Origin of the sequence: Streptomyces sp. NPDC046261 (assembly GCF_040646235.1) — a bacterium.
Classification (GTDB): Bacteria; Actinomycetota; Actinomycetes; order Streptomycetales; family Streptomycetaceae; genus Streptomyces.
On the sequence record NZ_JBEYZU010000018.1, the window covers coordinates 1 to 112,166 of the forward strand.

63 protein-coding genes and 1 pseudogene are annotated in these 112,166 nt (G+C 71.5%); 20 read left to right on the forward strand and 44 right to left on the reverse strand.

What is annotated here, in order from left to right:
• The 5 genes from ABZ956_RS24965 to ABZ956_RS24985 all read right to left on the reverse strand — a co-directional run.
• Positions 1-7,871, reverse strand: a 7,871-nt coding sequence (locus ABZ956_RS24965; RefSeq protein WP_361897919.1) for a type I polyketide synthase, incomplete at its 3' end; no start/stop codon positions are given.
• A 47-nt stretch (positions 7,872-7,918) separates the two neighbouring features.
• Positions 7,919-29,140 (reverse strand): type I polyketide synthase, encoded by a 21,222-nt coding sequence (locus tag ABZ956_RS24970; RefSeq protein ID WP_361897756.1) that lies wholly within the window; start codon positions 29,138-29,140, stop codon positions 7,919-7,921.
• Positions 29,141-29,244: 104 nt separating this feature from the next.
• Positions 29,245-46,509, reverse strand: coding sequence for a type I polyketide synthase (locus ABZ956_RS24975; protein WP_361897759.1), 17,265 nt, complete (start codon positions 46,507-46,509; stop codon positions 29,245-29,247).
• 82 nt (positions 46,510-46,591) lie between these two features.
• The gene (locus tag ABZ956_RS24980; RefSeq protein ID WP_361897762.1) at positions 46,592-51,229 is read right to left on the reverse strand and encodes an amino acid adenylation domain-containing protein; all 4,638 of its coding nucleotides are present in this window, start codon (positions 51,227-51,229) and stop codon (positions 46,592-46,594) included.
• Positions 51,230-51,320: 91 nt separating this feature from the next.
• Complete coding sequence (locus tag ABZ956_RS24985) at positions 51,321-52,481, reverse strand: ornithine cyclodeaminase family protein (RefSeq protein ID WP_361897765.1); 1,161 nt, start codon at positions 52,479-52,481, stop codon at positions 51,321-51,323.
• Positions 52,482-52,854: 373 nt separating this feature from the next.
• Here ABZ956_RS24985 and ABZ956_RS24990 point away from each other — a divergent pair, with 373 nt between their 5' ends.
• Entirely contained in the window at positions 52,855-53,388 is a 534-nt protein-coding gene (locus ABZ956_RS24990; RefSeq protein WP_361897767.1) for a GNAT family protein, read from the forward strand.
• 63 nt (positions 53,389-53,451) lie between these two features.
• Here the strand turns inward: ABZ956_RS24990 and ABZ956_RS24995 are convergent, their stop codons facing one another.
• Positions 53,452-54,276: a dienelactone hydrolase family protein gene (locus tag ABZ956_RS24995; RefSeq protein ID WP_361897769.1), complete on the reverse strand. Its 825-nt coding sequence runs from the start codon at positions 54,274-54,276 to the stop codon at positions 53,452-53,454.
• A gap of 95 nt (positions 54,277-54,371) precedes the next feature.
• On the opposite strand from ABZ956_RS24995, the gene ABZ956_RS25000 reads away from it, so the two are divergent.
• Positions 54,372-55,343 (forward strand): helix-turn-helix domain-containing protein, encoded by a 972-nt coding sequence (locus ABZ956_RS25000; RefSeq protein ID WP_361897772.1) that lies wholly within the window; start codon positions 54,372-54,374, stop codon positions 55,341-55,343.
• A 6-nt stretch (positions 55,344-55,349) separates the two neighbouring features.
• On the opposite strand, the gene ABZ956_RS25005 is transcribed toward ABZ956_RS25000, so the two are convergent.
• From ABZ956_RS25005 to ABZ956_RS25020, 4 genes are all read right to left on the reverse strand, one after another.
• Positions 55,350-56,321 (reverse strand): acyl-ACP desaturase, encoded by a 972-nt coding sequence (locus ABZ956_RS25005; protein ID WP_361897922.1) that lies wholly within the window; start codon positions 56,319-56,321, stop codon positions 55,350-55,352.
• Positions 56,322-56,506: 185 nt separating this feature from the next.
• Positions 56,507-56,986 carry a hypothetical protein gene (locus ABZ956_RS25010; RefSeq protein ID WP_361897774.1) on the reverse strand — a complete coding sequence of 160 codons (480 nt, stop codon included), beginning with the start codon at positions 56,984-56,986 and terminating at the stop codon, positions 56,507-56,509.
• Between the two features lie 190 nt (positions 56,987-57,176).
• The gene (locus ABZ956_RS25015; RefSeq protein WP_361897777.1) at positions 57,177-57,344 is read right to left on the reverse strand and encodes a hypothetical protein; all 168 of its coding nucleotides are present in this window, start codon (positions 57,342-57,344) and stop codon (positions 57,177-57,179) included.
• A 236-nt stretch (positions 57,345-57,580) separates the two neighbouring features.
• Positions 57,581-58,339, reverse strand: a complete 759-nt coding sequence (locus ABZ956_RS25020) for a class I SAM-dependent methyltransferase (protein WP_361897780.1) — start codon at positions 58,337-58,339, stop codon at positions 57,581-57,583.
• A 441-nt stretch (positions 58,340-58,780) separates the two neighbouring features.
• Here ABZ956_RS25020 and ABZ956_RS25025 point away from each other — a divergent pair, with 441 nt between their 5' ends.
• Together ABZ956_RS25025 and ABZ956_RS25030 are read left to right on the forward strand one after the other, a co-directional pair.
• Complete coding sequence (locus tag ABZ956_RS25025) at positions 58,781-59,707, forward strand: methyltransferase domain-containing protein (RefSeq protein WP_361897783.1); 927 nt, start codon at positions 58,781-58,783, stop codon at positions 59,705-59,707.
• A 30-nt stretch (positions 59,708-59,737) separates the two neighbouring features.
• Positions 59,738-60,673, forward strand: coding sequence for an XRE family transcriptional regulator (locus ABZ956_RS25030; protein WP_361897786.1), 936 nt, complete (start codon positions 59,738-59,740; stop codon positions 60,671-60,673).
• A gap of 57 nt (positions 60,674-60,730) precedes the next feature.
• On the opposite strand, the gene ABZ956_RS25035 is transcribed toward ABZ956_RS25030, so the two are convergent.
• Entirely contained in the window at positions 60,731-61,975 is a 1,245-nt protein-coding gene (locus tag ABZ956_RS25035) for a cation:proton antiporter (RefSeq protein WP_361897789.1), read from the reverse strand.
• 720 nt (positions 61,976-62,695) lie between these two features.
• Between ABZ956_RS25035 and ABZ956_RS25040 the strand changes: the two genes are divergently transcribed.
• On the forward strand, positions 62,696-64,087 hold the full coding sequence (locus ABZ956_RS25040) for an SGNH/GDSL hydrolase family protein (RefSeq protein WP_361897792.1): 1,392 nt from the start codon (positions 62,696-62,698) through the stop codon (positions 64,085-64,087).
• An 18-nt stretch (positions 64,088-64,105) separates the two neighbouring features.
• On the opposite strand, the gene ABZ956_RS25045 is transcribed toward ABZ956_RS25040, so the two are convergent.
• The 5 genes from ABZ956_RS25045 to ABZ956_RS25065 all read right to left on the reverse strand — a co-directional run bounded on the left by ABZ956_RS25045 (position 64,106) and on the right by ABZ956_RS25065 (position 68,990).
• A complete protein-coding gene (locus ABZ956_RS25045) occupies positions 64,106-64,975 on the reverse strand; it encodes a hypothetical protein (RefSeq protein ID WP_361897794.1) in 870 nt (289 codons plus the stop codon).
• 119 nt (positions 64,976-65,094) lie between these two features.
• Positions 65,095-66,240 (reverse strand): DUF6596 domain-containing protein, encoded by a 1,146-nt coding sequence (locus tag ABZ956_RS25050; RefSeq protein WP_361897925.1) that lies wholly within the window; start codon positions 66,238-66,240, stop codon positions 65,095-65,097.
• The gene (locus tag ABZ956_RS25055) at positions 66,237-66,656 is read right to left on the reverse strand and encodes a YciI family protein (RefSeq protein WP_361897928.1); all 420 of its coding nucleotides are present in this window, start codon (positions 66,654-66,656) and stop codon (positions 66,237-66,239) included. Before ABZ956_RS25055 ends, ABZ956_RS25050 begins: the two co-directional genes overlap by 4 nt.
• A gap of 164 nt (positions 66,657-66,820) precedes the next feature.
• Positions 66,821-67,453 (reverse strand): SRPBCC family protein, encoded by a 633-nt coding sequence (locus ABZ956_RS25060; RefSeq protein ID WP_361897797.1) that lies wholly within the window; start codon positions 67,451-67,453, stop codon positions 66,821-66,823.
• Positions 67,454-67,676: 223 nt separating this feature from the next.
• Positions 67,677-68,990: a YhgE/Pip family protein gene (locus ABZ956_RS25065; protein WP_361897800.1), complete on the reverse strand. Its 1,314-nt coding sequence runs from the start codon at positions 68,988-68,990 to the stop codon at positions 67,677-67,679.
• Between the two features lie 131 nt (positions 68,991-69,121).
• On the opposite strand from ABZ956_RS25065, the gene ABZ956_RS25070 reads away from it, so the two are divergent.
• Both ABZ956_RS25070 and ABZ956_RS25075 read left to right on the forward strand, forming a co-directional pair.
• Positions 69,122-69,784, forward strand: a complete 663-nt coding sequence (locus ABZ956_RS25070) for a MerR family transcriptional regulator (RefSeq protein WP_361897803.1) — start codon at positions 69,122-69,124, stop codon at positions 69,782-69,784.
• Positions 69,785-69,930: 146 nt separating this feature from the next.
• Positions 69,931-72,312 (forward strand): protein kinase, encoded by a 2,382-nt coding sequence (locus ABZ956_RS25075; RefSeq protein WP_361897806.1) that lies wholly within the window; start codon positions 69,931-69,933, stop codon positions 72,310-72,312.
• 75 nt (positions 72,313-72,387) lie between these two features.
• Here ABZ956_RS25075 and ABZ956_RS25080 read toward each other — a convergent pair whose 3' ends face one another.
• The 3 genes from ABZ956_RS25080 to ABZ956_RS25090 form a co-directional block, all read right to left on the reverse strand.
• Positions 72,388-72,753, reverse strand: a complete 366-nt coding sequence (locus ABZ956_RS25080) for a DUF488 family protein (protein ID WP_361897809.1) — start codon at positions 72,751-72,753, stop codon at positions 72,388-72,390.
• Between the two features lie 81 nt (positions 72,754-72,834).
• On the reverse strand, positions 72,835-74,436 hold the full coding sequence (locus tag ABZ956_RS25085; protein ID WP_361897811.1) for an amidase: 1,602 nt from the start codon (positions 74,434-74,436) through the stop codon (positions 72,835-72,837).
• A 389-nt stretch (positions 74,437-74,825) separates the two neighbouring features.
• Positions 74,826-75,296, reverse strand: a complete 471-nt coding sequence (locus ABZ956_RS25090) for a DIP1984 family protein (protein ID WP_361897813.1) — start codon at positions 75,294-75,296, stop codon at positions 74,826-74,828.
• A gap of 234 nt (positions 75,297-75,530) precedes the next feature.
• Between ABZ956_RS25090 and ABZ956_RS25095 the strand changes: the two genes are divergently transcribed.
• Positions 75,531-75,839 (forward strand): hypothetical protein, encoded by a 309-nt coding sequence (locus tag ABZ956_RS25095; RefSeq protein ID WP_361897816.1) that lies wholly within the window; start codon positions 75,531-75,533, stop codon positions 75,837-75,839.
• Between the two features lie 44 nt (positions 75,840-75,883).
• Here the strand turns inward: ABZ956_RS25095 and ABZ956_RS25100 are convergent, their stop codons facing one another.
• Positions 75,884-77,299, reverse strand: coding sequence for a hypothetical protein (locus ABZ956_RS25100; RefSeq protein WP_361897819.1), 1,416 nt, complete (start codon positions 77,297-77,299; stop codon positions 75,884-75,886).
• Positions 77,300-77,601: 302 nt separating this feature from the next.
• Positions 77,602-77,889, reverse strand: a complete 288-nt coding sequence (locus ABZ956_RS25105; RefSeq protein ID WP_361897822.1) for a hypothetical protein — start codon at positions 77,887-77,889, stop codon at positions 77,602-77,604.
• Positions 77,890-78,120: 231 nt separating this feature from the next.
• On the opposite strand from ABZ956_RS25105, the gene ABZ956_RS25110 reads away from it, so the two are divergent.
• The 3 genes from ABZ956_RS25110 (at position 78,121) to ABZ956_RS25120 (ending at position 81,459) form a co-directional block, all read left to right on the forward strand.
• Positions 78,121-78,432, forward strand: a complete 312-nt coding sequence (locus ABZ956_RS25110; RefSeq protein ID WP_361897825.1) for a hypothetical protein — start codon at positions 78,121-78,123, stop codon at positions 78,430-78,432.
• Positions 78,433-79,144: 712 nt separating this feature from the next.
• A complete protein-coding gene (locus ABZ956_RS25115) occupies positions 79,145-80,539 on the forward strand; it encodes an MFS transporter (protein ID WP_361897828.1) in 1,395 nt (464 codons plus the stop codon).
• A 209-nt stretch (positions 80,540-80,748) separates the two neighbouring features.
• Positions 80,749-81,459, forward strand: coding sequence for a hypothetical protein (locus ABZ956_RS25120; protein ID WP_361897830.1), 711 nt, complete (start codon positions 80,749-80,751; stop codon positions 81,457-81,459).
• 5 nt (positions 81,460-81,464) lie between these two features.
• On the opposite strand, the gene ABZ956_RS25125 is transcribed toward ABZ956_RS25120, so the two are convergent.
• Both ABZ956_RS25125 and ABZ956_RS25130 read right to left on the reverse strand, forming a co-directional pair.
• Positions 81,465-81,650 (reverse strand): hypothetical protein, encoded by a 186-nt coding sequence (locus tag ABZ956_RS25125; RefSeq protein WP_361897833.1) that lies wholly within the window; start codon positions 81,648-81,650, stop codon positions 81,465-81,467.
• Between the two features lie 117 nt (positions 81,651-81,767).
• Positions 81,768-82,223, reverse strand: a complete 456-nt coding sequence (locus ABZ956_RS25130) for a nitroreductase family deazaflavin-dependent oxidoreductase (RefSeq protein WP_361897836.1) — start codon at positions 82,221-82,223, stop codon at positions 81,768-81,770.
• A 462-nt stretch (positions 82,224-82,685) separates the two neighbouring features.
• On the opposite strand from ABZ956_RS25130, the gene ABZ956_RS25135 reads away from it, so the two are divergent.
• Entirely contained in the window at positions 82,686-82,820 is a 135-nt protein-coding gene (locus ABZ956_RS25135) for a hypothetical protein (protein WP_361897839.1), read from the forward strand.
• Positions 82,821-82,830: 10 nt separating this feature from the next.
• On the opposite strand, the gene ABZ956_RS25140 is transcribed toward ABZ956_RS25135, so the two are convergent.
• Positions 82,831-83,571 (reverse strand): alpha/beta hydrolase, encoded by a 741-nt coding sequence (locus ABZ956_RS25140; RefSeq protein WP_361897841.1) that lies wholly within the window; start codon positions 83,569-83,571, stop codon positions 82,831-82,833.
• Positions 83,572-84,159: 588 nt separating this feature from the next.
• Between ABZ956_RS25140 and ABZ956_RS25145 the strand changes: the two are divergent.
• A pseudogene (locus ABZ956_RS25145) lies at positions 84,160-84,420 on the forward strand (lasso peptide biosynthesis B2 protein); the annotation flags it as partial.
• 24 nt (positions 84,421-84,444) lie between these two features.
• Here ABZ956_RS25145 and ABZ956_RS25150 read toward each other — a convergent pair.
• On the reverse strand, positions 84,445-85,293 hold the full coding sequence (locus ABZ956_RS25150; protein ID WP_361897844.1) for a helix-turn-helix transcriptional regulator: 849 nt from the start codon (positions 85,291-85,293) through the stop codon (positions 84,445-84,447).
• 153 nt (positions 85,294-85,446) lie between these two features.
• On the opposite strand from ABZ956_RS25150, the gene ABZ956_RS25155 reads away from it, so the two are divergent.
• On the forward strand, positions 85,447-86,226 hold the full coding sequence (locus ABZ956_RS25155) for an NAD(P)H-dependent oxidoreductase (protein WP_361897846.1): 780 nt from the start codon (positions 85,447-85,449) through the stop codon (positions 86,224-86,226).
• A 135-nt stretch (positions 86,227-86,361) separates the two neighbouring features.
• Here ABZ956_RS25155 and ABZ956_RS25160 read toward each other — a convergent pair whose 3' ends face one another.
• Entirely contained in the window at positions 86,362-87,297 is a 936-nt protein-coding gene (locus tag ABZ956_RS25160) for a LysR family transcriptional regulator (RefSeq protein ID WP_361897849.1), read from the reverse strand.
• A 146-nt stretch (positions 87,298-87,443) separates the two neighbouring features.
• Between ABZ956_RS25160 and ABZ956_RS25165 the strand changes: the two genes are divergently transcribed.
• A complete protein-coding gene (locus ABZ956_RS25165) occupies positions 87,444-88,694 on the forward strand; it encodes an MFS transporter (RefSeq protein ID WP_361897851.1) in 1,251 nt (416 codons plus the stop codon).
• 149 nt (positions 88,695-88,843) lie between these two features.
• Here the strand turns inward: ABZ956_RS25165 and ABZ956_RS25170 are convergent, their stop codons facing one another.
• Complete coding sequence (locus tag ABZ956_RS25170) at positions 88,844-90,247, reverse strand: hypothetical protein (protein WP_361897854.1); 1,404 nt, start codon at positions 90,245-90,247, stop codon at positions 88,844-88,846.
• A 26-nt stretch (positions 90,248-90,273) separates the two neighbouring features.
• Complete coding sequence (locus ABZ956_RS25175; protein WP_361897857.1) at positions 90,274-91,488, reverse strand: phosphatidylserine decarboxylase; 1,215 nt, start codon at positions 91,486-91,488, stop codon at positions 90,274-90,276.
• Positions 91,489-92,261: 773 nt separating this feature from the next.
• On the opposite strand from ABZ956_RS25175, the gene ABZ956_RS25180 reads away from it, so the two are divergent.
• On the forward strand, positions 92,262-92,753 hold the full coding sequence (locus ABZ956_RS25180; RefSeq protein ID WP_361897859.1) for a cupin domain-containing protein: 492 nt from the start codon (positions 92,262-92,264) through the stop codon (positions 92,751-92,753).
• A gap of 115 nt (positions 92,754-92,868) precedes the next feature.
• Here ABZ956_RS25180 and ABZ956_RS25185 read toward each other — a convergent pair whose 3' ends face one another.
• The 9 genes from ABZ956_RS25185 to ABZ956_RS25225 all read right to left on the reverse strand — a co-directional run bounded on the left by ABZ956_RS25185 (position 92,869) and on the right by ABZ956_RS25225 (position 102,275).
• Positions 92,869-93,807, reverse strand: a complete 939-nt coding sequence (locus ABZ956_RS25185) for a GDSL-type esterase/lipase family protein (RefSeq protein ID WP_361897862.1) — start codon at positions 93,805-93,807, stop codon at positions 92,869-92,871.
• 41 nt (positions 93,808-93,848) lie between these two features.
• Complete coding sequence (locus tag ABZ956_RS25190; RefSeq protein WP_361897865.1) at positions 93,849-95,084, reverse strand: XdhC/CoxI family protein; 1,236 nt, start codon at positions 95,082-95,084, stop codon at positions 93,849-93,851.
• Positions 95,085-95,086: 2 nt separating this feature from the next.
• Complete coding sequence (locus ABZ956_RS25195; protein WP_361897867.1) at positions 95,087-97,339, reverse strand: xanthine dehydrogenase family protein molybdopterin-binding subunit; 2,253 nt, start codon at positions 97,337-97,339, stop codon at positions 95,087-95,089.
• A 3-nt stretch (positions 97,340-97,342) separates the two neighbouring features.
• The gene (locus ABZ956_RS25200) at positions 97,343-98,326 is read right to left on the reverse strand and encodes a xanthine dehydrogenase family protein subunit M (RefSeq protein ID WP_361897870.1); all 984 of its coding nucleotides are present in this window, start codon (positions 98,324-98,326) and stop codon (positions 97,343-97,345) included.
• A complete protein-coding gene (locus ABZ956_RS25205; RefSeq protein ID WP_361897873.1) occupies positions 98,319-98,852 on the reverse strand; it encodes a (2Fe-2S)-binding protein in 534 nt (177 codons plus the stop codon). Before ABZ956_RS25205 ends, ABZ956_RS25200 begins: the two co-directional genes overlap by 8 nt.
• A gap of 492 nt (positions 98,853-99,344) precedes the next feature.
• Entirely contained in the window at positions 99,345-99,893 is a 549-nt protein-coding gene (locus ABZ956_RS25210; protein ID WP_361897876.1) for a hypothetical protein, read from the reverse strand.
• 152 nt (positions 99,894-100,045) lie between these two features.
• Complete coding sequence (locus tag ABZ956_RS25215; protein ID WP_361897879.1) at positions 100,046-100,282, reverse strand: hypothetical protein; 237 nt, start codon at positions 100,280-100,282, stop codon at positions 100,046-100,048.
• Positions 100,283-100,443: 161 nt separating this feature from the next.
• A complete protein-coding gene (locus ABZ956_RS25220; protein WP_361897882.1) occupies positions 100,444-101,352 on the reverse strand; it encodes a sugar kinase in 909 nt (302 codons plus the stop codon).
• Positions 101,349-102,275: a pseudouridine-5'-phosphate glycosidase gene (locus ABZ956_RS25225; RefSeq protein WP_361897885.1), complete on the reverse strand. Its 927-nt coding sequence runs from the start codon at positions 102,273-102,275 to the stop codon at positions 101,349-101,351. Before ABZ956_RS25225 ends, ABZ956_RS25220 begins: the two co-directional genes overlap by 4 nt.
• A 239-nt stretch (positions 102,276-102,514) precedes the next feature.
• On the opposite strand from ABZ956_RS25225, the gene ABZ956_RS25230 reads away from it, so the two are divergent.
• Positions 102,515-102,817 carry a hypothetical protein gene (locus ABZ956_RS25230; RefSeq protein ID WP_361897888.1) on the forward strand — a complete coding sequence of 101 codons (303 nt, stop codon included), beginning with the start codon at positions 102,515-102,517 and terminating at the stop codon, positions 102,815-102,817.
• Between the two features lie 113 nt (positions 102,818-102,930).
• Here ABZ956_RS25230 and ABZ956_RS25235 read toward each other — a convergent pair whose 3' ends face one another.
• Positions 102,931-103,218: an antibiotic biosynthesis monooxygenase gene (locus tag ABZ956_RS25235; RefSeq protein WP_361897891.1), complete on the reverse strand. Its 288-nt coding sequence runs from the start codon at positions 103,216-103,218 to the stop codon at positions 102,931-102,933.
• A gap of 99 nt (positions 103,219-103,317) precedes the next feature.
• Here ABZ956_RS25235 and ABZ956_RS25240 point away from each other — a divergent pair, with 99 nt between their 5' ends.
• Entirely contained in the window at positions 103,318-103,887 is a 570-nt protein-coding gene (locus ABZ956_RS25240) for a helix-turn-helix domain-containing protein (protein ID WP_361897894.1), read from the forward strand.
• 229 nt (positions 103,888-104,116) lie between these two features.
• Positions 104,117-104,782, forward strand: a complete 666-nt coding sequence (locus ABZ956_RS25245; RefSeq protein ID WP_361897897.1) for an NAD(P)H-binding protein — start codon at positions 104,117-104,119, stop codon at positions 104,780-104,782.
• Between the two features lie 94 nt (positions 104,783-104,876).
• Here ABZ956_RS25245 and ABZ956_RS25250 read toward each other — a convergent pair whose 3' ends face one another.
• The gene (locus ABZ956_RS25250; RefSeq protein ID WP_361897900.1) at positions 104,877-106,304 is read right to left on the reverse strand and encodes an MFS transporter; all 1,428 of its coding nucleotides are present in this window, start codon (positions 106,302-106,304) and stop codon (positions 104,877-104,879) included.
• Positions 106,305-106,548: 244 nt separating this feature from the next.
• On the opposite strand from ABZ956_RS25250, the gene ABZ956_RS25255 reads away from it, so the two are divergent.
• Positions 106,549-106,902 (forward strand): hypothetical protein, encoded by a 354-nt coding sequence (locus ABZ956_RS25255; RefSeq protein ID WP_361897903.1) that lies wholly within the window; start codon positions 106,549-106,551, stop codon positions 106,900-106,902.
• Between the two features lie 189 nt (positions 106,903-107,091).
• Here the strand turns inward: ABZ956_RS25255 and ABZ956_RS25260 are convergent, their stop codons facing one another.
• From ABZ956_RS25260 to ABZ956_RS25280, 5 genes are all read right to left on the reverse strand, one after another.
• Complete coding sequence (locus ABZ956_RS25260; RefSeq protein WP_361897905.1) at positions 107,092-107,799, reverse strand: hypothetical protein; 708 nt, start codon at positions 107,797-107,799, stop codon at positions 107,092-107,094.
• 476 nt (positions 107,800-108,275) lie between these two features.
• Positions 108,276-108,620, reverse strand: coding sequence for a peptidase inhibitor family I36 protein (locus ABZ956_RS25265; protein ID WP_361897908.1), 345 nt, complete (start codon positions 108,618-108,620; stop codon positions 108,276-108,278).
• Between the two features lie 283 nt (positions 108,621-108,903).
• Positions 108,904-111,324, reverse strand: a complete 2,421-nt coding sequence (locus tag ABZ956_RS25270; RefSeq protein WP_361897910.1) for an SDR family NAD(P)-dependent oxidoreductase — start codon at positions 111,322-111,324, stop codon at positions 108,904-108,906.
• Complete coding sequence (locus ABZ956_RS25275; protein ID WP_361897913.1) at positions 111,210-111,758, reverse strand: hypothetical protein; 549 nt, start codon at positions 111,756-111,758, stop codon at positions 111,210-111,212. Before ABZ956_RS25275 ends, ABZ956_RS25270 begins: the two co-directional genes overlap by 115 nt.
• A 33-nt stretch (positions 111,759-111,791) precedes the next feature.
• The coding region (locus tag ABZ956_RS25280; RefSeq protein ID WP_361897916.1) for a methyltransferase domain-containing protein at positions 111,792-112,166 on the reverse strand (375 nt) is incomplete at its 5' end.

Genomic DNA, 112,166 nt, shown 5'->3' on the forward strand with positions numbered 1-112,166 from the left:
TCGGTGCCCCGGCGGCCGGTGAGCACGATGTGCTCCACGCCGGTGCCCGCCAGCCAGCGGGCGACATGGCCGCCCAGGGCGCCCGTACCACCGGTCACCAGCGCGGCACCCCGGCCACGCCACGCAGCGGGCTCGTGCGCTGCCGGAGCCACACGGCTCAAGCGGCAACCCCACACGCCCGCAGGGCGGATCGCGACCTGGTCCTCACCGGTCACGCCGCTGAGCACCGCGCACAACGACGCGGCGACGCGTTCGTCCACCTGCGCGGGGAGGTCGATCAAGCCACCCCAGCGGTCGGGGTGCTCCAGCGCGATCACCCGGCCGAGACCCCAGACCCCGGACTGGTCCGGGTGCACGATGTCGTCGTCGGCTACGGACACCGCACCCCGGGTGACGCACCACAGGGGAGCGTCGACGCCGGCCGCGCCGAGGGCCTGGACGAGAACGACCGTCTCGGCGACCGGCAGAAGCGAGACCACACCCGCCACCGGGGCCTCGCCGCCCAGGTCTTCGGGGGTCGCGACGATCCGGACGTCGGCTCCGACGGCCGACAACGCGGCAGCCACGTCGTCTCCCGCCTCACCGACCACCCACCAGGTGCCGGGCAGCGACGACTGTGCGGGAACGCCTGTGACAGGGGTCCAGTCCGTCCGGTACCGCCAGGAATCCACCAGCGACTGTTCCTGCCGGCGACGTCGCCAGGACGACAGTGCGGGGAGTACGTCGCCGAACGGCTGGTCGGCGTCGATACCGAGGGACGCCAGGTCGCCGCGTTCGACGGCGTCCCAGAACGCGGCATCCACAGCGCTTGTGGCGGACTCGGCGCCGGCGGCCGGCTCCAGCCAGAAGTGCTCCTCCTGGAAGGCGTAGGTGGGGAGTTCGACGTGGCGTGCTCCGGGGAGGATCGCGGACCAGTCGATGGTGATGCCGCGGGTGTGGAGGGTGCCGAGCGCGGTGAGGAGGGTGGTGGGTTCGGGGCGGTTGGGGCGGAGGGTGGGTGTGCCGTCGCCGTCGGCCAGGGACGTCAAAGTGCCGTCGGGGCCGAGTTCGAGGAAGGTGGTGGTGTTGAGGTTGCGGAGGGTGGTGAGGCCGTCGGCGAAGCGGACGGTGGCGCGGACGTGGCGTACCCAGTAGTCGGCGGTGAGCAGTTCGTCGCCTGCGAGGGCACCGGTGATGTTGGAGATGACGGGCAGGGTCGGGGTGTGGAAGGTGACGGTGTCGAGTACGGCGGCGAAGTCGTCCAGCATGGCGTCCATGCGGGGCGAGTGGAAGGCATGGCTCACCCGCAGGCGCCGGGTCTTGACGCCACGGGCGGACATGATGTCGGCGACGCTCTCGACGGCGTCGGTGTCCCCCGAAACGACCGTCGACTCGGGTCCGTTGACGGCGGCGATGGCGACGCCGTCGGTCAGGAGGGGCAGGATGTCACCCTCGGAGGCGGCGATGGAGACCATGGCTCCGCCGCTGGGCAGCGCCTGCATGAGGCGGCCCCGCGCGGCGACGACCCGTGCCGCGTCTTCGAGTGACCACACGCCTGCGATGTGGGCGGCGGCCAGTTCGCCGATGGAGTGCCCGAGGAGATAGTCCGGCGTGACACCCCAGGAGGACACGAGGCGGTAGAGCGAGACCTCAAGGGCGAAGAGGCCGGCCTGGGTGTGCACGGTTTCGCCGAGCAGTTCGGCGTCGTCGCCCCACACCACATCGGTGAGCGGTCGGTCGAGGTGGCGGTCGAGCTCGGCGCACGCCTCGTCCCAGGCCTGGGCGAAGGCCGGGTAGGCGCTGTGGAGTTCGCGGCCCATGCCGAGTCGCTGCGAGCCCTGGCCCGTGAACAGCACGCCCAGCCCACCGGCCACCGGTACACCGGCGGTCAGCGACTCGAGCCCGGCGAGCAGTTCGTCCCGATTCGTGCCGACGACCACCGCGCGGTGCGACAATGCGGCCCGAGTCGATGCCAGCGACCAGCCTACGTCTGCCGGATCCAGCTCCGGGTTGTCGTTCACGAAGGACTTCAGGCGCTCGGCCTGCGCCTGAAGCGCGGTCTCGCCCTCACCCGACACCACCCAGGGAATCGCCGGCAGGTCGGCCCGCTCCGTCCCGGGTTCAGCCGATGCTGACGGCTGCTGCTCCAGGATCACGTGGGCGTTGGTGCCGCTCACGCCGAAGGAGGACACGCCCGCGCGTCGCAGAGCACCCGTCTCGGGCCAGTCCGTGCGCTCGGTGAGCAGTTCCACGGACCCCGTGGTCCAGTCGATGTGCGGCGACGGCTCGTCGACGTGGAGGGTCCGGGGCAGCACGCCCTGCCGCATGGCCATGACCATCTTGATGACACCGGCCACACCCGCAGCGGCCTGTGTGTGCCCGATGTTCGACTTGATCGAGCCGAGCAGCAGGGGCTGTTCCCGGTCCTGCCCGTACGTGGCGAGGAGCGCTTGGGCCTCGATGGGGTCGCCCAGCGTCGTACCCGTACCGTGCGCCTCCACCACATCGACGTCAGCTGCCGACAACCCGGCGTTCGCCAACGCGGCACGGATCACCCGCTGCTGCGAGGGCCCGTTCGGAGCCGTCAAACCGTTGGACGCGCCGTCCTGGTTGACGGCGGAGCCCCGCACCACAGCAAGGATCGGGTGACCGTTGCGCTCGGCGTCGGACAGCCGCTCGACGAGGAGCATGCCGACACCCTCGGCCCAGCCCGTACCGTCCGCGCCGGCGGCGAAGGACTTGCAGCGGCCGTCGGCGGCGAGACCGCCCTGGCGCGAGAACTCCTCGAACGCGGTCGGAGTGGCCATGATCGTGACGCCGCCGGCCAGTGCCAGCGTGCACTCGCCGGACCGCAGCGACTGCACCGCCAGGTGCAGGGCGACGAGCGACGACGAACACGCCGTGTCCACCGTCACCGCCGGCCCCTCGAGGCCGAAGGTGTAGGACACCCGCCCGGAGATGACACTGCTCGAACTGCCGGTGAGGAAGTAGCCCTCGGACGCCGCCGCGGCGCCGTAGCCCTGCGAGGACGCGCCCACGAACACGCCGGTACGGCTGCCCCGGACCGAGGAGGCCGGGATGCCCGCCCGTTCGAACGCCTCCCACGTGGTGTGCAGCAGCAGTCGCTGCTGCGGGTCCATCGCCGTCGCCTCGCGCGGGGAGATCCCGAAGAAGCCGGGGTCGAAGTCGCCCGCGCCGTACACGAAGCCACCCACGCGGGTGTACGAGGCCCCCGGCCCGCCGGGGGACGGGGCGTGGAGGCCGTTCAGGTCCCAGCCGCGGTTCGTCGGGAAGGGCGATATGGCGTCACCGTCGGAGTCGACCAGCCGCCACAGGTCCTCGGGTGACGCGACGCCGCCCGGGTAGCGGCAGCTCATGCCGACGATCACGATCGGGTCGTCGTCCGCCGGAGCCGCCGCCGACGTCTCCGGCACGATCTCCTGCGAGGCGCCCAGCACCTCGCTGACCAGGTACGCGGCCAGCGCCGAAGGCGTCGGGTAGTCGAAGATCACCGTGGCCGGCGGGCGGATGCCGGTGGCGGTGGTCAGCCGGTCGCGGAGCTCGACCGCGGTCAAGGAGTCGAAGCCGATCTCCTGGAAGGTGCGCGCGGCATCGACCGCTTCCGGGCCCGGGTGCCCCAGCACCGCCGCCGCGGCGGTACGCACCAGCTCCACGGCCGCGCGGCCGCGCTCGGCCTCGGACAGGCCACGGAGGCGGAGCGCGAATGCTCCGGCCGGTGCGGCCGGCTCGGCGGTGTCCGTCAGGAGTTCGCTCAGCAGGGGGCTCGGACGCAGGGCCGTGAACCGCGGTCCGAAGCGTGCCCAGTCCACGTCCGCGACCACGACGGCCGTCTCGTCGCCGTGCAGCGCCTGCCGCAGCGCGCTGATCGCCAGTTCGGGCGCCATGCCCAGGAGCCCGTGCCCGGCGAGGAGGTCCGCGCCCTCGGCGGCCATTCCGTCGCCGGCCCACATGCCCCACGCCACCGACGTCGCCACGCGGCCGTCGGCCCGCCGACGATGCGCCAGTCCGTCCAGGAACGCATTGGCCGCGGCGTAGGCGGACTGATTGCCGCTGCCCCACACACCCGCGATCGACGAGAACAGGACGAACGCGTCCAGATCCACCTCTCGCGTCAGCTCGTCGAGATGGATCGCACCCGCGACCTTGGCCCGTATGCCGGCCTCGAACTCGCCGGCGGTCACGCCGTCCACCGCGCCCCAGCTGGGCACCCCGGCGGCATGTACGACCACGCGCAGATCCGGGATCGTGCCGAGCAGCTCGGCCAGCGCGTCCCGGTCCGCCACGTCACACGCGACCACCCGCGCCCGGGCGCCGAGCGCCTCGAGTTCCGCGACCAGTTCGGCCGCGCCCGGGGCATCGGTGCCCCGGCGGCCGGCGAGCACGATCTGCTCCACGCCGGTGCCCGCCAGCCAGCGGGCGACATGACCGCCCAGCGCGCCCGTCCCGCCTGTGACGAGCGCGGTTCCGGCAGTACGCCAGGCCACGGGCGCGCTGCCGGCCGAAGCCGCACGCCGCAGGCGGCCCGCCCATACCTGGGCGCCACGGATGGCGACCTGGTCCTCACCGGTGACGCCGCCCAGGATCCGGCCCAGCAGCTCTCCGGCGCGCTCGTCCGGCTCGCCGGGCAGGTCGATCAGACCGCCCCAGCGGTCCGGCTGCTCCAGGCCGATGACCCGGCCCAGGCCCCAGAGCGCGGACTGATGCGGATCCACCACATCGCCGTCGGCCACGGACACGGCGCCACGGGTCACGCACCACAGGGGAGCGTCGATGCCGGCCGCGGCGAGGGCCTGGACGAGAGAGACGGTTTCGATGACGGGCAGAAGGGAGACCACACCCGCCGACGGGGCGTCGTCGTCGCCGTCCAGCTCCGTGACCGTCGCTACGCGCACGTCAGCGCCGGCGGTCCGCAGCGCGGCGACGACCATGTCCGCGTCGCCCGGTCCGCCGTCCGGTTCCACCACGACCAGCCAGGAACCGGCCGGCTTCGACGCGGAAGACACCCCGGTGACAGGGGTCCAGGCGAACCGGTACCGCCAGGAGTCGACGACCGACTGGTCCTGCCAGGCCCGCCGCCATGACGACAGCGCCGGCAGCACCTCGCTCAAAGGCCGGTCGGCGTCGATGCCCAGCGCCTCCACGTCGCCGCGCTCGACCGCGTCCCAGAACGCGGCGTCGACCGCGCTCGTGGCGGACTCGGCGGAGGCAGCGGACTCCAGCCAGAAACGTTCCCGCTGGAAGGCGTAGGTGGGGAGTTCGACGCGGCGTGCTCCGGGGAGGATCGCGGACCAGTCGATGGTGGTGCCGCGGGTGTGGAGGGTGCCGAGTGCGGTGAGGAGGGTGGTGGGTTCGGGGCGGTTGGGGCGGAGGGTGGGTGTGCCGTCGCCGTCGGTGAGTGAGGTGAGGGTGCCGTCGGGGCCGAGTTCGAGGAAGGTGGTGGTGTTGAGGTCGCGGAGGGTGGTGAGGCCGTCGGCGAAGCGGACGGTGGCGCGGACGTGGCGGACCCAGTAGTCGGCGGTGAGCAGTTCGTCGCCTGCGAGGGTGCCTGTGATGTTGGAGATGACGGGCAGGGTGGGGGAGTGGAAGGTGACGGTGTCGAGTACGGCGGCGAAGTCGTCCAGCATGGCGTCCATGCGGGGCGAGTGGAAGGCATGGCTCACCCGTAGACGCCGGGTCTTGACCCCACGAGCAGCGAGTACATCGGCGATGCCCTGCACGGCGTCCTCGTCACCGGACAGCACCAGCGACTCGGGTCCGTTGACGGCGGCGATGGCGACGTCGTCGGTCAGGAGGGGGAGTACGTCGCTTTCGGGTGCGGCGATGGAGACCATGGCGCCGCCGGTGGGCAGGGCCTGCATGAGGCGGCCGCGAGCAGTGACCACGCGTGCCGCGTCTTCGAGTGACCACACGCCTGCGATGTGGGCGGCGGCCAGTTCGCCGATGGAGTGCCCGAGGAGATAGTCCGGTGTGACACCCCAGGAGGACACGAGGCGGTAGAGCGAGACCTCAAGGGCGAAGAGGCCGGCCTGGGTGTAGAGGGTCTCGGCGAGCAGTTCGGCGTCGTCGCCCCACACCACATCGGTCAGCGGTCGGTCGAGGTGGCGGTCGAGCTCGGCGCACACCTCGTCCCACGCCTGGGCGAAGACAGGGTAGGCACTGTGCAGTTCACGGCCCATGCCGAGTCGCTGCGAGCCCTGGCCCGTGAACAGCACGCCCAGCCCACCGGCCACCGGGACACCGGCGGTCAGCGACTCGAGACCGGCGAGCAGTTCATCCCGGCTGGTGCCGACGACCACCGCGCGGTGCGACAGTGCCGCACGAGTCGAGGCCAGCGACCAGCCCACGTCTGCCGGATCCAGCTCCGGGTTGTCGTTCACGAAGGACTTCAGGCGCTCGGCCTGCGCCTGAAGCGCGGTCTCGCCCTCACCCGACACCACCCAGGGAATCGCAGGCAGGTCGGCCCGCTCCGTACCCGGATCCGTCTCAGCCGACGCCTGTTCCAGTACGACGTGCGCGTTGGTGCCGCTCACGCCGAACGCGGATACGCCGGCCCGCCGCGGCTTCTCGGCCGCGGGCCACTCCGTCCGCTCGGTCAGCAGCTCCACCGAGCCTGCCGACCAGTCGACGTGCGGAGTCGGCTCGTCGACGTGGAGGGTCCGGGGCAGCACGCCGTGCCGCATGGCCATGACCATCTTGATGACACCGGCCACACCCGCAGCGGCCTGCGTGTGCCCGATGTTCGACTTGACCGACCCCAGCAGCAGTGGACGGTCCGCGTCGCGGTCCTGGCCGTACGTGGCCAGCAGTGCCTGCGCCTCGATCGGGTCGCCCAGCGTCGTGCCCGTACCGTGCGCTTCGACCGCGTCGACGTCAGCCGTCGCCAACCCGGCGTTCGCCAACGCGGCACGGATCACCCGCTGCTGCGAAGGTCCGTTGGGCGCGGTCAGGCCATTGGACGCGCCGTCCTGGTTGACGGCGGAGCCCCGTACCACGGCCAGGATCGGGTGGCCGTTGCGCTGGGCGTCGGACAGCCGCTCCACGAGGAGCATGCCGACGCCCTCGCCCCAGCCCGTACCGTCCGCGCCGGCGGCGAAGGACTTGCAGCGGCCGTCGGCCGCGAGACCGCGCTGACGCGAGAACTGGACGAACGTGCCCGGCGTCGCCATGACCGTGACGCCGCCGGCGAGGGCGAGCGAGCACTCGCCGTTCCGCAGCGCCTGCACCGCCAGATGCAGGGCGACCAGCGACGACGAACACGCCGTGTCCACCGTCACCGCCGGCCCCTCGAGACCGTAGGTGTAGGACACCCGGCCCGAGGCGACGCTCGCCGCGCTGCCGATCCCGACGTATCCCTCCAGCTCGTCCGGCACGGCGGGCAAGCGCGAGACGTAGTCGGAGTACATGAGTCCGGCGAACACGCCGGTCCGGCTGCCCCGCACCGAGGTGACGGGGATGCCCGCCCGTTCGAAGACCTCCCACGACGCCTCCAGCAGCAGTCGCTGCTGCGGATCCATCGCCAGTGCCTCACGCGGCGAGATGCCGAACAGGCCGGGGTCGAAGTCGGCGACGTCATGGACGAACGCGCCCTCGCGGGCGTACGAGCGGCCGGCGCGGTCGGGGTCCGGGTCGTACACGCCGTCCAGGTCCCAGCCGCGGTCGGCCGGGAACCCGCCCACCGCGTCCACCGCCGAGTCGGTCAGTCGCCACAGGTCTTCGGGAGAGGCCACACCGCCCGGAAAGCGGCAGCTCATCCCGATGATCGCGATCGGTTCCCGGCTCTTCGCCTCGACGTCGCTGAGGCGTTGCCGAGTCTGTCGCAGATCGGCGGTGAGCTTCTTGAGATACGCGAGAACCTTCTCGTCGTTCGACATCTGTGCGCCATTCCCCTCGATGACTGCTGGTCGGAAGTCAGTGCCGGTCATGAGCCATCGAGTTCCTGGTCGATGATGCCGAACATGTCTTCCAGTGAGGCGGATTCCAGATCCTGCGCAGCCCCGTCCGTTGGCGCAGGTCGTTGCATGTCGGTCCACATCGCGACGATGGAATCCAGCCGTGGCGACAGCTTCTCACGCAGAGTGGTGTCCTCGGCCATGGCGGATATCACAGAAACGATCTTGTCCAGTTCCCTCAGCTTGACCTCGACCGGGTCGGCGGCCTGCGGCGCGACCTGCGCCAACAGGTGCGCGCCCAGCGCGGCCGGAGTCGGATAGTCGAAGATGGCGGTCGCGGGCAGCCGGACGCCGGTGGCGGCCGTCAGCCTGTTGCGCAGGTCGACCGCGGTCAGCGAGTCGAAGCCGATCTCCTGGAACGTCCGCGTGGCGTCGACCGCCCCCGCGTCCGCGTGCCGGAGCACCGCCGCGACCTGGCCCCGGACCAGTTCCCCCACCACCTGGCTCTGCTCGGCCGCCGACAGCCCGGCCAGCCGGCGCCGCAAGGCGCCCCCTCCGTCGCCGGTTTCGGCCGCCCGCCGCACCGGTGCCGGCGCCAGGCCGCGCAGTACGGGCGGCACCGCACCGGCCGCCGCCAGCGCCCGGACGTCCAACGGGCTGGCCACGAGCGCCGCATCGGCGCTCCGGCACGCGGCGTCGAACAGCTCCAGGCCCTGCTCGACCGACAGCGGCAACGCGCCCTTACCCCTCATCCGGGCCAGGTCGTCGTCCGACAGGTGCGTGGTCAGTCCGCTGCGCTGCTCCCAGAAGCCCCAGGCGACGGACACGCCCGCCTGCCCCTGGGCCCGCCGGTGCGTGGCCAGGGCGTCGAGGAAGGCGTTGGCCGCGGCGTAGTTGGCCTGGCCGGCGCTGCCCAGGACCCCGGCGGCGGACGAGAACAGGACGAAGGCGTCCAGTTCCAGATGGCGGGTCAGCTCGTGAAGGTGCCACGCCGCGTCCGCCTTCGGACGCAGGACCGCACCCATCTGCTCGTCGGTCAGCGAGCCGACGACCCCGTCGGCGACCGCACCGGCCGTGTGGACGACGGCCCTCAGTTCCGGGATGCCGTCCAGGAGCCCGGCCAGCTCCGCACGGTCGCCGGTGTCGCACGCGGCGACCCGGACCCGGGCGCCCAGCGCCTCCAGCGCGGCGACCAGTTCCCCGGCCCCCGGCGCCCCGGCACCGCTGCGACTGGCCAGCACCAGGTCCCGGGCGCCGTGCTCGGACACCAGATGCCGGGCCACTAGACCGCCGAGGGTCCCCGTCCCGCCCGTGATCAGCACCGTGCCGCGGTCCCAGACGGGCGCGGCACCGACGGGCGCGGCCGCCTCGGCCAGCCTGGGCACCAGCACCTTGCCCGCCCGGATCGCCACCTCCGGCTCTCCCGCCGCGAGCACCGCGGGCAGGAGACCGAGACCCGAGTCGTCGTGGTCGACCACCACGATCCGGCCGGGGTTCTCCAGCTGCGCCGTCCGCAGGAGGCCCCGTACGGCGGCCCCGGCCAGGTCCTCGACGTCATCGCCCGCCGACGTGGCCGCCGCGCGGCGCGTCAGCACCACCAGACGGGTATCGGCGAACCTGTCGTCCGCCAGCCACTCCTGGACCACCCGCAGCACCCGGTGCAGGCCGGCCGCGGTCGCCTCCGCGGCCGAACCGTCGCGGGCATCGTGCAGGCACGGCACCAGCAGCACGTCCGGCACCCGCTCGATCACGGCCGGACCGCCGGCGAGCTCCAGCGACACCCCGGCCGCCTCCAGCGCGGCAGTCAGCTTCAACTCGTCGTCATGGCTGCCCAGCAGGGTCCAGGAAGCCCGCGATGCGGGATCGGACACGACGGGATCGGACACGACGGGAACGGACACGACGGGAACGGACACCTCCGTCCAGTCCAGTCGGAACAGCGCGTCCGCCCGACGGCCGCCGCCCGCCGCGAGCAGCAGCCGCTGCCCGGCCAACGGCCGCATCACCAGCGAGTCGACGGCCAGCACCGGCGCGCCCACCGCGTCGGCGACCCGCACCGTCACGGCATCCGTACCGGCGGGCCGCAACGCGACACGTACCGTCGAGGCGCCCACGGCGTACAGGGTCACCCCGTTCCAGGCGAAGGGCAGATAGCCCTGGTCCGGTTCGGTGACGAACGACCCCAGCGCGAGACCGTGCAGCGCCGCGTCCAGCAGCGCCGGATGAATCCCGCACCGCGCGGCATCGCTCCACGCGCCTTCGGGCAGCGCCACTTCCAGGAACACCTCGTCCCCACGGACCCAGGCCGCGCGCAGACCCTGGAAGGACGGGCCGTACCGGTAACCCCGGTCGGCCATCCCCTCGTACACCTCACCGACGCCGACCTGCTCCGCACCGGCCGGGGGCCAGACCCGGAGATCCTCCGACACTTCCCATACCTCCGACGCCCCAGCCGGGACGTCCGTGCCCAGCACGCCGGTGGCATGACGGACCCAGTCGCCGTCGCGCCGGGAGAACACGGTGAGCGCCCGGCGACCGAGCTCGTCCGCACCGCCGACCGACACCTGGAGCTGAACGGTCTCGTGCTCCGGCAGCACCAGCGGCTCGTGCAGAGTCAGCTCGTCCAGCACATCGCAGCCGAACCGGGCTCCCGCTTGCAGTGCGAGCTCCACGAAAGCGGTTCCCGGAAGCAGCACCACACCCAGCACCGCATGGTCGGCCAGCCACGGCTGCGCCGTCGGCGACAGTGCACCGGTCAGCACACAGCCGTCCGAGTCCGGCAGTGGCACCGCCGCGCCCAGCAGCGGGTGGTCGACACCGCCCAGGCCCAGCCCGGACGCGTCACCCGTACCCCGCCCCGGGGTCAGCCAGTAGCGCTCGTGCTGGAAGGCGTAGGTCGGCAGCTCCACCTGCCGGGCGCTCGTGCCCTCGAACGCGGCCCGCCAGTTCACCTCGGCCCCCGCGACCGAGACCTCCGCCAGCGACCTCAGGAACCGGCGGACATCGCCTTCGTCACGCCGCAGCGAGCCGGCCACGACGGCCTGGACGCCGTTGGCGTCGGCGGTGTCGTGAATGCCGATGGTGAGGACGGGGTGCGGGCTCGCTTCGACGAAGACGGTGTGGCCGAGGCTGAGCAGGTTGTCGATCGTGCCCTGGAACTCGACGGTGTGGCGAAGGTTGCGGTACCAGTAAGCCGCGTCCAGCTCCACTGTGTCCGTCAGTTCGCCGGTGACGGTCGAGTAGAAGGGGACGTGGCCCGTACGCGGCGCGACCGGTGCCAGCGCCTGTGCCAGTTCGTCTTCGATGCGCTCCACGTGGTCGGAGTGAGAGGCGTAGTCGACGGGGATGCGCTTGGCCTGCGGGGACTCCGCCAGCAGTGCGTCCAGCACGTCATTGTCGCCCGACACGACGGTCGAGGCGGGGCCGTTGACGGCTGCGATGGACAGGTCGTCCCGGCCGCGCAGCTGATCGGCCGGGAGGGGTACGGACACCATGCCGCCCTGACCCGACAACGCCAGCAGCGCCTTACTCCGCAGAGCCACGATGCGGGCGCCGTCCTCCAGCGAGAGACCGCCCGCGACGCAGGCTGCGGCGATCTCGCCCTGGGAGTGGCCCACGACCGCTGCCGGCGTGACACCGTACGAGCGCCACAGCTCCGCGAGCGAGACCATGACGGCCCACAGCACCGGCTGCACCACATCCACGCGGCGCAGCGCGTCCTCGTCGTCGAGGACGTCGAACAGTGACCAGTCGACGAAGGCGCTCAGCGCCTGCGCGCACTCCCGCATCCGGTCGGCGAACACCGGCGAGGAGCCGATGAGTTCCACGGCCATGCCGGTCCACTGCGAGCCCTGACCGGGGAAGACGAACACGGTCTTACGGCCGGATTCGGCGGCGGCGCCGCTCTCGACCATGTCCAGGCCGCGCAGCAGTTCGTCCCGGTCCGTGCCGACGACCACCGCGCGGTGCGACAGCGTCGCCCGCGTCGAGGCCAGCGACCAGCCGACGTCCACAGGGTCCAGCTCCGGATTGTCTGCCACGAAGGACTTGAGACGTTCGATCTGCGCCCGCAGGCCGTCCTGGCCCACACCCGACAGCACCCACGGCACGGCGGGCGGGGCGAGACGGTCGGCCTCCGGCTCGGTCGCCACCGCCACCGCCGGTGCCTCTTCGAGGATCACGTGGGCGTTCGTGCCGCTCACGCCGAAGGCGGACACACCGGCCCGGCGCGGTCGCCCGGCGGCAGGCCACGACGTCTGCTCGGTGAGCAGTTCCACGGCACCGGCCGCCCAGTCGACGTGCGGGGTGGGCTCGTCGACGTGCAGGGTGCGCGGCAGGACGCCGTGTCGCAGGGCCAGGACCATCTTGATCAGGCCGGCCGCACCGGCGGCGGCCTGCGTGTGCCCGATGTTCGACTTGACCGAGCCCAGGAGCAGCGGCCGGTCGGCCTCGCGCCCCTGGCCGTAGGTCGCGACCAGGGCCTGGGCCTCGATCGGGTCGCCCAGGGTCGTACCGGTGCCGTGCGCCTCCACCGCGTCGACGTCCGCGGTCGACAGACCCGCGTTCGCCAGCGCCTGCTGGATGACGCGCTGCTGCGACGGACCGTTGGGCGCCGTCAGACCGTTGGACGCGCCGTCCTGGTTGACCGCGGAGCCCCGGACCACGGCCAGAACGCGGTGGCCGTTGCGCTCGGCATCGGACAGCCGCTCCAGGACCAGCACGCCGACGCCTTCGGCGAATCCGGTGCCGTCGGCTGCCGCGGCGAACGCCTTGCAGCGGCCGTCGGCCGCCAGGCCGCGCTGGCGGGAGAACTCGACGAGCAGGTCCGGTGTCGGCATGACCGCCACACCACCGGCCAGCGCCAGCGTGCTCTCCCCCCGGCGCAGCGATTCGCAGGCCCAGTGCACGCTGACCAGCGACGAGGAGCAGGCGGTGTCCACGGTGACCGCGGGGCCCTCGAGCCCCAGCGCGTAGGCGACGCGGCCGGAGATCACCGACGTCGAGTTCCCGGTGAGCAGGTACCCCTCGGAGCCCTCCGGGGTCGAGGGCTGGTCCGCTCCGTACGTGGTCGAAGCGGCGCCCGCGAAGACACCGGTACGGGTGCCCTTCAGGGTGTGCGGATCGATGCCGGCCCGTTCGAACGCCTCCCAGGACGCCTCCAGCCACAGGCGTTGCTGCGGGTCGGCGGCCAGCGCCTCACGGGGTGAGATCTTGAAGAACCCGGCGTCGAAGTCCGCGGCGCCTTGCAGGAATCCGCCGGCCCGGGCGTAGGTGGTACCGGAGCGACCCGGGTCCTGGTCGTAGAGCGCCGCGAGGTCCCAGCCGCGGTCGGTGGGAAGGCCGGACATGGCGTCCCCGTCGGTGACCAGCAGCTGCCACAGGGCCTCGGGCGAGTCCACGCCGCCCGGCAGGCGGCAGCTCATGCCCACGACGACGATCGGGTCGTCGGCCGGGAGGGCTTCCACGGCCGACGGCACGTCCTCCGTCACCGCCACCGTGCCGAACAGCTCGCGCTCGAGGTGCGCGGCGAGCGCCTCCGGCGTCGGGTGGTCGAAGATCGCTGTGGCCTGGAGCCGCCGGCCGGTCGCGGTGCGCAGCCTGTTGCGCAGTTCCACCGCGGACAGCGAGTCGAAGCCCAGCTCCTTGAACGGCCTGTCCGCCGTGACCGACCCCGCCCCGCTGTGTCCCAGCACGGCCGCGGCCTGGGCGCGGACCAGATCGACGAGAGCGGCATGCCGCTCGCCGGCCGCCAGGCCCGTGAGGCCCGCGGCCGCGAGGCCGCCGTCGTGGGCGGCGGCGCCGGACGCGGCACGGGAGACCGGGACGGTCCCGGCCGCCGGGGCGCCGACGACGCCGCGCAGCAGCGGGGGCACGGTGCCCGCGCCCGGCGAGGCCGCGTCGAGGCACACCGGCACCAGCAGCGCGTCACCTGTGGTCAGCGCGGCGTCGAAGAGCCCGAGCGCGTCCTCGGTGGACAGCGGCCGGACCCCGGCCCGTGCGAGCCGGTCCGCCTCGACGCGTTCGGTCAGCTCACTGCGCTGGTCCCAGAAGCCCCAGGCGAGGGAGACCGCGGGCAGGCCCTGCGCCCTGCGGCGCGCGGCCAGCGCGTCGAGGAACGTGTTGGCCGCCGCGTAATTGCCCTGCCCCGGACCGCCCAGCACGCCGGCCGCCGAGGAGAACAGCACGAATCCCGCGAGATCCAGGTCCCGGGTCAGCTCGTGCAGATGCCATGCCGCGTCCACCTTCGGGCGCAGCACCGTCCGGACCCGCTCCGGGGAAAGAGAGCCGATCACGGCGTCGTCGAGCACGCCCGCGGTGTGCACCACCATCCGCAGGTCCGGTATCGACGACACCAGCCCGGCGGCCGCGTCCCGGTCCGCGAGGTCGCACGCGACCACGCGGACCCGCGCACCGTCCGCCTCCAGCTCGGCGATCAGCTCGGCCGCCGCCGGAGCGGCACCGCCGGAACGGCTCGCGAGCACCAGGTCACGCACCCCGCGCTGGCGCACGAGGTGCCGGGCGACCAGACCGCCCAGCGTCCCCGTACCACCGGTGATCAGTACGGCTCCGTCGCCCACCGGTTGCGGAACGGTGAGGGCCAGCTTGCCGACGTGGCGCGCCTGCGACAGGAAGCGGAACGCCTCGCCGGCCCGGGCGACGTCCCAGACACTCAGCGGCAGCGGGGTGAACACCCCCTGCTCGAACAGCGCGACCATCTCCGCGAAGAGCCGGCCGAGCCGGTCCGGGCCCGCCTCGAGCAGTTCGAACGCCCGGTAGGCCACGGCGTGGCCGGCCAGCACCTCGTCCGCGTCACGGACGTCGGTCTTACCCATCTCGATCATTCGCCCGCCCGGGCGGAGCAGCCCGAGCGACGCGTCGAGGAGCTCGCCGGTCAGGGAGTTCAGCACCACGTCCACACCGTCGGGCGTCACCGCACGGAACCGGTCCGCGAAACCGGCGGACCGGGAGGAGGCGATCCGTTCCTCCGCGACCCCGAGCCCGCGCACCGCGTCCCACTTCGCCGGGCTCGCCGTGGCGAACACCTCCGCACCGAGCCAGTGCGCCACCTGGACCGCGGCCATGCCGACGCCGCCGGCCGCCGCGTGGACGAGCACCGACTCGCCGCGTCGTACCCCGGCCAGGTCGATCAGCCCGTACATCGCCGTGAGGAACGCGACCGGAGTCGAGGCGGCCTGCGCGAACGACCACCCGGCCGGCACCGGTGCCACCAGCCGGTGGTCGGTGACCGCCACCGGCCCGAAGGAGCCGGAGAACAGGCCCATCACGCGGTCGCCCGGAGCGACGTCGTCCACCCCGGGGCCGACCTCCAGGACGACGCCGGCGCCCTCGCTGCCCAGCAGGCCGGCCTTGTCCGGGTACATCCCCAAGGCCAGGAGCACGTCACGGAAGTTCACCCCGGCGGCGTGCACCGCCACCCGGACCTGGCCGCTGCCCAGCGGCCCGGACGCCTCGGGGCAGGCCACGCGGGCCAGGTCCTCGAAGGTGTCCCCGCCGGTGGCAGCCAGCCGCCAGTTGGAGGCCGCCTCGTCCTTGCCGACACGCGTCAGCCTGGGGACGAGCGCGGCGCCGCCGCGCAACGCCACCTGGGGCTCGTCGGTGCGCAGAACGGCCGGGAGCGGGGACAGGTCCCCGTCCGACAGATCGGCCAGCACGAAACGCCCGGGGTTCTCCGTCTGCGCGGTGCGGATGAGACCCCACACGGCCGCGTCCGCCAGGTTCTCCGGGCTCTCGCCGGCCGCCGTCGCCACCGCCCCGCGCGTCACGACCACGAGCCGCGAATCGGCGAACCGGTCGTCCGCCAGCCACGCCTGAGCCACCTCAAGCACCCGGCTGACCTGCGCGTGAACCCCCTCGGGGCTCTCGTCCACGTCGGCGGCGGGCTCAAGCACCACCACTGCGGGCGGCTCGGTCAGCTCCGCCAACCCGGCGGCGGAAGAGACGGTGACGAGCGCCGCCCCGTCCGACGAGGGCAGGGCGAGTTCGCTCCACTCCACCCGGAACAGCGCCTCGGCGCGCGTACGGTAGAGCCGGTCCGCGGCCATCGGCCGCAGGACCAGGGACTCCGCCGACAGCACCGGCGCGCCCGTGGCATCCGCCACCCGGACGGCCAGCGCGTCCCGGCCCGCGGGCGCCAAGGCCACCCGCAGGGCCCGCGCACCCACAGCGTGGAGGGTGAGCCCGGACCAGGCGAAGGGAAGGTGGGGCCGTGTCGGCTCGGATACGAACATCCCCAGGCCGGCAGCCTGCAATGCCGCGTCCAGCAGCGCCGGATGCACACCGCACCGATCCGCGTCGCTCTCCGCCGCACCGTCCAGCGCGACCTCGGCGAACACCTCGTCCCCACGGCGCCAGGCGGCACGAAGCCCCTGGAAGACGGGCCCGTAGGCGTAACCGCGCGCGTCCATGGACGCGTAGACGTCACTGAGGTCCACCGGCGTGGCCCCCGCCGGAGGCCACTCGTCCAGCCGGTCGGCGGCCGCCCCGGTGTCGTCACTCAGGCTGCCGCTGGCATGCCGCACCCACTCCGCGTCCCGGCCCCGCCGGGAGTGGACCGTGACCGGTCGCCGCCCCGCCTCGTCCGGGCCGCCGACCGCGACCTGTATCTGTGTGTCGCCCTGCTCGGGCAGCACCAGCGGCGCCTGCAGGGTCAGCTCGTCCAAGTGCCGCAGCCCGAGCTGGAGACCGGCCTGCAGAGCCAGCTCCACGAACCCGGTGCCCGGCAGGAGGACCTCGCCGAGCACGGCGTGATCACGCAGCCAGGGTTGGGTCGCGGCCGACAACGAACCGGTCAGCACACAGCCGTCGGCGTCGGGCAGCGACAGCACCCCGCTCAGCAGCGGATGCGCGAGCCCGGTCAGCCCGGCGCCCGCCACGTCACCGCCGCCCCGGACCGGGTCCAGCCAGAACCACTCGTGCTGGAAGGCATACGTCGGAAGGTCGACCCTCCGGGCACCGGAGCCCGCGAACACGGACTCCCACTCCACCGGGACGCCCTCGACGTGCAGCAACCCGAGCGCGATGAGGAACTGGGCCGGTCCGCCGTGGTCACGTCGGAGGGAGCCGGTGACGACAGCGGTGATGTCCTTGGCATCGGCGGTGTCTTGCACGCCGATGGTGAGGACGGGGTGGGGGCTGGTCTCTACGAAGAGGGTGTGGCCGAGGGTGAGGAGATTCTCGATGGTGTTCTGGAATTCGACGGTGTGGCGGAGGTTGCGGTACCAGTAGGCGGCGTCCAGCTCCGCTGTGTCGGTGAGTTCGCCGGTGACGGTGGAGTAGAAGGGGACGTTGCCTGTTTGCGGTGCGACCGGCGCCAGCGCTTGTGCCAGTTCGTCTTCGATGCGCTCGACGTGGTCGGAGTGGGAGGCGTAGTCGACGGGGATGCGCTTGGCCTGCGGGAACTCCGCCAGGAGTGCGTCCAGCACGTCGTTGTCGCCCGATACGACGGTCGATGCAGGGCCGTTGACGGCCGCGATCGAAAGCCCGTCCCGGCCGCGCAGCTGATCCGCCGGGAGGGGTACGGAGACCATTCCGCCCTGACCCGACAACGCCAGCAGAGCCTTACTCCGCAGGGCGACAATCCGAGCGCCGTCCTCCAGCGAGAGACCGCCCGCGACGCACGCGGCGGCGATCTCGCCCTGGGAGTGGCCCACGACCGCTGCCGGGGTGACACCGTACGAGCGCCACAGCTCCGCGAGCGAGACCATGACGGCCCACAGCACGGGCTGCACCACATCCACGCGGCGCAGTGCCTCTTCGTCGTCGAGGACGTCGAACAGCGACCAGTCCACGAACGGGCTCAGCGCCTGCCCGCACTCCCGCATCCGCTCGGCGAACACCGGCGAGGACTCGATGAGCTCCAGGGCCATGCCGGTCCACTGCGAACCCTGACCGGGGAAGACGAACACGACGCCGGACGGGGACCCGGCCACACCGGTCACGACGCCCGGGGCCGGCGTACCGCCCGCCACCGCGTCCAGTCCACGCAGCAGTTCCTCGCGGTCCGCGCCCACGATCACCGCGCGATGCGAGAGCATCGCCCGCGTCGACGTCAACGACCACGCCACATCCGCCGGAAGCAGCTCCGCATCCGAGGCGACGAACGACCGCAGTCGCTCGGCCTGCGCACGCAGCGCGTTCTCGCCGGCGCCGGACAGCACCCACGGAACCGCCGGCAGTTCGCTGCGGTCCGGCTCGGTCCCGGCCGCCTCCGGTGCCTGCTCGAGGACGACGTGGGCGTTCGTGCCGCTGACACCGAACGCGGAGACGCCCGCACGGCGCGGCCTGTCGATCCGCGGCCAGTCCGTCCGCTCGGTGAGCAACTCGACGGAACCGGTCGTCCAGTCGACATGCGGGGTGGGCTCGTCGACATGCAGGGTCCGGGGCAGTACTCCGTGCCGCATCGCCATGACCATCTTGATGACACCGGCCACACCGGCCGCGGCCTGCGTGTGCCCGATGTTCGACTTCACCGAGCCCAGCAGCAGCGGCCGGTCCGCGTCCCGCTCCTGGCCGTACGTGGCCAGCAGTGCCTGGGCCTCGATCGGGTCGCCCAGCTTCGTACCCGTACCGTGCGCCTCCACCGCGTCGACGTCAGCCGTCGACAGACCGGCGTTGGCCAGGGCCTGGCGGATGACGCGCTGCTGCGCGGGACCGTTCGGGGCCGTCAGACCGTTCGAGGCGCCGTCCTGGTTGACCGCGGTCCCACGGACCACCGCCAGCACTTGGTGGCCGTTGCGCTCGGCGTCCGACAGCCGCTCCACGAGCAGCATGCCGACGCCCTCGCCCCAGCCCGTACCGTCCGCGGCCGCGGCGAACGCCTTGCAGCGCCCGTCGGCGGCCAGAGCACGCTGGCGGGAGAACTCCACGAAGATCTCCGGGGTCGTCATCACGCTCACGCCGCCGGCCAGGGCCAGTGTGCACTCGCCGGAGCGCAGGGCCTGCACCGCCAGGTGCAGGGCGACCAGCGACGACGAGCACGCCGTGTCCACCGTCAGCGCCGGGCCTTCCAGCCCCAGCGCGTAGGCGATGCGGCCGGACATCACCGCGGCCGAGTTGCCGGTGGCCGCGCGGCCCTCGAAGTCGCCGGTCTCGTCGGCCTTCAGCAGGGACGCGTAGTCCTGACCGTTCGTGCCGGTGAAGACACCGGTCGCACTGCCCTTCAGCGACTCGGGGGAGATGCCGGCCCGCTCGAACGCCTCCCAGGATGCTTCCAGCAGCAGCCGCTGCTGCGGGTCCATCGCGACGGCGTCGCGCGGCGAGATCCCGAAGAACCCGGCGTCGAACTCGCCGGCGCCGTACATGAAGGCGGCCGTCCGGGTGTACGAGGTACCGCGGTGATCGGGGTCCGGGTGGTACAGGTTCGCGGTGTCCCAGCCGCGGTCGGCGGGGAGGTCGCCGAGCGCGTCGGATCCGCTGTCGAGGAGCCTCCACAGGTCCTCGGGAGAGGCGACGTCCCCCGGGAACCGGCAGCTCATGCCGACAATGGCGATCGGTTCGTCCACCTGCGCGGTGGTCGCCCGTACCGGCTCCGCCCGGTCCGGCAGATCGTCGAACAGTTCGCCGCGCAGGTAGGCGACCAGGGCGAGCGGCGAGGGGTGGTCGAAGGTCACCGTGGCGGGCAGGCGGAGCCCGGTGGCGCCGTTGAGCCGGTTGCGCAGCTCGACGGCGGTGACGGAGTCGAATCCGGTCTCGTGGAACGCCCGGCCGATCTCGACCGCGTCCGGGCCGGTGTGGCCCAGGACGACCGCTACGTGGCGGCGGACCAGGTCCAGCAGCGCACGGTCGCGTTCGGCGTCGCTCATCCCGGCGAGCCGCTCGACAAGGCCCGAACGCTCCGGAGCGGCCTCGTCGTTCTCCGCGCCGACCCCGTTGTCGATCAGCGCGCGGACCTCGGGGATGTCGCGCATCAGCGGGCTCGGCCGGGTCGCGGTGAACGCGACGTAATGGCGGTCCCAGTCGATCTCGGCGACCGTGACGACGGTGTCGCCCTGCTCGACCGCGCGCCCCATGGCGGCGGCGGCCATCTCCGGGTCCATCTCCGGGACTCCGTGCCGCCGGGCGACGTCGCCGACGCCGCCTTCGCCCATGCCGGCGCCCGCCCACAGGCCCCAGGCCACGGACGTCGCCGGCAGGCCCTCGGCCCGGCGCTGCTCGGCCAGGGTGTCCACGAAGACGTGACCGGGTGCGTAGTTGCCCTGCCCCGGGGCGCCCAGCGTGCCGGACAGCGAGGAGAACAGCACGAAGGCGGAGAGGTCCATGTCGCGGGTCAGCTCGTGCAGGTTCACCGCACCGTCGATCTTGACGCTCAGGACCCGTTGCAGCTGGTCCGTGGTCAGCGAGCCGATCGTGCCGTCGTCGAGCACCGCCGCGGTGTGCACCACCGCGGTCAGCGGCCCCACGTCGGCCAGCAGCGCCGCCAGCGCGTCCCGGTCGCCGACGTCGCACGCGGCGACCGTCACCCGCGCACCGAGCGCCTCCAGCTCCGCCACCAGCCGGCCGGCGCCGGGCGCGGCCATGCCGCGGCGGCTGGTCAGCACCACGTGCTCCGCGCCCTGGCCCGCCAGCCACCGGGCGACGTGCCCGCCCAACGCGCCGGTGCCGCCGGTGACCAGCACCGTCCCGTCGGGGCGCCAGGTCGTCACGCCCGGCTCACGTGCCGGTGCGTGCGCGATCCGGCGCCCGAACAGGCCGGTCGCGCGCACGGCGACCTGGTCCTCGTCCGAGGTACCGGCCAGCACGCTCGCCAGAAGGTCCTGCGCCCGCTCGGTCACGCTCTCCGGCAGGTCGATCAGTCCGCCCCAGCGCAGGGGCTGTTCGAGGGCGACCACCCGGCCGAGACCCCAGGCCAGCGCCTGCTTGCGGCTGGTGGCCACGTCGCCGTGGCCCAGCGATACGGCGCCCCGGGTCAGGCACCACATCGGCGCCTCCACCCCGGCGTCGCCGAGCGCCTGCGCCAGCAGCAGCGTCATCGCGTAGCCGCAGGGCACGGCCGGGTACGCGGGGTGGGCGCGCTCGTCCATCGCCACCAGCGACACGACGCCGCCGATGTGCGGGTGTTCCGTCAGGAGACCCCGCAGCCGCCCGGCCAGGGCGGCGCGGTCCAGGTCGGACCCGTCGAGCACGACCGTGTGCGGCTCGGCGCCCTGACGGATCAGGGTGCCGGTGACCCCGGCGGCCCACTCCTCGTCGGGCTGACCGTCGGTCACCAGGACCAGCCAGGTGCCGGTCACGGCGGTGGCGCCGGCCGGGAGCGGCTTCCAGTGGATCTTGTACCGCCATGAATCCATGGTGGAGACGTCACGGCGCTCACGCCGCCACCGGGACAGCGCGGGCAGCACCTCACCCAGGGGTTCCCCGGCGACGCGCAGGGTCGACGCGAGCGACTCCAGGTCCTCGCGCTCGACCGCGGCCCAGAACTCGGCGTCCACCGCACTGGCTGCGGGCCGGGCGTCGACGGAATCCAGCCAGTAGCGCTCCCGCTGGAACGCGTACGTCGGCAGGTCCACCCGGCGCGCACCGTCGAGCAGCGGCCGCCAGTCGACGTCGACGCCGTGCACGTACGCCTCGGCCAGCGACGTCAGCATGCGCGTCAGGCCACCGTCGTCCCGGCGCAGCGAACCGAGCACCACGCCCTCACGGCCCGCCGCGTCGACGGTCTCCCGCAGGCCCGGGGTCAGCACCGGGTGCGAGCTCGTCTCGATGAAGAGGGTGTGGCCGAGGGTGAGGAGGTTGTCGATGGTGTTCTGGAATTCGACGGTGTGGCGGAGGTTGCGGTACCAGTAGGCGGCGTCGAGTTCGGCGGTGTCGGTCAGCTGGCCGGTGACAGTCGAGTAGAACGGGACGTTTCCCGTGCGCGGTGCGATGGGGGCGAGTGCTTCGGCGAGCTCGTCCTCAAGTTGTTCGACGTGGGGGGAGTGGGAGGCGTAGTCGACGGGGATGCGCTTGGCCTGCGGGATCTCCGCCAGCAGCGCGTCCAGCACGTCGTTGTCGCCCGACACGACCGTGGACGCCGGTCCGTTGATGGCCGCGATGGACAGTCCGTCCCGGCCGCGCAGGTGGTCCGCGGGAAGGGGTACGGACACCATGCCGCCCTGACCCGACAACGCCAGCAGGGCCTTGCTGCGCAGAGCCACGACGCGGGCGCCGTCCTCCAGCGACAGACCGCCCGCGACGCACGCGGCGGCGATCTCGCCCTGGGAGTGGCCCACGACCGCTGCCGGCGTGACGCCGTACGAGCGCCACAGCTCGGCCAGCGAGACCATCACGGCCCACAGCACGGGCTGCACCACATCCACGCGGCGCATAGCCTCTTCGTCCGACAGCACGTCGAACAGCGACCAGTCCACGAACGGGCTCAGCGCCTGCTCGCACTCCCGCATCCGCTCGGCGAACACCGGCGAGGACTCGATGAGTTCCGCGGCCATCCCGGTCCACTGCGAACCCTGACCCGGGAACACGAACGTCACCTTGCGGCCGGGCACCGCGGCTGCGGCGACGACACCCGGCGCCGGCTCGTCCTGCGCCAGCGCCGTCAGCCCCGCCAGCAGCTCGGCACGCTCCCCGCCGAGCACGACCGCGCGGTGTTCGAGCGCCGTCCTGCCGGTCAGCAGGGAGAAGGCCAGATCCCTGACGTGCTCCTGCCCGGTCCCGCCGGCGACCCAGGCGCGCAGCCGCTCCGCCTGCGCGCGCAGGGCCCGCTCGTCCCGGGCCGAGACGATCCACGGCACCACGGGGCCCGACTCCGCGGCTTCGGCTTCGGCTTCGGTCTCCTCCGCCGGTGCCTGCTCGAGGATCACGTGGGCGTTCGTCCCGCTCACACCGAACGACGACACGCCGGCCCTGCGGGGACGGTCCGTACCGGGCCATTCGGTCTGCTCGGTGAGCAGCTCCACGGAGCCCGCGGTCCAGTCGACGTGCGGGGTCGGTTCGTCCACGTGCAGGGTCTGCGGCAGCACTCCGTGCCGCATCGCCATGACCATCTTGATGACGCCGGCGACGCCGGACGCCGCCTGCGCGTGCCCGATGTTCGACTTCACCGAACCGAGCAGCAGAGGCCGTTCCCGGTCCTGGCCGTACGTGGCCAGCAGTGCCTGCGCCTCGATCGGGTCGCCCAGCGTCGTACCCGTACCGTGCGCCTCCACCGCGTCCACGTCCTGCGGCGCCAGGCCCGCGGTCGCCAGCGCGGCGCGGATGACGCGCTGCTGGGAGGGACCGTTCGGGGCCGTCAGACCGTTCGACGCGCCGTCCTGGTTCACCGCCGAACCCCGTACCACCGCGAGGACGCGGTGCCCGTTGCGCCGCGCGTCGGACAGCCGCTCGACCAGCAGCATGCCGATGCCCTCGGCGAAGCCGGTGCCGTCGGCCGCCCCGGCGAACGCCTTGCACCGGCCGTCCCGGGACAGGCCGCGCTGGCGCGAGAACTCCACGAAGACGGTGGGGGTGGACATCACGGTCACGCCGCCGGCCAGCGCCAGCGAGCACTCGCCCAGTCGCAGCGCCTGTACCGCCAGGTGCAGGGCGACGAGCGACGACGAGCACGCGGTGTCGACGGTGACCGCCGGGCCCTCGAGGCCGAACGTGTACGCCACGCGGCCCGAGGCCACGCTCGCCGCGGCGCCCGTGCCCAGGTAGCCCTCGACGCCCTCCGGCGGGGTCGACAGGCGGGTGAGGTAGTCGTGGTGCATCACTCCGGTGAACACGCCGATCCGCTCACCCTTGACCGAGTCGACGGGGATGCCCGCGCGCTCGAACGCCTCCCAGGACGCCTCCAGCAGCAGCCGCTGCTGCGGATCCATGGCGGTCGCCTCACGCGGTGAGATCCCGAAGAGCCCGGCGTCGAACTCGGTCGCGTCGTGCAGGAATCCGCCGTCGCGCGCGTACGACGTGCCGGGGGTGTCGGGGTCGGGGTCGTAGAGGCCGCTCAGGTCCCAGCCGCGGTCGCCCGGCAGGCCGGTGATCGCGTCGCCACCGGACCGCACCAGGTCCCACAGCTGCTCCGGCGAGGCGATCCCACCCGGGTAGCGGCAGCTCATGCCGACGATCACGATGGGATCGTCGGCGACGAGCACGCCCGGCACGGGGGTGGCCGTGTCCGCCGCGTCCCCGTCCGCTCCGAGCACCTCGGCGAGCAGGTGCCCGGCCAGGACGCGCGGCGTGGGGTAGTCGAAGACGGCGGTGGCCGGCAGCCGCACGCCGGTGGCCGCGCTGATGCGGTTGCGCAGTTCCACGGCGGTCAGCGAGTCGAAGCCGACCTCCTGGAACGTCCGCGACGCGTCCACCGTGTCCGGCGACGCGTGACGGAGCACCGCCGCGACATGATGGCGGACCAGTTCCAGTACCACCTCGTCCCGTTCGGCGGGGTCCACCTCGGCCAGTCGCCGGCCGAGTGCGGTGGTGGCGGAGCCGTCGGCGGCGCCGGTGGAGCCGGCGGCGCGCCGGATCGGGGTACGGACCAGGTCGCGCAGCACCGGAGGCACATGGGCGGTGCCCGCCCAGGCGGTCGGGTTCAGCGGGGCGGCCAGCACCATCGCCTCGTCGGCGGCCAGCGCCGCGTCGAACAGCTCCAGTGCCTGCGCGGTGGACATCGGCAGCGCGTGGGCGCGCGCCAGGTCCTCGTCGGAGAGCCGCTCGGTCAGTTCGCTGCGCTGTTCCCAGAAGCCCCAGGCGATGGACACCGCCGGGAGGCCAATGGCGCGTCGGTGGGCCGCGAGGGCGTCGAGGTAGACGTTGGCGGCGGCGTAGCCGGCCTGGCCTCCGTTGCCGAGGACGCCGGCGGCGGAGGAGAAGAGGACGAAGGCGGAGAGGCCGAGGTCTTGCGTGAGTTCGTGCAGGTGCCGGGCGGCGTCGGCCTTGGGCGCCATGACGCCGTGCAGCCGGCCGGCATCGAGCGAGGTGACGACGCCGTCGTCGAGGGTGCCGGCGGTGTGGACGACGATGCGCAGGTCGGGGAGGGAGGCGACCAGTTCCGCCACGGCGCCGCGGTCCGCCACGTCGCAGGCCACCACGCGGACGCGGGCGCCCAGGGTTTCGAGTTCGGCGGTGAGTTCGGCCGCGCCCGGGGCGGTGCGGCCCCGGCGGCTGACCAGGACGAGGTCGCGTACGTCGTGGGCGATGACGAGGTGGCGGGCGATGAGCGCGCCGAGGGTTCCGGTGCCGCCGGTCACCAGGGCCGTGCCGGAGCCGATCCCGGGGTCGGTGCCGCGACGGGTCTTGACCAGGCGGGGTACGAGCACGCGCCCGGCCCGTACGGCCAGCTGCGACTCGCCCGCGGCGAGGACGGCGGTGAAGTCGGGCAGTGCCGCGCCGGCCTCGTCGACGTCGACGAGCACGAACCGGTCCGGATTCTCGGTCTGCGCGGAACGCACCAGACCCCACACGGCGGCGCCATCGAGGTTCGGTACGTCCTCGCCGGGCTCGGCCGCCACCGCGCCGTGGGTCACGACGACCAGCCGTGCGTCGGCGAAGCGTGCCTCGGACAGCCACCGCTGGACGACGCTCAGTGCCCCCGCCGGGTCCGTACCGTCGACTCGCACCCACTGGGGTACGGCCTCGTCCGGGCCCAGCGCCTCGAACTCCGCGAGAGCCGGACCGTTGTTTTCTGTGCCGAGGGCACGCTCCGTCCACTCCACGCGGAACAACGAATCGACGGCGCCACCGCGGGCGTCGTACAGCTGCTGCGCGGTGACCGGGCGCAGCGCCAGCGATCGCGCGGACAGGACGGGTGCGCCGGCGGTGTCCGTCGCCCGGAGCGCGATCGTGTCGGGGCCGGCCGGGGACAGCACGACCCGCAGGGTCGTCGCGCCCACGGCGTTCAGGGTGACGCCGCTCCAGGAGAACGGCACGTACGCCTGCCGGTCGTCGGAGACGAAGTCCCCGAACCGTATGCCGTGCAGCGCGGCGTCGAGCAGGGCCGGGTGCACCGCGCACCGGGCGGCGTCGCCGCGTGCCTCCTCCGGCACGACGATCTCGGCGAACACCTCCTCGCCGCGGCGCCAGGCGCCGCGCAGGCCCTGGAACACCGGGCCGTAGGCGTAGCCGCGCTCCGCCAGGGCGGGGTAGAGGCCGCCGGCGTCGACGCGCTCGGCGCCGGCCGGAGGCCAGGACTCCGGGGTGTGCTCGTCGTGTGCGGCGGCGCTCAGGGCACCACTGGCGTGCCGGATCCACTCGCCTTCCCGGCAGGAGTACACCGACACCGAGCGGCGCCCGGCGTCGTCGGCGTCACCGACCGAGACCTGGACCTCGACGGCGCCACGCTCGGGGAGCACCAGCGGCCCCTCCAGCGTCAGTTCCTCCACCACGTCACAGCCGAACCGCAGCCCCGCCTGCAGGGCGAGCTCGACGAAGCCCGTACCCGGCAGGAGCACCACGCCGGAGAGCGCGTGGTCCCCGAGCCAGCGATGGGTCGCCTGCGACAGCCGGCCGGTCAGCACACAGCCGCCGGAGGCGGGCAGCGTCACCGTGGCGCCCAGCAGCGGGTGATCCAGCGCACCCAGCCCGAGGGAGGAGGCGTCGCCCTGCCCCGCAGCGGGGGTCAGCCAGTAGCGCTCCCGCTGGAACGCGTAGGTCGGCAGCTCCACCCGGCGCGCGCCGGCGAACGCCGGGAGCCAGTCCACCCGTACACCGTGCACGTGCAGCTGTGCGAGCGACGAGAAGAACTGCGCGAGGCCGCCTTCGCCGCGCCGCAGCGAACCGGTCACCACCACCTGCTCGCCGGCCGCCTCGGCGGTGTCCTGGACGCTCGTGGCCAGCGCCGGGTGGGAGCTGGACTCCACGAACACGCGGTAGCCGTCGGCGAACATCGACCGCAGCGCACCGACGAAGTCGATGGGCATGCGGGCGTTGCGGAACCAGTACTCCGCGTCGAGCCCGCTGGTGTCCAGCAGCCCGCCGGTCACGGTGGAGTAGAACGGTACGTCGGCCCGCCGGGGGCTGACGTCCGCCAGCAGCTCCAGCAGCCGCTCCCGCAGCGGCTCGACCTGGGGGCTGTGCGAGGCCACCGTCGCGGGCACCACGCGGGCGCGCACGTCGTCCTTCACGCACGCGGCGACGAACTCCGCCAGGCTCTCCGGGTCGCCGGCCACCGTGGTGGCCGCCGGCCCGTTGACGCCGGCCACGGCCAGGCGCTCACCCCACGGCTCGAGCCGTTCGGCCAACTGCTCCGCCGGCAGGGCGACCGAGGCGATGGCGCCCTTGCCCACCAGCGTCTCGGAGAAGAGCCGGCTGCGCAGCACCACGATCTTCGCCGCGTCCTCCAGCGACAACGCCCCCGCCACACAGGCCGCCGCGATCTCTCCCTGCGAGTGGCCGACCACGGCCGCCGGCTTCACCCCGTAGGAGGCCCACAGCTCGGCGAGCGACAGCATCACCGTGAACAGGACCGGCTGGACGACCTCGATGAGGTCGAGCGACGGCGCTCCGGGCACGCCGCGCACCACGTCCTCGACGGACCAGTCGTAGTACGGATCCAGGACGGCCGCGCACTCGGCGAACCGTCGTGCGAAGGCCGGGGAGGTCTCCAGCAGCTCGACGGCCATGCCCGCCCACTGCGACCCCTGGCCCGGGAAGACGAACACCGCACCCGCGTCGGGCCCCGCCACCCCCTCGACCACATTCGCGGCGGGCTCCCCGGCAGCCAGTGCCGACAGCCCGCGCAGCAGCTCCTCCCGGTCGGAGCCCGTCACGACCGCGCGGTGCGACAGCGCCGAGCGCGTCGCGGCCAGGGTCCAGCCCACGTCGCAGGGGTCCAGCGGGTCCGCCGCGGCGGCCAGCCGCGCGGCCTGGGCCCGCAGACCGGCCTCGCCGTGGCCCGAGAGGATCCACGGAACGGCCGACACCCCGACACGCGGAAGGGAAGGCTCCGCACCGGCTGCTTCCCCGGCCCCGGAGTCGTCCGCGACCGGGGGCTCTTCCACGATCACATGAGCGTTGGTGCCGCTCACACCGAACGCGGACACGCCGGCCCGCCGCGGCAGATCACCCCCGGGCCACGCCGTGTTCTCGGTCAGCACCCGCACCGCGCCGGCCGACCAGTCCACGTGCGGAGTCGGCTCGTCCACGTGCAGGGTCCGCGGCAGCACACCGTGCCGCATCGCCATGACCATCTTGATGACACCGGCGACGCCCGCCGCCGCCTGCGTGTGACCCAGGTTCGACTTCACCGAGGCGAGCCACAGCGGCCGGTCCCGGTCCTGGCCGTAGGTGTCCAGCAGCGCCTGCGCCTCGATCGGGTCGCCGAGCCTGGTCCCGGTCCCGTGCGCCTCGACGGCGTCGACGTCCGACGCGGCAAGACGGGCGTTGGCCAAGGCCGCGCGGATCACCCGCCGCTGGGACGGCCCGTGCGGCGCGGTCAGGCCGTTCGAGGCACCGTCCTGGTTGACGGCGGAGCCCCGTACCACGGCCAGGATCGGGTGGCCGTTGCGCTGGGCGTCCGACAGACGCTCCACGAGGAGCATGCCGACACCCTCGCCCCAGCCCGTACCGTCCGCGCCCGCCGCGAACGCCTTGGAGCGCCCGTCGGCGGCCAGCCCGCCCTGTGCGGACAGCTCGATGAACGTGCTGGGAGTCGTCATGATCGTGACGCCGCCGGCGAGCGCGAGCGAGCACTCGCCGTTCCGCAGCGCCTGCACCGCCAGGTGCAGGGCGACCAGCGACGACGAACACGCCGTGTCCACGGTGGCCGTCGGGCCCTCCAGACCGAAGGTGTAGGCCACCCGGCCGGAGATCACGCTTGCCGCGCTGCCCGTGCCGAGGTGACCCTGCACCTCGTCGCGCGCCGCGCTGAGAAGGGTGGCGTAGTCCTGGCCGTTGGTGCCGATGAACACGCCCGTCGAGCTGCCCTTCACGGACTCCGCGGACATGCCCGCGCGCTCGAACACCTCCCAGGAGGTCTCCAGCAGCAGCCGCTGCTGCGGGTCCATCGCGACGGCCTCGCGCGGCGAGATCCCGAACAGCCCGGCGTCGAAGTCGGCGATGTCGTGCAGGAACCCGCCGTAGCGGGTGACGGACGTGCCGGACCGGCCGGCCGGGTCGAAGAGACCGTCCAGGTCCCAGTCGCGGTCGCCGGGGAAGTCCCCCACCGCGTCGCCGCCCGCGGACACGAAGTCCCACAGCGCCTCCGGGGAGGCGATGCCGCCGGGGAAGCGGCAGGTCATGCCCACGATCGCGATCGGTTCGTGGTTCTTCGCCTCCGCGTCCTGAAGGCGCTGACGAGTCTGCCGCAGATCCTTCGTCATCTCCTTCAGGAAATGACGAAGCTTCTCTTCATTCGACATCGCAGACTGCCCTTTCAACGTGGTACCGAGCTCATTCGACGGGGAAACGGGGTTCGACGGAGAGGTCACGAGATGCCGAATTCCTTGCCGATGAGATCGAAAATTTCGTCGTCGGTCGCGGAATCGACTTCCACGTCGACGTCATTGCCTTCGGATTCCGTCCAGCGGGACAGCAAGTTCTTGAGACGCGCGGCGACTTCCGTGCCGGCCGCGTCGCCGGGCGGCAGAGCGGACAGTGCCGCTTCCAGGCGGGTCAGCTCATCGAGGGCGGGCGACTGCCCGTCCCCGGACAGCTCTTCCCGGACGTGCGCGGCGAGCGCCGCCGGGGTCGGGTGGTCGAAGATGACCGAAGCGGGGAAACGCACACCCGTGGCGGTGGCGAGCCGGTTGCGCAGCTCCACAGCGGTCAGCGAATCGAAACCGATCTCCAGGAACCGGCGCGCCGGATCCACCGAGGCGGGCTTCGCGTGCCCCAGCACGGCCGCCACTTGGCTGCGTACGAGCTCCAGCACCACCCGGTCCCGTTCGGCCGGCGGCATCGACCGCAGACGGGCGGCCAGCTCGTCGGCCGGCTCGACCGGCGCGGCGGCGAGGACCGGCACGTCGCCGAGCACCTCGCTCAGCAGCGGGCTGGGCCGCAGCCCGGTGAACCGGGACCCGAAGCCCGCCCACTCCACGTCAGCGATCATCACCGTGGTCTCGCCGGCCGCCAGCGCCTGGCCCAGCGCGCCCACGGCCGCCTCCGGGGCCATCCCCGGCAACAGCCGCTGACCCGCCCCCATGCCCGTCCCGGCCCAGGCGCCCCAGGCCACCGAGGTGGCGGGCAGGCCCCGGGACCGGCGCTGCAGGGCCAGCCCGTCCAGAACGGCGTTCGCGGCCGCGTAGCTGCCCTGACCGGCGTTGCCGAGGGTCGCGGCGGCGGAGGAGAACAGGACGAAGGCGTCCAGGTCGCGGTCACGGGTCAGCTCGTCCAGGTGCCGGGCGCCGCCGGCCTTGACCCGCATGACCTCCTCGATGCGCTCCGGCGTCAACGACTCCAGCACACCGTCGTCGAGAACACCCGCCGTGTGCACGACGACCCTCAGGCCCGGGAGCGTGCCGAGCAGCTCGGCCACCGCGTCCCGGTCCGCCACGTCACAGGCCACGACCCGCACGCGGACACCCGAGAGTTCCAGCTCCTCGACGAGCTCCCGCGCCCCCGGCGCGTCCGGGCCGCGCCGGCTGGTCAGCACCAGCTCCTCCACGCCCGTACCCGCCAGCCAGCGCGCGACATGGCCGCCCAGGGCGCCCGTACCACCGGTCACCAGCGCGCTTCCCCCGAACCCGGGAGAGGCCACGCCGTCCGGTACGGGCGTCGCCCGCGTCAGGCGGCAGCCCCACACGCCGGAGGAACGGATGGCGACCTGGTCCTCGCCGGTGGCGCCGCCCAGGACGCGGCCCAGCAGGTCTCCGGCGCGCTCGTCCGGCTCGCCGGGCAGGTCGATCAGCCCGCCCCAGCGGTCCGGCTGTTCCAGACCGATGACCCGGCCCAGGCCCCAGAGCGCGGACTGGTCCGGGTCCACCACATCGCCGTCGGCCACGGAGACGGCGCCACGGGTGACGCACCAGAGAGGCGCGTCGACGGCGGCCGTGCCGAGGGCCTGGACCAGGGAGACCGTTCCGACCACCGGGAGGAGCGAGACGACACCCGCGATGTCCGCGCCGCCGTCCAGCTGCGCGACCGTGGTCACGTGGACGTCGGCGCCGGCGGTCCGCAGCGCGGCGACGACCATGTCCGCGTCGCCCGGTCCACGGCCCGGCTCGACCACGACCACCCAGGTGCCGGTCAGAGGCGGAGCCTCGGCCACCGCCGGAACCGGAATCCAGCTGAGACGGTAACGCCAGGAGTCGACGACCGACTGCTCCTGCCGCGCACGCCGCCAGGACGACAGTGCGGGGAGTACGTCGCCGAACGGCTGGTCGGCGTCGATGCCGAGAGAGCCCAGGTCGCCGCGCTCGACGGCGTCCCAGAACGCGGCATCCACCGCGCTCGTGGCGGACTCGGCCTCGGCGGCCGGCTCCAGCCAATAGCGCTCGCGTTGGAAGGCGTAGGTGGGGAGTTCGATGCGGCGTGCTCCGGGGAGGATCGCGGACCAGTCGATGGTGATGCCGCGCGTGTGGAGGGTGCCGAGAGCGGTGAGGAGGGTGGTGGGTTCGGGGCGGTTGGGGCGGAGGGTGGGTGTCCCGTCGCCGTCGGTGAGTGAGGTGAGGGTGCCGTCGGGGCCGAGTTCGAGGAAGGTGGTGGTGTTGAGGTTGCGGAGGGTGGTGAGGCCGTCGGCGAAGCGGACGGTGGCGCGGACGTGGCGTACCCAGTAGTCGGCGGTGCAGAGCTCTTCGCCTGCGAGGGCACCGGTGATGTTGGAGACGATTGGGACGGTCGGGGTGTGGAAGGCGACGGTGTCGAGTACGGCGGCGAAGTCGTCCAGCATGGCGTCCATCCGGTGGGAGTGGAACGCATGACTGACCCGCAGGCGCCGGGTCTTGATCCCACGGGCGGACATGACGTCGGCGACGTTCTCGACGGCGTCGGTGTCCCCCGAAATGACTGTTGACTCCGGGCCGTTGACGGCGGCGATGGAGACGTCGTCGGTCAGGAGGGGGAGTACGTCGCTTTCGGAGGCGGCGATGGAGACCATGGCGCCGCCGCTGGGCAGCGCCTGCATGAGGCGGCCCCGCGCGGCAACCATCCGTGCCGCGTCTTCGAGTGACCACACGCCTGCGATGTGGGCGGCGGCCAGTTCGCCGATGGAGTGCCCGAGGAGATAGTCCGGCGTGACACCCCACGAGGAGACGAGGCGGTAGAGCGAGACCTCAAGGGCGAAGAGTCCGGCCTGGGTGTACACGGTTTCGCCGAGCAGTTCGGCGTCCTCGCCCCACACCACATCGGTCAGCGGTCGGTCGAGGTGGCGGTCGAGCTCGGCGCAGACCTCGTCCCAGGCCTGGGCGAAGACCGGGTAGGCGCTGTGGAGTTCGCGGCCCATGCCCAGTCGCTGCGAGCCCTGGCCCGTGAACAGCACGCCCAGCCCACCGGCCACCGGAACTCCGGCGGTCAGCGAATCGAGACCCGCGAGCAGTTCATCCCGGTTCGTGCCCACGACCACCGCGCGGTGCGACAATGCGGCCCGAGTCGACGCCAGCGACCAGCCGATGTCCACTGGGTCGAGTTCCGGGTTGCGGTGCACGAAGGCCCGCAGACGGTCGGCCTGTGCCTGGAGCGCGGCCTCACCCGACCCCGACACCACCCAGGGGACGGCCGGCAGGACGGCCTTCTCCGTCTCGGGCTCGGAAGCCGACGGTGCCTGCTCGAGGATGACGTGGGCGTTGGTGCCGCTCGCACCGAACGAGGAGACGCCGGCGCGGCGGGGTTCGCCGGTCTCCGGCCACTCCGTGCGCTCGGTGAGCAGCTCCACGGCGCCTTCGGTCCAGTCGACGTGCGGGGTGGGCTCGTCGACGTGCAGGGTCCGGGGCAGCACTCCCTGCCGCATCGCCATGACCATCTTGATGACACCGGCGACACCGGCCGCGGCCTGGGTGTGCCCGATGTTCGACTTGATCGAGCCGAGCAGCAGAGGCTGCTCGCGGTCCTGGCCGTAGGCGGCGAGGATCGCCTGCGCTTCGATGGGGTCGCCGAGAGTGGTGCCCGTGCCGTGCGCCTCGACGGCGTGGACGTCCTGCGGCGCCAGGCCGGCGTCGGCCAGGGCCTCGCGGATGACGCGCTGCTGGGACGGCCCGTTGGGGGCCGTCAGACCGTTGGAGGCGCCGTCCTGGTTGACGGCGGAGCCGCGTACCACGGCGAGGACCTGATGGCCGTTGCGCTGGGCGTCCGACAGTCGCTCGACGAGGAGCATGCCGACGCCCTCGGCCCAGCCCGTACCGTCCGCGGCCGCCGCGAACGACTTGCACCGGCCGTCGGCGGAGAGGCCGCCCTGGCGCGAGAACTCCACGAAGATCTGGGGCGTCGCCAGCACGGTGACACCGCCCGCGAGCGCCATCGAGCACTCGCCGCGCCGCAGCGCCTGCACCGCCAGGTGCAGGGCCACCAGCGACGACGAACACGCCGTGTCCACCGTCAGCGCCGGGCCCTCAAGGCCGAACGTATACGCCACACGGCCGGACGCGACACTGCCCGCGGTGCCCGTCCCGAGGTAGCCCTCGGCGTCTTCCGGGACGTCGCGCAGCCAGGAGGCGTAGTCGTGGTACATCACGCCCGTGAAGACACCGGTCCTGCTGCCCTTCAGGGAATCGGGCGCGATGCCGGCCCGCTCGAACGCCTCCCACGACGCCTCCAGCAGCAGGCGCTGCTGCGGATCCATCGCCGCCGCCTCGCGCGGGGAGATCCCGAAGAACGCGGCGTCGAACTCGGCCGCGTCGTACAGGAATCCGCCGTCGCGCGTGTACGACGACCCCGTGCTGCCCTTCGCACCGGCCAGGGCCGCGAGGTCCCAGCCCCGGTCCGAGGGGAGGACGGACACGGCGTCGGACGCCGAGTCGACGAACCGCCACAGCTCCTCGGGCGAGTTGATCCCGCCCGGATAGCGGCAGCTCATGCCGACGATCACGATCGGGTCGTCGTCGGGGGCGGCCGCGGTCACGGCCGGTGCGGCGGAGGCGCCGACAACGGTGCCCAGGGCCTGCGCGCGTACGTGTTCCGCCAGCACGCGGGGGGTCGGATAGTCGAAGACGGCGGTGGCCGGCAGCCGTACGCCGGTGGCCGCACCGATGCGGTTACGCAGTTCCACGGCGGTCAGCGAGTCGAAGCCGATCTCCTGGAACGTCCGCGACACCTCGACGGCCTTCGCGGACGCGTACCCGAGAACGGAAGCGACCTGCTCCTGCACGAGGTTCAGGACGTACTGGTTCTGTTCGGCCTCGGACCGGCCGGTGAGATGGTGCCGCAGCCCGGCCGGGGTGCCGCCGCTCCGGGCGGCCCGGCGGACCGGTGCGGTCACCAGACCTCGCAGAACGGACGGCAGGGTGCCGGCGGCCGCCTGCTCACGCAGCGCGGGGAGATTCAGCGGATCGGCCAGCACCATCGCCTCGTCGGCGGCCAGCGCGGCATCGAACAGCTCCAGCCCCTGCTGGTCGGTGAGGCTCATGCCGACCGACCGGGAAATCCTGGACAGCTGCACCTCGGCCAGGTCGCTGGTCAGTTCGCTGCGCTGTTCCCAGAAGCCCCAGGCGATGGAGGTGGCGGGCAGGCCGTTGGCCCGGCGGTGTGCCGCGAGTGCGTCGAGACAGACGTTGGCGGCCGCGTAGCTGGCTTGTCCGCCGTTGCCGAGGATGCCGGCGGCGGAAGAGAACAGGACGAAGGCGCTGAGGTCGAGATGACGGGTGAGCCGGTGCAGATGCCAGGCCGCGTCCGCCTTCGGCGCCATGACCTGACGCAGCCGGTCGGGATCGAGCGACCCGATGACACCGTCGTCGAGAACGCCGGCTGTGTGGATGACGACGCGCAGGTCGTCGATGGACGCGATGAGCTCGGCGGTGGCCTCGGGGTCCGCCACGTCGCAGGCGACGACGCGGACGCGGGCGCCCAGGTCCTGGAGTTCGGTGGTGAGCTCGGGTGCGCCGGGGGCGGTGGAGCCGCGGCGGCTGACCAGGACCAGCTCGCGTACACCATGGGTGACGACGAGATGGCGGGCGACGAGCGCGCCGAGGGTTCCGGTGCCCCCGGTGACGAGGGCGGTACCGGTGGCGAGTCCGGGACCGGTGCCGACGTGGGTCTTGACCAGACGGGGTGCGAGCACGCGTCCGTCGCGGACCGCGAGCTGCCACTCACCGGCGGCAGCCGCGGCCTCGAGGTCGGGAAGAGGCGAGTCCGGCCGGTCGAGGTCGACGAGCAGGAGCCGGTCGGGGTTCTCGGTCTGCGCGGAGCGGACGAGTCCCCATACGGCGGCGCCGTCCAGGCTCGTCACGTCCTCGCCGGGGGTGGCCGCCATGGCGCCGTGGGTGATGACGGCGAGCCGGGAATCGGCGAAGCGAGGGCCGGACAGCCATTGCTGCACGACGTTCAGCATCTGGGCGGGGTCGGTGCCGTCCACGCCCACCCACCGGGGCACGCTCCCGTCCGGCGCCGGCGAGCCGAACCGCACGAGGTCCGGTCCGCCCGTGCCGAGGGATTGTTCTCTCCACTCCACGCGGAACAACGCGTCGACCGCACCACCACGGGCAGCGGCGAGTTGGCCGTCCGAGACCGGGCGCAGGACGAGGGAATCCACCGACAGCACCGGTTCGCCGGAGTCGTCGGTCACCCGCAGGGCGACCGCGTCCGTACCGACGGGGGACAGCGCCACGCGCAGAGACGACGCGCCGACACCGTGCACGGCCACGCCGGTCCAGGAGAACGGCAGATACGCCTGGCCGTCGTCAGTGATCAACCCGCCGAGCCCGACGCCGTGCAGCGCGGAGTCGAGCAGGGCCGGGTGCATCGCGCACCGCGCGGCGTCAGCACGCGCCTCCTCGGCCACCGCGACCTCGACGAACACCTCGTCACCACGACGCCATGCGCCGCGCAGGCCCCGGAACACCGGCCCGTAGGCATAACCGCGGTCCGCCAGGACGTCGTAGACCCCGTCGATCTCCACCCGGGTGGCGCCCGCCGGGGGCCACTCCCGCGGACCACGAGGCACGTCGTCGGACACCCCCAGCGAACCGGTGGCGTGCCGGAACCATTCGCCGTCGGCGCGACGGGCGTGGACGGACAGCGAACGGCGTCCCTCGTCGTCCACTCCCGACACCGACACCTGGACCTCGACGGCGCCACGCTCGGGGAGCACCAGCGGCCCCTCCAGCGTCAGCTCCTCCACCACGTCACAGCCGAACCGCAGCCCCGCCTGCAGGGCGAGCTCGACGAACCCGGTACCCGGGAAGATCACGACGTCGGACACCGCGTGTTCGGCGAGCCACGGCTGACCCGCCAGAGTGAGCGTGCCCGTCAGCACGCCGCCGCCGGAGTCCGGCAACGGCACCTCCGTGCCCAGCAGGGGATGGTCGAAGCCGGCCGTTCCCGACGCCTGCCGACCGGGCGCCACCCAGAAGCGCTCGCGCTTGAAGACATAGGTCGGCAGATCGACGACCCGCGCCCCGAGCCCGGCGAACGCTGCCTGCCAATCCACGTCGACGCCCTGCACATGCAGCCGGGACAGCGAGGTGAGGAACTGGGCCGGCCCACCGTGGTCACGTCGGAGGGAGCCGGTCACGACGGCGTGGGTGTCGCTGGCGTCGGTGGCGTCGATGGTGTCCTGGACACCGACGGTCAGGACGGGGTGGGGGCTGGTCTCGACGAAGACGGTGTGGCCGAGGGTGAGGAGATTCTCGATGGTGTTCTGGAATTCGACGGTGTGGCGGAGGTTGCGGTACCAGTAGGCCGCGTCGAGTTCGGCGGTGTCGGTGAGTTCGCCGGTGACGGTCGAGTAGAACGGGACGTTGCCTGTTCGCGGCGCGATCGGCGCCAGTGCTTCCGCGAGCTCGCCCTCAAGTTGTTCGACGTGGGGGGAGTGGGAGGCGTAGTCGACGGGGATGCGCTTGGCCTGCGGGAACTCCGCCAGCAGCGCGTCCAGGATGTCGTTGTCGCCTGATACGACGGTCGAGGCGGGGCCGTTGACGGCTGCTATCGACAGGCCGTCCCGGCCGCGCAGCTGATCGGCCAGCAGGGGTACGGACACCATCCCGCCCTGACCCGACAACGCCAGCAGAGCCTTGCTGCGCAGAGCCACGACGCGGGCGCCGTCCTCCAGCGACAGCCCGCCCGCGACGCACGCCGCCGCGATCTCGCCCTGGCTGTGACCGACCACCGCTGCCGGCGTGACGCCGTAGGAGCGCCACAGTTCCGCGAGTGAGACCATGACGGCCCACAGCACGGGCTGCACCACGTCCACGCGGCGCAGCGCGTCCTCGTCGTCGAGGACGTCGAAGAGCGACCATTCGACGAACGTGCTGAGTGCCGCCGCGCACACTCGCATCCGCTCTGCGAAGACGGGCGAGGTCTCGATGAGCTCCAGCGCCATCCCGGTCCACTGCGACCCCTGACCCGGGAACACGAACACCACACCGCGCCCCGGTTCGGCCGCGCCCGTGGTCTCCAGGGCGTCCAGCCCGTCCCGGAGCTCGTCGAGCTCCGCGCCCACGACGACCGCGCGGTGCGACAGCGTCGCCCGCGTCGAGACCAGCGACCAGCCGACGTCCACCGGGTCCAGGTGCGGGTTGTCCGTCACGAAGGACCGCAAGCGCTCGACCTGCGTGCGCAGCCCCGCCTCGCCGTCACCCGACAGCACCCAGGGAACGACGGGCAGCGAACCGTTCCGTTCCTCTGTGGCCTCGGGACCGGCCTCCGGCACCACCTGCGGAGCCTGCTCGAGGATGACGTGGGCGTTGGTGCCGCTCACGCCGAACGCGGACACGCCGGCCCGGCGCGGCCGACCGGCCTCGGGCCAGTCCGTCCGCTCGGTGAGGAGGTCGACGGCGCCCGTGGACCAGTCCACCTTGGGCGTCGGTTCGTCGACGTGCAGGGTCTGCGGCAGCACGCCGTGCCGGATCGCCATCACCATCTTCATGACCCCGGCGACACCGGCGGCGGCCTGGCTGTGCCCGAGGTTGGACTTGAGCGAGCCCAGCAGCAGCGGCCGGTCGGCGGCACGGCCCTGGCCGTACGTGGCCAGGAGTGCCTGGGCCTCGATCGGGTCGCCCAGGGTCGTGCCCGTGCCGTGCGCCTCGACCGCGTCGACGTCAGCCGTCGACAGTCCCGCGTTCGCCAGCGCCTGCTGGATGACGCGCTGCTGGGACGGCCCGTTGGGGGCGGTGAGGCCGTTGGAGGCGCCGTCCTGGTTGACGGCGGAGCCGCGTACGACGGCGAGGACCTGGTGGCCGTTGCGCTGGGCGTCCGACAGTCGCTCGACGAGGAGCATGCCGACGCCCTCGGCCCAGCCCGTACCGTCCGCCGCCGCCGCGAACGACTTGCACCGGCCGTCGACGGCCAGGCCCCTCTGACGCGAGAACTCCACGAACGTCGCCGGTGTCGCCATGACGGTGACACCGCCGGCGAGCGCCATCGTGCACTCGCCGCGCCGCAGCGACTCGCACGCCAGGTGCAACGCCACCAGCGACGACGAACAGGCCGCGTCCACGGTGAGCGCCGGGCCCTGCAGGCCCAGGGCGTAGGCGATGCGCCCGGACATCACGCTGGTCGCGGAGCCGGTCAGCGCGTACCCCTCGTCGGCATCCGACGGGTAGCCCTGCGACCAGCCGCCGATGAACACGCCGGTGCGCGTGGACCGCACCGCATCGGGCGCGATCCTGGCGCGCTCGAATGCCTCCCACGCGGCCTGGAGCAGCAGCCGCTGCTGCGGGTCCATCGCCAGGGCCTCACGCGGAGAGATACCGAAGAAGCCCGCGTCGAACTCGGCCGCATCGTGCAGGAATCCGCCGGCACGCACGTAGGACTTGCCGGCCCGGTCCGGGTCGGGGTCGTACAGACCGTCGGCGTCCCAGCCACGGTCGTCGGGAAACTCCGAGAGGACCTCCCGGCCCTCGTCGACCAGCCGCCAAAGGTCCTCGGGAGAGCGGATGTCGCCCGGGAACCGGCAGCTCATCGCGACGATCGCGATCGGCTCGTCGGCGGCGTACGGGGCGAGTGCCGCACCCGCACCCGCACCCGCACCCGCGAGCGCTCCGGACGCCGCCACGCCCAGGAGCTCCGTCCGCAGCAAGCCGGCGACGCCCCGGCAGGTCGGGTGGTCGAAGAGCAGGGTGGCCGGCAGGCGCAGGCCGGTGGCCGCGTTCAGCCGGGTGCGCAGCTCGACCGCGGTGAGCGAGTCGAAGCCCATCTCGCGGAACGGCACCGTCGGGTCGATCGCCGCGGCACCGCGATGCCCCAGCAGGCCGGCGGCGTGCTCGCGGACGAGATCGGCGAGCACCCGCTCCTGCTCCGCCGCCGGCAGCGAGGCCAGGCGTGTGCGCAGTTCGGCGTGGCCACCGGCCGTGCCGGAGCCCTCCAGGCCGCGCACCTCGGGCAGCTCACCGATCAGCGGGCTCGGCCGCGAGGCCGTGAACGCCGGGGCGAAGGTCGACCAGTCGACGTCCGCGACGGTCAGGCAGGGCTCGCCCGGGCCGCCCGCCTGCCGGAGAGCGGCGACCGCCAGCTCGGGCGGCATCGGCCGCAGGCCGTTCCGGCGCAGACGCTCCTCGTCCTCGCCGGCGAGGCTGCCGCCCCACGCCCCCCAGGCCACCGAGGTGCCCGGCAGGCCACGGGACCGGCGCTGCTGAACCAGCGCGTCGAGGAAGGCGTTCGCGGCGGCGTAGCCCGCCTGCCCGGCGCCGCCCCAGACCGCCGAGGCCGACGAGAAGAGGACGAACGCGTCCAGCTGCTCGTCGCCGACGACCTCACCGACGAGCTCGTCCAAGTGAGCGGCGCCGGTGACCTTGGCGCGGAAGACGTCGGCGTACTCCTCGAGATCGGCGTCGATGGCGCCGCCGAACTGCACGGCACCGGCCAGGTGCACCACGGCGGTCAGGCTGTCCGACAGCGGTCGGAGCACCTCGGCGAGGGCGGTGCGATCGGTGACGTCGCAGGCCGCGACGGTCACACGCGTGCCCAGAGCGGTCAGTTCCGCTTCCAGCGCGGCGGCACCCGGGGCCTGCGGCCCGCGCCGGCTCAGCAGGACGAGATGCTCCGCCCCCGCGCCCGCCAGCCACTTCGCCACGTGTGTGCCCAGCGCACCGGTCCCGCCCGTGACCAGTACCGTGCCGCGCGGACGCCATGCGCCCGTCGGCCCGGCCACCGACGCGGTCTCCAGCCGCCGGCCCAGGGCGGCGGACGACCGCACCGCGATCTGGTCCTCGGCGCCCGCCCCGGCCAGCGTGGCGACGAACCGCCGCAACACCCGCTCGTCGCACACCTCGGGCAGGTCGATCAGCCCGCCCCAGCGCCCCGCCCGCTCCAGCCCGGCCACCCGGCCGAAGCCCCATACCGCCGCCTGGGCAGGGCTCGGTGCCGGGTCCGCCTCGACGGCGGCCACGGCAGACCGGGTCACGCACCACAGCGGGGCCTCGATGCCGGCGGCAGCCGCCGCACAGAGCAGCTCCACCGTGTTCGCCAGTCCCTGGGGGAGGGCGGAGTGCGTGGCGTGCGCACGTTCGTCGACGGCCAGGAACGAGACGATGCCGGCGACGTCGTCGTCCCCCGCAGCCTCCGCGAGCAGCCCCTGCAGCGCTGAGCGCCCTGCGCTGCCCGGCCGCACCTCGACCGTACGGACCCGCACATCGTGCTCGGCCAGGGCCCGGCCGCACGCGGCGGACCACTCGTCACCTGCCGCGACCACGGCCAGCCAGATGCCGGACGGCGCACCGGTGCCCAGGCCGGACAGCGGCTTCCAGCCGATGCGGTAACGCCAGGCGTCCACCACGGACTGCCCACGACGCCGACGGCGCCACGACGACAGAGCGGGCACGACGCCGTCCAGCGACGCCCCGTCGACCTGCAAGGTGGCCGCGAGCGACGCCACATCTTCGCGTTCCACGGCGTCCCAGAACCGGGAGTCGGCCGCGTCCATGACGGACGGCTCCAGCCAGAAGCGTTCCCGCTGGAAGGCGTAGGTCGGCAGCTCCACCTGTCGGGCACCGGCGAAGACCGGCCGCCAGTCCACGTGGGCACCACACACGTGCAACTGCGCGAGGGAGAGCAGGAACCGCTCGACGCCGCCTTCGCCGCGTCGGAGGGAGCCGGTCACGACGGCGTGGGTGTCGCTGGCGTCGATGGTGTCCTGGACGCCGACGGTCAGGACGGGGTGGGGGCTGCTCTCGACGAAGAGGGTGTGGCCGAGGGTGAGGAGGTTGCCGATGGTGTTCTGGAATTCGACGGTGTGGCGGAGATTGCGGTACCAGTAGGCGGCGTCCAGCTCCGCTGTATCGGTCAGCTGGCCTGTGACAGTCGAGTAGAACGGGATGCTGCCCGTACGCGGTGTGATCGAGGCGAGTGCTTCGGCGAGCTCGTCCTGGATTTGTTCGACGTGGTCGGAGTGGGAGGCGTAGTCGACGGGGATGCGCTTGGCCTGCGGGAACTCCGCCAGTAGCGCGTCCAGCACGTCGTTGTCGCCCGATACGACGGTCGAGGCGGGGCCGTTGACGGCTGCGATGGACAGTCCGTCCCGGCCGCGCAGCTGATCCGCCGGGAGCGGCACCGACACCATGCCGCCCTGACCCGACAACACCAGCAGAGCCTTACTCCGCAGAGCCACGATGCGGGCGCCGTCCTCCAGAGACAGACCACCCGCGACGCACGCCGCCGCGATCTCACCTTGCGAGTGACCCACCACCGCTGCCGGCGTGACGCCGTAGGAGCGCCACAGTTCCGCGAGTGAGACCATGACGGCCCACAGGGCAGGCTGCACCACATCCACGCGGCGCAGCGCGTCCTTGTCGTCGAGTACGTCGAAGAGCGACCAGTCGACGAACGTGCTGAGTGCGGCCGCGCACACTCGCATCCGCTCTGCGAAGACGGGCGACGTCTCGATGAGCTGCAGCGCCATCCCGGTCCACTGCGAACCCTGACCCGGGAACACGAACACCACGTCGCCGGATACGGCGCTGCCCTGCACGACGCCCGGGGCGGACTCCCCGTTCGCCACCGCGTCCAGTCCGCGCATCAGCGCGTCACGGTCCGCGCCCACGACCACTGCGCGGTGCGACAGCGTCGCCCGCGTCGACGCCAGCGACCAGCCCACATGGGCGTCGGACAGCTCCGGGCCGTCCTCCACGAAGGAGCGCAGCCGCTCCGCCTGTGCCCTGAGCCCTGTCTCGCCGTGGCCCGAGAGGACCCAAGGGAGCACGAGCGGTGACGCGGTGGTCCCGCTCTCCGGCTCGGCCACCGGTGGCGCCTGCTCCAGCACGACGTGGGCGTTGGTGCCGCTCACGCCGAACGACGACACGCCCGCACGTCGCGGAGCGCCCGTCTCCGGCCAGTCCCTCTGCTCGGTCAGCAGCTCCACCGAGCCTGCCGCCCAGTCGACGTGCGGCGACGGCTCGTCGACATGGAGGGTCCGGGGCAGCACGCCGTGCCGCATGGCCATGACCATCTTGATGACACCGGCCACACCCGCAGCGGCCTGCGTGTGCCCGATGTTCGACTTGACCGACCCCAGCAGCAAAGGCTGCTCCCGGTCCTGCCCGTACGTCGCCAGCAGCGCCTGCGCCTCGATGGGGTCACCCAGCGTCGTGCCCGTACCGTGCGCCTCCACCGCGTCGACGTCCGAGGCCGTCAGGCCCGCGCTCACCAACGCCTGGCGGATGACGCGCTGTTGCGAGGGGCCGTTCGGCGCCGTCAGACCGTTCGAGGCACCGTCTTGGTTGACGGCGGAACCCCGGACCACGGCCAGTACCCGGTGCCCGTTGCGCACCGCGTCCGACAGCCGCTCGACGAGGAGCATGCCGACGCCCTCGGCCCAGCCCGTACCGTCCGCGGCCGCGGCGAACGCCTTGCAGCGGCCGTCCGCCGCGAGTCCCCGCTGGCGCGAGAACTCCACGAACATGCCGGGCGTGGCCATCACACTCACGCCGCCGGCCAGGGCCAGCGCGCACTCGCCGTTCCGCAGCGCCTGCACCGCCAGGTGCAGGGCGACCAGCGACGACGAACAGGCCGTGTCCACCGTCACCGCCGGCCCCTGGAGCCCCAGGGTGTAGGACACCCGGCCCGAGGCGACGCTCGCCGCGCTGCCGGTCAACTGGTAGCCCTCGGCCGATTCCCCGGCGCCGGCCGCGTAGCCGGACGAGGACGCGCCGACGAACACTCCGGTTCGGCTGCCCTTGAGGGACTCCGCGGGAATGCCCGCGCGTTCGAACGCCTCCCAGGACGCTTCCAGCAGCAGTCGCTGCTGCGGGTCCATCGCGGCCGCCTCACGCGGGGAGATCCCGAAGAACGCGGCGTCGAAGTCGGCCGCGTCGTGGAGGAAGCCACCGTCGCGGGCATATGAGGTGCCCGGCTGGTCGGCGTCGGGGTGGTAGAGGCCGTCGAGGTCCCAGCCCCGGTCCGTCGGGAAGGCGGAGATCACGTCCGCGCCGTCGGCCACGATCCGCCACAGGTCCTCCGGCGAGCGCACCCCGCCGGGGAACCGGCAGCTCATCCCGACGACGACCACCGGGTCGTCGCCGGTGGCCGGCACGGGTGTGCCGGGAGCTTCCGCGGCCTCGTCCGGCCCGCCGTGGATGCGGCGGTGGAGGTGAGCGGCGAGGGCGGCGGGAGTCGGGTGGTCGAAGAGCAGGGTGCCGGGCAGGTCGAGGCCGGTGGCCGTGCTCAGTCGCCCGCAGAGCTCGACCGCGGTGATCGAGTCGAAGCCGAGCTCCTTGAACGTACGCCCGTCGTCGACGGATGCGGCGCTGTCGTGCCCGAGGACGACGGCGGCGTGCTGCCGTACGAGCGCGAGTACGGCGCGGGGCCGGTCGGTCCCGGCGGGGGAGCGGTCGTCGTGCTGGTCCTGCGGCGGCATCGGCGGCATCGGCGGTGTCGGCGGTGCGGGCAGGGCAGGGGCGGGCGCCGCTGCGTCCGCGTGCCCGGCCGGTCCGGCCGCGTCGATCCAGTAGGACCGGCGCTGGAACGCGTAGGTGGGCAGCGGGACCCGTCGGCTGCCGGGGAACGCCGTGTCCCACGCCACCTCGGCGCCCGAGACGTGGAGTTCGGCCAGCGCCGTGACCAGGGCCTGTGCCTCGGGGCGGTCGCGCCGCAGGGTGCCGACGAGGACGGCGGGGCGGGTCAGGCACTCACGGGTCAGGGTGGTGAGGGCCTTGTCCGGACCCAGCTCCACGAAGGTGGTGACGCCTTCGGCCTCCAGACAGCGCACGCCGTCCAGGAAACGTACGGTCCGGCGGACGTGCTGCACCCAGTACTCCGGCGAGCACAGCTCCTCGGCTGTGGCCAGCGTGCCGGTGACGTTGGACACCAGCGGTATGCGGGGTGCCCGGAAGGTCAGTCCCTCGGCGACCTGGCGCAGCTCGTCGAGCACCGGGTCCATGTGCGAGGAGTGGAAGGCGTGGCTGGTGCGCAGCCGTTTGGTCCTGCGGCCGCGCCGCTCCCAGTCGGCCGCGAAATCCAGTACGGCCTGCTCGTCGCCGGAGACGACGGTCGCGGAGGGGCCGTTGACCGCCGCGACGGAGATCCCCGCGGCAGCCTGACCGCCGGCCGCCAACGCGGCCGTGACCTCGTCCTCGGCGGCCTCCAGCAGCACCATCGCGCCCGGTGCGGAGACCGACTGCATCAGCCGGCCGCGGGCGGCGACGAAGGCCGCCGCGTCCGCGAGGGACAGCACACCGGCGACATGCGCCGCGGCCACCTCGCCGATCGAGTGGCCGATCAGCATGTCCGGTGCCGGCCCGAAGTCCTCGAGCAGCCGGAACAACGCCACCTCGACGGCGAACAGCGCGGCCTGCGCGTGGACCGTCTGCTCCAGCAGCCGGTCGTCCTCCCCGTCGATCACCTCGCGGACGGGCCGGTCCAGATGCCGGTCCAGTTCCGCGCAGACGTCGTCGAAGGCCCGGGCGAACGCCGGGTGGGCCGCGGCGAGTTCCCAGCCCATGCCGAGGCGCTGCGCGCCCTGCCCGGTGAAGCTGTAGGCGATCTTGCCCGTGGGCCGGGCGACGCCCGTGACCAGCCCGGCGGCCACGTCGCCCCGGGCCAGCGCGTCCAGTGCCCGGGCCGCGCCGCCGGCGTCCTCGGCGACGATCACGGCGCGGTGCTCGAAGTGCGACCTCGTGGTCGCGAGGGAGAGCCCGACGTCGGCCAGGCCGGGGGCAGGCTCCCGGTCCCGCGCCTGGTCCGGGTGGTCCAGGTGGGCCCGCAACCGGAGCGCCTGCTCCCGCAGGGCCGCCTCCGTCGTCCCCGACAGTGTCAGGGGGAGCGGACGCATGGCCGTCCCCGTCCCCGTCCCGGCGGCGGCCGGCCGCGCGGGCGCTTCGGCGAGGACGACGTGGCAGTTGGTGCCGCCCATGCCGAACGAGCTGACGCCGGCGACCAGGCGCGCGTCGGGCTCGCGCCAGGCGCCCGGGGTGCTGCGGACGGTGAGGTTCAGCACGTCCAGGGGGATGCGCGGGTTGGGGGTCTCGAAGTTCAAGGACGCCGGCAGATGGCGGTGGTGGACGGCCAGTGCGGTCTTGAGCAGCCCCGCGATGCCCGCGGCGCCCTCCAGGTGCCCGATGTTGGTCTTGACCGAGCCGACGTCCACGGGGCGGCGGCCCACGACCGACCCGGCCGTTCCCGTCAGATCGCCTTCCGCGCCCGCGCCCGTGTCCCCGCCAGTGTCCGTGTCCGTGTCCGCGCCCGTGTCCCCGCCCGCGCCCGCGTCCCCACCCGTCCGGCCGAAGACGCGCCCGAGGGCGTCCGCCTCCACCGGGTCGCCGAGGGCCGTCCCGGTTCCGTGCAGCTCCACGTACTGCACGTCCGCGGGCGAGACCCCCGCCCGTTCCTGGGCGAGCCGCACGACGGCCGCCTGGCCGCGGGGATCCGGCGTCGTCAGTGAGGCCCCGCCGCCGTCGTTGTTGACCGCGCTGCCCGCGATGACGCAGTAGACCGTGTCGCCGTCCGCGAGGGCGCGGGACAGCGGCTTCAGTACGACCAGGCCGCCGCCCTCGCCGCGTACGTAGCCGTTGGCGCGCGCGTCGAAGGTGTAGCAGCGGCCGTCGGGGGAGAGCGCGCCGAACTCGGCGATGTCCGCGGCGGTTTCCGGGACCAGGTTGAGGTTCACCCCGCCGGCCAGCGCCAGCAGCGACTCGCCCCGGCGCACGCTGTCCGCCGCCATGTGCACCGCGACCAGGGAGGACGCCTGGGCAGCGTCGACGGTCACGCTGGGGCCGCGCAGCCCGAGGCTGTGCGAGACGCGGTTGGCGATCATCGCCCGGTGGGTGCCGGTCAGCGTGTGGTGCGAGCGCCGGCCGCGGGAGAGCTCCGCGTAGTCGTGCGCCATCACGCCGAGGAACGTGCCGACCGTGGCGCCGTCCAGGGTGGCGGGGACGATGCCGGCGTTCTCCAGCCCCTCCCAGGCCAGCTCCAGCATCAGCCGCTGCTGCGGATCCATCGCCGCCGCCTCCCGCGGCGAGATGCCGAAGAAGGCGGGGTCGAAGCGGTCGACGTCGTCGATGAAGCCGCCGTGGCGGATGCCGGCGGGCGCCGACCCGGGCAGCGTCCACCGGCCGGCCGGCACCTGGGTGACGGCCGAGGCGCCGGCGGTCAACAGCCGCCAGAACGCGCTGGGATCGGGGGCCTGCGGGAACCGGCAGGACATTCCGACGACGGCGACAGCCTCGTCCGCTTCCATGATGATCCTCGGTGGTACTGGGTGTTCCTGGCGGGATGTGCGTGGTCACTGACGGGGCGGCGGCGTCCTGCCGCCGCCCTGGTCACCGACCGTGGAAGCGCTCGCTCCACACGTGGGAGAGCGGCCGGCCGGCATCCGCCGCGGCGGACGCGACGACGGCCACGACGTCGTCGCAGAGGCTCTCGATGGTCGCGCTGTCGAAGAGCGAGGTGCTGTAGAGCACCGTGCCGGCGAGCGAGCCGTCCACGGTGTCCTCGTACAGGTCGATCTCCATGTCCAGGTTGATGTGGACCGGCGGGTGGCTCATCAGGAACGGCTCGGCCGTCGCCTCCGCGAGGCGCAGGGTCTGCGGCGGCGTGTTGACGATCTGGAAGACCACCTTCACCGGCGGGTCCTGGAACAGCGGGGCCCCGCCCGCCCACCGGTCGACGGCATGGACGAACGGCACGTCCTGGTGGGCGTGCGCGTCGGACATCGCGTCGCGCACCTTGACCAGCAGGTCGTGGAACGTCGGATCGCCGCCCAGGTCGGTCCGCACGGCCAGCAGCTTGGAGACGAGGCCGACCATGTTCTCCAGCTCGTCGCGGCCCCGGCCGGCCATCGGCATGCCGACGAGGACGTCCGGGCTCGCCGAGCGGGCGGATATCACCAGCTTCATCGCGGCCAGCAGGGTCATGTACAGCGTGGCGTGCGCGGACTCCCCCAGCCGGCGGGCGGCCGCGACGACCTCCAGCGGAAGCCGCCAGTGGAAGACGCCGCTGTCGTAGCTGGCCACGTCCTGGCGCGGTCGGTCGGTGGGCAGCTCGGCCGGCACCATGCCCTCGTAGTGGCCGTGCCAGTAGTCCAGCAGGCCCTCCAGCAGCGGCCCTCGCAGCCACTGCTGCTCCCACAGGGAGAAGTCGGTGTACTGCACCGGAAGTTCGGGCAGTTCGGCCTCGGTCCCGCCGACCAGCGCCGAGTACACCTCGGACAGGTCACGGATGAGCACGCCCCGGGACCAGCCGTCGGTGACCAGGTGGTGCAGGGCGAGCACCAGGACGTGGTCGCGCTCGCCCAGCCGCAGGACGCTCAGCCGGGCCAGTGCGTCCCCGGTGAGGTCGAACGGCCGGGCGGCCTCGCGGCCCGCCAGCACCGCGGCCTCCGCGGCGTCGGCGACCTCGATCACCTCCATGCGGACCGGCGCGCTCGGCTGGACCGCCTGGGCGTATCCGCCCGGCTTCCCGACGACGGTGATCCGCAGGGCCTCGTGCCGGGCGACCAGGATCTCCATGGCCCGCCGCAGGTGGCCGAGGTCCAGTTCGCCCGAGACCCGCACGGCCAGCGGGATGGTCCAGTGCCCCGCCCGCAGGATGTCCTCGAAGAACATGTCGGCCTGCCGCTGCGCGAAGCTGAACGGCACGGGGAGGGAACGGGAGCGCTCGAGCGGGACCAGCGGCGGAAGCTCGTGCTCGGTGCCGGCGCCGGCCGCGCCCGCCACCGTGACGGCCAGCTCCCGTGGCGTCCGCTGCTGGAAGATCGCCTTCAGGGGTATCGAGACGCCGAGCGCGGCCCGGATCCTGGCGACCACCCTGGTGGCGATCAGGGAGTGACCACCCAGCGAGAAGAAGTCGTCCTCGATGCCGACCCGCTCCACGCCCAGCAGATCGGCGTAGATGGCACAGACGGCCTCTTCCTCGGGCGTGCGCGGGGCGACGTAGCCGACCTCGAGCACGGTACGCAGATCGGGCGCGGGCAGCGCGCCGCGGTCGATCTTGCCGCCCGTGGTCAGCGGCATCGAATCCAGGACGACGACAGCCGAGGGCACCATGTACTCGGGCACCGCGGACTCGACGTGCAGGCGCAGGGTCTCGGCCAGCCGTCCGTCCCGGCCGGCCGCGGTCGGCTCGGCGACCGCGTAGGCCACGAGCCGCTTGTCCCCGGGCACGTCCTCGCGCACGATCACGGCGGCGTGCAGAACGTCCTCGTGCCGGGCCAGGATCGCCTCGATCTCGCCCGGTTCGATCCGGAAGCCGCGGATCTTGACCTGGTCGTCGATCCGGCCGAGGAACTCGAGGTTCCCGTCCGGCAGCCAGCGCACCAGGTCACCGGAGCGGTACATCCGGGAGCCGTCGGCACGGAAGGGGTCCGCCACGAAGCGGGCCGCGGTCAGCTCCGGGCGGCCGAGATAGCCCCTGGCCAGACCGGCTCCGGCGACGCACAGCTCGCCGGGCACGCCCACCGGGACCGGCCGGAGGTTGTGGTCGACCACGTACACGCGCGTGTTGCCGATGGGCTTGCCGATCGGCGCGGTCAGCGGCCAGTCGGACACGGACGCCGGCAGCGAGTACGACGTGACGACGTGGGCCTCGCTGGGACCGTAGTGGTTGTGCAGCCGCAGCTCGGGGCGGTTCTCGCACAGCTCGCGCAGGTCGTGGTGGAGGGACAGCGGCTCACCCGCCTGGGACAGGTGGCGCAGGGCGGACAGGCCGGGGCCGTGCGGATCGACCTCCTCGGAGATCGCCCGCAGCATCACGTTGGGCACGAACAGCTGGGCCAGCTCGTGCTCGTGCGCCCAGCCGGCGAACGCGGCCGGGTCCATCCGCAGTTCCTCGTCGGGGATGACGATCGTCTCGCCGTACAGCAGGGCGGAGAAGATCTCCTGGAGCGAGATGTCGAACGTCACCGTGGCGAACTGTGCCGTCTTCGCGTCGGGGCCGACCGGCAGGGCCCGCTTCTGCCACGCCACCAGGTTGATCACGCAGGCGGCGGGCATCAGGATGCCCTTGGGCACGCCGGTGGAGCCGGAGGTGTAGATGACGTAGGCCAGGGCGTCCGCGCTCGTGGGCGTCGTCGGCGCGCTGTCCGGCTGCTTGTCGAGCGACTCGCGTTCGACGTCGAGGAGGACGAGCTCGGTGCCCGGCGCCTCGAACAGCTCCGTGAAGCGCTGCTGGGTGACGGCGGTGGTCACGCCGGCGTCGCCGAGGACGAAGCGGATGCGGTCACGCGGGTGGTTCGGGTCGATCGGCACGTAGGCCGCCCCGGCCCGGAGGATGCCCAGGATCGCCACGATCACCGCGGTGCCGCGTTCGACGCACAGCCCGACGAGGGTCTCGGGCCCGATGCCCCGGCCCTGGAGGTGGTGCGCGAGCTGGTTCGCCCGCCGGTCCAGCTCCGCGTAGGTGAGGCGTTCCGCTCCGTGGATCACCGCCACGGCGTCCGGGCGGCGCCGCGCCTGCGCGCTGAACAGCTCGGACAGGGAGCCAGCCGGTACGGGCCCGGCCGTGTCGTTGAACTCCTCGATGACCTGGGCCCGTTCGGCCTCGTCGAGCAGGGAGATCTCGGAGATCGGCCGGTCGGGGTCGGCCAGCGCCGACCGCAGCACGACACCGATGTGGCGCAGCAGCCGCTCGATGGTCGGCGCGTCGAACAGGGCCTTGCTGTAGACGATGTGGCCGATCAGGCCGCCGTCGTCGCCCTCTACGAGATGGAACTCCAGGTCCATCCGGGTGAGGATCCGGCCCGGGTCGAACTGTTCGGTCTCCAGGCCGGCCAGGGACAGCCGCTCGGCCGGAATGTTGATCATCTGGAACAGGACCTGCACCAGCGGGTTGCGCGACAGGTCCCGCTCGGGCTGTACGTGCTCGACGAGGTACTCGAAGGGCAGGTCACCGTGCGCGAAGGCGCCGACCGTCACGTCCCGGACCCGTCGCAGCAGCTCACGGTAGGTCGGATCGCCGGAGAGATCGGTGCGCAGGACCACGGTGTTGACGAAGAAGCCGATGAGACCCTCGATCTCGGACCGGCCCCGGTTCGCCACCGGCGTGCCGACCGTGATGTCCTCACTGTCGACATACCGCGCGAGGACCAGCTGGAAGGCGGCCAGCAGGGTCATGTAGAGGGTCGCGTTCTCGCCGGCACCCAGCTTCCGGGCGGCTTCGACGACCTCGGCGGGCAGCTCCCAGCGCGCCGCCTCACCCTCCTGGCGGGCGATGGAGGGGCGCGGCCGGTCGGTGGGCAGCTCCAGCGCGGGCTCCATGCCGGCCAGCTGCTTCTGCCAGTAGTCCAGCTGCCGCCGCAGCGTCGGACCGGACAGCCAGTCACGCTCCCACACCGCGTAGTCCGCGTACTGCACGGGCAGCGGCGGCAGGGCCGGCGTGCGCCCGGCGACCAGCGCCCCGTAGGCGGCCGACAGCTCCCGCACCAGCACACCCTGCGACCAGGCATCGGTGGCCACATGGTGCACGATCAGCAGCAGGACGTGGTCCTGCTCGTCCAGCCGCAGCACCTTGGCCCGGAACAGCGGGCCGACGGCCAGGTCGAAGGGCTCGGCGATCTCGGCGCCGGCCAGCTCCCGCGCCGCGGCCAGCCGCTCGGCGGGCGAGTCGCCGGGCACGGTCACGACCGGGACGGGCACGGCCCCGGCCGGGCTGATCCGCTGGACCGGCTCACCGCCGTCCTCGCCGAAGGTCGTACGCAGCGCCTCGTGCCGGCCGACCACCACGGAGACGGCCCGCGCGAGGTGCCCGACGTTCAGCTCACCCCGGATGCGCATCGCGAGCGGGATGTTGTACGAGGCGTTGCCCGGCTCCAACTGGTCGAGAAACCACAGCCGCTGTTGCGCGAACGACGCCTTGAGGGGCCGGTTCCTTTCGACGGGAACAACTCCGGTGGGTTGTTCCTTACGGCGTGTCCGCTCGAGGAGATTGCTCATCGCCGCGCTGAGCCCACCGGTTTTAGGCATGCCTGCGTGCCCCATTGTTCAGCCTTCTCTGGATGGCCGGCGAGACAAGCCCCCGGCGAATGCTGCTGATTGATCCGGTCAAGTGATCCGGTCAGGCCGCGGCGGCCGGCACCGCGGAACGCGTGGAAGCACCCGCGGCGGAATCGACACCGGCGAGCGGCGGATACGGGTCGAGGCTGTCGACCGGGTGGTATTCCACCTCGACGGTGTGACCGAGCCCGTATTCGACGGCGAGTTCAAGGAAGAGGTCGAGGGCCAGGTGGTCCTCGAAGGCGAAACCGGTGGAGTCGAATACGGTGCTGCGCTCCCGCCAGGGCACGGCCGAACCGGGATCGGCGCAGAACGTGGCCAGCGCGGGGCCGACGGCGTCCTCGGGCAGCTGCTGGCACTCGCCCTCGACGCGGGACTGTGCCAGGTGGTCGTAGGTGACGAGCGAGCGGGTGAGCAGCCCGAGCGGCAGCTCGGTCTTGCCGGGCAGGTCGGCGCCGACCGCGTTCACGTGCACGTGCTCGCGCATGACGGTGTCGGGAAGGACGGGCCCTTCACCGACGCCCACCGTGGTGGCGGTGCAGATGATGTCGGACTCGGCGGCCACGGTCGAGGCGGTGACCAGCTCGATCCGCAGGTCCCGGCCGAGGAAGGCGACCCGGCGGGCGAACGTCGCCGCGTGCTCGGGATTGATGTCGGACACCAGGACCCGGCGCACGTCGAAAACCCGCGTCAGGGCGTGCAGTTGCGTGACGGACTGGGCGCCGGCGCCGATCAGACCGACGGTCGTACTGTCCGGACGGGCCAGCAGCCGGCTCGCCAGCGCGGACATGGCCCCGGTCCGGATCGCGGTGGGCACCACGCCGTCCGCGAGCGCGACCAGCCGGCCGGTGATGTCGTCGAAACGGGTCACCGTGCCCAAAATGGTGGGCAGTTCATGGTGCAGCGGATTGGCCGGCGTGTATCCCACGGTCTTGAGCGTCATGCCCTTGCCGGGTTCGTGGTGCGGCATCCATTCGATGACGCCGATGCCGTCGGAATCCCGGGTGAATCCACCGCGCGGCGGTGTCGTGGCGACTTCGCCGCGGCCCAGCGCGGCAATTCCGGACGCCATTCGCTCGATCATCCGGTCCATCAGCGCATCGCGGCCGACGAGTTGCACGATCCTGGCGATATCAGACGCAGGCAGAATCAACGTGCTCATGCAGCCCCAGTCCCCCAACTGTTCAATGTCTGCGCCCGAGCGGCTGAGCCCGGCCGACAACGAACCTAGATCGACATCGGAGGACTGTCAATGTTCGCCTCTTCGCAGGTCAGGACCGTTTGAGGGCCATAACAGACGCGTAGTTCACATGGTCTGAGCTGTAGGGAATTTCACATGGCGTGGAGTGGTAGGCGGGTGTGTCACGACACTTCGGGGGATTTGTGCCGGACGCCAGCCGGTACACGACTACACGACGCGCGGGTGGCCGCCGTCACGCTCGCCCCTTCGGTTCGCAGTGCCGGTGAGGTGTTCAACTGCGCGACGGTGCCGGCGGGAACCGCGACGGGGCGTGCTGACACTGCCCGTAGGCAGGCACAGCCGAAGGGGGATCCGTCCTTGTACGCTGAGCCGCATCCCTTGGAAGGAGGGGCTCATGCCCGAAGCGGCGACCGACGGACTCACGTCCCGGACCGTCCTGGCCTCACGGGAAGGCATCGTGCTCGCGGAGCCGGTCGCCACCGACGAAGAGATCCTCGACTCCCGAGGAGACGGCGCGTTCGATGTCGACAGGGACCCCGATGCCGGCCCGCCGCCCATGAACACCCCGATCGAGCGCGCCTGCGTCCTCGACGGCGCGACAGGAGAACTGCTCGGCAGCGCCAGCTGGCACGCGGTCCATTACGGACCCGCCGTGTCATGCCTGGCATGGAACATCGGTCTCGTCCTGCTACCACCCGCACGCGGACGCGGCATCGGCGGCACGGCCACCCGCCTGCTCGCCGAACACCTCTTCACCACAACCGAGGTGTTCCGGGTGGAACTCTCCACCGACGTCACGAACGTGGCCGCTCAGCGGGCGGCACAACGCGCCGGCTTCCACCGGGAAGGCGTCATCCGCGGCGCACAACTGCGCGACGGCCACCGCCGGGACCTCGTCGGCTACAGCCTCCTGCGCAGCGACCTGTGACCACCGCCGACACCGGCGGGGACAGCGGGGAACGAGGCGATCCGGCCCACGGCCCGCTGATCATCACACCTCCCGCAAGCGGTCGGTGAGGAAGGCGAGGATCTCGTCCCTGGCCTTCCGCGTCGGATGTCCGTCCTCGTCGACGAGGTGTGCGGTGACCACGCTGTGCGGACACCCGACGACCTCGCGGAAGAACGGGGGCGGATCGGTGTTGGCGGAACCGCCCGGAAGGACGCGGCCGTCGAAGGCGTCACCCAGAAGCGCCCGGTAGGCGGCGAAGCGCCGGCCGGTGCACCAGCGGTCGTTGTCGAAGCGGTAGGCGAGGACCTTCAGTCCATCGCGCGTGACGCGGTCCCGCACCGCGCGCGCGTCCTCGTCACTGAGCTCGAGTCCGGCCGGGTCGTCCAGCGGCAGTGACGGATGGTTGACCACCGGCGCGATGACGGCCGGTTCGATCGCCATGGTGAGCGCGAAATTGCCGGTGAAGCACAGCCCGATCGCGCCGACTCCCGGACCGCCGCATTCGGCGTGGGCCTGGCGTGCGAGCCCCCGCAGCCACGCCGTGACGGGACTGGTGCCGCCCCCGGCGAACGCACGGAACTCGGCACTGACGCACGCCCGACGGGCAACCTCCTTACCGCCCTCGACCGAGGGCCAGGCACCGTCGGTCCCGAAGAGCGAGGGAACGTGGACGGTGAAGCCCGCATCCCGCACCCACCGCGCCAGTCGAAGAACGTCAGGGCTGATGCCGGGCATCTCCGGCATCAACACGACAGCCGGCCCGGAACCCCCGGCGTACACCGTCTTCACCACCCCGTCCACGTCCACGAGTCGGCGGGAGAAGTCCGAGATCGCGTCGTCGACACAGCGTCCGTTGGAAGCACTCATGATGCCCAGCCTGGCCTGGCACCCCGCACACGGTGAGAGGCCAGATCGCCATGTACGGGGGTAGTCTCGCCACAGCCGGTGGTGAGGAGGCGAACGTGAGCGCGCTGCGGGTCGGTGTCCTGGCCTATCCCGGCTGCTTCGCGTCCGAGGTGTTCGGCGTACCCGACCTCCTGACGATGGCCATGCACGTCGCCGGCCCGGACCACGCCGGATACGAGGTGTCGATCGTTTCGCCTCGCCGTCGCGTCGTCGCATCGGGCGGGGCGGCATTGGCCGTCTCTCCGCTGCGCGAGGTCGACGTCCTGGTCGTGCCGGGGTTCGAGCACCCGCCGGGCCTGGACGTCGATGCGAAACTCACATCCCTCGCCCCGGACATCGCGGCGATACGCTCACACGCCGCCGCGGGCGACGTCGTGGTCTCGATCTGCGTCGGCGCGTTCCTGCTCGCCGAGGCGGGACTTCTCCACCGACGCCGGGCCACGACGTCATGGCTCCACGCGGACGAACTGGCCCGACGCTGCCCGGACACCGATGTCCGAGCCGACCGTCTCGTCGTCACCGACAAGGGGGTGACGACGACGGCGGCCTTCAGCGCCATGTACGACTTCGCGCTGGAACTCATCCGCCGACACAGCGGTGCCGGCGTGGCCCGGACGACCGCGCGCGTGGCGCTCGTCGACGATGCGCGCATATCCCAAACCCTCTACGTAGACCCGCGACTTCTTCCGCGGCCAGGCAACGAGTTCTCCCACAAGGTCATGCGACGGCTCGACCAGTACCTGACCGACCGGTACGACCTCGCCGCCTTGTCGGACACGTTCCATGTCAGCACCCGGACGCTGCTTCGCCGCTTCGCGGACGAGACCGGCCAGAGCCCGCTCGCATACCTGCAGTCGTCACGCGTCCGTCGCGCCCGCCACCTCCTTGAGACCACGGACCGAACCGTCGCGAGCATCGCCGCGTCGGTCGGCTACAGGGACCCGGGAACCTTCGCCGCTCTCTTCGCCAAGCACACCGGACGCCGCCCACGGGACTACCGCGTCACCTTCCGGCGCGGTGCCGACTGATGAGGGCTACGCCGCAGGGCCGGAATCTTCTTCGCTGGGCGTTCCTCCGGCCGCCGTACGTGCGGTGCGTGCCGCCAAGCGCTCGTCGAACCGCGCTGCCTTCGCCTCCAGAACGGCCAGGAACGCGGCCAGTTCCTCGCGTGCCTTCTCGCCGTCCGGGCCCAGGCCGGTACGCTCCATGATTCTCAGGTGGCGCAGCACAGGCTGGAGTACGTCGTCGTGGTGGATGCGCAGGTTGTACACGCCGCCGACGGCGATCTTCAGCGCCTTCCGCTGGAATCCGGAGATGCCGTGGCCCGGCATGCGGAAGCCGGTGACCACGTCGGTGACCGCGCGCATGGCGGCGTCCGGGGCGAGTTCGAAGGCCGCCTTGAGGAGGTTCCGGTAGAAGATCATGTGCAGGTTTTCGTCGATCGCGACGCGCACGACAAGCCGCTCGGCGATCGGGTCGCCGCAGAGCTTGCCGGAGTTGCGGTGCGCGAGACGGGTGGCCATTTCCTGGAAGGTCACATACGCCACTGAGTGCAGTAGGCCGTCCTGGTGGTCGTTCCGGTATCCCGCCGTCATGTGTGCCATGCGGCACCGTTCCAGGGCGACGGGGTCGACGGCGCGGGCCGTCAGCAGGTAGTCGCGGATCGCGATGCTGTGGCGGCCCTCTTCCGCGGTCCAGCGGTGCACCCAGGCGTCCCACGCGCTGTCCCGGTCGACCATGCGGGCGATCTCATGGTGGTAGCTGGGCAGGTTGTCCTCGGTCAGCAGATTGAGCGTCAGCGCGATCCGCCCGACCTCGGTCAGCGAGGACTCTTCGGGGCACCACGCCTCGCCTCCCAGTACGCCGTCGAAGTCGCGGCCCCTCGACCAGGGCACGTACTCGTGCGGGAACCACTCCTTGGCAAGGGAGAGGTGCCGGTCGAGCTCGGCGGCCGCCACGGGTTCGAGTTCGCGAAGCAGCTCGGGCCCGCCGGGAACGTGGTTGATCAAGATCACGGCGACTCCCTGCGGGCGCGGGGACCGGCAGGGATCGTCCAGTGCAGGCGCGCACCGAGGCGTCCTGCGTCGTCCGGTCCCACATCTCCTCCTTGTCCGTCCGATGTTCCACGGCAGCATAGTGAATTTGATGCGTTAAGTTCGGTTTTGTAGGCAGCGGGGCAACGGGGCGAATCTCACCGGTCGGCCTCCGCCGGCTCGTCGTCGCCGAGCTCGGTGAGGGCCAGGACGGCGGCGTGCTGCTCGGCGCTGAGGCCCAGCGGCTGCTCGCCGCGTTCCTCGGACGCGGTGTAGAGGTGGCGCTGACCCTCGGCCCAGGCGCGCAGCAGCTCGCGGGCCTCGTCGGGGGTGATGTCGAGGGCGGCTGCCGCCTCGTTCCAGGTGGCGCCGAGTTGCAGGGCGTCGCGGACGTGGGCACCGCGGCCGTACTCCATCTCGCGGCGGATCGCCTCGCGCAGCGCGAGCACCGCCAAGGCGTCATCTGTGGTGGCCGGATCGGCCTCGCGTGTGAAGTCGGCGGGGAGCAGACGGTTCGTCAGCCGGTCGGCGTGTACCTGGTGCTTCTCCGCCAGCCACATCAGCGGAGTGGCGGGCGGGACGTCGCCGGGGCGGCAGACCTCCAGGTCTTGCCAGTGCTTGTACGCGTCAGTGCTCATTGGGCCGAGTCCGTCCCTCTGTCACAGGCGTGCGGGCGTCGGTCATGACCGCGCGCCATGTCCGGTTCTTCGCCTCAGGTACGGCATCCGGATAGGGGAGGTCCCCGTAGGGAACGACCGACGCTCGTAGCTTGTCCGACCGCACCCCGCTGCGATGGCCCCGCAGACCACGGAGCGCGTCGTCACCGTCCTACCTCTTGTGGCGCCTCTGCTCCCGCGGCGTCTCTTCGTCGCGTTCCATCGATTCCGGGTCGCGCCATTCCTCGGACCGGGTGGGACGACCGGAGCGGTGCTGTGCCCGCACCCCCTTCTTGAGCTCGTCGTCCTTCTTCGGCCCGTGCTTGTCGCTCCGCTGCATGGCTGCACTGCTCCTTCCAGGGCGGCTCGCGCTCTTCGAGCGCACACACTCACCTGCCCTGCGCCTCTCCAGCCGCAGGCAGGAGAAACATCCCGTATTTTCCCTTCTCACCAGCCTAGGCCAGCCGACGTACCGGCGCGCGCCTTGAGGATGCCCGTCGAGGAGACGTTGACGCGGGAGGGCCGCGGTCACCCAGGTGGAGGATCCGATGCTGTGCGTGGTCGATATGCCGGTGCTCACGTTGGCAAGAGGCGAGCGCGGTAGCAGTGCGTGATGTACGGCATGGGGATGTTGTCCGTGCCAGCCAGCGCGGGGTGAGTGTCACAGAAAGCACGGACTTCGGCGAGGAGGGCCGTGCGCTCGGTGGGCGGGAGAGTGATGACGGAGCTGCCAGAGGAGACCAGGTCGATGAGCTCGGCGGGGGTGAGGTGATCGCGCCATTCGACGGTGTGGTGCTCGACGCGCGCGAAGGGCGGCTGGACGGCGTCGACACCGACGCCGACGCTGGGAGTCGGCGGCATGCCGTGCGGGTGCAGGATCCGGTCGAGGTCGGCGACCCAGTCCGCACGCTTGTCGTGGGTGTTCCACACCAGGCTCAAGGTGCCGCGCGGGGTGAGCGTGCGGGCGACCTCGGGCAAGGCGCGTTCGGTGTCGACCCAGTGCCAGACCTGTGCGGCGACCACGGTGTCGACGTGGCGGTCGGGCAGGGGAATGGATTCGGCGGAGCCGGCCAGCGCGGGGATGCCCGGGAGGTCCCGGGTCAGTTCGGCGCGCATCTGCTCGTCGGGCTCGACCGCGATGGTTTCCAGCCCGCGCTCGTGGAGCTGGCGGGTCAGTTTGCCGGTGCCGGCGCCAAGGTCGAGGACGCGGCGCGTGGTCGCCGGGACCATCCAGTCGATCGCCTGGGCGGGATACGGCGGGCGCCCGCGCTGGTAGGCAGCCGCAGCGGTACCGAAGGACAGGGCGGCCCGCGCGCGGCGGTCGCTGCAGTCCATGTGCCTCTCCCTTATGCGCCATCGAGTGCCCGGCATCCTGCCCGGACTGGTCATCCGAGTATCCGGGGTATCCGGGCTTTCGGGCGATCACGCTTTCGGGCGATCACGGCAAGGGCCTCCCGGGCGTGATGCCCGGTCACCCTGCCTGCCATCCGCTGCACGCACCGCGTACGGCGGATCGTCATCTAACCGCGACTGTCCTTTGCGTGGATGCGTCCGGACCGCTCGCCTCATCACCCTCGTACCTCCTACTGTGGGCAGCGGCTCAGCTGTGTGGTGGAGGGAGGCCGTGGTGGGTGGCCAGGATCGACAGTCGGGTGACGGTGAGGTCGGGGGCCCGTACTCCAGTCCGGGTGATCCGGGCAATCCCATGCCTCAGGAGGAACCCCTGCCGGAGGATGACGATGACTAGCGGCCCGGACACGGAGTCCGGTCGTGGCGATGGACGCTGAGGTTCTGCGGGCGCGGTGCGCGAAGGAGCTGGAATCCAGCCCGCGCGGCTACTTCGGCGGCCTGTCGTGGCTGCGCAACGCCTTCGCCGCAGTGCCGCGCGAGCACTTCGCGCCCGATCGCCTGTGGTGGCCACGCCCCGGCGAGGACGGACTGTACGCCCTGATCGACCGAAGCAAGACGCCGAAGCGGTGGCTGAAGGCGGTCTACCTGCTCAGAACACCGCTGATCACCCAGATCGACGACGGCGCGGTCGCCCCGGACGCCCCCGCGAGCGGGGCTTTCACCTCCAGCATCTCCTGCATCACCGTCGTGATCGAAACGCTGCGCCACCTCGCCCCTGCCCCCGGCGACAAGGTGCTGGAGATCGGGACAGGCACCGGCTACAACACCGCCCTCCTTGCCCATCGCACCGGCCCGGACACGTTGACCACCGTCGAGATCGACCCACAGATCGCCGCCCAGGCCCGGGAGCGGCTCGAGGCCCTGGGCGTCCGCGCACGGGTGGTGACCGCGGACGGGGAACAGGGCTTCCCCGCTGGGGCCCCCTTCGACCGGATCGTCTCCACTGCCTCTGTCCGCCGCATCCCGACGGCCTGGCTGCGGCAGTTGCGCCCTGGCGGTGTCCTCGTCGCCCCGCTGGACAGCCCAGCCGGTTACGACCTCACCGTCCGCATGACAGGCACCGGCCATGGTGCCGCCGCCGGGCGTCCGGTCGCCACGGTGGAGTTCATGCGCCTGCGAGGCCAGCGCACCCCACAGCCTCACACGGGCCTCGGTTGGCCTGACGGAATCGACATGCAGCGGTGGCGCGAATTCGAGATTCATGCCGACCAGAACGGACAGCGCATCCGCGCCGGCCGGGTCATGCGGGGCCGGGGCCGGGACACGGTGTCGTGGCAGGAATCAGCATTGTGAGTACGCAGAGCGGCGGGCCACGATACCCACATGGGGGACTTGGGTGACGTGGGGGACTCGCAGCCTCAACAGATCGGAGACGCCGCTGAGTTCGCCGCCGCCCTGCGTCGGCTCAAGCAGCGCTCGGGGCTGACCTACCGGCAGTTGGAGGAACGCGCGGCCGAGCACGGTGACGTGCTGCCGCGCAGCACGCTCGCCGACGCGCTGGGCGGAAAGACCGCGCTACGTCCCGAACCGCTCGCCGCCTTCGTACGGGCGTGCGGGGACGGCGAACGGGTCGCGGAGTGGCTCGCGGCCCGCGAGAGGATCACCCGGCTGCGGGCCCCCGCAGCCGGAGAGGGCAAGCCGTCATGGCGTACCCGCCTCACCGGGAGGCCCCGCCGGGCGGGGCTGCTGGTGGCGGTGGCACTGCCGTCCCTGGCGGCGGCCGCCATCGCCTGGGCACTGGTCGCCTCCGGCGAGCCTGGCCGCACCGAGGGCGCCGGGAGCAGGAGCTCCGCATCACCCCATGACGCGCCCCGACTGCCCGGAGGACACGTGCGGATCCGCCCCGTCCTCGCGGAGCGCCTGTGCCTGACGGAAGGGCACGTTCAAAGATACGAAGCGCAGGTCGCCGTACAGCGGCCGTGCGACGAGGTCGCGCCGCAGACGACCACGCTGGAGCCGCTGGACGGCAATGCCTTCCGGATCCAGTGGAACCACCCCGATCAAGGCAGGGGCTGCCTCAAGGCGCTGACAGGGGAGCCGGTCGCGGGGCTGCTGGAACCGTGGAACGCCTGCGAGCAGAGCAGCCGGTTCCGCATCGAGCCGTCCGGACCGGAGGGAAGCGGCCGGTACGTCTTCCGGGTGGACGACCGGGGATGCCTGGGCATCAAGGACGGGAGTACGGCCGCAGGGGCCGAGGCTGTCGTGGAGCCGTGCCACGGAAAACGCAGCCAGCAATTCATCGTCAACCCCGCGCCCTGAGCACAGATGAAGCGCCTCCCCTCAGCCCCTGCGCGGAACTGGTCCAGCTGCCGGCAGTCAGCCATGAGTCTGGGCGGCATCCGAGGGTGGCGCGGTCCCCGTGCGGGGAGATCCGTCACCGGCGGGCGCATCATCGGACGGAGGAATGGGGGAACTACGGGTGAGGGGGTGGGCGCGGGGTCCGAACCACCGCATGCACAGCGGTCCCAGGACGATGAGGATGGCGACGTATGCGGCGGCGAGGGGGCCGATACCCGGAGCGGCGCCGGCGGCGAGCCCGGCGATGACGATCGAGAATTCACCGCGCGCGATCAGCGCGGCCCCCGCCTGCCACCGCCCGGCAGAGCCGATGCCCGCTCGCCGCGCCGCGTACCAGCCCGTCGCCAGCTTCGTCAGAGCGGTGAAAGCCGCCAGCAGGAGGGCGGGAACGAGGACGGGCGGGATATCCGCCGGGTCGGTGTTCAGCCCGAAGAAGACGAAGAAGACGGCCGCGAACAGATCACGCAGCGGCACCAGACGGTGGTAAGCGCCTTCCGCGACATCGTCCGAAAGGGCGACGCCGATGAGGAACGCACCGACAGCCGCCGAAACGTGGAGTTCCTGAACGGCACCCGCGACACAGAACGTCAGACCGAGGACCATCAGCAGCAGCATTTCGGGATTGTCCGAGGACACGGCCCGGCTGATGATGCGGCCGTGCCGTACGGCCGTGTAGAAGACGACGCAGACCGTGGCCAGGGCGATGAGCAGGGTGAATCCGCCCTCCGCCGGGCTGCCCCCGGCCAGGAGGGTGGTGAGGAGGGGAAGATAGATCGCCATCGCCAGGTCTTCGATGATCAACACGCCGAGGAGAGCGGCGGTCTCATCGCTGCCGAGGTGACCGAGGTCCGTGAGGACCTTGGCGACGACACCGGAGGACGAGACCCAGGTGATGCCGGCCATGGCCACCGTGGCGGCCGTTCCCCAGCCCAGGAGTACGGCGGCCAGAGCGCCTGGCACCGCGTTGAGGACGAAGTCCATCGCACCGGACGGGTACTGCGTCTTGAGGCTGGTGGTCAGTTCCGAGGCGCTGTACTCGAGCCCGAGGAGCAGCAGCAGGAGCGTGACCCCGATCTCGGCGCCGGTGGAGACGAACGACTCACTGGCGCTGAGCGGGGCGATGCCCCCGCGGCCGAAAGCGAGGCCGGCGAGCAGGTAGAGGGGTATGGGGGAGAAGCCCAGCCGCCCTGCCAGCCGGCCCAGCAGCCCCAGACCCAGGATGACGGCGCCGAGTTCGACGTACAAAGCCGTGGTGTGGTGCATGAAAGGGACCTCCGGCGATCGGTGCGGGAACGGCGGTGGCACTTTTCGCGTGGATGGGCCAGGAGATACCGTCACCGACCGCGGAGCGGGGACGCCAAGCTCTGCGATGACGACGACGTCGGCGAGCGGAGTGAGCTCACGCGGGCGACAGACGGGCGACAGACGGGGGGACGATGCGGAAGCCAGGAAGAAGACGGAGGTCCGGAAACGAGCCGCGCGGCGATCAGCCGTCGATCAGCTGTCGATCAGCCGTGGCGGCCGTCGACGCCGGTATCGGGAACGCTGTTGCGCGCTCGAGCCTCGATACGTGCCCCATGGCGGCGCCCGGAAGAGGCCGTGCCGACCGTGGCAGCACCGCTCGTCGTCACGGCGTAGCAGCCTGCCATCACGACGTGCCCCCCTCGCGCGCTGACGCCCCGACAGGACCGGTGGCGCCCTTCATGGCCGCTTCGCCGCTCGGCATGCGACGAGCCGTGACTCATCAATGAATAGTAATCGATGCATACAATAGGCTAAGTGGTGTCAAATAGGGGCGCTCGTATGATGTGAACGCCCACCGCGCCGCATACCGACCCGCTCGCCGGCAGCCCCGGCAGCCCCGGCAGCGATGGGCGCCGGGTCGCCGCACGCACAGATCCCCGGTCTGGTGCGTGGCCAAATCCCGGCAGACACGGACACACTTGAACAGAGCTGGGTGGCAGCTACCGAGAGGATGTGCCGGTGGGGTCCTCGCTGCGAAAGGCGCTGGTGGTGCTCGGTCACGCCCTCGTCCTGCTGGTGGTGGCGACGGCGGCCGTATGGCTGAGCGTCCGGATCACCCCCTTGCAGTCGGTGTCGGCCGCCGGGCAGACCGTGCAGGTGGGCGCGGTACCCCCGGACGGGGGTCTGTCCGGTCCGGGCGAACTCGACCTGTTCGGGCAGAAGATCGCGACCAGACCACACTTCGACGGGCCCATCCGGCCGCGCCTGAAGCTCACCCGGATCACCTTCGACGCCGAGGCGGCCCAGCTTTTGCGTTCCGGACGTGGCCACGCCGCGTTGTCGCAGGTGGGAGGGGACCTGGCGGCCGGTTGGTGGCGCTATGCCGTGTGGGAGACCGCCGTGTCGGCAGGTCTCATGCTGCTCGTCGTCGCCGCGGCGACCGGCATCCGGCGCACGCCCCCACGCCGCACGGTCGTGCTGCTCGGCACCGGCCTGGTCACAGTGATCGCGGTGAACGCCGTCGGCTTCTCCCTGCTCGCCGCCGGCACGCCCCGCGTCCTGCACGAGGTACGGACACTGGACGATCTCGTGGGCAGGGAACCCCCCAGCCCGGTCCGGCCCGCCGCCGGGCCGGCGTTGCCGGGCGTTCGGGCGGTGGTGCTGGGCGACTCGACGGCGGCGGGAACCGGCAACCGGGCGATGCCGGGCGGCGACGCCCTCGACAAGGCGTGCGGGCGCAGCCGCGACGCGTTCGCCAGGAAGCTGGCCGAGGTGAACGGCTGGGACGTCCTCAACCTGGCCTGCTCCGGTGCCACCGTGCGCGACGGCGTGCTCGGCACGCAGCAGCTGTCCGGCCGGTCGGCACCGGCTCAGCTCGCCGTCGCCCAGCGGGCCGCCGGCGCTTCGGTGGTCACCCTCAGCATCGGTGCCAACGACGTGCGCTGGCAGGACCTCGTCCGGCTGTGTGCCGCGGCCCCGGTCTGCGACGACCGCGCCACGCACGCCTACTTCCGTGACCTGCTCAGCCGTTTCACCCTCGACTACCAGGAACTGCTGCGGCACCTCGCCGCCCTGCCCCAGCACCCCAGGGTCCTGGTCAACGAGTACTACGACCCCTTCGGCCGCACCGTCGACTGCCTGAAAAAAGAAGGGCTGACCCTGCAGAAGGCGCAAGTTCTGCGCGCACGCCTGACCGAACTCAACACCGTACTCAGGCAGGGGGCTCTCGCTTCAGGGTTCACCGCCGTGCGTCCGGACTTCACCGGCCACGAGCTGTGCAGCAAGGACCCGTTCGTCCAGGGGCCGACGGCCCGGGCCCCGCTGCACCCGACGGCGGCCGGAGAACTGGTCATCGCCCTCGCGAACCAGCAGGCCCTGACCCGCCCGCCGGGGCGGGCGACCCCGAGCTGAGACGTCCGGGACGGCGGTCTACCAGTCCCGCGCGTTCTGGGCCAGAACGCTCCGCAGGACGCGCCAGGAAAGGTCCGAATAGGTCTGGAACTGCTTCTTCTCGTGCGTGACTTCGTCGATGTAATCGAAGGCGTCCCGCGAATCCGAGTCGTTGACCGTCGCCACCCCCAACTCGTCCTGGTTGAGGTAGACGTGGAAGCTGGCCCCGAAATCACCGGTGTCGTTGAGGAGGGGAGTGGGGTTGGGTCCGCCGTCCAGGGGACAGAACACCTTGTGCACCGCGTAGGTGTCCTTCGTGAGCCAGGCGCACTGACCCGGTGTGAGCGTGAGCAGTCCGCGCTTTTCCGCGTCCCAGGCCAGTCCGGCGTAACACATCACGTCGAGCTGCCCGGCGAGGCAGTAGACGATGCCGGTGGTCTCGCCGTGCGAATGCATCGGCGAATAGTGCTGGGCGGGCCAGATTTCCAGCACCACCGGCGATCCGTAGTCGCCCTCGTGCGTCACCTCGTACCCGTGCGCCGCGGCGATATGGTCGTAGTCGCCCTTGCCTGTGCAGGCCACGCGGATGTACGGCGGGTGGCTGGAGTCGAGCTTCGACTTCTCGATCAGGATTTGCCGTAACAGCGGCACCTTGTCGGCCGTGCCCGGCGCCAGGAGCTGGCGGATGCCCTCGATCTCCCAGGTCGTGAACCGGATGTCGGCCGCCTTGCGCGCCAGATCCATGACCGCGGGCGGCACCATGAGCTGACGTGCGTACTCGTCGAACGACGACGCCTGGGTGATGGCCGGCGATGGGGAAATCTTTTCGGCAGCGAGGCGCAGCTGCGCTTCCTGGTCCTTCGAGATGTAGAAGGGGGGACTGTCTTGGGTCTTCTTCTGCTCGGTCATGCCGGCGACCTTTCCACCGTCCCCCGCGCCTGTGAAAGGGTGCCCCGCACGATCCGGCCAAGTGCCAACTCCCCATGGATCGAGTCGAATACGCCGGTCGGCCTGCCAGGCGCGATCCGTCAGCGACACCGGCGGGCGTTGAGCCGGGCGGCCTGGCGCGTCAGGTAATCGCGCTCGGCGAGGTTGGGTGCTTTTCGGGCCGCCTCGGCGTACAGCCGTGCCGCCGTCGCCAGGTCGCCGTCCCGCTCGTGGAGGTACGCCGCCACCGCGGTGTGGCGGGGCAGCGAGTCGTCCAGCGCCGCGAGCGCGGCCAGCCCGGCACGCGGGCCGTCGGCCTCGCCGACGGCCACCGCGCGGTTGAGCCGGACGACCGGGCTGTCGGTCAGGCGCACGAGCTCGTCGTACCACTCGACGATCTGCACCCAGTCGGTCTCCGCGGCCGTGGGCGCGTCGGCGTGGAGTGCCGCGATGGCGGCCTGGGCCTGGTACTCGCCCAGCCGGTCGCGGGCGAGGGCCGCCCGCAGGATCTCGACGCCCTCGGCGATCGACTCGGTGTCCCACCTGCCGCGGTCCTGCTCGGCGAGCGGCACCAGGCTGCCGTCGGGCGCGGTCCGGGTGGCGCGCCGGGCGTGGTGGAGCAACATGAGGGCGAGCAGCCCCGCCACCTCGGGGTGGTCGATCGCGGCCGCGAGCTGCCGGGTGAGCCGGATGGCCTCGGCGGCGAGGTCGACGTCGCCGGAGTAGCCCTCGTTGAAGACCAGGTAGAGGACGCGCAGCACGGTGGCGACATCGCCGGGCTGGTCGAACCGCACGCCGGAGACGGTGCGCTTGGCCCGGCTGATGCGCTGTGCCATGGTCGCCTCGGGCACCAGGTAGCCCTGGGCGATCTGGCGAGTGGTCAGTCCGCCGACGGCGCGCAGCGTGAGCGCGACTGCGGACGACGGCGTCAGCGACGGGTGGGCGCAAAGGAAGTAGAGCTGGAGCGTGTCGTCCACATCGGGCGCGGGCCCGGGCGCCGGCTCCTCGTCGACGAGGTCCTCACGCCGGCGGCGGGCGGCGTCCGCCCGGGTCGCATCGAGGAACTTGCGCCAGGCCACGGTCACCAGCCAGCCCTTCGGGTCACGCGGCGGGTCGGCCGGCCAGACCCGGACCGCCTCGATGAGCGCGTCCTGCACGGCGTCCTCGGCCGCCGCGAAGTCGGCTCCGCGGCGGACGAGAATCCCGAGCACGCTCGGCGTGAGGCTCCGGAGCAGGGCCTCGTTCATCGATGAGGACACTCCGTGATGGTGGGCGGCGCGGCCAGGAACGGGCGCACCTCGAGCCACTCGTGGATCGGCTTCCCGCCCGCCCCGGGGGCGGCCGACAGCTCCCCGGCCAGCTCGATGGCGCGCTCGTAGCTGTCGACGTCGATCACCATCCAGCCGGCGATGAGGTCCTTGGTCTCGGCGAACGGGCCGTCGGTGACCGGCGGGCGCCCCTCACCGTCGTACCGCACCCACATCCCCTCGGGGGCGAGCGCCTGACCGTCGACGAACTCGCCGGTCTTCTCGAGCCGGGCCGCGAAGTCCTGCATGTACTGCACGTGCGCCGAGATCTCCTCCGGCGTCCACTGGTCCATGGGCACGTCGTTGGCCGGAGCCGGAGCGCCGCGGTAGTGCTTGAGCAGCAAGTACTTGGCCATCGTGTTCTCCTCGGTGCTGGTGCGACCCATTGTGGTCACGTTCACCTCAGGGACGGAGCCGGTCACGGGTTCTCGACATCGCCGTCCGATTTTTTTTGGCTCTCATGGAGGAGCCCGTGGCGCAAGCGGATCCGGCACTGCCGCGACCCCTCGTTCAGCGGCGATCAGGCACGATCGTGTGCGTGGGCCTCGGCGGTGGTCTTCAGGTCGCGCAGCCATGCTTCGAGGCCCTGCTGGAGGATCTCGGTCGCGGCCGGAACGTTCGCATCGACCTGAGGGCCGGTGTGGGTCTCCTCCGTGCTCACGCGGACGCCGTTCCTGACCTTGGTGAAGTTCCAGACGTGCACGCCGTCGATGCTCAGCCCTTCGCCGACCGCGGGGCCGGTCCAGCGGATGCAGGCCCCGGGCTTGGCCTGCCGGACGGTCGAGGTGATGTCCAGGCTGGTCGAGGGTGTGTGGGGGTTGGGGGGTACCGGCGTTGTCCAGCGGAACGCGGAGCCCGCACGGAACGGGCCGTGGTCGAGGCGTTGCGCGGTGGTGACGGCACTCTGCCAGGAGGGCCAGCGCTCGACGTCGGTCTGCGCCTTCCAGATGGTGCGCAGCGACGCGTGGATCACGGTCTGCGTCCGGTAGCGCACGCGCGCGTCGGGATCCACGCCCTTGCCGCGGCAGGTGAGGGACGCGCCGGTGTGGTGGGCGGTGGCGTCGGCGGGCACGGCGGCGGTGCCGAGGAGCGTGAGCGAGACCGGGACGGCGAACAGAGCGGCGCGGATTCGGGTGCTGCGGATGCCGGGCACGGTGGATCTCCTTGTCGATCGAGCGTGCGGTCGATGGACGGAGCCAGAGAACCATACGGCTTCGGCCGGTGGCGCCGACCTCGCCGGCATCGCATCCCGGGGCCTCCCTTGAGCATTGGCTTCCCGCCAAGTTGCCAGGTTTCGTGCGGCGTTCTCGGAACGGCAGGAAGGCGGCGAGGTCCCGGTTGTCGCGGGGCCTCGCCGCCCATTGTGCCTACGCCCTTCAGGCCGTCGCAGGTGCCGGTGCCGCTTCAGCGGCCTCGGCGGTTTCGGCCGGGCGGGGGATGCGGTGCATGCCCTTGCGGTCGTAGAGGCGGGTGACGCCCAGGCCGAAGAGGACGGAGACGACCAGCGCGACGCCCATGGAGATCCAGGCGCGGGTCAGACCGGCGTCGGCCTGGGCGTCGTAGTAGAGGATGGAGCGCAGGCCCCCGGTGATCTGCCGGAGCGGTTCGAATTCCGCGAGCGTGCGGAAGAAGTCGGGCAGCGCCTGCAGCGGGACGGTCGCTCCGGAGGAGGGGACGGCCATGGCGACGAAGATGATGGCCGAGAGCAGCATGCCGGGGGTGCCGAAGGCGGCGAGCAGCGTCAGGGCGCTCAGGCCGACGACCGCGATGGTGGCCACGGAGTAGAGCCACATCAGACCGAGGTGGGAGGCGTCCATGTCGAGGATGCCGACGGTCGCGGCCTGGACGAGGGAGCCCATGACCACGGAGAGGCCGAGCATGAGGACGGCGCCGATGGCCAACGTGCGGACCCGGCTCGTGTGCTGGACGGGCATGCGCTGGCGGAAGGGCCCGAAGTCGGTGTGCAGGTAACCGAGGGCGGTGTCGACCTGTGCGTTGATCACGTTGGCGCCGAGCATGCCGCAGACGACCAGGACCAGCGCGTAGTAGAAGGCGCTCAGGCCCATGGCGCTGTGGTCGCCGACCGGGTGGCCGTCGGCGATCTGGACGGTCGCGGGGTCGGCGAGCGTCAGCTGGGCGGCCGGGGCGAGCTTGGCCCCCTGGCTCTTCGCGCGGTTGAGGAGGTCCTTCCCGATCTGGGCGGAGGCGGAGTGGGCGGCCTTCTGGGCCGCCTGGCTGGCCATGGACGAACCGATGCTGCCGGCCGACTGGTTGGTCAGCACCGTCAACGTCGGCCGGGTGGCCTGCTTCTGCCGCGGGTCGGTCAGCCCCGTCACCGTGGCGGTGAAGTCCTTCGGCACGACGAGCGCGCCGAACACCTTGCCCTGCCCCAGCCGCTTGTCGGCCTCCTTCTGGCTGATGACCTGCCAGTCGATGCTGTTGTTGTTCGCGGCGTTCTTCTTGATGCCGGAGACGATCTGGTCGCCGAGGTTGGTGGGCTTGCCGCCCGCGTCGGCGCCGCGGTCGTTGTTGACCAGGGCGACGGGCAGGTCGCGCAGGTTGCCCTTGGGGTCCACGTTGCCACCCACATAGAGCAGGGCGAACAGGGTGGAGACCACAGCGACGATGAGGCCCGAGCCGATCCACAGCCGCGGGCTGCGGAGCGCGGAGGAGGGCTGAGGGGAAGGCATGACTTCTCCGTGGTGATTACATAGAGTAGCTAGATATTTCTGGTATCCAGTACTGGATAGTGGCAGTATCTTCTGTAGGTGTCCAGTCGTCGCCGGCGGATGCCCGGCCGCACCACCAGCGAGGACGCCGCATGAAGATCTCCGAGCTCAGCTGCAGGACCGGCGTGCCGGTCGCCAGCATCAAGTACTTCCGGCGGGAAGGCCTGCTGCCCGCCGGCAGGGCGACGGCCGCGACGCTGGCCGAGTACGGGGAGGAGCACGTCCAGCGCCTGCGGCTGATCAAGGCGCTCACCACCCTGGGCGGCCTGTCCATCGCCGCCACCCGCGACGTACTGGCGGCGGTCGACCAGGCCGAGACCATCGACGGAACCCTCGGGGCGATCAGCTACGCCCTGCCCGTACCGGTCACGGCCGCCTCGGCCGGGGACGCCGACCGGGACGCGGCCGCCGAATCGGCTGCCGAAGCGGACGTGGCGGGCCTGATCGCGGCCATGGACTGGCAGGTCCCCAGCACCTCCCCCCACGTCCGGGGCCTGACGACGGCGCTGAGGGAGCTCAGACGGATCGACGCGGACTACCGGCCGGAAGGGCTCGTTGCCTACGCGGAACTGGCCCATGCGATCGCCCGTCTCGATCTCCAGCGCGCGGCCGCCTTCGACGACTCGCCGGCCCTGGCCGAACAGGCGGTCATCGTCCTCGCCCTCTCCGGACCCGTGCTCGAACTGCTGCGACGACTGGCCCAGGAGGACCAGGTCCGCCGCCGGGCCGCACGCGACACCGCCGAACCTGAATGATCGTCATGGCTGACGATCGTCCGGGGACGGGCGGGCTCCAGGGCTGACGGACCTCTCCTCGCCGGCACCGCTCGGCGCGGCAGGCCGCTTCCCGCGGATCGTCTGACGGGCACGAACCGCAAGGGCGGTTTAGGTATGTTGTCCGCGTGCGGCAGATCGGGGGGTTCAGCCTGGAACGGCGGCTGGGAGTCGGCGGCATGGGGGTGGTGTACCTGGCCAGCAGCCCCGGCGGGCGTCAGGTGGCGCTGAAGGTGATCCGCCCCGAGTACGCCGACGACCCCCATTTCCGGGCCCGGTTCCGGCGCGAGGTGGCAGCGGCCCGGAAGGTCAGCGGTGCGTTCACGGCGTGCGTGGTGGACGCGGCCCCGGACGGTGACCCGCCCTGGCTGGCCACCCAGTACGTGCCCGGCGATTCACTGGCCGCGCGGGTACGGTCCCGCGGCCCGCTGCCGGTGGCGGACATCGCCCGGCTGGCCGGCCAGCTGGCGGAAGCCCTGCGCGACATTCACCGGCAGGGGATCGTGCACCGGGACCTGAAACCGGGCAACGTCCTGCTGGCGGACGACGGCGCCCGGGTGATCGACTTCGGCATCGCCAAAGCCGTGGCGGAGAGCCGGGCACTGACGCGCAGCGGCAGCATGATCGGCACCCCGGCGTTCATGGCGCCCGAGCAACTGAACGGGCCGCACGGCATCTCCCCGGCGACGGACGTGTTCGCGCTGGGTTCCGTGCTGGCCTTCGCGGCCATCGGCCGCAGCCCTTTCCAGGAGCCCGGGGCGTCGGGAGCGGAGCCCATCGCGGCCGCCTTCGCCGTGGTCCACAAGGAACCCGACCTGGCCGGCGTGCCCGGCCCACTCCGCGAGTTGATCGCCCGCTGCCTGGCCAAGGACCCCGGCCGACGGCCCTGCCTGGACGAGGTGATGCGCCTGACCGCCCGGGCCGCGGACGGCCCGTGCGACCCCGGCCCGCCTCGCCGGGCGTGCGGCGGGCGGCGCGGCAGGGCACTGGCCGCCGCACTGGTCGTGCTCGCGGCCCTGGTGGCCCAGGGCGACGCGCCGCAGTCCGCCGTGTCGCTGGGAGGCACCGGCTGCGCCGAGGGCCTGCGGAGCATCGGACAGGGCAGAACGCGCACCTGCGTCGGCCTGCTGGCCGGCACCTCGGGCGCCTCCCGCTCCTCCTCGCACTCCTCGCGATCGCCCGGCATCCCCGGTACCCCGGACGGCAACCTGGCACCGGTGCTGGCGCGGATCTACACGGAGAACCGGCGGGTCGCCGCGGCGGCCGCCGAGCCGGGCGGGCGGCCGTTCGCGTCCATCGTGTACCTGACGCCGATCACAGCGGGGTACGACGGCGCCGGCATGATGGAGAGCGTCCGGCACGACTTGGAGGGCGCGTACATCGCCCAGCGCCGGGCCAACCACGACCCGGCCCCCAAAGCCGCGGCACGGATCAGGCTGCTGTTCGCCCAGACCGGTGGCACCGCCGAGCAGCGGCAGTACACCGTCGGGCAGGTGCTCCGCCGCCAGCGCGCCGAGCGGATCGTGGCCGCGGTCGGCCTCGGCGGCAGCACGGCCTCCAGCCAGGACATGATCGGCGAGCTGACGGCCGGGGGCCTGCCCGCCTTCGGCTCGGTGCTCACCGCCGACTCCTGGGCGGGCACCCCCGGCCTGGTGCGCGTCGCGCCCGCCAACGCCGACCAGGCCGCCGCCGCGGTGCGGTTCCTGTCGACGGGCGAACACGCCGCCGCCCGAGTCCTGCTCGTCCAGGACGTCGCCGCGGGTGACCAGTACACCAGCACCCTGGGCACGCAGTTCCGCGCCCGCCTGCCGGCCGCCCGTCTGGTCGAGGGCGAGCCGAAGCTGTTCGATTCCTCGCAGCCCGGCCAGGCCGACACCTTCCGCGCACAACTCGCCGGCCTGTGCGCCGCGCGGCCGGACGTCGTCTACTTCGCGGGCCGCGGCACCTCACTGCCCGCCTTCCTGACCGCCCTCACCGACCGCCCCTGCCGGGAACGCCCCTTGACCGTGCTCTCGGGAGACGACACCACGCAGGTCACACGCACCGACGGCTTCGGTTCGAAGGAGCTGGCCGTGGCGCTGCGTACGGGCCGCATCGATCTCGTCTACACCGGGCTGGCCCACCCGGGGGCCTGGGACGTGGCCCCCACGGCGTTCGCCCCGGAGGCCGTCGCCCCGTTCCGCGACGGCGCCTTCGCCGCCGCGTTCCCGGACAGCGACCTGGACGACGGCCGGGCGATCATGATGTACGACGCCCTGCGGACCGCCACGCGTGCCGTCCGGAACTCCCCGGCGGTATCCGACCCCACCGCCACCGACGTCTACCGGACGCTGTCCACGCTGCATGAAGGCAAGGGCCTGCCGGGCGCGAGCGGCTGGATCATGATCGGCGGTGACGGCGGCCCACGGGACAAGGCCATCCCGGTCATCCGGATCAAGCCCGACGGCCGGACCACCACCATCGCGGTCACCTCGGCCGACGGCACCCCTCACACCCCCTCCGGGGCGTGAGACGCGGGTGTCGCCGTGAAGATGTGCCGGGTGGGGTGGTCGGTCGGTCCCGGGGGGCCGGCGGGGGAGGGGCCGTCACCCCTGCGCCAGCTCCGCCCGCAGTACGGCCGCCGCGCTGATGTCGCAGTCCTTGGTGGCGGTCAGCAGAGTGAGAGGCCCGTGCCGGGCCACCTCGCGCAGGTGCCGCACGGCCTGCGCATGGGCCGCGTCCCGCAGTTCGTCGCGGTAGCGGCGGCCGAACTCCTCGAAGAGGGCCGGATCGTGCCCGTACCACTTCCGCAGGTCGGTGGAAGGCGCGACGTCCTTGCACCACTCGTCGAGGGCGGCCGCGTCCTTGCGCAGGCCTCGCGGCCAGATCCGGTCGACCAGCACCCGGCTGCCGTCCGCCTCCTCGACCGGGTCGTAGACCCTGCGCACCCGTACCCGCCGTGACTGCCCCATGCGCCCCATCGTCGGCCCCCTACGCCCGGAACGCACCCGGAACCCCGCGCCGGGAACCGCACGGCCCACCCCGTTGTTCAGTCACTGGTCCGTTTTCCCCACCGTCGGCAGGTAGCGCGGCGCCCGCCAGGCGTCCAGCCGGTGCTCCACGGCGGCCCCCAGCGACAGCAGCCGGCCGTCCTGGTGGTCGCCGGCCATGAGGAGAAGGCCGACGGGCAGCTCGTTCACGAATCCGGCGGGCACGGACAACGACGGGTAGCCGGCCACGGCCGCCGGGGTGGAGGAGGGGATCACGTCGTTGTCGCCCCGCGCGCAGTCGGTCGTCCAGGCGGGCGGGTTCGTCGGCGAGGCGATGGCGTCCAGGCGGTGCGCGGCCATGGTCTCGTCGATCGAACGCCGGGAAAGGTCCTTCAGTTCGGCGCGCATCGCCCGGTATTCCGGGCTGGTGGTGGAAGGCGCGGCGAGGGCCCGTTCGAACAGCTCCTGGCCGACGAAGCAGGTCCGCTCCGCCGGGTGCCTACGGTTGAACTCGATCAGTCCGGTGAGGTCGCGAGGCCCGGTGCGGGTGGCGAGATAGGCGTCGATGTCGCGGTGGAACTCACTCAGCAGGGCCGGGAATTCGAGTGCGGCGAGCCGTTCCTGATACGGGGGCGTCACCTCGACGACCTCGGCGCCCGCACTGCGCAGCCTCTTGGCCGTACGGGTCATCAGGGCATCCACCTGCGGCCCGAGCGAGGACAGGCGCCACAGGCCGATCCGCCGACCGCGCAGGGCATCGGGGTGTGCCGGCCGGCCGACAACGCCGAGTGCGTCAGGGGCGCCCGGGATCCGGCCGCCGCTGAGTACCGAGAGGGTGAGCGCGGCATCGGTCACGTTGCGTGCCATGGGCCCCGCGGTGTCCTGCTCGGCGGAGATCGGCACCACGCCGGCCCGGCTGACGAGCCCGAGGCTGGGCTTGTGGCCGACCACCCCGTTCATCCCGGCCGGGCAGACGATGGAGCCGTCCGTCTCGGTGCCGATCGCCACCTGCGACAACGACGCGGCGAGCGCGGCGGCCGAGCCGGCGGACGACCCGCACGGATTCCGGTCCAGTACGTACGGATTATTGGTCTGCCCACCCACCGCGGACCAGCCCGATGTCGGCTTCTCGGCACGGAAGTTCGCCCACTCGGACAGGTTCGTCTTGCCCAGGATCACCGCTCCCGCGTCCCGCAGCCGGCTCACCAGGGCGGCGTCGGTGCCGGGCGGGCGGCCGGCCAGCGCCAGCGACCCGGCCGTGGTCGGCATGTCGCGAGTGTCGACGTTGTCCTTCAGCAGAACGGGAATGCCGTCGAGCGGGCCACGGGTCTCGCCACGCCGGTGCCTGACGTCACTGGCAGCCGCCTGGCGCAGGGCAGTCGGGTCCGTGCGCAGAACCGCGTGGATCCGGGGATCGACCGTCTCGATCCGCCGCAGATAGGCGGCGGTCAGCGCCGACGAGGTCAACGAGCCGTCCGCCATGCGACGCTGCAGCTCCGGGATCGTCACCGTGTCGAGATCGACGCCCAGAGAGCGGGCCGAACCGGCCGGCGGAGGACTGCCGGTGCCGGCTTCCCCGGCTTGGGCACGCGGACCCGGGACACCTGTCACGACAGACCCCGCCACCAGGGCCACGATCAATGCAGCCGTACATCTCTTCCCCATGGGAATCAGGGCACTACACGCCCGTGCCCGGACGCAAGAGCGCCGCGGCCGCACGCCGTGGCCCGTAGGACGGCCCATGCCGATCCGCGGGTCGCGACGCACCTGCCGCGACGCATCTGCTGCGATGTGGAAATCCCCGAACCCGCCCTCGCCGTTCCGGATCTGCACGCGGTGATGTGCTGTGCGATGTGCACTGTTACCTGTACGCGATGCTGAGCTGCACTGTTGATGGGGAGTCGAACCCCTGCGTTGCTCTTCACGCGCCAGGAGTGGGCTGGAAAACCGCCGGCCCTCGGTGTGTGCACGCCTCCGAATCGGCTACCTGCTCCACATCGTCACGCCGTCACGTCGTCGTCACGTCGTCATGTCTTCGCGACTGGACGGACGACTCAGTCCAGCAGGTCGACCTCCCAGTTCGTGCGCTGGATGCGCACGTCGATCTCACGGATCTCCCGCGCGAGCACATCCGCCTGACTACGCAGTTCCGCGACCGGAAGCGCGGAGAGCATCATCAGCTCGGACCGAAGCTGCCGGCCGTATCCCCGCTCGCCCGTACCCGCCGCCGCGTCCGCCGCCGCGGTGACCACCGAGTGACGCAGCCGCAGCACATCGCGGCGCGCGAGAGCGTCGGTGAGCGTACCGTCCTGGCCCATATCCACCGCGGCATTGGTGCGGTTGATGCGCCGGATCAGCGACTCGAGGGCGACCAGCACCTCACCGGCCTCGGCCAGCAAATGAGCCGCGTCCTCGGCAGGCGTCTCACCTTCCTGATACCGCGCATTGCTGACGACGCGCGCCCGCAGCTGTTCCACGCGGCGCGTCGCTTCCGCACGTTCTGCCAGTGCCTCAGCAAGCTTCACTTTCTCCACCTCCCGTCCATCGTGAGTTCGCACAAGTATACGGACATGATCCGGCCCCACCGCACCCGGATATTTCGCATCCCACCCGGTCTTCCCACGCCGCGTGAGGTTCGAGCCCGCCCGCGCGGGAAGGCCGGGAAACCCCACTCCCGCACGCCCGGGGCACCGGCTTCCGACGGCGCCGTTCCGAGCCCACCATCAGTGCAAAGGCCAAAACCGAGAGAGGGATACCCCGTGAAATCGAGGAACTTCCGCCTCGCCCCGGCGACGGCGGTGGTCACCGCGGGACTGCTGTTCGCCGGCGCGACGGGCGCGGCTGTCGCGGCTCCGTCGGAGGAGTCCCCGACCCCGACGAGCAGCGCCGTGAGCGAGGAGACGAAGACGGACTGGAAGCCGGGCGACTGGTACGACGACGAGGAGTCCTGCAAGAAGGCCGGCGAGAAGGGCAAGCAGGACAAGAAATGGCGTGAGTACCGCTGCAAGCGCGAGGAAAAGCACCCTGGTCAGTACGACTACCAGTGGCACCTGTACTACCGCCCTTGAAGAAGGGCGGTCCGGACGGAAACCAGGCGCGGCCTCCCGCAGGGTCAGCGAGGTGCCCCCAAGTACCAACGCAGCCTGTGCAGTGGCTCCTTGCCGAGGGAGGCTTGTGCTCGGTCCAAGAGGGCGTCGACATGTGCGCGCTCGGTCGGTGGCAGTGTGGCGTACACCGTGGGGGCGTCGGCGGGGCCCCAACTGTGGAGGGCGGCGCGGGCCCGGGCGCGCAGGCCCGGGTCGGCGTCGTCCAGGAGAGTGAGAAAGCAGCGCAGCTGGGCGGCCGTGCCATGTGCGTCGAGCAGGCGGAAGGCGGCCGTCCGGACGCAGCGGGGCCGGTCGGCCGCCAAGCGCTGGCGCAGCCACTCCTCCGGGATACGGGTGGCTGTGGGTGTGAGGGCGAGGGAGGCCTCGCGGACCACTGCCGCCGATGGGTCGTCCAGCAGCGGCGTGAGCCGGTCCGGCTCGATCGCGTCCACCGTCCGCAGCGCCCACACCGCCCGCGCACGCACCGCGGGGATCGGGTGCGCCAGCAGGGGCCGTAGCAACCCGGCGTCGGCCGCGCTGCCGCACTCGGCGAGCCCGGCGGCGGCGCCCGGGGGGACATCCCGGGAGGCGCACAGGGACCGGTAGTGCGGCAGCGGGTCGACGCCGTGCTGCCGCAGTACCCAGCGGGCGCAGGCGCGGACCAGCCCCGAGCGGTCGGCGAGGAACGCCGTGGCCCGCCCGGTGTCCCCGGTCCGGTTGAGCGCGGTCAGCCCGGCGGCGCGGACGCGTGCCTGCCGGGCGCCAAGCAGCAACCGGACGATCTCGCCGTGTTCCCCGCCGTCTCGCGTGCGGGCGAGCGCCGCGTCCGCACAGAGGTCTTGGACGACGATGTCGTGGTCCTTCGCCGCGATCCGGGCGAGATCGGCAGGGGAGAGGCGCCCCCGTTCGACGGCGATCCGGTGTCCCAGACGCCGGGCGGCCCGGTCCTGGCTGCCCAGCAGCGTGTCGGCGATCTCACCGTCTCGCAGGACCTCCTCCAGCAGCTCCCGGGCGAAGCCGCCGTGCCGCCGTTCCGCGACGCGCAGGATGACGGCGGCGGTCGCGCCCAGCACTTCCGGAGTGGCCTCGGGCAGCGTGCCCCGCAGCACCGCCCGCGCCTGCTCACGCACGGGGGCGACCCAGTCCGCGCAGCGCACGGCGACGAGGGGGAGCAGGGCAGCGGAGCCGGGGGAGGCAAGAGCGGCCTGGCGTATGCGGCCGTCGGGGTGGCAGAGCGCTACGGCGAGAGACGGCTCGTTGGGCGCCGGATTCCCGGCGCCCAACCAGTCGGTGGACGGAAGGTCCCACAGCCGGCGCACGGCGAGGTCGAGCGCCACCCAGTCCTGGGCCTTGGCGGTGTCGAGCACCGCGCCCATCGATGTGCCGGGCCCCGACCCGGCGGCTTTGACGGCGGAGTGGGCCAGGTCGGTCCGGATGTTCACGTGGTGCGTCCCCGCCTAGGTCGGTCGATCAAGATGAACGCATCATAGAACGGGCGTTCTGCCTCACACGCGGCATTTTCCCCGACCTGCCTGCCGGCGCCACCCGGCCAAAGGCAGGAGGCAGAAGCGGAAGCCTGCCGAGAAACAGCACTACAGACGCAGCGCCGGGAGCGGCGGTGACAGGGATGCCGGCAATGGAAGCCAGGACCTCACGCGGCCGTTGACGGAGGAGACTCCGGTGAGCTGATGCCGCAGGGTTGACGGTTCGGATATCAGCTGCCGCATCCCGAGAGACTACAGCTTCAGTCCTTCACCTGAATGTGGTCGACGTTGTCCACGCCCACCTTCTCCATGAGTTCCTGGAACCCATCAGGGTCCTGGAGCCTCGCGAGCACAAGAGCCGCGTTTTCCGCCTTCGTGATCGATTCCCCCTTCTCCAACTTCGCTATGGCACTTGTGAACAGTCTCTGTGCCGCCTCCGCCAGTCCTTCGATAAATCTTTGAGCGTCCTCGGCAAACGGAGTTCCGATTGTGGCGTCGGAGACTACATTCAGGTCTGCTTTTTGCTGCAGGTCACGAATGCCGGACATGGCAGCCTCCCAAAGGCTGTTGAGGTAGTTCCGGCGACCTCATTTATTTCGCCGGAGCGGTGTTGCGTCCATGGTGGATCCCTGCCTCGTCTCATGCTCCCCTGCTTGACCCATACGAGTGGCCGCGCTGGCGTTCGTCCAGGCGAGCCGCCATGCGGAACAGAAGATTGGGGGTGGTTCCGGACGTGGCTGATCGCGTTTCTGTTCTGATCTGTTCGCGTTGGTAGGGGTATGAAGCCTCTCCACGTCACTGGCGCGACATTGCTTGTCGCCACCGTCAGTACTCTCGCCGGCACGAAACCCGCAAGCGCCACATCGATCATCGGCTTCGGCAACGCGGCCGTCGGCAACACCTGCGCCAACCATGGCAGCCCTCGCGCTGACAGCGCTACGAAGCAGGGCAGCGGCACCGCTACTGCTCTCGGTGTCGCTCTGCCCGTCGGCAGCCCAGCCAACCAATGCGGGACGCTGGGAATGCCCACCGCCCTGCACGAGATGGGTGGGGTCGACGTCATCGGCACTTTGACGGGCGGGGAAGGCTAGCCAGGCGGCCGGGCGGTGCGGGTGCCCCGTATCCCCTAGGGCACATGGTCCCCATGGCTGACGACGATCGACCTGCCCATCGGCGAACGCGCCCTCGTGCTCGGCAGAACTGGTGTCGAAGAACTGCTCTGGGGCCGGGCCGCCTCGGAGAGCCCTCCCGCCTCTGATCTGCCGGCGTTCTGACGTCGTCCGAGCGATTCGTCCGGCGGTGGACCGGGTGGCGGAAGTGCGGGCGTCCAAGACGCAGGGGTGAATCGGCCGCCCTCGGCGCCGCTCGGTACCCCGCCGGTCGCGGCCAGCCAGTCCTGACGCTCGGATCATCACTGGCGAGACCGAAAACCCGTTTTCCTCCATGGCAGGCGGCCGCCTATGCTGGCCGGGTTCCTTGCCGCGCCTCTGTGGGCGTGTACATGTCCTTCGAGGTGATGACGTATATCCCAGGCCCAGTAGCCGTTCTTCCCGGGCTCTGCCCGCGGACCCCTGCCTGCGCTGACAGGCGGTTGGTGCTGTCCGCTGTGAAGACGGTGATCCCGATGGCCTGGGCTCCGTGGCATTCTCCTGTGCGCAGTAGGCGTACACGGGCCTTGGCCTGCCCGTTTGTTCTACTGCTCTGAACAGGAACCCCTTCTCCGTGTCTCGTGACACCCGCAACGCCCCGCCCCGCTCGGGCGCTACCCCTGCCGGACGGTCTTCGCGCCGTGGCAGCCGGCTCATGCTGGCCGTGGTGCTGGTCGGCGAGCTGATGGCCGTCCTGGACGCATCGGTGGTCGACACCGCCCTGCCCACCATCCAGGCGGACACCGGTGCCTCGGCAACCGGCCTTCAGTGGACCCATGCCGCTTACGCGCTCGCCCTCGGCATCGCACTGATCACCGGCGGCCGCCTCGGTGATCTCTACGGCCGCAAACGAACCTTCCTGCTCGGCACCGGCGCCTTCACCACCGCCTCCCTGCTGTGCACTCTCGCCACCGGCCCCGCCACCCTGATCGCCGCCCGCGCGGTGCAGGGCGCCGGCGCGGCCGTGATGATTCCGCAGGTCCTGGCGACCTTGCACGTCACCTTCTCCGGCAGTGCCCGCGCCAAGGCGTTCGGTCTGTACGGGACCGTCATGTCCATCGGAAGCGTCGCCGGCCCCGTCCTGGGCGGCATCCTCACCCAGGCCGATCTGTTCGGTCTCGGCTGGCGTTCCATCTTCCTGATCAATGTCCCCCTCGGCATCGCCACGGTCCTGCTTGGCCACCGCTACATGACCGAGTCCCACGACAGGCAGGCCCTGCGCCTCGACCCGCTGGGGATGGTCCTCTGCGCGCTCGGGCTGCTGCTGATCGCCTACCCGCTCAGCGCGGGCGGCGCCCACCACTGGCCGTGGTGGACCTTCACGGCCATGGCCGCGGGCACAGGCGTGCTGGTGGGGTTGGTCTTCCAGCAGCGGACCAAGACCCGCAAGGACGGCTCCCCGCTGATGGCGCTGTCCCTGTTCTCCGGCCGCCCCTTCTGCGGAGGGCTTACGGCCCAGCTGGTCCTCGGTCTGCTGTCGGGCCTGTTCTTCATGTGCTGGACACTCTTCATGCAGCAGGGCCTGGGCATGAGCCCGTCACGGGCGGCGATCGGCTTCCTCCTCCTCACCCTCGCCGAGATCGCAGGCGCCTGGCTGGCCACGGCCGCCGTCGCCCGCCACCAACGCCGAGCACCCCAAGCCGGCGCGCTGCTCGCCGCTTCGGCCCTGGCCTCATTCCACTTGCTGGCCACCACCTACGGCACCGGTCTGTCGATGACCACCATGGCCCTGCCGGTCCTGGCACTGGGCCTCGGACTGGGCATGATCGGTGCCCCGCTCACCGACCTCACCCTGGGCCGCGTCGACGACGCGCACGCCGGATCGGCCTCCGGACTGTTCAACACCGCCACCCACCTGGGCATCGCCCTGGGCACCGTGCTCACCGGGGTGGTCTTCTTCGCCCACGACCAGACCGCGACCGCCCGCGGCAGCGAGGTCGTCGACGCCTTCACCGCCACGCTCCCGTATGTGATCGTAAGCCTGCTGATCACGTGGGCCCTGATGTTCTTCCTGCCCCGCGCAGCCTCTCGACGCATCTCCCGGCTCTGAACCCCGAGCTCGCGGTGCGGGCATGCAGGTGTCGGTGGTCCCATCGTGATCACGCTCCGGGCGCCGAGCACGAGAAGCTGTTCCGAGACCGGCGGACGGAGCACCCAGCCCGAAGCCGCTGCAGGTGAGTATGTGTACTCATGTGCGCAGTGATGAGGACCCTGCATGTTGCGTGCATGCGATCGATATCCCTCCCGAAGCCTGTGTTGGTGGCCGCGTTCGGCTGCATGGTCCTGTCCGGCTGCGGTGCTCCGACCCCCACCACCGATCAGACCGCCGCAGGCAGCGCCGCGTCGGCGACAACCCCGCTGGATGCTCCGCTGAGCGACAACGATCAGGAAATGCGGTTCCTTGCGTTGACGGCCCGCATCACGCATGGCTGCGCGCCGGACGCCCCCAGCGGCAGCGGTGACGTGCCCAAGCCCCAGGAGCTGCCGGGCGCGGAGGGCACACCCCCACCGAGGTACGGGTCGGGCGAGCCCCCGTCGGGTGCTCCGAACGCGGAAGGCGACATACCGGTTCCCCTGGACGATCCCGCGCCGTCGAAGCCGACCCCTGACTCCACCGAGCCAGAACCAGTCAAGGAGACGCCGCTGACCGGTATCGAGAAGTGCAGCGGCAGCGAGCACGCGCAGCGCGTCAGCGAGGCGTTCAAGAACACGACGACCACCGGCTACGAGGCGATGCACAAGAAGCTGAGGGGCCTGGACTACCCGGCGTCGCGGATTCACCGGATGCCGAACCATACGGGCGCGCCCCGGGCAAGGCTCGACTTGCGCATGATGGGCAGCCACTTGGCTTTGGAGGTCACCGGCACCAGCAGCGGGGTGAGCGTCGAAGCGTTCGGGGCTCCGGAGACGGAAGACGTGAAGGTGACCGATGTGAAGCGGAAGCCGAAGCTGAACACGCCCGGGCCCTGACCGGATCACACGGGACCTGCGCCCAAAGAGGGTGCCCGGCCCGCCAGGACGCCGAGGATGAAGCTGCCCGGAGAGAGGCAGTCGTAGACGTTCACGGGATCGGTGGGGCCGTCCTGGGTGGTGCCGGTGAGCGAGGTGATCCTGAAGGTGGCCCAGCAGGATGGAGCGAAGCCGGTAATCACCCACGCCACGGGGCCGCTGCATCAGTGCGGCCGCCATCGCGGCTGCCGTGGCGCGGGACGCGTCGTCGCACGAGACCTCGCCCCTATCCCACCTGGCCTCGCTCAGTTCTCATTCCGGGGACAAGGTCAGGCGTCCGCCACGTACATGGGTTCCAGCACGAAGACAGGGATTACACGGTCAGTCGCCTCTTGGTATTCGGCGTAGGGCGGATAAGCGGCGACCGCGCGCTCCCACCACTGGGCTTTCTCGTCCCCGGTGATCTCGCGGGCCGTCATGTCCTGGCGTACCGCCCCGTCCTGAAGCTCCACGTGCGGGTTGGCCTTGACGTTGAAGTACCAGACCGGGTGACGCGGGAAGCCGCCCTTCGAAGCCACGGCCGCGTACCGCCCCGCGTGCTCCACGCGCATCAGCGGAATCTTGCGGATCTTGCCGCTCTTCGCGCCGCGTGTCGTGAGAATGACGACAGGCAGGCCCGTGTCCCACAACGTCGTGCCCTGCGTGCCGCCTGAACTCTCGTAGAGCTCGACCTGTTCGCGCACCCACTGCGCCGGGCTTGGCTCGTACTCGCCCTCAAGAGGCATCGCGGTCACCCTGTCGTCGCTTACGGATTGTGTTGCACAGTTCAGCACAAGCCTCGCGCGGAGACGAGACCGCCGTTCCTGCTCTGCCGACAAGTTCAAGTGAGAAGGCAAGGACCCGGTCCGCGCTCACGCCGGTCACCTCGGTGCGTCGGAGATCTCCGTCCTGTACCCCGCCCGGCCCAGGTCATCACCAGTCGGCCGCCGGGGCCAGGACGCGCCCGAGTTCGCGCACCTCGGCATCCCGGTCGGCGGCACCCCGAAGACGTCCGCGCACACGGTGCCGTCGGCACAGCCGTCGGGGGCCCGGCGGCCGGCTGCGTCACCGAAGGGTGGCATGCGGTACCCCGACGGGGACTGACCGTGAAACAGCGGCTCGGAGGGAGTGGCTTTGTTCACGAGAACCGACAGCACCTGTATACGAGTTTGGGCAGCACTCGAAGCTCTGCGGAAAACGAACAGTTCATGGCTTCAGGCGGCACAGGCCCCTGCCGAGAGTTCAGCAGGCAGCCCACGGTGCAGCGAGCTGCGGAGGGCCGGGACCTGTCCTGGATGAGCGGCATACCGGCCGACATCAGCTACCGTCTGCTGCTGGTCTGACGGCCCGGCCTCATGTCAGATGTCGGGTGAAGAAATGGGCCGCGGCGTCCCCCGCGAACTGCGGGACGCCGGTATGCCCGCCCATATTGGCGTGCAGCGTCTTCTCCTCGGAGCCGAAGGCGTCGAACAGGTCCAGGGCCGCCTGCCGGTCGTTCCCTTCGTCGTCCCACTGCAGCAGGACGTGCAGCGGAATGGTGACCTGGCGGGCCTCCTCGAACATGGCGCGAGGGACGAAACTCCCGGCGAACAGAGCGGCGGCCGCGATGCGAGGCTCGACCACCGCCAGCCGGATGCCGATGGAGATCACTCCCCCCGAGTACCCGATCGGGCCGCAGATCTCGGGCAGTGAGAGGAGCGCGTCCAGGGCGGCCTGCCATTCCGGGACCGCCTTGTCGACCAGGGGAAGGATGAGGGCGTCGATGATCTCGTCGCTGACCGGCTCGCCGGCCTCCATCGCCCGGCGCAGGTCGGCGAGAGCCTGCTCGGCGGCGGGCCAACGGGGCCGGTCGCCGCTTCCGGGGAGCTCGATGGTGGCCGAGGAGAAGCCGTCCGCCGCGGAGCGCCGGGCTCGGGCCACCAGCCGGGGGTACACCTTGCGCAGCCCGAGGGGAGGGGGGCCGAGCAGGATCAGCGGCGCCGGTGCGGATGCGGATGCCGATGCGGGTGTCCATAGGATGCCGGGGATCTCACCGAGGGTGAACTCGCGTTGGAGAATGCCGTCGTCAAGGCGCTGCTCAGAGGTGAAATGCATGGTCGTGCCTTTCGGGAGAGACCTGGAACGGCACTCCCGGACGACCTACCGCCCGACCGTGACCCCGAAGGGGAGCACCCATGTCGATACTGCGTTCACGGGTACCACCTCCTCGATCTCTCGCACGGCCTCCGGAAACGTAGCAGTGGTCGCCGTGGTCCGCCAACGAGTTTTCACGGAGGCTCCGTAGCCGAATGCAACTGGGACGCTATGCACAGCTACTTGCGGTGGCATCGCGACTTCCCGAGCGGCGGCTCTGCGGCGGCGGGTGCACTGGCGCTGTCGTTTCTCATGAACGTGGGAGAGGATTCGGTTCGAGGCCGCTGTAGTCATTTGCCGGTGTCCGGGCGATGCCCGGACCTGCGCCACGCTGCTCGCACTGCACGCCACCGCCCACACGCTCTCGCTGCTCAACGCCAACGGTCCTCGTACTGCAGTCGCTCCCGACAGGTACCGGCGCCGAGCAGGCGGCTCGACGACTCGCCGACGCCGGTGCGGTGACGCCCGACCGGGCCGCCCGTGACGTCGCAGCCCTGATCACCGCCTTGAGCGCGGCACACCTGGTCGTCCCGTGAGCGCGCCCGTCACCCGCGCTGTGCCGGCCAGAACTGTCTCCAGCGGTCCGTGGCCACGGCGCTGATGTGCCGGATGCTTTCCGTGTGGCCCGTCTGGTGTACGGGCGTGCGCACCCAGCCGTTTCGCGCCCATGCCTGGGTGGAGGTCGACGGCATTCCGATCGGCGAGCCACATGTTCCCGGGTACTACCACCGGTTGATGACGGTGGGCCCCGTGACACCAGGACCCACCGCAGCCCCTTCCGCCCACCGGAAAGGTCGCATGCGTACCTGATGCCCGAGGGCTCCGGGCGTGTTGTTACTCCCGGACCTGCGCGTTCACTGTGGGATGCGCGTCACCGATGTCCGCGCCCAGGCCCGCGAGCAGGCGCAGCCCGTCCTCGGCGGGGCTGCCGGGGGCCGCGGACAGCACCAGCAGCTCCATGCCTGATTCGTCCGGTAGTGCGAAGTTCTCCTGGTGCAGTTCCAGCAGCCCGACCAGCGGGTGCCGGAACGCCTTGCGGCCATGTGTGCGGGCGCGCACGTCCGCGCGGGCCCAGAGGCGGCGGAAGCGCTCGCTGCCCATCGCCAGTTCGCCGATGAGCGAGGCCAGGCGGGGGTCCTCGGGGTATTTGCCGGCGGCCAGGCGCAGGTGCCCGACCACATCGAGGGTGCATTTCTCCCAGTCCGCGTAAAGGCCGCGCTCGGCCTCCTCGAGGAAGATGTGCCGGGCGGTGTTCAGGCCCGGCATCGGCCGGCCGTAGAGGAGCCCGGCGAGGCGGTTCCCGGCGAGCACGTCCAGTCGGTGGTCCATGATCAGCGCGGGTGCGTCGGCGACCAGGCCGAGGACGCGCAGCAGCTCCGGCCGGACCCGCCCGCCCGGCGCCTTCGCGCGGCGGCGGCGCTGCCGGGCGAGCCGGTAGAGGTGCCCGCGTTCGGTCTCGTCGAGGCCGAGGACGCGGGCGAGCGCGTCGAGGACCTGCTCGGACGGCTGGGTCGCGCGGCCCTGCTCCAGGCGTACGTAGTAGTCGACGCTGACTCCGGACAGGTGCGCGACCTCTTCGCGGCGCAGCCCTTCGACCCGGCGTCGGCTGTCGGCGGGGATGCCGACGGCCGTCGGGTCGACCCGGGAACGACGGGTCCGCAAGAAGCCCGCAAGATCATCCATGCCCCCAGTATGGCCCGGGTGATGCCCGTGAAGGTGGTCCTGCCGTTACCAGGAAGTCCCGTCCGACGGAAGAGGCGTCCCTGAACGCCGGGCGCCGCGCTGCCCAGAATCGAAGGCACTCGATCCGAAGGCACCCGATCCGAAGGAGTTCTCATGAAGACGCTGATCGTCTACGCCCACCCGGAGCCGAAGTCGCTCAACAGCTCGCTGAAGGACCTCGCGGTATCCACATTGGAGACCGCCGGCCACGAAGTACGGGTGAGCGATCTGTACGCGATGAACTGGAAGGCGGTCCTGGACGCCGCGGACTACGGCCCCCAAGCCTCAACTCCACTGAAGGTCGCCCGGGACTCGGGCCGGGCCTTCGACGCCGGGACGCTCACCCCGGACGTCCTCGCCGAGCAGGAGAAGCTGCTGTGGGCCGACACGATAATCTTCCAGTTCCCGTTGTGGTGGTACACGATGCCCGCGATCCTCAAAGGCTGGGTGGACCGGGTGTTCACCTACCACTTCGCGTACGGCGTCGGCGAGCACAGCGACACCAGGTACGGCGCGCGCTTCGGCGAAGGCACCCTGGCGGGCAGGAAGGCCCTGCTGTCGGTGACCGTCGGCGGCCCGGAGTCGCATTACGCCGCTCGCGGGATCAACGGCCCCATCGACGATCTGCTGTTCCCGATCCACCACGGCATCCTCTACTACCCGGGCATCGAAGTACTGCCGCCGTTCGTGCTGTACGGCGCCGACCGGATGACCGGCAAGGACTACCAGCACGTCGCCAAGGCATGGGAGCAGCGCCTGCTCACCCTGGAGTCGACCGAGCCGATCGCGTTCCGGCGGCAGAACTTCGGTGACTACGAGATCCCCTCGTTGCTCCTTAAGGAGGGACTGGAGCCCGCCGGCCGCACGGGCTTCGGGCTGCACGTGCGCGCCTGACCGCCGGCGACGGACAGGACGAGCCGGGGCAGCGGATCGAGAAAGTCTCCGCTCACCACGGCAATCTCCGGGAGCCGCTGCTGTGCGGGCAGATCGGCCGGGACAGGGCGGTCCGGCCCGCCGACGCGGCCGCGTTCAGCGCGGGACGACCCAGTCCGGCGCCCAGGTCCCGGCGGCGTCGTGGTCGGCCACCGTGGCGGCGAGGTGGGCGCGGAGGGTGGCCAGTGCGGGGTGGGGGTTGTCGCGGTGCCAGAGGAGGGAGTGCGGGTAGACGGGCGTGGGGTCGGTCACCGGGATGCGGCGCAGGCCGTGGTCGGCGGGCCAGACGAGGCTGGTGTGCTCGCCCATGAAGGTGGCCAGGGCAGGGGTGTCGGCGATGGTGTCGAGGAGCGCGTCGGAGCCGAGGTTGGGGCCGGTCGCCTCGATGGTGAGGCCGTACTCGGCGACGAGGTCGTCGTAGTAGACGGCCCACTCGGTTCCGGGGACGATGCCGGGCATCCAGATCCGGTGCCCGGCAAGCTGGGCGAGCGTCACCGACCGGGCGCCGGCCAGCGCGTGGGCGGGGCCGGTGAGGAGCTGGAGCGGCTCGTCGAGCACCCGGACGGACTCGACGTCCTCGGCCAGGGGCCGGCCGGGCGTGGCGACGGCGCGGAACGACGCGTCGATCGCACCGGACCGGATGGCGCCGACGGCCGTGTCGATGTCGAACAGCATCACCACGTCGAGGTCGATCTCCGGATGCGCGCGGTGGAAGCCGCGCATCAGGCCCGACGCCGCGCCGCGCGAGTTGATCACGTCGACGCGCAGGGGACGGCGGCCGGTGCGTACGGACTCGACGGCCCGGCCGGCGACGCGCAGCAGCTCCCGGGCGTGAGGCAGGAACGCCTGCCCGTCGATGGTGAGCTCGGCGCCGCGCGGCGTGCGGGTGAACAGCCGCACGCCGAGGTCGCGCTCCAGCGCGGCGATGCGCTTGGAGACAGCCTGCTGGGTGACCCCCAGCTCGGCGGCGGCCTCCCGGAACTGCCCCGCGTCGGCGGCGGCGACGAACGTCCGGACGGTATCGAGGTCCATGCCGACACCCTATGTGTACAACCATTGGTTGTGGCCGGGCAGCCTTACGGTTGTTTGATCCCCGGACAAGGTGCTCGCTTTGATACTTCCGATCGCGAATCGGTTGTGCACGTGAATGCGGGCGAGTGGGGGAGAGGACGTCGGACATGCGGAACGGGCACCGGTTGGGGCGGCGGTTCGGGTGGCTCTGGGGAGCGTACGGGACCAGCGCGCTCGGCACCTGGCTCGCCTTCGGCGCGTTCCCGCTGATCGCCATCCAGGTGCTGCACGCCGGGCCGGCCGAGGTCGCCGCACTCTCCTCCGTGGGGGCCGCGGTGGGCGCGGCCGTGGCGGTGCCACTCGGCCCGTGGGTGGAGTTCCGCCGCAAGCGGCAGGTGCTGATCGCGATGGACCTGGTGCGGTTCGCGGCGCTGCTGACGATCCCCACCGCGTTCGCGCTCGGCGTCCTCACCTTCGTCCAGCTCCTGCTGGTCTCGGTCGTCGTCGCGGCGGCCGACATCACCTTCCGCGCCGCCTCCGGCGCCTACCTCAAGACGCTGCTGCCGGCCGAGGACCTGCTCGTCGCCAACGCCCGATTCGAGTCCACGGCCTGGACGACCACGATCATCGGACCGCCGCTGGGCGGCGCGGCGATCGGGTTCCTCGGCCCGGTGGCGACGGTGGTGGCCGACGCGGTCAGCTACCTGCTCTCGGCCCTGGGCATCCGCGCGATGGGCGGGCACGAGCCTCGGCCTGAGCGCCAAGAGGCCGCGCGCATGCGGGCCGGGGACCTCCTCGACGGCTGGCGGTACATCCTCGCCGACGCGACGCTGCGTCCGCTGTTCTTCAACACCGCCCTGTTCAACGGCCTGGTGATGGCCACACAGCCACTGATGGCCGTCCTGATGCTCGGCCCACTCGGGTTCGCCCCGTGGCAGTACGGCCTCGCCTTCGCCGTCCCCTCGATCGGCGGGCTGCTCGGTGCGCGCCTGGCCCGACCGCTTGTCACCCGATTCGGACAGCACCAAGTCCTGGTTGCGGCCGGGGCCCTACGCGCGATCTGGCCCATCGGCCTGGCCTTCCTGGGGCCGGGCACCGGAGGGCTGCTGCTGGTGATGGGCGTCGAACTCGGGCTCATCTTCTGCTGCGGCATCTTCAACCCCGTCTACGCCACCTACCGCCTCGAACGCACCGCCAACGACCGGGTCGCCCGCACGCTGTCCGCCTGGGCGGTGACGACCAAAGCCACGACCGCGCTCCTGACCGCCGCATGGGGCGTACTGGGCGGCCTGCTCGGCCCGCGCACGGCCATCGGCCTGGCCGGCGTGCTCCTGCTGGCCACCCCGCTGCTGCTGCCCCGCCGCGCCGCAGCGCCCCTCGCCGAGCCGGAGCCGGAGCCGGCATCGAGCCGCGCCTGACAGGCCCGCCACGGCCGCCACGGCCGCCACGGCCGCCACGGCCGCCACGGCCGTCACCACGATCGCGCCGCGCCACGACCGCGCCGCCCCGGCAACGGCTCCGCGACCGGCCGCCCGGGTCGGTACCCGGACGGCCGGTGCGGGTGCGCTCACTCCGTCGGGAGACCGGCGTTGACGTCACACTGCTTGAGCGGTTGCTGCGGGTCGTAGCCGGAGAAGGGGCGGTCGAAGAGCCAGTTGTAGAGCATCTCCCGGCAGATCTGCGGCTGGAAGGACGGCACCTGGTGTCCGGAGTCGGGCACGCTGACCTGGGTCAGCTTCCCGTGGCTGCGGACGAATCCCTTCGGGTTTCCCTGCGCCTGCGTCCATATCAGGCGGGGAGCGTTGCGCCACGCCGCGTACTCGTGCTCGCCTTTCTGCTTCATGAGGTCGTCCAGCATCTCCTCGGTGCTCTGGTACCCGCAGGCGGTGTCGAAGTTCCCGGTGTAGAGAAGGGCCTTGTAGCCCTTGTCGATGATGTCGGTGTACCACCCCGAGCGGTCCGCCATGTTGTCCGTCACCAGCGCTGCGGCCACCGGGCCGTCATTGTCGGTACACTGCCAGGTGACGTCCGTATGGACGTGCAAGGACTTCTTCACCTCCTCGCTGTCCAGGTAGGCGCGCAGCGCCCCCATGGGTAAATCGTCCCAGCGCCGCACGTCGTAGAGGTCGAAGTTCCCGCCGTACGCCCGGACCTTGTCCACCAGCTTGTTGCCACGCTCGGTGGCCGTCTTCATGTCCTTCGCGTCGAGGGCTTCCTTGAAGGCGCCGTAGGCCTCGTACAGGGAGTCCCTCTGACTGATGCCGAGGAACCCGGTCGTATAGGCGTAGTCGATGAGAATGCGGAGCGAGAGCTCGGGCTTGATCCAGCCGTTGCCAACGGCGATCCCCTGCAGATTGAGGTGATGTTCACCCGCCTTTCGGCTGTTCCGCTCATCGATTTCCAGGGCGATCGCCGGCACGTACTTGCCGGCATAGCTCTCGCCGCAGACGTACAGGGGGCATTGCGCGTACTCCGGGTGCAGGCTGAAGAACTTCTGCAGGCCCTCCCAGAACATCCGGCTGAGGGTGCTCTCGTCCTTGACGTACTCTCCGGCGTCGGAGTAGCTGTATCCGGTGCCGATGGGCTGGTCCCAGAAGACGACGTGCGCCTCCTGGTTCCAGGTGTCGGGGCTCACGGATATCGTCCCGACGGCATCGTCGTCGATGGACAGCGGCCCGTTCTCCAGGAACAGTCCCAGCAGCGAGGAGGCGCCGGGCCCGCCGTTGAGCCAGATCAGCAGTGGTGTGCGGCTGATCAGCTCCTGCTGGTCCTGGACCGCGACGTTGGGGTTGCAGGTCTGGCTCTCGAAGAACCAGTAGAACAGGTGGTTCTCGGTCCCCGGATTCTCCGTGCTGTCGATGTCTACGTGCCCGGCGTAGGAGCGCACTTTAGTGGTGTCCTTGGTGGAGAAGGCGATGCGCTGGGTGTTGAGTATGTTCGCCGGAATCGAGGCGACAAGGTCTGCGTACATGGTTCACCCTCCGTTCGGCAGCAGGATCAGGGAGTCAGCGGACGGCGTCCCAGGGACTTCCGGTAATAGGAGCGGGTGAACAGCCCGGTCGACCGTTCCGGATCCTCCAGGACGCCGATGCGCTGCCCCTGGAGCAGTTGGAGCGCGGGGAACCGGCCGGGTTCGAACAGCAGGATGTTCAGCGACCCGCCGTACAGGAAGTTCCCGATCTCCTCTCCCTTTTCGACCTTGACCGGCTCGTCGAGCCCCTTGAACTTGGGCAGGAAGTTCACGGACGCGATGGAGTTGAGACCGACGGGCACCAGCCCGACGTATCCTTCGCCGTCCCGGTGTCCGAAGCGATCCTGGTACTCGGTCCTGATGATCACGTATCCCCGGCGGAAGTGATCGAACATCTCGTAGTCGTAGCCATAGCCGACATCGCCTTTGTCGAGCAGGTCGGGGAAGTCCCGCATCCCGTAGTACACGCCGCAGATGTCATCGCGGGCCTCCACCGCCTCACCCGCCACCGGGGCATGGTACCGGTGGTAGCTGTCGGGCATCAGGATGCACGACACCGCCGTACCGCCGATGAACCTGTCGGCGTAGCTGGAGTTTCCGAGCAGCTGCCTGACGTTCATGGTCACCGTCTTGACCGGGATCGGCGTGGTCTCGGTCAGCTCATCAACGATCATGTTGATGACGCAGTCGGCCGGGGCGACCACCACGCTGTCGTCACCCGGGGCATCGATCGGCCGCCTGTCCTTCTTGATCTCCCGGACGAAGAACTGATTGAAGGTCTGCCAGTCATCGGGCTGGTAGTCGTCCATGCGCTTCGTACCGAGCTCATCGATCCACTTGTTGATGAGTTCCTTCGCCCTCGGCCCCGCCTCGTCCATCTGCTTGCCTTGCAGATTCGTGAAGTCGGCGGTCATCTCGTACCCCGGGCCGCAGGTCACGAAGACCATGCCGTAGTCGTTCTCGTAGTTGAGCCAGCTGAACTTCTCGATGTAGTCCAGCCCGTTGTTGACCCCCGGCTGCCAGTTGTACCAGTCCGTGAAGAACTGACACAGGAAATCGATGCCTTGGTTCTTCCAGTCGCAGCGCACCTCTTCCGGCGTGTCCTCCGGGTACGGCACCACGTTCTTGACCGCCGCGCAGTACAAGGTCTTGAAACCCTTGTAGTCCTCCTCGAACCACGTCCGGATCTTGTTGAGGAACTCTTCGAGAGTCTCCGAATACGACTCGATGCACTCCGTCACTTTCCTGTCTCCTTTTGCGTGAGGGAATGTTGATCGCGCTGTCCTCGACCAGGCGCATGCGAGCGCGTCCACGGAGATGGGCGGCCGGCCCCGCTCGATGACCTCGATCCGCGGTGACCAGGCACCCCTGACCAACGGGGAGGGGTGTGCGCCGGACCACCGCAGCCGGATGCGTCGAGTTCAGACGCGGGTTGAGCGTGGCGATCCCGTCGGGCGTCTGGGCGGCCTTTCATGACCGCGCGGTGCGCTCGGCGCGGTTGGCGTGGCCGGCCCTAGGGTCGGAGCCGGCCTGAGGGTCGGAAGCCGGCGGGAGCGCGTCGGGGTCGACCCCGCGAACCACGATTGCGGTGCCGACGGCCCATCAATCCCGCTCAATTCGTCCCTTTCCCCTGCTGTTCCTCGCCCGACAGGCGGCAGGGCAGCAGCCGGCCGATGGCGGGCCCGCCCTGAGCGCGCCGCCCAATCTGCCGCGCCCCACGCCCGGGCGCGAGCGCGCGAAATGGCCACCTGGCGGCACGTGTACCAGGAGCCCCTGCCGCCCCAGCTCTCTCACGGCGACGATGCATTCAGGCCGTCCGCCGGACGCCGGAGCGAGCCGATCCGCGCACGTTGCGTGGGGGATATAGGGGACATCAGTCAGGCGGCCGCGGCGGGCGCAGCCGGCAATTGACCCTCGAGACCGACCCTCAAATGACCTGATCGGCGGGTCTCTCCGGGCCGTAGAGTCATGATCAGAAACGACGACAAGCGACGACAAGCGAAACGGATCCACGATGACGATGCCTTTCCCGCCGGTACTGACCCGCTGCGCGGACGCTGAGACCTGTGCCGACCCGAGCAGTGTGATGACCCTGCTGGCTGATTCGGACAGCACGGGGGGCGGCTTCACCAGCTACCGGTCCACCTTCGCCAAGGGGGCCGTGGGCGCGCCGGCCCACTTCCACACCAAGGCGACGGAACTGTTCTTCGTCATCAGCGGAGCCCTTCAGGTGCTGGTGGGGGAGGAGGTCACCGTCCTGAACGAAGGCGACTTCCTGGCGGTGCCGCCGCACACCCCCCACGCCTTCGCCGCGGCACCCGGCGCCGAGGCGGACGTCCTGTTCGTTTTCACCCCGGGCATGGGCCGGTTCGACTACCTGCGCCTGCTCGGCAGGGTGATGCGCGGCGAAGCCGATCCGAAGGAGATCGCGGAGTCCGCGGAACGCTTCGACAACCACTACGTCGACAGCCCGGCATGGCGCGCCGCCCTCGAGGGCTCGGTGTGATCGACGTGATCGACTCCCCGGCGCACATCCGCGTGGCCCGCCCCTCGCGCAACCTCGCCGCCGCAGAATGCCTCTCCGCGGACGGGCTCGGGCTCGACGTACCCCGCCGCCAGGCTCAGCGGCTGAGAGCCTCCAGGTGCCGGTAGAGGGCCTGGTGGCCTTCGGAAGTGGGGTGCAGGCCGTCGACGAACAGGTCCGGGTTCCCCCGCAGCGGTTCCCACATGTCCAGGTAGTCGACGTGGTTCGCGTCGCACCAGGACTGCATGCACTCGCGGAGCGCCAGCGCTCGCGCCCGGGTGAATCGCAGGCCCTCATAGTCGCCGGTGCGTTCTTCATCGACCCATAGCGGTCCCGCGACGACCAGTCGCGCATTGTGGCTCAGGGCCGTGGCAGCCAGCGAGCCGAGACTGTCCGCGACCTGCGCCAGCCCGTCGCGAGGAGCCTGCGAGGCGGGGAGCGGCAGGGCGGAGTCGTTGATGCCGGCGGCGACAAGGACGGTGTCGGGCAGTCGGGGAGCCAGCAGCGCAGGGGTCTGCTCGCTGACATCGGTCAGGGTGCTGCCGGGGATGGCCAGGTTGAAGACCCGGTGTTCGGCCTCGTTCCCGGCGATGTGGGCGGCCGCCAGACGGGCTGCCCATCCTCCCCGCGGATCACAGCGTCCGTAGGCGATGCTGTCGCCCACGATCACGATGCGCGCTGCCGAGCGCAGCGGCTTCGCGTCCAGGTAGGCCCAGGCGCTCTCCCCGGAGGAGAGGAGCACCCGTCGGCGGGCGTAGTCGTCGACTTCGTAGGCATCGGCTGCGGCGAGCTCCTGGTCGGTGAGGCGCAGGACGGCGCCCTCGACCACGGCGCCGATCTTGCGCTCCAGGGTCAGGTGTACGTCGAGGCCGCTCGCGGCGATCACGGCCTGATCGGTGATCGGCAGGGGCCTGGTCGTATAGCCGGCCAGCGACGCCGGGGAGCTGGGCACGGGTCGGCCGAAGAGAGCGGTCTGGACCCGCTCGTCCCTCAACGTGCCGAAGGAGAACAGGGCGTGGGGGCGTGACGCGGTCACCTTGAGCTGCGGGCCTTTCGTGAAAGATTGATCAGTTCACCCTAACGGGCGACCCGATCCACCCCGACCAGCCCTTCCCGGCCCCCGCCGGCCGGGTCACGGTGAAGGGGCGCGCTGGTGCCGGTGAGGGGCAGCCCGGTGCCCCCGTGGCGTTCGGCGATGATCTCGGCGGCGATGGACAGGGCCGTCTCCTGGGGCGTACAGGCACCCAGGTCGAGACCGACGGGGGAGCGCAGCCGCGCCAGTTCCGCCTCGGTCAGGCCCGCCGCGCGCAGCCGGCGAAGGCGCTCGTGGTGGGTGCGGCGTGAGCCCATCGCGCCCACGTAGGCGACGGGCAGGCGCAACGCCCGTTGCAGCAGCGGCACGTCGAACTTGGCGTCGTGGGTGAGCACGCACAGCACGGACCGGGCGTCGAGGCGCTGGCTTTCGAGGTAGCGGTGCGGCCAGGCGACGACGACCTCGTCGGCGCGCGGGAACCGCGCCGGCGTGGTGAAGACGGCCCGTGCGTCGCACACGGTCACGTGGAAGCCGAGGAACGCGCCGACGTCGACGAGCGCGGCGGCGAAGTCGTTGGCACCGAAGACGAGCAGCCGCGGCGGCGGGGCGGTGGTCTCGATCAGTACGGTGAGGGCCGACCCGCACGGCGAGCCGCCGGCGGCGACACGGACCGTGCGCGTGCGGCCGGCGGCGAGCATGGCCCGGGCCTGTGCGGCGGCCGCGCGGTCCAGCTCCGTACCGCCGCCGAGGGTGCCGCGCTGCGAGCCGTCGGCGCGGACGAGCAGGAGGCGGCCGCGGGCCGCGTCCCGTCCGTCGACCGCGCGGACGACGGCCACCGCCTCCCCGCCCACCGCGGCCGTCAGCGCGGAGGCCTCCCCCCGTCCGTCGACCGCGCGGACGACGGCCACCGCCTCCCCGCCCACCGCGGCCGTCAGCGCGGCCGAGAGCGTCGCGGCGTCGGGGGAGCCGCCGCGCACGGGCGTGACCAGGACATCGGTCGCGCCGCCGCAGGGCAGGTGCGCGGCGAAGGGGTCGTCCTCGTCGTAGGCGAAGTGTTCGAGCAGGGTCTCGTCGCTGTCCAGGGCTCGGCGGCACAGCTCGTAGACGGCGGCCTCCACGCATCCGCCGGAGACGGATCCCACCGCCGTGCCGTGGGCGTCGACGGCGAGGGCCGCCCCTGGACGCCGCGGCACGCTGCCGTCCGCGCCGACCACCGTGGCGACGGCGAAGCCGGTCCCGGTGGCGCACCACCGGCTGAGCTCGCGGGCGATTCCCAGCATGCTCAGAGGAGGTCTTCGACGGTGATGGGCAGCTTACGGACGCGCCGGCCGGTGGCGTGGTGGACGGCGTTGGCGATGGCGGCGGCCGTGGCGGACACGCCGATCTCCCCGCAGCCCTTGGTGCCGTTGGGGTTGAGGGTGTCCGGGCCGCCGACGAAGTACACCTCCAGGGCCGGGATGTCGGCGTTGACGGGGATGAGGTAGTCGCCGAACGTGGCGTTGGCGATGCGTCCGGTGCGGGGCTCGGTGACCGTGTCCTCCAGCAGGGCCATGCCGATGCCGCCGACGGTGCCGCCAATGAGCTGGCTGCGCGCGGTCTTCTCGTTGAGGACACGTCCGCAGTGCACCGCGGTCACCAGGCGGGCGACCCGGATGACGCCGAGGTCGGCGTCGACGTGGACTTCCGCGAACTTGGCGGCGTGCGGGCCGGTGGGGACCACGCCCTTGTCCTTGGCGGGCGGCTCGGCGGTGCCGTCGGCGGTCAGTTCCTCCCGGCCGTGCCGGGTGAGGATGTCCGCGTAGCTCTCGCCCTGTCCGGTGTCCTGGCGGAGGATGCGGCCGTCCGCGACGCGTACGCCGTCGGGGTCCGCACCGCGCAGCGGCGAGGCCGCGTCGTCGCCGACGAGCTCCAGGAAGGCGCGGACGAGTTCGCGGGAGGCGGCGTGGATCGCGGAGCCCAGGGCGCCGACGTGCCCGGAGCCGCCGGCCGAGGGGGCCTGCGGCAGCGAACTGTCGCCGAGGACCGTGCGCACACGGTGCAGCGGCAGGCCGAGCAGCTCGGCGGCGAGCTGCGTCATCACGGTGTACGTGCCGGTGCCCAGGTCCATGCCCGCGCTCCGCACCACCGCGCCGCCGTCGCGGCCGACCGTGATCCGGGCCGTGCAGGTCCCCTGGGCGAAGAAGAACGACGTCCCCGCCATGCCATAGCCCACCAGCAGGGGCCCCTTGCGCATCGAGCGCGGCTCGGGGTCGCGCCGCGACCAGCCGAACTTCTCGGCGCCGACGCGATAGCACTCGCGCAGGCCGTTGCTCGACCAGCGCTGTCCGGTCACCGGGTGCGTCCCGGCGTAGTTGCGCAGCCGCAGTTCGACGGGGTCCATGTCCAGCTCGCGGGCGAGCTCGTCCATCGCGCTCTCCAGCGCGAACGTGCCCTGGGCCTCGCCGGGGGCGCGCATGGAGCCGGGGGCGGGGACGTTGACCCGGACCTGGATGTCGCGGGCGGAGATATGGGGGGCGGCGTAGTTCGACAGGGCGACCGTGGCGACGTTCTCGTAGGGGTTCGTGTCCGCGACCGATACCGTCTGCCAGGACTCGTGGTCGACGGCGGCGATCCGGCCGTCGCGTTCGGCGCCGATCCTGACGGTCTGCCGGGTGTCGGGGCGGTGTCCGATCGAAGTGAACATCTGCTTGCGGGTCAGTACGAGTTTCACCGGACGTCCCACGTGGCGTGCGGCGACCGCGGCCAGGACGGTGTGCGGCCAGGTGCGCAGCCCCGCGCCGAAGCCGCCGCCGATGAAGGGCGCCAGGACGCGGACGCGCTCCGGGGGGATGCCAAAGATCGCGGCGAGGTCGGTCCGCGTGCTGCTGGGGCCCTGGGTGGCGTCGTGGACGGTCAGCCGGTCACCGTCCCAGATGGCGACGGTGGCGAAGGGGCCCATGGGGTTGTTGGTGTTCGCGGCGGTCCGGTAGGTCTGTTCGAGACGCACCGGCGCGGTGGAGAGCGCGGAGGCGGCGTCGCCTGTTCCGCCGTCGGTGCCGAAGGGGTCCCGGACGTGCTCGGCCCGGGGATCGTCGAGGTCGACCACCGGGTCGCCGGCCTCGTAGTCGACCCGGACCAGCCGGGCGCCCTCGGTCGCCTCCTCGAAGGTCCCGGCCACCACTACGGCGACGTTCTGGCCGTGGTGATGGATCCGGTCTCCCTGCAACGGGGGCGGCGGCGGGGGCCAGGGCCGGTCCTCGCCGCCCGTGGCCAGCCGGGGTGCGTTCTCGTGGGTGAGGACCGCCAGCACGCCCGGCGCGGCCTCGGCCGCCGTGGTGTCGACGGCGGTCACGCGCCCGGCCGCGACGGTGCTCTGCACCAGGACCGCGTGCGCGAGATCCGGCAGGTCGACGTCCGTGGGATAGGTGGCGCGGCCGCACACCTTGAGCGGGCCGTCGACGCGGTCGACGCCCGCGCCGATCACCGGGGCGGACCGGCCCTCACCGGACTCGCCGAGGACCGGTGACGGGGCGCCCGTCCGCGCGGAACGGTCCATGGCTCACGACTCCTTCGCGAGGGTGCTCAGCATCCGGACGACGGCTCTCCTGCCGAGCTCGATCTTGAAACCGTTGTCCGGCCGTGCCACCGCGCCGGCCAGAGCCGCGTCCGCGGCCGCGGCGAAGGACTCCTCGCCCGGCGCGGCGTCCCGCAGCAGCTCCTCGGCCCGCGGCACCCGCCAGGGAACGGTGCCGAGCCCGCCCAGGGCCAAGTGCGCCCGGCGGATCGTCCCGTCCTCGACGACGAGGGCCGCGGCCACCGAGGCGAGGGCGAATTCGTAGCTGGCACGGTCGCGGACCTTCAGATAGCCGGAACGGGCACCCCGGGGCAGCAGCGGGATCTCCAGATGGGTGATCAGCTCGCCGTGTTCCAGGACGGTCTCCACGTGCGGGGTGGAGCCGGGCAGCCGGTAGAAGTCCGTCAGTGGCACCACCCGTTCGCCCTCCCCGCCCCGGACACGCACCTCGGCTCCCAGGGCGAGCAGGGCGACGGCCGCGTCGGAAGGGTGGGTGGCGATGCAGTGCGCGCTCGTGCCCAGCACCGCGTGCGTCCGGTGAAAGCCGTCGATCGCGCCGCAGCCGGCGCCGGGTTCCCGCTTGTTGCAGGGCACGCTCGGGTCGCGGAAATAGCGGCACCGCGTCCGCTGCAGGAGGTTGCCGCCCATCGTCGCCATGTGCCGCAGCTGCGGCGTGGCGCCCATGAGGAGCGCCTCCCGCAGCAGGGGCAGTCGCTCCGTCACCACCGGGTGCCCGGCCAGCTCCTCCATCGAGACCAGTGCTCCTACGACGAGCGCGTCGCCGTCGCTCCAGACCTCGCGCAGCGGCAACCGGGTGATGTCCACCAGACGGACGGGGCGGAGCACCTCGTCCTTCATCAGGTCCACCTGAGTGGTGCCGCCGGCGAGGTAGGCGGCGCCCGGTTCCGCCGTCATCTCGGAGACCGCGCCGTCGATGGTCTCCGGCCGGGCGTAGACGAAACTACGCATGACCTCCACCACCCGCCCCGGCCGCCTCGCGAATGGCCGCCACGATGTTCGGATAGGCGCCGCAGCGGCAGAGATTGCCGCTCATGAACTCCCGGACGTCCTCCTCGGAGCCCGCTCGCCCTTCCTCGATCAGGCCGACGGCCGACATGATCTGCCCCGGGGTGCAGAACCCGCACTGGAAACCGTCGTGCCTGACGAACGCCTCCTGCACCGGGTGCAGCGCGCCCTCCCGCCCGAGCCCCTCGATCGTCCGTACCTCACGGCCGTCGGCGGACGCGGCGAGCGTGAGACAGGACAGCACCCGCTTTCCGTCGACATGCACGGTGCACGCTCCGCACTGCCCCTGGTCGCAGCCCTTCTTCGTGCCCGTCAGCCGCAACCCCTCGCGCAAGGCGTCCAGCAGCGTGGTGCGCGTGTCCACCTCGAGCCGCTGTTCGACGCCGTTCACCCGCAGGGACACCGGCACCCGGACGGGCCGGCCGGGCGAGCCCGCCGCCGCCCGCGCCCCGGGGGCGGATTCGTCCATGGCCACCACTCACTTTCCGTGCGCTTGCGAAGCCACCAGCCGACAATGATCCAGGTGTGACTGATATAGAGGCATAAGCCGGATTTCATCCGGTGGGCCGGTGTGATCCTATGCGCGGCGCAAGCCCGGTCGACGGCGACACGTCGGGCCGATGACGACGTGCGGGCGGCATGCGGGCGGCGTACGGGCGGCGTCGTCCGGCCGCGCCCGCGCCCTCGTTCGGCGGTGCCCGGTGTGCCGTACCGGCCAGGAGCGGGCCAAGCTGGTGCGGGTACGCGTTCCCCGACCCTGTTCCCGTATGGCTCGGGCAGATGGGTCGCAGCAGCGCGAACACATCCACATCACGCTGGGCTTCCTCCGTGACGCCAGAACAGCTGGCCGAGGCGGCCGTCGGCCACCGACTTCAGGGTCCTGGTCCGCAGAGAACTCGCCTGAGCCGCCGGTCGAGTCCGGCCCGACGATGGGCCGGACGAGAGCGGTGCTCCCTCCTGATCAGGAGGGGCGCTTTCGCGCGGTGACGTAGCTGAACGGCGGGCAGACTCCGGCACTGTGGTGGCCGGCGGCCGCGAGAGCCAATGCCAGACGCTTACGTGGTGCGATATCCAGGCCCGCGGTGGCGTGCAGAGCGCCGAGCGCGAATTCGTCCCCGCACCCCACCGCCGCGTACCCGTCGGCGGGCTCGGCTATCTGATAATCCTCGTGGACGGCGAACAGGCGGCCGTGTACACCGACAAGGAACGTCCCGGCCTTCTCCTGCTCGCAGTCCTTGCTCGCCCAGCCGCCGTCCTTGAGACACTTACGCAGCTTGTCGACGAAGGCAGTGGCCATGAACCGGTCCAAGTCGCCCTTGGGCTGGGGCGCTTTGAACGCGTGGTGCAAGAGCTGCCCCATACGGAAGCTGGTGGTGAACCCCATGGCGTAAGGACCATTGCGGAAGATCTTCGGATCCCGCCGCACGGTGATCCTGAGGCCGGAGACACCGGCCGAGTCCCCGCCCAGGTGCACCCGCCCGTTGTGTATGAGCCCGACGATCACGGTCATGGTTCTCCCCTCCGCTGTGCCACCCTCTCGATACTGCGCCCGAGGAAGCGGGCGGAAACCGAACAACGGACGGGCATGTTCAGGTGGGCCGGCACGCGGCGAGATGCCGCCGCGTGCCGGATCCTCGTACGTACGGGCCAAGGTCCGCGGGCTCAGGCTCCGCGCAGGAACCCGTCCCCATGAGTGGCGATGTGGGATTCCAGGGCGGCGAGGGCATCCTGAGTGGCCTGCGCGGACCCACTGCCGTGCCGCTCGGCGTAGTACGCCGCACCGAGTCGCTTCAGCAGATCATTGCCGGCGCGCTGCTGCTGGACCTCGTCCACCTTCTGCTTGCCCTGGTTCAGGGCGTTCTGAGCCTGCTCCTTGGCCCGGTCGAGAAAACCTGCCATGACTGCCTCCGATCGTTTCCCGGCATCACTTCCCGACTCCCCGTCACGCATGCTCATGCGTACGTGCAGATGGGTGAGGCGCACGGTCCGTGCCGCCGCCCATGCTTCGGCAGGGGCACAGGGCACAGGGGCACAGGGCACAGGGCCCCGGTGCGGGTCGGCTATGCGGGACCCCGGGGCCGGCCGCCGATGAGCGTGACCGCTTCGGCGCCGGCGAGACAGCCCTGGCGTGCGGCTGTCGCCGGACCGCCGCCTGCCAGGCGGGCGGAGAGGAAGGCTCCGGTGAAGGCGTCGCCCGCGCCCGTGGTGTCCACCGCGGCGGCGGGCTCGGCCGGGACCTTGGCGACGACCGCGCCCGAGGAGGCCACCAGCGCGCCCCGGGGCCCCTGGGTGGAGACCACGAGCGGGAAGCGGCGGCTCAGCTCGGCCGCCGCCTCGGCCGGCTCGGCCAGGCCGGACAGGAGCGCGGCCTCGTCGTGGTTGGGCAGGAGGACGTCCGCCCCCTCGACGGCCGCGAGAAAGCGGCCCACCCCGAAGCCGGCGATGAAGCCCGCGGAGGCCGGGTCGACGCTGACGGGCACGGAGCGCGCCCGGGCCGCCTCGAACGCCAGCCGGGCGAGCGCGCGGCTGGCGTCGGCGAAGAACAGGTAGCCGGAGACGTGCAGATGGCCGACTCCGGCAAGCAGTTCGTCGCTCCAGTCGGCGGCCGACAGTCGCAGCACCGCCCCGCTGTCGGTGAGGAACGTCCGTTCGCCGTCCGCGCCGACCAGACTGATCACCGTGCCGGTGGGGACCTCGGCGTCGATCACCAGGTGCGGGCGGACACCGGCCGTGCGGAGGGCACGCTCGTGTCCCTCCGCCGCGTCGGCGCCCACCCGGGCCAGAATGCGCACGTCCCGGGTGCCCCAGTGGGCGGCCCAGCAGGCCACGTTGGCGCCGGCGCCGCCCGGAAGGGTCGTGATGCGGGCCGCCGTGTCGGTCATGGGGGCGAGTGGTGTGCGGTGACGGGCGACGACATCGGTCACCACGTCACCGACGACGAGCAGCGCACCGCTCCTGACGCCGGTCACGAGGCGTACGCCCTGGCGATCTCGGCCGCCAGCCGCGCGTTGCCCCGCACCGCGGCCACGTTGGCCTCCAGGGACGCGCCGTTCGTATGCCGGACGAGGTAGTCCAGGAGAAAGGGGGTGACCGCCTGCCCCCTGACCCCGTCCCGCGCACACGCCGTCAGCGCCTCGGCCAGCACCCGATCGTGCAGAGCCGGGTCGAGCTGCTGAGCTTCCGGTACGGGGTTAGCGACGATCAGGGCCGACGGCGGACCGCCGAGGGCGTCCTGAGCGCGCAGCACATCGGCCACCTCCGCCGCCGACCCGGCCGTCCAGTCGACCGGTTCGCCCGAGCTGCTGAGATAGAAGCCCGGAAACCGCGTCGTCCGGAAGCCCAGCACACCGACGCCCAGCGTCTCCAGGCGCTGGAGTGTCGCCGGCACGTCCAGGACCGACTTCACCCCCGCGCAGACCACCGCGATCCGCTCCTTCGCCAGCAGGCGCAGGTCAGCCGACTCGTCCTGGGTCTGCGCCCACTCGCGATGGACCCCGCCCAGGCCGCCGGTCGCGAAGACGCGGATCCCGGCCCGTGCCGCGAGGAAGGCGGTCCCGGACACCGTCGTCGCCCCGCTCGCCCCGCCAGCCACCGCCGGCGCCAGATCCCGGTGCCCCAGCTTACGGAGCCCGTCCTCGCCCGCCACCCGCGCCAATTGCGTCTTGTCCAGCCCGATACGGGGCTTCCCGTCCAGCACCGCGACCGTCGCGGGGACGGCCCCGCCGGCCCGTACGAGCTCCTCCAGCTCCTCCGCCACCCGCAGGTTCCGCGGCCGGGGCAGGCCGTGCGCGATGATCGTCGACTCGAGAGCGACCACCGCCCGGCGGCGGTCCAGTGCCTCCCGCACCTCGTCCGACACGACCAACAGCCGCTCGCCCGATAGCTCTGACATCGCAGGTCCCTTCCGTCGCGCCACGCATGACGCTGCTCACTGGATCCCTGATGCACAGAGCCGTTCCCCACCCCGTGACGCCGGAAGCCTTCGCAGCGGCTCCCGCCCCTTCGGGCAGGACTGCCGGCAGCCGGCGCGGGCGGGGAACTGTCCGTTCGCGGCCGGAAACCGCGGAAGATCTCCGCCGCCCCGCTTCCCCTGCCCTACTGTGCTCCCAAGTAAGGGGCAAGGAGGGGCGGATGGACGAGGAAGAGGACCGGCGGCTGCGGGCGATCGCGCCGGAGATCTCCCATGTGACGATCGGCCTGATGCGCACCACGGTCGGTCTCGAGCCCGCGGAACGGGTGCCGGAGGAAGCACTCGCCGTCGCCGACGCCGTGCTGGCGAAGCACGGCACGGACGGGCTGCGGGTGCTGGTCATGAGCCTGGCGGGGTGGACGGCCGTCGGGATCGAGACGATAGCCCAGTTGAGCCGCAAGACGAGCGAGGCGGTCATCGACGACATCGAGCTGACCTGCCTGGAAGCCAATGCCGAGGGATGACCCGTAGGAAGCGACCGGAGTTCCTCCCGGACACCGGGGGCGATCTCATGGGTCCGCACCGCTGGTCGGTGTCGGCCGTTCCGGCGGGAGCCTCATGGCCGACACCGCCCTCCCTACCGCGACCGAAGGAAGTGGACCCGGCGGGGCTTGATCTCCAGGTCGCTCAAGCCGTCGGGCGTCGCGCCCATCTCGCGGGCGACCTCGGCCGCGGCCCGGAACGCCTCCTCGGACTCGTACGCGCCGGTGGTGACGACGGCGTCGCCGTCCTCGGTGACCCAGACCCCTACGGACAGGAAGCCCGGCTGCTTCCGTGCCGCCTCGGCGACCTGGTGGCACTGGCCGACGAACTCCTCGACGTGCTCGGGGGCCGGGTAGTGGAAGGCGACAAAACCAAATGACATGACGGTCTCCGCTCTCGGGATATACGCTGCCGTATGAGTTGAGGCTAGACCTGTTGTACGGCGCCGTACAGCCGATCGTGAGAGTGAAGTGGGCCACAGATGGGTGCCTTGCGTACGCCGCGCGAGAAGTGGATCGAGGAGGGCTTGCGGGCACTGGCCGCAGGCGGTGCGGACGCGGTGCGGGTCGAAGCACTGGCCAAGGCGCTGGGGGTGACCAAGGGCGGCTTCTACGGCTACTTCGCCGACCGTGACGCGCTGCTGGAGGAGATGCTCGACACCTGGGAGCGCGAGAGCGTCAACGATGTGCTGCAACAGGTCGAGCGCACCGGTGGCGACGCCCGTGACCGGATCCGGCTGGCCGGGCAACTGACCTTCTCCGGCGACCGCCTGCTCACCGAACTGGCGATCCGCGACTGGGCCCGGCGCGACAAGAAGGTCGCCGAACGCCTGCGCCGGGTCGACAACCAGCGGATGCAGCTGGCGCGCGAAATGATCGGCACCTTCTGCTCCGACCCGGACGAGGTCGAGGCCCGCAGCCTGCTCGCCTTCTGCCTGGCCATCGGCCACCACTTCCTGGCCGCCGAGCACCCTGGCCGCACCCCCGTCGACGTCCGCGCCCGCGCCGCCGACATCATCCTGGACGTCCCGCACGGAAACGCCGGTGGATGACCATCTGTCACCGTGGACGGGACCTACCACTGCACCGACGCCTCGGGCCGAGCCACCACGGCCTCGTACCGCACGAAGGGCACCCCGGGGCGGCTGCCTGCTCCGGGCGTGAAACCGTCAGCTACCCGCTACGACCGGCGCCCGACAACGCCCTCGCGCTGGTGCGTCCGGTAACCTCACTCGCCCCGACCGTCACCCGGGCTCCATGCTCGCCGCGAGAGGTTCTTCGATGTCGACCCGTAGCGCGCTGCTGGCCGGAGCCACCGGCCTCGTCGGCCACCACCTGCTCACCCAGTTGCTCGGCGACCCCCGCTACACCCACGTCACCGTGCTTGCCCGCCGTCCACTGGCGCTCACCCACGACAAACTCGATGTCCGGACCGTGGACTTCGCCGCCCTCGGCGCCGACGACGTGCCCGCGGTCGACGACGTGTACTGCACCCTGGGCACCACCATCAAGAAGGCCGGATCACAGGAAGCCTTCCGCGCCGTCGACCAGCACTACACCGTCGCTGTCGCCCGCCATGCCCGCCAGGCCGGCGCCCGCGGCATCGCCCTGTGCTCCTCGATCGGCGCCGATCCCCGTGCCCGGCAGTTCTATCTCCGGGTCAAGGGCGACACCGAGAGGGACATCACCGACCTCGGATTCGAGAGCACACACATCTTCCGGCCCTCACTCCTGCTGGGCCACCGCACCGAGAACCGCCCCGGCGAACGCGTCATGACCGCCCTGGCCCCCTTGACCACCCCGATCCTGGCCGGCCCCCTGCGCCGGTACCGGCCCATCGCCGCCGACCGCCTCGCCACCGCCATGGTCAGGTCCCTGGCCGACGCCACATCCGGCACCCAGGTCTACGTCCACGACCGGATCGCGGCCCTGGCACGCCACGCCTGAGCCCAGTCGGATCGCCGGACGGGCAACCGCACCACGGGGCCGGCGCTCGAAGCCGGATCATGGGACGGGCGATCCGAGAACCGCCTTCGGGCGGTCATGCGGCTCGCGGCGCTTGCGGTGACGCGAGGCGAGCGGCGTCCTTCGTCGGCCGCGACGCGTGGGCGACGAGGCAGAGGAGTACGCCGCAGGCGGCGACCAGGAACCAGCCCGGGCGGGACGCCTGTGCCAGCCCCGTCGGGCCCGCTGCCGTGACCAGACCACCGGCGATGGCGATGCCGATGGCGGAGCCGAACTGACGTGCGGTGGAGGTGATCGCTCCGGCCACGCCGGCGCGGCTGCGAGGAAGTCCGCTCACCGCGGTGTTGGTGATCGGGGCGTTGGCGAAGCCGAACCCGATGCCGATCAGCGAGTAGGCCAGCAGGAGCAACACCACGCTCGTGTGCTGGTCGAGTCTGACCAGACAGAGCCCGCCGACCGTGATGAAGCCGCCCGCCAGGGCCAGCGGCAGTCGCGGCCCGAGACGACCGACCAGATGGCCGGACAAGGGTGCGCAGACGGTCGCGCCGACAGCCATGGGCAAGGTCGCCATCCCGGTGGCCAGTGGCGTCCACCCCCGAGCGTGCTGCAGGTAGAGGGTGTTGAGCAGCAGCGTCACGTTCAGGACGACGAAGACCGCCACGGCGCCCAGCACCGCGCTGCTGAAGACCGGACTCCGGAAGAGTCGCGGATCCATCAGCGGCTCGCGTCGACGGGACTCGACCCGCACGAAGGCGACCATCGCCACGGCGGCGAGCACGTACATGGCCAGCGCCGCGGGCGATGTCCAACCGATCCGCGGCCCTTCGATGAGGACGCCGACCGAGACCCCGATGACCACCGTCAGCAGAACCTGACCCGGCAGGTCGAGCCGCTGCGCCCGCTGCGCCCGGGACTCCGGCACGAACACCGCGACGAGTACGAGGGCGGCCACGATGACCGGCACGTTGATCCAGAACACCGACCGCCAGCCGAACCCCGCGATGAGAGCGCCACCCGCGACAGGACCAGCGGCCATGCTGAGCCCGAAGACCGACGCCCAGACCCCGATCGCCTGCGCTCGTTCCCTCGGGTCGGGCATCGCGTTCACCACGATCGCCAGAGCCACGGGACTGAGCATCGAGGCGCCGATTCCCTGGACCGCGCGGGCCGCGACGAGCGTGCCCGCCGAAGGGGCGACCGCGCAGAGCAGCGAGGCCACACCGAACACGACCAACCCCACCTGGAACACCCGTCGGCGCCCGAACCGGTCCGCCAGCGCACCGGAGGACATGAGGAGACTGGCCAGGACCAGGGTGTACGCGTCCACGGTCCATTCGAGACTGCGGGTCCCGACACCCAGGCCGTGCCCGATCGCCGGCAGACCCACGTTGACGATGGTGGTGTCCAGGCCCACCAGGAACATGCTCAGACAGCAGACGGCCAGCACCGTCCAGCGCCTGCGCGCACTCAGAACGGGCTGAACTGCATGAATAGTCGCGGTCACGGCCTACCTCTCACATCCGGGAGCATCTGCCCGGAAAGAATCCGGCCGGACGACGACCGATGCCCAGATTTTTTGCGAAGACCGCAAATTCGGCTCGGTGGAGAGGCGGCACGAGCGCCGGTCGGTGTGTCCGATGTGGAGCGACTGGTTCCCGGCCAACTCCGTCCGGGCCCTACCGGGTGCTCGTATCGGTGGGTAGCGTCCCCGTCACAGTGGTCGAACACGACATCGACAAGGAGGACCCATGAGGTTCGGTTCCCGTGTCGCGGCCGTCGGCGCAGCCCTGACCCTTGCGGGCGGGGCCGCGGTGAGCACGGCGACGCCCGCTGCCGCGTCAGACAACGCCACCACCACCATGTCTTCCTTCTCTTCCCTGTCGTCCTTCACCTGCGACGCCTGGCGGTACGAGAGGGGCAGCAGAGGACATGGTGCCTCGGTCACGTGTCACGGCAGCTCGTTCACCGGCTATGCCGTCTGCCACCAGCCCAACGGTGACTGGTACATCCGATTCGGCAACCGTGCTCCTTCCGGTGGCACGTCGATCATGTGGTGCGACCGGAACGCGGAAGTCGCTGATGCGGGTGCGTTCCCCATCTGATTGCCGGAAGTTACCAGCTGATGGGCCGGGCGGGACCGCCAGTGCCGGCGGTCCCGCCTTGACCACGAACGTCACATGGCCCACGTGCTGCCACGCCTCTCTCGATGTGTCAGGAGAACGCGTCGGGTGACGACCCGAAGCGCGTTCGCATATTCCGGTCACGCCGCTGGTGGTCGAGCAACCGATGGCCTACATATTCAGCACGTACCACTGCCGGGCAGATGTACCGCGCAGATAGAGACAATCCCCTCTTCCGATAGGGCTTGCGTACCGCTTGAGCGAGGCTCCGTTGGGCATGGTGAGTTCCGCCTCCTCGACGACGACGGCTTCGTCGGCGGTCATGTGGCAGTGGTGCAGCCGGTCCCTGCGATCGCGGGGACCGCCACCGAGCATGAGGATCTGATCGCCTCGGACAGCCATGCCCAAGGGGCTGGGCACGGGGTTCTTCCGCAGGCGGATGTGCCCGTTGGCGTGCACTTCGAGGAGCGGGAATGTGGGGTGGTAGCTGGCCCAGGCGATTGTGTCCATGATGTTGAAGGCGTAGACGGTGTCGATGTATTCAACGCCCTGCGGGGGCGAATAGCCCCACAGTTGGTTACCTCCGCTGTCCCAGCGGACCAAGCCCGAGGTGCTGATCGGGTCGACGTAGACGCCTTCGTCGAAGTAGGCGCTCCACAGGTTGTTCTGCCGGTCCGCCATCATGAACTCGATCGCACGCCCCATGGCGAAACTGCGTCGCCGCCGGCCGTCACGGCCGTATATCTGCGCGTTCCGCTCTCCCACAGCACCATGGCTCTGCAGGACGAGCCGGCCGTTGGGCAATGCGTCCAGGTTCTGTGGCAGCAGCGTCACACCCCGCAGGACACGTTCCTGTACGTCTCCCGCGTCGCTGATCACGACAAGCGCGTCATACGGATACCCCCGGGGCCGGGGCCAAGGTTTTCCATACGGGTTCGGTACGAGCTCCGCATTGGGGCAGAGCAACCAGAGGGCTCTGCCCCACGCGTCCACCGTGGTGGTCAGGACCTTCCGGTCGTCGTACTGCCGAGGCAACAGTGCGTAGGGACGCAGTGCCACCTTCCTCAAAGAATCACCTCGCGGGCGAAGGTATGTAACTGCCCCATCATCGCAGACACTCGGGAGGACTCGTGTAAGGGGTTATCCGCGCGGACCAAGACGACAGCAGCTGAAACTCCAGTCAAAGGGTGTTGCAGAAGCCAGGCCGCGCGGGCAAGAGGCAGCACCCGTCGCGGTGACGTTTGCCACCGAGACGGGTGCGTTGAGCCAGGCACCGCGTGCCAGTCGGGGGCGGCGACGCCCGGCCGACACCCGCTGCCGGCGCCAGTGCGGGCGGGCCCCGGTCGCGGTTCGGCTCAGCAGTTGCGGACGTACCAGACGGGCGTCCAGTTCTGGCTGGAGCTGGCGGAGTAGGCGCCGGGCGTGGTGTAGATGACGTTGTGGTTCTGGTCCAGGAACTGGGCGCGCGTCCCCGGGGTCTGGTTGTTGATCCAGGAGCCGTAGCCCTCCCAGTCCGACAGCGCGTACGTGTCACACCGGTAGACGTTGAACTGGGAGCCGGTGAAATCGGGGCCGGTGAACATGCAGAAGTTGCCGGCCGGACAGTCGGCGGCGGCCGCCGGAGTGGTCAATCCGAGCAGCGTCGCGGCAACGAGTGCCATGACCGCGAACAGTGCCGTGATCGGCTTGCGCAGTGTCATGAGAGGCTCCCCGCGGATCGTCCGGACGGCTGGTCCGGTGTACTGACGGTGGGCGTCGAGCCAGCGGCGATGTGTCGCATCCGGTCCTCCTTCATCGAACTTCATCGAAAGGAACGGCTGGCTACCTGCGGCGCCATGGCATGGGGCCGCCCCCCAGGACAGCAGGGATCCCAATGTCATGGCGCCGACATCCACGCGATTCACCCGTTAGGGGGTGCTTGTTCGGAGCGAGGTCCGGCATCGTCGAGCAGTCTCCAACACCTACAGAAGGGGCATGCGGAGATCACCGCTCCGGGGGCGCGGGCGCGGGTGTGCCGACACCGAGGCGCAGGTAGAGGATGCGGGCGAGGTCGTCGATCGTGCCGTTGCTGCGCAGGACGTCCATCGGCGGAACGGCGATTCCGTACCGTTGGTTGATCGTGACCAGAACCTGCGTGGCCATGAGTGAGTCCATGCCGTATTCGTCGAGCCTGCGGTCGGGTTCCAGCCGGTCGGCCTCCACGTGGAGCATGTCTGCGAACAGTTCCGTCAGGGTGCGCTTGATGAGGGACAGCGCTTCGTCGGGGCTCAGGGCGGCGAGCCTGGTCGCCATGTCCTCCGGGCGCATCCCGTCGGCGCCCGGTGCGGGGACCATCTCCTGGAGCCGGGGGCTCGCCACGAGAGGGAGGAACGTCGACAGCCGGGACCAGTCCGCGCACGCCACCGTGGCGACATCGGTTGCGGAGCCGGTCAGGTCTGTCGCCGCGGCGAAGGCCTCCCGCGCGGTCATGGGCTTGAAGCCGAGGTTCTCGACGGTCGCGCCCAAGTCGTTGCGGGCGACGAAACCGGTGTCCGCGATGGCGCCCCACGCGATGGCCGTCCCCGCGGCTCCTCGCCTGCGGCGTTGGCGGGCGAGAGCTTCGAGGTAGAGGTTGGCGCCCGCGTAGGGGGCCTGGGTGACGTTGCCGATCGTGGCCGCGCCGGAGGAGTGGAGAAGGAACAGGTCCACGTCGGCGCCGCGTTCGCGCACGAGGGCGTCCAGGAGATGGGCGCCGGCCACCTTGGGTGCGAGCACCGCCTCGATGCGGTCGTCGGTGAGTTCGTCGAGTGGACCGTCGTCCAGGTGCATGGCGGCGTGCACGACGCCGCGCAGGGGGCGGCCGTCGGCCTCCAGGTCGTCGAGGAGGGCGCGGAGGGCGGCCTCGTCGGTGACATCCACGCCGCGGATGTCGGCGCGCACACCGCTTGCGGTCAGCCGCTCCAGGACCTCGGCGGCCTCCGGGGCCTGCGCGCCGCGGCGACTGACCAGTACCAGGTGCCGTGCGCCGAGCCCGGCGAGCCAGCAGGCGGTGGCGGCCCCGAAACCGCCCGTACCGCCGGTCACCAGATAGCTGCCCCATGGATCCAGGCGCGGTGCGGCAGCCCGTTGCTCGACGAGCGGAGGCTCGTCCAGCGGGTCGTGGGTGACGACCACCTTTCCGATGTGGCGGGAGTGCTGGAGGAACTGGAAGGCCTCCTGGACACGTGCCGCCGGGAAAGCCGTGTACGGCATGGTCAGGCGCACCTGCTCCGACAGCCGCGCCACGTGCTCGTGGATGCGCGAGAGCAGCGCGGGGTCTCGGGGAGTGTGGTTGATGTCGACGCCGAAGAAGGCGATGTTCTTCGCGAACGGGCGGAGCAGAACCGGCTTGTTCTCGTAGAAGTCACGCTTGCCCAGCTCCAGGAAGCGGCCGCCGGGGCGCAGGAGTTCCAGACTGCGGGCCATGGCTTCGCCGGCGAGAGAGTTGAGCACGACGTCGACACCGCGGCCATGGGTGAGCTCACGGATCCGCTCGGCGAAGTCGAGAGAGCGGGAATCCAGAACGTACTCGACGCCGCAGCTGCGCAGGAAGGCACGCTTGACGTCGTTGCCGGCGGTGGCGATGACATGGGCGCCCTTGAGCCACGCGTACGTGATGGCCGCCATGCCCACACCGCCGGCCGCGCCATGGACCAGGACGGTTTCTCCCGGTTGCAGGCGGGCCAGTTCTCCCAGTGCGTACTGGACGGTGACGACCGCGACGGGGAAGGCGGCGGCCTCGGCGAAGGTGACGTCGTCGGCGACGCGCCACATCTTCCCGGGCACCATGAGGGTGCGTTGGGCGAAGGCGTCACCGGCGATGCCCATGACCCGGTCACCGGGAGTGAATCCGCTGACGCCCGGGCCGGCGGCCAGGACGACTCCGGCGCATTCGGCGCCGACGCTCACCTCGTCGATCTCCCCTTCGAACATCTCGGAAGGCAACAGGCCGAGGATCCTGACGACATCCCGGTAGTTCAGGGCGGTGGCGCGGACCTCGACCAGCACCTCGCCCGGTCCGGGACGGTCCGGAAGGGTCTCCTCCTGCCACACCAGCCGGTAGGACAGACCGGGGTCGTACAGGCGCAGCGAGCATGAGGTGCCGGAGGCGGGACGAGTGGGGGTGGGATGCGGCCGGAGGCGCGGAATGAAACGCCCGTGCGCGGTCAGCACGATCTCGTCCTCGGCGGTGGGGCGGAGCAGTTCGTGTGCCAGGCGCCGGGCGTCCTGCCGCACATCGGAGGAACGGCGCAGGCTGACCCGGCGCCCGGTCAGGCGGGGACACTCGTTGGCGAGGGTGCGGGCGGCCCCCCAGGCGGTGGCGTCGACGGGGTGGGTGACGTCCTCGGGGAGGGGACCGCCCCGCAGGGACGCGTGATCAGCCACAGCTCGGCCTCGGACCCCTCGGGCAGGCGCTGGTGCGCGGCGCTCAGCCTGCCCAGAACGGCGATGCGGCGGGCGGCGAGATCGACGCACTCTCTGGCTTCCGCCGGTTGTCCGTCCCCGAGGAGCAGCACGACGGCCGTGGTACATCCGCCTCCCTCGGGGAGGTGCCGCTCCTCGAGCAGCCCTTTCCAGGCGTTCCCGTCACCGGGGAGGGGAACGGTCCGTGCCGAGAGCGCACCGTGGCCGGTCAGCAGGTCGGCCAAGGCCCGGCCCAGGGGCTCCTCGCCCGCGTCCTCGGTGACGACGAGGTAGGCGACTTCGGGGCGTACGGGCGGCAGAGCGTCGGCCCCGGACAGGGGCGTGTCCGGTACGGCCGCGAGGAAGACGGAGTACTGGTCCCGGACCGGCGCCTGGCCGCCGTCGGTCCGCGCCACGGAGGAGAATCCGCACTCCGCCAGGAGCGGAGGTCACTGCTCGCGCGCCAGCAGCAGGGAGTTGGGGCGCAGTGCGTGGTCGGTGTGCGCGTAGAAGCTGTCCAGCGCGCCGAAGACGGGGGCGAAGACCTGGGCGTCGTGCGTCTCGTACCCCAGCAGCTGCCCTCCGGGAGCCACCAGGCAACGCACCCGGCGCAGGGCCGCGGTCAGATCGGAAGCGGTGTGCAGCGCGTTGGAGGCCACGACGAGGTCGAAGCCGCCCGCGATCAGTCCCTGTTCCAGCGGATCGGCATTGAGGTCGAAGAGGACGTAGGATGAACGCCCAGCAGGACCGGCGGCCTTTTTCTCGGGTGAGTCTGGCCCGTATTGCTGTGTTCGCGCGGCCGTATCGTCGTCGTTTGGGCTGGT

Coding starts and splice junctions, on each gene's coding strand:
- ABZ956_RS25025 (WP_361897783.1), top strand. CDS start 58,781: ATGGACGCTGAGGTTCTGCGGGCGCGGTGCGCGAAGGAGCTGGAATCC.
- ABZ956_RS25180 (WP_361897859.1), top strand. CDS start 92,262: ATGACGATGCCTTTCCCGCCGGTACTGACCCGCTGCGCGGACGCTGAG.
- ABZ956_RS25070 (WP_361897803.1), top strand. CDS start 69,122: ATGAAGATCTCCGAGCTCAGCTGCAGGACCGGCGTGCCGGTCGCCAGC.
- ABZ956_RS25160 (WP_361897849.1), bottom strand. CDS start 87,297: ATGGACCTCGATACCGTCCGGACGTTCGTCGCCGCCGCCGACGCGGGG.
- ABZ956_RS25200 (WP_361897870.1), bottom strand. CDS start 98,326: ATGCGTAGTTTCGTCTACGCCCGGCCGGAGACCATCGACGGCGCGGTC.
- ABZ956_RS25205 (WP_361897873.1), bottom strand. CDS start 98,852: ATGGACGAATCCGCCCCCGGGGCGCGGGCGGCGGCGGGCTCGCCCGGC.
- ABZ956_RS25225 (WP_361897885.1), bottom strand. CDS start 102,275: ATGTCAGAGCTATCGGGCGAGCGGCTGTTGGTCGTGTCGGACGAGGTG.
- ABZ956_RS25045 (WP_361897794.1), bottom strand. CDS start 64,975: ATGACCGAGCAGAAGAAGACCCAAGACAGTCCCCCCTTCTACATCTCG.
- ABZ956_RS25020 (WP_361897780.1), bottom strand. CDS start 58,339: ATGGACTGCAGCGACCGCCGCGCGCGGGCCGCCCTGTCCTTCGGTACC.
- ABZ956_RS25130 (WP_361897836.1), bottom strand. CDS start 82,223: ATGCCTCTTGAGGGCGAGTACGAGCCAAGCCCGGCGCAGTGGGTGCGC.
- ABZ956_RS25080 (WP_361897809.1), bottom strand. CDS start 72,753: ATGGGGCAGTCACGGCGGGTACGGGTGCGCAGGGTCTACGACCCGGTC.
- ABZ956_RS25245 (WP_361897897.1), top strand. CDS start 104,117: ATGTCGACCCGTAGCGCGCTGCTGGCCGGAGCCACCGGCCTCGTCGGC.
- ABZ956_RS25255 (WP_361897903.1), top strand. CDS start 106,549: ATGAGGTTCGGTTCCCGTGTCGCGGCCGTCGGCGCAGCCCTGACCCTT.
- ABZ956_RS25110 (WP_361897825.1), top strand. CDS start 78,121: ATGAAGCCTCTCCACGTCACTGGCGCGACATTGCTTGTCGCCACCGTC.
- ABZ956_RS25215 (WP_361897879.1), bottom strand. CDS start 100,282: ATGGCAGGTTTTCTCGACCGGGCCAAGGAGCAGGCTCAGAACGCCCTG.
- ABZ956_RS24990 (WP_361897767.1), top strand. CDS start 52,855: ATGCCCGAAGCGGCGACCGACGGACTCACGTCCCGGACCGTCCTGGCC.
- ABZ956_RS25115 (WP_361897828.1), top strand. CDS start 79,145: ATGCTGGCCGTGGTGCTGGTCGGCGAGCTGATGGCCGTCCTGGACGCA.
- ABZ956_RS25140 (WP_361897841.1), bottom strand. CDS start 83,571: ATGCATTTCACCTCTGAGCAGCGCCTTGACGACGGCATTCTCCAACGC.
- ABZ956_RS25235 (WP_361897891.1), bottom strand. CDS start 103,218: ATGTCATTTGGTTTTGTCGCCTTCCACTACCCGGCCCCCGAGCACGTC.
- ABZ956_RS25230 (WP_361897888.1), top strand. CDS start 102,515: ATGGACGAGGAAGAGGACCGGCGGCTGCGGGCGATCGCGCCGGAGATC.
- ABZ956_RS24995 (WP_361897769.1), bottom strand. CDS start 54,276: ATGAGTGCTTCCAACGGACGCTGTGTCGACGACGCGATCTCGGACTTC.
- ABZ956_RS25035 (WP_361897789.1), bottom strand. CDS start 61,975: ATGCACCACACCACGGCTTTGTACGTCGAACTCGGCGCCGTCATCCTG.
- ABZ956_RS25065 (WP_361897800.1), bottom strand. CDS start 68,990: ATGCCTTCCCCTCAGCCCTCCTCCGCGCTCCGCAGCCCGCGGCTGTGG.
- ABZ956_RS25105 (WP_361897822.1), bottom strand. CDS start 77,889: ATGTCCGGCATTCGTGACCTGCAGCAAAAAGCAGACCTGAATGTAGTC.
- ABZ956_RS25010 (WP_361897774.1), bottom strand. CDS start 56,986: ATGAGCACTGACGCGTACAAGCACTGGCAAGACCTGGAGGTCTGCCGC.
- ABZ956_RS25085 (WP_361897811.1), bottom strand. CDS start 74,436: ATGGGGAAGAGATGTACGGCTGCATTGATCGTGGCCCTGGTGGCGGGG.
- ABZ956_RS25210 (WP_361897876.1), bottom strand. CDS start 99,893: ATGACCGTGATCGTCGGGCTCATACACAACGGGCGGGTGCACCTGGGC.
- ABZ956_RS25135 (WP_361897839.1), top strand. CDS start 82,686: ATGGCTTCAGGCGGCACAGGCCCCTGCCGAGAGTTCAGCAGGCAGCCC.
- ABZ956_RS25165 (WP_361897851.1), top strand. CDS start 87,444: ATGCGGAACGGGCACCGGTTGGGGCGGCGGTTCGGGTGGCTCTGGGGA.
- ABZ956_RS25265 (WP_361897908.1), bottom strand. CDS start 108,620: ATGACACTGCGCAAGCCGATCACGGCACTGTTCGCGGTCATGGCACTC.
- ABZ956_RS24970 (WP_361897756.1), bottom strand. CDS start 29,140: ATGACGAAGGATCTGCGGCAGACTCGTCAGCGCCTTCAGGACGCGGAG.
- ABZ956_RS24975 (WP_361897759.1), bottom strand. CDS start 46,509: ATGGAAGCGGACGAGGCTGTCGCCGTCGTCGGAATGTCCTGCCGGTTC.
- ABZ956_RS25195 (WP_361897867.1), bottom strand. CDS start 97,339: ATGGACCGTTCCGCGCGGACGGGCGCCCCGTCACCGGTCCTCGGCGAG.
- ABZ956_RS24980 (WP_361897762.1), bottom strand. CDS start 51,229: ATGCCTAAAACCGGTGGGCTCAGCGCGGCGATGAGCAATCTCCTCGAG.
- ABZ956_RS25050 (WP_361897925.1), bottom strand. CDS start 66,240: ATGAACGAGGCCCTGCTCCGGAGCCTCACGCCGAGCGTGCTCGGGATT.
- ABZ956_RS25170 (WP_361897854.1), bottom strand. CDS start 90,247: ATGTACGCAGACCTTGTCGCCTCGATTCCGGCGAACATACTCAACACC.
- ABZ956_RS25015 (WP_361897777.1), bottom strand. CDS start 57,344: ATGCAGCGGAGCGACAAGCACGGGCCGAAGAAGGACGACGAGCTCAAG.
- ABZ956_RS25030 (WP_361897786.1), top strand. CDS start 59,738: ATGGGGGACTTGGGTGACGTGGGGGACTCGCAGCCTCAACAGATCGGA.
- ABZ956_RS25190 (WP_361897865.1), bottom strand. CDS start 95,084: ATGCTGGGAATCGCCCGCGAGCTCAGCCGGTGGTGCGCCACCGGGACC.
- ABZ956_RS25240 (WP_361897894.1), top strand. CDS start 103,318: ATGGGTGCCTTGCGTACGCCGCGCGAGAAGTGGATCGAGGAGGGCTTG.
- ABZ956_RS25155 (WP_361897846.1), top strand. CDS start 85,447: ATGAAGACGCTGATCGTCTACGCCCACCCGGAGCCGAAGTCGCTCAAC.
- ABZ956_RS25055 (WP_361897928.1), bottom strand. CDS start 66,656: ATGGCCAAGTACTTGCTGCTCAAGCACTACCGCGGCGCTCCGGCTCCG.
- ABZ956_RS25150 (WP_361897844.1), bottom strand. CDS start 85,293: ATGGATGATCTTGCGGGCTTCTTGCGGACCCGTCGTTCCCGGGTCGAC.